General features: G+C 41.0%; 118 protein-coding genes, 5 tRNA genes, 8 pseudogenes, 2 riboswitches and 1 other annotated feature (2 of these 134 only partly in view). Of the genes and pseudogenes, 32 read left to right on the top strand and 99 right to left on the bottom strand.

The window, feature by feature from the left end:
• Window positions 1–908, top strand: the 3' portion of a protein-coding gene (locus MUN89_RS11180; RefSeq protein WP_244707747.1) for a DUF1385 domain-containing protein. It extends 46 nt beyond the left edge of the window; 908 of the gene's 954 nt are visible here — the last part of the coding sequence; its start codon lies off the left edge, out of view; it ends in the stop codon at window positions 906–908.
• Window positions 909–938: 30 nt separating this feature from the next.
• The gene (locus MUN89_RS11175; protein WP_244707746.1) at window positions 939–1337 is read left to right on the top strand and encodes an SA1362 family protein; all 399 of its coding nucleotides are present in this window, start codon (window positions 939–941) and stop codon (window positions 1335–1337) included.
• A gap of 17 nt (window positions 1338–1354) precedes the next feature.
• Here MUN89_RS11175 and MUN89_RS11170 read toward each other — a convergent pair whose 3' ends face one another.
• The 4 genes and pseudogenes from MUN89_RS11170 to MUN89_RS11155 all read right to left on the bottom strand — a co-directional run.
• Window positions 1355–2242: a patatin-like phospholipase family protein gene (locus MUN89_RS11170; RefSeq protein WP_244707744.1), complete on the bottom strand. Its 888-nt coding sequence runs from the start codon at window positions 2240–2242 to the stop codon at window positions 1355–1357.
• Window positions 2243–2447: 205 nt separating this feature from the next.
• A complete protein-coding gene (mntR, locus tag MUN89_RS11165) occupies window positions 2448–2879 on the bottom strand; it encodes a transcriptional regulator MntR (RefSeq protein WP_244707742.1) in 432 nt (143 codons plus the stop codon).
• A gap of 135 nt (window positions 2880–3014) precedes the next feature.
• Window positions 3015–4793: pseudogene (locus MUN89_RS11160) on the bottom strand (vitamin B12-dependent ribonucleotide reductase); the annotation flags it as partial.
• 341 nt (window positions 4794–5134) lie between these two features.
• Window positions 5135–5929 (bottom strand): annotated as a pseudogene (locus MUN89_RS11155) (ribonucleotide reductase N-terminal alpha domain-containing protein); the annotation flags it as partial.
• A 404-nt stretch (window positions 5930–6333) separates the two neighbouring features.
• On the opposite strand from MUN89_RS11155, the gene MUN89_RS11150 reads away from it, so the two are divergent.
• A complete protein-coding gene (locus MUN89_RS11150; protein WP_244707740.1) occupies window positions 6334–6720 on the top strand; it encodes a rhodanese-like domain-containing protein in 387 nt (128 codons plus the stop codon).
• A 190-nt stretch (window positions 6721–6910) separates the two neighbouring features.
• On the opposite strand, the gene gcvPB is transcribed toward MUN89_RS11150, so the two are convergent.
• From gcvPB to gcvT, 3 genes and pseudogenes are all read right to left on the bottom strand, one after another.
• Entirely contained in the window at window positions 6911–8374 is a 1464-nt protein-coding gene (gene gcvPB, locus MUN89_RS11145; RefSeq protein WP_244707739.1) for an aminomethyl-transferring glycine dehydrogenase subunit GcvPB, read from the bottom strand.
• Window positions 8367–9719: an aminomethyl-transferring glycine dehydrogenase subunit GcvPA gene (gcvPA, locus tag MUN89_RS11140; RefSeq protein WP_244707737.1), complete on the bottom strand. Its 1353-nt coding sequence runs from the start codon at window positions 9717–9719 to the stop codon at window positions 8367–8369. Before gcvPA ends, gcvPB begins: the two co-directional genes overlap by 8 nt.
• A gap of 21 nt (window positions 9720–9740) precedes the next feature.
• Window positions 9741–10840: pseudogene (gene gcvT, locus MUN89_RS11135) on the bottom strand (glycine cleavage system aminomethyltransferase GcvT).
• A 129-nt stretch (window positions 10841–10969) separates the two neighbouring features.
• A riboswitch (glycine riboswitch) is annotated at window positions 10970–11065 on the bottom strand.
• A gap of 3 nt (window positions 11066–11068) precedes the next feature.
• Window positions 11069–11157: riboswitch (glycine riboswitch) on the bottom strand.
• A gap of 162 nt (window positions 11158–11319) precedes the next feature.
• Here gcvT and MUN89_RS11130 point away from each other — a divergent pair.
• Both MUN89_RS11130 and MUN89_RS11125 read left to right on the top strand, forming a co-directional pair.
• On the top strand, window positions 11320–12963 hold the full coding sequence (locus MUN89_RS11130) for a DEAD/DEAH box helicase (RefSeq protein WP_244707735.1): 1644 nt from the start codon (window positions 11320–11322) through the stop codon (window positions 12961–12963).
• On the top strand, window positions 12960–13763 hold the full coding sequence (locus MUN89_RS11125) for a YqhG family protein (RefSeq protein WP_244707733.1): 804 nt from the start codon (window positions 12960–12962) through the stop codon (window positions 13761–13763). The genes MUN89_RS11130 and MUN89_RS11125 overlap by 4 nt, the downstream gene beginning before the upstream one ends.
• Before the next feature lie 42 nt (window positions 13764–13805).
• On the opposite strand, the gene MUN89_RS11120 is transcribed toward MUN89_RS11125, so the two are convergent.
• From MUN89_RS11120 to MUN89_RS11110, 3 genes are all read right to left on the bottom strand, one after another.
• The gene (locus tag MUN89_RS11120) at window positions 13806–15080 is read right to left on the bottom strand and encodes an alkaline phosphatase (protein WP_244707731.1); all 1275 of its coding nucleotides are present in this window, start codon (window positions 15078–15080) and stop codon (window positions 13806–13808) included.
• Between the two features lie 195 nt (window positions 15081–15275).
• Window positions 15276–15461: a YqzE family protein gene (locus MUN89_RS11115; RefSeq protein ID WP_244707730.1), complete on the bottom strand. Its 186-nt coding sequence runs from the start codon at window positions 15459–15461 to the stop codon at window positions 15276–15278.
• A 43-nt stretch (window positions 15462–15504) separates the two neighbouring features.
• On the bottom strand, window positions 15505–15999 hold the full coding sequence (locus MUN89_RS11110) for a shikimate kinase (protein ID WP_244707728.1): 495 nt from the start codon (window positions 15997–15999) through the stop codon (window positions 15505–15507).
• 98 nt (window positions 16000–16097) lie between these two features.
• On the opposite strand from MUN89_RS11110, the gene comGA reads away from it, so the two are divergent.
• The 7 genes from comGA to MUN89_RS11080 are packed head-to-tail and all read left to right on the top strand — an operon-like array spanning window position 16098 to window position 19942.
• The gene (comGA, locus tag MUN89_RS11105) at window positions 16098–17099 is read left to right on the top strand and encodes a competence type IV pilus ATPase ComGA (RefSeq protein ID WP_244707726.1); all 1002 of its coding nucleotides are present in this window, start codon (window positions 16098–16100) and stop codon (window positions 17097–17099) included.
• A complete protein-coding gene (locus tag MUN89_RS11100; protein ID WP_244707724.1) occupies window positions 17065–18120 on the top strand; it encodes a type II secretion system F family protein in 1056 nt (351 codons plus the stop codon). Before comGA ends, MUN89_RS11100 begins: the two co-directional genes overlap by 35 nt.
• An 18-nt stretch (window positions 18121–18138) precedes the next feature.
• Window positions 18139–18453, top strand: a complete 315-nt coding sequence (comGC, locus tag MUN89_RS11095; protein WP_244707722.1) for a competence type IV pilus major pilin ComGC — start codon at window positions 18139–18141, stop codon at window positions 18451–18453.
• Window positions 18404–18889, top strand: coding sequence for a competence type IV pilus minor pilin ComGD (comGD, locus tag MUN89_RS11090; RefSeq protein WP_244707720.1), 486 nt, complete (start codon window positions 18404–18406; stop codon window positions 18887–18889). Before comGC ends, comGD begins: the two co-directional genes overlap by 50 nt.
• A 22-nt stretch (window positions 18890–18911) precedes the next feature.
• Complete coding sequence (locus MUN89_RS22080) at window positions 18912–19181, top strand: hypothetical protein (protein ID WP_396266109.1); 270 nt, start codon at window positions 18912–18914, stop codon at window positions 19179–19181.
• Window positions 19165–19590 carry a competence type IV pilus minor pilin ComGF gene (locus MUN89_RS11085; RefSeq protein WP_244707718.1) on the top strand — a complete coding sequence of 142 codons (426 nt, stop codon included), beginning with the start codon at window positions 19165–19167 and terminating at the stop codon, window positions 19588–19590. Before MUN89_RS22080 ends, MUN89_RS11085 begins: the two co-directional genes overlap by 17 nt.
• Window positions 19556–19942 (top strand): hypothetical protein, encoded by a 387-nt coding sequence (locus MUN89_RS11080; RefSeq protein ID WP_244707716.1) that lies wholly within the window; start codon window positions 19556–19558, stop codon window positions 19940–19942. The genes MUN89_RS11085 and MUN89_RS11080 overlap by 35 nt, the downstream gene beginning before the upstream one ends.
• A gap of 79 nt (window positions 19943–20021) precedes the next feature.
• On the opposite strand, the gene MUN89_RS11075 is transcribed toward MUN89_RS11080, so the two are convergent.
• Complete coding sequence (locus MUN89_RS11075) at window positions 20022–20405, bottom strand: Spx/MgsR family RNA polymerase-binding regulatory protein (RefSeq protein WP_244707715.1); 384 nt, start codon at window positions 20403–20405, stop codon at window positions 20022–20024.
• Between the two features lie 259 nt (window positions 20406–20664).
• Between MUN89_RS11075 and MUN89_RS11070 the strand changes: the two genes are divergently transcribed.
• Window positions 20665–20904: a DUF2626 domain-containing protein gene (locus MUN89_RS11070; RefSeq protein ID WP_244707713.1), complete on the top strand. Its 240-nt coding sequence runs from the start codon at window positions 20665–20667 to the stop codon at window positions 20902–20904.
• An 82-nt stretch (window positions 20905–20986) separates the two neighbouring features.
• Here the strand turns inward: MUN89_RS11070 and MUN89_RS11065 are convergent, their stop codons facing one another.
• A complete protein-coding gene (locus MUN89_RS11065; protein ID WP_244707711.1) occupies window positions 20987–21610 on the bottom strand; it encodes an MBL fold metallo-hydrolase in 624 nt (207 codons plus the stop codon).
• 160 nt (window positions 21611–21770) lie between these two features.
• Between MUN89_RS11065 and MUN89_RS11060 the strand changes: the two genes are divergently transcribed.
• A complete protein-coding gene (locus tag MUN89_RS11060; protein WP_244707709.1) occupies window positions 21771–21935 on the top strand; it encodes a DUF2759 domain-containing protein in 165 nt (54 codons plus the stop codon).
• 33 nt (window positions 21936–21968) lie between these two features.
• On the opposite strand, the gene MUN89_RS11055 is transcribed toward MUN89_RS11060, so the two are convergent.
• The 7 genes and pseudogenes from MUN89_RS11055 to MUN89_RS11025 form a co-directional block, all read right to left on the bottom strand.
• The gene (locus MUN89_RS11055) at window positions 21969–22748 is read right to left on the bottom strand and encodes an ABC transporter permease (RefSeq protein ID WP_244707707.1); all 780 of its coding nucleotides are present in this window, start codon (window positions 22746–22748) and stop codon (window positions 21969–21971) included.
• 12 nt (window positions 22749–22760) lie between these two features.
• Window positions 22761–23447 (bottom strand): ABC transporter ATP-binding protein, encoded by a 687-nt coding sequence (locus MUN89_RS11050; RefSeq protein WP_244707705.1) that lies wholly within the window; start codon window positions 23445–23447, stop codon window positions 22761–22763.
• A gap of 130 nt (window positions 23448–23577) precedes the next feature.
• Complete coding sequence (locus MUN89_RS11045) at window positions 23578–25458, bottom strand: LTA synthase family protein (protein WP_244707703.1); 1881 nt, start codon at window positions 25456–25458, stop codon at window positions 23578–23580.
• 265 nt (window positions 25459–25723) lie between these two features.
• A pseudogene (locus MUN89_RS11040) lies at window positions 25724–26682 on the bottom strand (ROK family glucokinase).
• A gap of 4 nt (window positions 26683–26686) precedes the next feature.
• Complete coding sequence (locus tag MUN89_RS11035) at window positions 26687–26899, bottom strand: YqgQ family protein (protein ID WP_244707701.1); 213 nt, start codon at window positions 26897–26899, stop codon at window positions 26687–26689.
• Between the two features lie 65 nt (window positions 26900–26964).
• The gene (locus MUN89_RS11030; protein WP_244707699.1) at window positions 26965–28419 is read right to left on the bottom strand and encodes a spore germination protein; all 1455 of its coding nucleotides are present in this window, start codon (window positions 28417–28419) and stop codon (window positions 26965–26967) included.
• Between the two features lie 66 nt (window positions 28420–28485).
• Complete coding sequence (locus tag MUN89_RS11025; protein WP_396266108.1) at window positions 28486–29511, bottom strand: M42 family metallopeptidase; 1026 nt, start codon at window positions 29509–29511, stop codon at window positions 28486–28488.
• A gap of 94 nt (window positions 29512–29605) precedes the next feature.
• Here MUN89_RS11025 and MUN89_RS11020 point away from each other — a divergent pair, with 94 nt between their 5' ends.
• Window positions 29606–30466 (top strand): hypothetical protein, encoded by an 861-nt coding sequence (locus tag MUN89_RS11020; protein WP_244707695.1) that lies wholly within the window; start codon window positions 29606–29608, stop codon window positions 30464–30466.
• On the opposite strand, the gene MUN89_RS11015 is transcribed toward MUN89_RS11020, so the two are convergent.
• The 5 genes from MUN89_RS11015 to rpmG form a co-directional block, all read right to left on the bottom strand.
• On the bottom strand, window positions 30460–31998 hold the full coding sequence (locus MUN89_RS11015) for a rhomboid family intramembrane serine protease (protein ID WP_244707693.1): 1539 nt from the start codon (window positions 31996–31998) through the stop codon (window positions 30460–30462). The two genes, MUN89_RS11020 and MUN89_RS11015, sit on opposite strands and share 7 nt — an antisense overlap.
• Before the next feature lie 96 nt (window positions 31999–32094).
• The gene (locus MUN89_RS11010; protein WP_244707691.1) at window positions 32095–32280 is read right to left on the bottom strand and encodes a hypothetical protein; all 186 of its coding nucleotides are present in this window, start codon (window positions 32278–32280) and stop codon (window positions 32095–32097) included.
• Between the two features lie 55 nt (window positions 32281–32335).
• A complete protein-coding gene (locus MUN89_RS11005) occupies window positions 32336–33298 on the bottom strand; it encodes an L-lactate dehydrogenase (protein ID WP_244707689.1) in 963 nt (320 codons plus the stop codon).
• A gap of 80 nt (window positions 33299–33378) precedes the next feature.
• Window positions 33379–33945, bottom strand: a complete 567-nt coding sequence (locus MUN89_RS11000) for a 5-formyltetrahydrofolate cyclo-ligase (protein WP_244707688.1) — start codon at window positions 33943–33945, stop codon at window positions 33379–33381.
• A 57-nt stretch (window positions 33946–34002) separates the two neighbouring features.
• A complete protein-coding gene (rpmG, locus tag MUN89_RS10995) occupies window positions 34003–34152 on the bottom strand; it encodes a 50S ribosomal protein L33 (protein ID WP_244707686.1) in 150 nt (49 codons plus the stop codon).
• Window positions 34153–34330: 178 nt separating this feature from the next.
• On the opposite strand from rpmG, the gene MUN89_RS10990 reads away from it, so the two are divergent.
• Together MUN89_RS10990 and MUN89_RS10985 are read left to right on the top strand one after the other, a co-directional pair.
• On the top strand, window positions 34331–34708 hold the full coding sequence (locus tag MUN89_RS10990) for a hypothetical protein (RefSeq protein ID WP_244707684.1): 378 nt from the start codon (window positions 34331–34333) through the stop codon (window positions 34706–34708).
• The gene (locus MUN89_RS10985) at window positions 34705–35163 is read left to right on the top strand and encodes a hypothetical protein (RefSeq protein WP_244707682.1); all 459 of its coding nucleotides are present in this window, start codon (window positions 34705–34707) and stop codon (window positions 35161–35163) included. Before MUN89_RS10990 ends, MUN89_RS10985 begins: the two co-directional genes overlap by 4 nt.
• 34 nt (window positions 35164–35197) lie before the next feature.
• Here MUN89_RS10985 and phoU read toward each other — a convergent pair whose 3' ends face one another.
• The 16 genes from phoU to MUN89_RS10905 all read right to left on the bottom strand — a co-directional run bounded on the left by phoU (window position 35198) and on the right by MUN89_RS10905 (window position 48804).
• Complete coding sequence (phoU, locus tag MUN89_RS10980) at window positions 35198–35857, bottom strand: phosphate signaling complex protein PhoU (RefSeq protein ID WP_244707680.1); 660 nt, start codon at window positions 35855–35857, stop codon at window positions 35198–35200.
• 13 nt (window positions 35858–35870) lie between these two features.
• Window positions 35871–36626: a phosphate ABC transporter ATP-binding protein PstB gene (gene pstB / locus MUN89_RS10975; RefSeq protein WP_244707679.1), complete on the bottom strand. Its 756-nt coding sequence runs from the start codon at window positions 36624–36626 to the stop codon at window positions 35871–35873.
• Window positions 36627–36744: 118 nt separating this feature from the next.
• On the bottom strand, window positions 36745–37572 hold the full coding sequence (gene pstB, locus MUN89_RS10970) for a phosphate ABC transporter ATP-binding protein PstB (protein WP_396266107.1): 828 nt from the start codon (window positions 37570–37572) through the stop codon (window positions 36745–36747).
• Between the two features lie 23 nt (window positions 37573–37595).
• Complete coding sequence (gene pstA, locus MUN89_RS10965) at window positions 37596–38483, bottom strand: phosphate ABC transporter permease PstA (protein WP_244707676.1); 888 nt, start codon at window positions 38481–38483, stop codon at window positions 37596–37598.
• The gene (gene pstC / locus MUN89_RS10960; protein ID WP_244707674.1) at window positions 38484–39428 is read right to left on the bottom strand and encodes a phosphate ABC transporter permease subunit PstC; all 945 of its coding nucleotides are present in this window, start codon (window positions 39426–39428) and stop codon (window positions 38484–38486) included.
• 150 nt (window positions 39429–39578) lie between these two features.
• Entirely contained in the window at window positions 39579–40538 is a 960-nt protein-coding gene (locus MUN89_RS10955; protein ID WP_244707672.1) for a phosphate ABC transporter substrate-binding protein, read from the bottom strand.
• A gap of 239 nt (window positions 40539–40777) precedes the next feature.
• Window positions 40778–42883 carry a peptidoglycan D,D-transpeptidase FtsI family protein gene (locus MUN89_RS10950; protein ID WP_244707670.1) on the bottom strand — a complete coding sequence of 702 codons (2106 nt, stop codon included), beginning with the start codon at window positions 42881–42883 and terminating at the stop codon, window positions 40778–40780.
• 94 nt (window positions 42884–42977) lie between these two features.
• Complete coding sequence (locus tag MUN89_RS10945) at window positions 42978–44093, bottom strand: MFS transporter (RefSeq protein WP_318036138.1); 1116 nt, start codon at window positions 44091–44093, stop codon at window positions 42978–42980.
• 223 nt (window positions 44094–44316) lie between these two features.
• Entirely contained in the window at window positions 44317–44931 is a 615-nt protein-coding gene (locus tag MUN89_RS10940) for a superoxide dismutase (RefSeq protein ID WP_244707668.1), read from the bottom strand.
• A 348-nt stretch (window positions 44932–45279) separates the two neighbouring features.
• A tRNA-Phe gene (locus MUN89_RS10935) sits at window positions 45280–45355 on the bottom strand.
• A gap of 206 nt (window positions 45356–45561) precedes the next feature.
• A tRNA-Ser gene (locus tag MUN89_RS10930) sits at window positions 45562–45654 on the bottom strand.
• 13 nt (window positions 45655–45667) lie between these two features.
• Window positions 45668–45744: transfer RNA gene (locus MUN89_RS10925), tRNA-Ile, on the bottom strand.
• Between the two features lie 4 nt (window positions 45745–45748).
• A tRNA-His gene (locus MUN89_RS10920) sits at window positions 45749–45824 on the bottom strand.
• 35 nt (window positions 45825–45859) lie between these two features.
• Window positions 45860–45936: transfer RNA gene (locus MUN89_RS10915), tRNA-Met, on the bottom strand.
• Between the two features lie 259 nt (window positions 45937–46195).
• Window positions 46196–47833, bottom strand: a complete 1638-nt coding sequence (locus tag MUN89_RS10910; protein ID WP_244707666.1) for a Na/Pi cotransporter family protein — start codon at window positions 47831–47833, stop codon at window positions 46196–46198.
• A 332-nt stretch (window positions 47834–48165) separates the two neighbouring features.
• A complete protein-coding gene (locus tag MUN89_RS10905) occupies window positions 48166–48804 on the bottom strand; it encodes an NfeD family protein (RefSeq protein ID WP_318036077.1) in 639 nt (212 codons plus the stop codon).
• A 276-nt stretch (window positions 48805–49080) separates the two neighbouring features.
• On the opposite strand from MUN89_RS10905, the pseudogene ispG reads away from it, so the two are divergent.
• A pseudogene (gene ispG / locus MUN89_RS10900) lies at window positions 49081–50216 on the top strand (flavodoxin-dependent (E)-4-hydroxy-3-methylbut-2-enyl-diphosphate synthase).
• Between the two features lie 42 nt (window positions 50217–50258).
• On the opposite strand, the gene MUN89_RS10895 reads toward ispG, so the two are convergent.
• Entirely contained in the window at window positions 50259–50714 is a 456-nt protein-coding gene (locus MUN89_RS10895) for a DUF4190 domain-containing protein (protein WP_244707664.1), read from the bottom strand.
• Between the two features lie 88 nt (window positions 50715–50802).
• Window positions 50803–51501, bottom strand: a complete 699-nt coding sequence (locus MUN89_RS10890) for a transglycosylase SLT domain-containing protein (protein ID WP_244707662.1) — start codon at window positions 51499–51501, stop codon at window positions 50803–50805.
• A 92-nt stretch (window positions 51502–51593) separates the two neighbouring features.
• Between MUN89_RS10890 and MUN89_RS10885 the strand changes: the two genes are divergently transcribed.
• Complete coding sequence (locus MUN89_RS10885; RefSeq protein WP_244707661.1) at window positions 51594–51878, top strand: DUF2624 domain-containing protein; 285 nt, start codon at window positions 51594–51596, stop codon at window positions 51876–51878.
• 23 nt (window positions 51879–51901) lie between these two features.
• Here MUN89_RS10885 and MUN89_RS10880 read toward each other — a convergent pair.
• Both MUN89_RS10880 and MUN89_RS10875 read right to left on the bottom strand, forming a co-directional pair.
• Window positions 51902–52794: pseudogene (locus tag MUN89_RS10880) on the bottom strand (deoxyribonuclease IV).
• A gap of 19 nt (window positions 52795–52813) precedes the next feature.
• A complete protein-coding gene (locus tag MUN89_RS10875; protein ID WP_244707659.1) occupies window positions 52814–54136 on the bottom strand; it encodes a DEAD/DEAH box helicase in 1323 nt (440 codons plus the stop codon).
• Between the two features lie 161 nt (window positions 54137–54297).
• Between MUN89_RS10875 and MUN89_RS10870 the strand changes: the two are divergent.
• A pseudogene (locus tag MUN89_RS10870) lies at window positions 54298–55250 on the top strand (4-hydroxy-3-methylbut-2-enyl diphosphate reductase).
• Between the two features lie 42 nt (window positions 55251–55292).
• Here MUN89_RS10870 and MUN89_RS10865 read toward each other — a convergent pair.
• From MUN89_RS10865 to gpr, 38 genes are all read right to left on the bottom strand, one after another.
• On the bottom strand, window positions 55293–56408 hold the full coding sequence (locus tag MUN89_RS10865) for a Nif3-like dinuclear metal center hexameric protein (RefSeq protein WP_244707657.1): 1116 nt from the start codon (window positions 56406–56408) through the stop codon (window positions 55293–55295).
• A complete protein-coding gene (locus MUN89_RS10860; RefSeq protein WP_244707656.1) occupies window positions 56405–57112 on the bottom strand; it encodes a tRNA (adenine(22)-N(1))-methyltransferase in 708 nt (235 codons plus the stop codon). Before MUN89_RS10860 ends, MUN89_RS10865 begins: the two co-directional genes overlap by 4 nt.
• Window positions 57113–57171: 59 nt before the next feature.
• Window positions 57172–57549 (bottom strand): cytochrome c550, encoded by a 378-nt coding sequence (gene cccA, locus MUN89_RS10855; RefSeq protein ID WP_244707654.1) that lies wholly within the window; start codon window positions 57547–57549, stop codon window positions 57172–57174.
• A gap of 72 nt (window positions 57550–57621) precedes the next feature.
• Window positions 57622–58182: a hypothetical protein gene (locus tag MUN89_RS10850; RefSeq protein ID WP_244707652.1), complete on the bottom strand. Its 561-nt coding sequence runs from the start codon at window positions 58180–58182 to the stop codon at window positions 57622–57624.
• Between the two features lie 96 nt (window positions 58183–58278).
• The gene (rpoD, locus tag MUN89_RS10845) at window positions 58279–59406 is read right to left on the bottom strand and encodes an RNA polymerase sigma factor RpoD (RefSeq protein ID WP_244707650.1); all 1128 of its coding nucleotides are present in this window, start codon (window positions 59404–59406) and stop codon (window positions 58279–58281) included.
• Between the two features lie 35 nt (window positions 59407–59441).
• Window positions 59442–61271, bottom strand: a complete 1830-nt coding sequence (gene dnaG, locus MUN89_RS10840) for a DNA primase (protein ID WP_318036076.1) — start codon at window positions 61269–61271, stop codon at window positions 59442–59444.
• 26 nt (window positions 61272–61297) lie between these two features.
• A complete protein-coding gene (locus MUN89_RS10835) occupies window positions 61298–61756 on the bottom strand; it encodes a YaiI/YqxD family protein (RefSeq protein WP_244707648.1) in 459 nt (152 codons plus the stop codon).
• Between the two features lie 203 nt (window positions 61757–61959).
• Window positions 61960–62772: a pyruvate, water dikinase regulatory protein gene (locus MUN89_RS10830; RefSeq protein WP_244707646.1), complete on the bottom strand. Its 813-nt coding sequence runs from the start codon at window positions 62770–62772 to the stop codon at window positions 61960–61962.
• 25 nt (window positions 62773–62797) lie between these two features.
• Entirely contained in the window at window positions 62798–63427 is a 630-nt protein-coding gene (locus MUN89_RS10825) for a transcriptional regulator CcpN (protein ID WP_244707644.1), read from the bottom strand.
• A gap of 85 nt (window positions 63428–63512) precedes the next feature.
• A complete protein-coding gene (glyS, locus tag MUN89_RS10820; RefSeq protein ID WP_244707642.1) occupies window positions 63513–65597 on the bottom strand; it encodes a glycine--tRNA ligase subunit beta in 2085 nt (694 codons plus the stop codon).
• Window positions 65590–66477: a glycine--tRNA ligase subunit alpha gene (gene glyQ, locus MUN89_RS10815; RefSeq protein WP_244707640.1), complete on the bottom strand. Its 888-nt coding sequence runs from the start codon at window positions 66475–66477 to the stop codon at window positions 65590–65592. The genes glyS and glyQ overlap by 8 nt, the downstream gene beginning before the upstream one ends.
• Before the next feature lie 54 nt (window positions 66478–66531).
• Window positions 66532–66708 (bottom strand) — a binding site (T-box leader).
• Window positions 66709–66758: 50 nt separating this feature from the next.
• A complete protein-coding gene (recO, locus tag MUN89_RS10810) occupies window positions 66759–67502 on the bottom strand; it encodes a DNA repair protein RecO (protein WP_244713729.1) in 744 nt (247 codons plus the stop codon).
• A gap of 17 nt (window positions 67503–67519) precedes the next feature.
• Window positions 67520–67699 (bottom strand): YqzL family protein, encoded by a 180-nt coding sequence (locus tag MUN89_RS10805; RefSeq protein ID WP_396266092.1) that lies wholly within the window; start codon window positions 67697–67699, stop codon window positions 67520–67522.
• A 66-nt stretch (window positions 67700–67765) separates the two neighbouring features.
• Window positions 67766–68671, bottom strand: coding sequence for a GTPase Era (gene era, locus MUN89_RS10800; RefSeq protein WP_244713500.1), 906 nt, complete (start codon window positions 68669–68671; stop codon window positions 67766–67768).
• A gap of 72 nt (window positions 68672–68743) precedes the next feature.
• On the bottom strand, window positions 68744–69136 hold the full coding sequence (locus tag MUN89_RS10795; RefSeq protein WP_244713498.1) for a diacylglycerol kinase family protein: 393 nt from the start codon (window positions 69134–69136) through the stop codon (window positions 68744–68746).
• On the bottom strand, window positions 69111–69584 hold the full coding sequence (gene ybeY, locus MUN89_RS10790) for an rRNA maturation RNase YbeY (protein ID WP_244713725.1): 474 nt from the start codon (window positions 69582–69584) through the stop codon (window positions 69111–69113). Before ybeY ends, MUN89_RS10795 begins: the two co-directional genes overlap by 26 nt.
• Window positions 69581–71704, bottom strand: coding sequence for an HD family phosphohydrolase (locus tag MUN89_RS10785; RefSeq protein ID WP_244713495.1), 2124 nt, complete (start codon window positions 71702–71704; stop codon window positions 69581–69583). The genes ybeY and MUN89_RS10785 overlap by 4 nt, the downstream gene beginning before the upstream one ends.
• A 65-nt stretch (window positions 71705–71769) precedes the next feature.
• Window positions 71770–72732, bottom strand: a complete 963-nt coding sequence (locus MUN89_RS10780; RefSeq protein ID WP_244713493.1) for a PhoH family protein — start codon at window positions 72730–72732, stop codon at window positions 71770–71772.
• 24 nt (window positions 72733–72756) lie between these two features.
• Window positions 72757–73935, bottom strand: coding sequence for a sporulation protein YqfD (yqfD, locus tag MUN89_RS10775; protein WP_244713491.1), 1179 nt, complete (start codon window positions 73933–73935; stop codon window positions 72757–72759).
• Window positions 73936–73946: 11 nt separating this feature from the next.
• Window positions 73947–74234, bottom strand: coding sequence for a sporulation protein YqfC (yqfC, locus tag MUN89_RS10770; protein WP_244713488.1), 288 nt, complete (start codon window positions 74232–74234; stop codon window positions 73947–73949).
• Window positions 74235–74305: 71 nt separating this feature from the next.
• Entirely contained in the window at window positions 74306–74737 is a 432-nt protein-coding gene (locus MUN89_RS10765; protein ID WP_244713486.1) for a hypothetical protein, read from the bottom strand.
• A 28-nt stretch (window positions 74738–74765) separates the two neighbouring features.
• The gene (gene floA / locus MUN89_RS10760; RefSeq protein ID WP_244713483.1) at window positions 74766–75761 is read right to left on the bottom strand and encodes a flotillin-like protein FloA; all 996 of its coding nucleotides are present in this window, start codon (window positions 75759–75761) and stop codon (window positions 74766–74768) included.
• A gap of 12 nt (window positions 75762–75773) precedes the next feature.
• Window positions 75774–77120, bottom strand: a complete 1347-nt coding sequence (locus MUN89_RS10755) for an NfeD family protein (protein WP_244713481.1) — start codon at window positions 77118–77120, stop codon at window positions 75774–75776.
• Between the two features lie 113 nt (window positions 77121–77233).
• Complete coding sequence (locus MUN89_RS10750; RefSeq protein WP_244713478.1) at window positions 77234–77680, bottom strand: GatB/YqeY domain-containing protein; 447 nt, start codon at window positions 77678–77680, stop codon at window positions 77234–77236.
• A 24-nt stretch (window positions 77681–77704) separates the two neighbouring features.
• The gene (gene rpsU / locus MUN89_RS10745; protein ID WP_244713476.1) at window positions 77705–77878 is read right to left on the bottom strand and encodes a 30S ribosomal protein S21; all 174 of its coding nucleotides are present in this window, start codon (window positions 77876–77878) and stop codon (window positions 77705–77707) included.
• Between the two features lie 228 nt (window positions 77879–78106).
• A complete protein-coding gene (gene deoC / locus MUN89_RS10740) occupies window positions 78107–78778 on the bottom strand; it encodes a deoxyribose-phosphate aldolase (RefSeq protein WP_244713473.1) in 672 nt (223 codons plus the stop codon).
• A 152-nt stretch (window positions 78779–78930) separates the two neighbouring features.
• The gene (mtaB, locus tag MUN89_RS10735) at window positions 78931–80274 is read right to left on the bottom strand and encodes a tRNA (N(6)-L-threonylcarbamoyladenosine(37)-C(2))-methylthiotransferase MtaB (protein ID WP_244713471.1); all 1344 of its coding nucleotides are present in this window, start codon (window positions 80272–80274) and stop codon (window positions 78931–78933) included.
• A 6-nt stretch (window positions 80275–80280) separates the two neighbouring features.
• The gene (locus MUN89_RS10730) at window positions 80281–81039 is read right to left on the bottom strand and encodes a 16S rRNA (uracil(1498)-N(3))-methyltransferase (protein ID WP_244713469.1); all 759 of its coding nucleotides are present in this window, start codon (window positions 81037–81039) and stop codon (window positions 80281–80283) included.
• A gap of 10 nt (window positions 81040–81049) precedes the next feature.
• Window positions 81050–81991 carry a 50S ribosomal protein L11 methyltransferase gene (gene prmA, locus MUN89_RS10725; RefSeq protein ID WP_244713466.1) on the bottom strand — a complete coding sequence of 314 codons (942 nt, stop codon included), beginning with the start codon at window positions 81989–81991 and terminating at the stop codon, window positions 81050–81052.
• 126 nt (window positions 81992–82117) lie between these two features.
• Window positions 82118–83242 carry a molecular chaperone DnaJ gene (gene dnaJ, locus MUN89_RS10720; RefSeq protein ID WP_244713464.1) on the bottom strand — a complete coding sequence of 375 codons (1125 nt, stop codon included), beginning with the start codon at window positions 83240–83242 and terminating at the stop codon, window positions 82118–82120.
• 139 nt (window positions 83243–83381) lie between these two features.
• On the bottom strand, window positions 83382–85208 hold the full coding sequence (gene dnaK, locus MUN89_RS10715; RefSeq protein WP_244713461.1) for a molecular chaperone DnaK: 1827 nt from the start codon (window positions 85206–85208) through the stop codon (window positions 83382–83384).
• 41 nt (window positions 85209–85249) lie between these two features.
• Window positions 85250–85801 (bottom strand): nucleotide exchange factor GrpE, encoded by a 552-nt coding sequence (gene grpE / locus MUN89_RS10710; protein ID WP_244713459.1) that lies wholly within the window; start codon window positions 85799–85801, stop codon window positions 85250–85252.
• A 126-nt stretch (window positions 85802–85927) separates the two neighbouring features.
• Entirely contained in the window at window positions 85928–86950 is a 1023-nt protein-coding gene (gene hrcA, locus MUN89_RS10705; protein WP_244713457.1) for a heat-inducible transcriptional repressor HrcA, read from the bottom strand.
• A 98-nt stretch (window positions 86951–87048) separates the two neighbouring features.
• The gene (gene hemW, locus MUN89_RS10700) at window positions 87049–88188 is read right to left on the bottom strand and encodes a radical SAM family heme chaperone HemW (RefSeq protein ID WP_244713455.1); all 1140 of its coding nucleotides are present in this window, start codon (window positions 88186–88188) and stop codon (window positions 87049–87051) included.
• A 69-nt stretch (window positions 88189–88257) separates the two neighbouring features.
• Window positions 88258–90075: a translation elongation factor 4 gene (lepA, locus tag MUN89_RS10695; protein ID WP_244713453.1), complete on the bottom strand. Its 1818-nt coding sequence runs from the start codon at window positions 90073–90075 to the stop codon at window positions 88258–88260.
• 103 nt (window positions 90076–90178) lie between these two features.
• Window positions 90179–90517 carry a hypothetical protein gene (locus MUN89_RS10690; RefSeq protein WP_244713451.1) on the bottom strand — a complete coding sequence of 113 codons (339 nt, stop codon included), beginning with the start codon at window positions 90515–90517 and terminating at the stop codon, window positions 90179–90181.
• A gap of 20 nt (window positions 90518–90537) precedes the next feature.
• A complete protein-coding gene (spoIIP, locus tag MUN89_RS10685) occupies window positions 90538–91695 on the bottom strand; it encodes a stage II sporulation protein P (protein WP_244713449.1) in 1158 nt (385 codons plus the stop codon).
• 93 nt (window positions 91696–91788) lie between these two features.
• A complete protein-coding gene (gene gpr, locus MUN89_RS10680; RefSeq protein ID WP_244713447.1) occupies window positions 91789–92880 on the bottom strand; it encodes a GPR endopeptidase in 1092 nt (363 codons plus the stop codon).
• Between the two features lie 163 nt (window positions 92881–93043).
• Between gpr and rpsT the strand changes: the two genes are divergently transcribed.
• Window positions 93044–93304, top strand: a complete 261-nt coding sequence (gene rpsT, locus MUN89_RS10675; protein ID WP_244713445.1) for a 30S ribosomal protein S20 — start codon at window positions 93044–93046, stop codon at window positions 93302–93304.
• A gap of 165 nt (window positions 93305–93469) precedes the next feature.
• A pseudogene (locus MUN89_RS10665) lies at window positions 93470–93861 on the top strand (transposase); the annotation flags it as partial.
• A gap of 53 nt (window positions 93862–93914) precedes the next feature.
• Here MUN89_RS10665 and holA read toward each other — a convergent pair.
• Complete coding sequence (gene holA, locus MUN89_RS10660) at window positions 93915–94934, bottom strand: DNA polymerase III subunit delta (RefSeq protein WP_244713443.1); 1020 nt, start codon at window positions 94932–94934, stop codon at window positions 93915–93917.
• Window positions 94935–95279: 345 nt separating this feature from the next.
• On the opposite strand from holA, the gene MUN89_RS10655 reads away from it, so the two are divergent.
• Window positions 95280–95411, top strand: a complete 132-nt coding sequence (locus MUN89_RS10655; protein WP_244713441.1) for a YqzM family protein — start codon at window positions 95280–95282, stop codon at window positions 95409–95411.
• A 45-nt stretch (window positions 95412–95456) separates the two neighbouring features.
• Here the strand turns inward: MUN89_RS10655 and MUN89_RS10650 are convergent, their stop codons facing one another.
• The 3 genes from MUN89_RS10650 to MUN89_RS10640 all read right to left on the bottom strand — a co-directional run bounded on the left by MUN89_RS10650 (window position 95457) and on the right by MUN89_RS10640 (window position 98958).
• On the bottom strand, window positions 95457–97736 hold the full coding sequence (locus MUN89_RS10650) for a DNA internalization-related competence protein ComEC/Rec2 (RefSeq protein WP_244713439.1): 2280 nt from the start codon (window positions 97734–97736) through the stop codon (window positions 95457–95459).
• Window positions 97733–98305: a ComE operon protein 2 gene (locus MUN89_RS10645; RefSeq protein WP_244713437.1), complete on the bottom strand. Its 573-nt coding sequence runs from the start codon at window positions 98303–98305 to the stop codon at window positions 97733–97735. The genes MUN89_RS10650 and MUN89_RS10645 overlap by 4 nt, the downstream gene beginning before the upstream one ends.
• Window positions 98306–98376: 71 nt before the next feature.
• Window positions 98377–98958 carry a helix-hairpin-helix domain-containing protein gene (locus tag MUN89_RS10640; protein ID WP_244713435.1) on the bottom strand — a complete coding sequence of 194 codons (582 nt, stop codon included), beginning with the start codon at window positions 98956–98958 and terminating at the stop codon, window positions 98377–98379.
• Between the two features lie 79 nt (window positions 98959–99037).
• On the opposite strand from MUN89_RS10640, the gene comER reads away from it, so the two are divergent.
• The gene (comER, locus tag MUN89_RS10635) at window positions 99038–99856 is read left to right on the top strand and encodes a late competence protein ComER (RefSeq protein WP_244713433.1); all 819 of its coding nucleotides are present in this window, start codon (window positions 99038–99040) and stop codon (window positions 99854–99856) included.
• A gap of 105 nt (window positions 99857–99961) precedes the next feature.
• Here the strand turns inward: comER and MUN89_RS10630 are convergent, their stop codons facing one another.
• From MUN89_RS10630 to MUN89_RS10595, 8 genes are read right to left on the bottom strand one after another with little or no spacing between them, the layout of a single operon-like run.
• The gene (locus tag MUN89_RS10630) at window positions 99962–100693 is read right to left on the bottom strand and encodes a class I SAM-dependent DNA methyltransferase (protein WP_244713431.1); all 732 of its coding nucleotides are present in this window, start codon (window positions 100691–100693) and stop codon (window positions 99962–99964) included.
• 5 nt (window positions 100694–100698) lie between these two features.
• A complete protein-coding gene (rsfS, locus tag MUN89_RS10625; RefSeq protein WP_244713429.1) occupies window positions 100699–101052 on the bottom strand; it encodes a ribosome silencing factor in 354 nt (117 codons plus the stop codon).
• A gap of 36 nt (window positions 101053–101088) precedes the next feature.
• On the bottom strand, window positions 101089–101673 hold the full coding sequence (gene yqeK / locus MUN89_RS10620) for a bis(5'-nucleosyl)-tetraphosphatase (symmetrical) YqeK (RefSeq protein ID WP_244713427.1): 585 nt from the start codon (window positions 101671–101673) through the stop codon (window positions 101089–101091).
• The gene (locus tag MUN89_RS10615; RefSeq protein WP_244713425.1) at window positions 101663–102229 is read right to left on the bottom strand and encodes a nicotinate-nucleotide adenylyltransferase; all 567 of its coding nucleotides are present in this window, start codon (window positions 102227–102229) and stop codon (window positions 101663–101665) included. Before MUN89_RS10615 ends, yqeK begins: the two co-directional genes overlap by 11 nt.
• Before the next feature lie 12 nt (window positions 102230–102241).
• Window positions 102242–102532 carry a ribosome assembly RNA-binding protein YhbY gene (gene yhbY, locus MUN89_RS10610; protein WP_244713423.1) on the bottom strand — a complete coding sequence of 97 codons (291 nt, stop codon included), beginning with the start codon at window positions 102530–102532 and terminating at the stop codon, window positions 102242–102244.
• A 1-nt stretch (window position 102533) separates the two neighbouring features.
• The gene (aroE, locus tag MUN89_RS10605; protein ID WP_244713421.1) at window positions 102534–103370 is read right to left on the bottom strand and encodes a shikimate dehydrogenase; all 837 of its coding nucleotides are present in this window, start codon (window positions 103368–103370) and stop codon (window positions 102534–102536) included.
• 13 nt (window positions 103371–103383) lie between these two features.
• The gene (yqeH, locus tag MUN89_RS10600; RefSeq protein ID WP_244713420.1) at window positions 103384–104484 is read right to left on the bottom strand and encodes a ribosome biogenesis GTPase YqeH; all 1101 of its coding nucleotides are present in this window, start codon (window positions 104482–104484) and stop codon (window positions 103384–103386) included.
• Entirely contained in the window at window positions 104484–105008 is a 525-nt protein-coding gene (locus MUN89_RS10595; RefSeq protein WP_244713418.1) for a YqeG family HAD IIIA-type phosphatase, read from the bottom strand. Before MUN89_RS10595 ends, yqeH begins: the two co-directional genes overlap by 1 nt.
• A 383-nt stretch (window positions 105009–105391) precedes the next feature.
• Here MUN89_RS10595 and sda point away from each other — a divergent pair, with 383 nt between their 5' ends.
• The 8 genes from sda (at window position 105392) to sigK (ending at window position 111973) form a co-directional block, all read left to right on the top strand.
• A complete protein-coding gene (gene sda, locus MUN89_RS10590; RefSeq protein ID WP_244713416.1) occupies window positions 105392–105544 on the top strand; it encodes a sporulation histidine kinase inhibitor Sda in 153 nt (50 codons plus the stop codon).
• 256 nt (window positions 105545–105800) lie between these two features.
• On the top strand, window positions 105801–108149 hold the full coding sequence (gene mbhE, locus MUN89_RS10585; RefSeq protein ID WP_244713414.1) for a hydrogen gas-evolving membrane-bound hydrogenase subunit E: 2349 nt from the start codon (window positions 105801–105803) through the stop codon (window positions 108147–108149).
• On the top strand, window positions 108149–108487 hold the full coding sequence (locus tag MUN89_RS10580) for a Na(+)/H(+) antiporter subunit C (protein ID WP_244713412.1): 339 nt from the start codon (window positions 108149–108151) through the stop codon (window positions 108485–108487). Before mbhE ends, MUN89_RS10580 begins: the two co-directional genes overlap by 1 nt.
• Window positions 108480–109964, top strand: a complete 1485-nt coding sequence (locus MUN89_RS10575; protein ID WP_244713410.1) for a Na+/H+ antiporter subunit D — start codon at window positions 108480–108482, stop codon at window positions 109962–109964. Before MUN89_RS10580 ends, MUN89_RS10575 begins: the two co-directional genes overlap by 8 nt.
• Window positions 109965–109971: 7 nt before the next feature.
• On the top strand, window positions 109972–110448 hold the full coding sequence (locus MUN89_RS10570; RefSeq protein WP_244713408.1) for a Na+/H+ antiporter subunit E: 477 nt from the start codon (window positions 109972–109974) through the stop codon (window positions 110446–110448).
• Entirely contained in the window at window positions 110448–110759 is a 312-nt protein-coding gene (locus MUN89_RS10565) for a Na(+)/H(+) antiporter subunit F1 (protein ID WP_244713407.1), read from the top strand. The genes MUN89_RS10570 and MUN89_RS10565 overlap by 1 nt, the downstream gene beginning before the upstream one ends.
• Window positions 110740–111120, top strand: a complete 381-nt coding sequence (gene mnhG / locus MUN89_RS10560; RefSeq protein WP_244713406.1) for a monovalent cation/H(+) antiporter subunit G — start codon at window positions 110740–110742, stop codon at window positions 111118–111120. The genes MUN89_RS10565 and mnhG overlap by 20 nt, the downstream gene beginning before the upstream one ends.
• 139 nt (window positions 111121–111259) lie before the next feature.
• On the top strand, window positions 111260–111973 hold the full coding sequence (gene sigK, locus MUN89_RS10555; protein ID WP_244713405.1) for an RNA polymerase sporulation sigma factor SigK: 714 nt from the start codon (window positions 111260–111262) through the stop codon (window positions 111971–111973).
• Window positions 111974–112010: 37 nt separating this feature from the next.
• On the opposite strand, the gene MUN89_RS10550 is transcribed toward sigK, so the two are convergent.
• The 5 genes from MUN89_RS10550 to udk all read right to left on the bottom strand — a co-directional run.
• Window positions 112011–112238: a YrhC family protein gene (locus MUN89_RS10550; protein WP_244713404.1), complete on the bottom strand. Its 228-nt coding sequence runs from the start codon at window positions 112236–112238 to the stop codon at window positions 112011–112013.
• A 67-nt stretch (window positions 112239–112305) separates the two neighbouring features.
• Window positions 112306–112995, bottom strand: a complete 690-nt coding sequence (mtnN, locus tag MUN89_RS10545) for a 5'-methylthioadenosine/S-adenosylhomocysteine nucleosidase (RefSeq protein WP_244713403.1) — start codon at window positions 112993–112995, stop codon at window positions 112306–112308.
• A 33-nt stretch (window positions 112996–113028) separates the two neighbouring features.
• Window positions 113029–113754, bottom strand: a complete 726-nt coding sequence (locus MUN89_RS10540; protein WP_244713401.1) for a YrrS family protein — start codon at window positions 113752–113754, stop codon at window positions 113029–113031.
• Window positions 113755–113884: 130 nt separating this feature from the next.
• Entirely contained in the window at window positions 113885–114361 is a 477-nt protein-coding gene (gene greA / locus MUN89_RS10535) for a transcription elongation factor GreA (protein WP_244713400.1), read from the bottom strand.
• A 166-nt stretch (window positions 114362–114527) separates the two neighbouring features.
• On the bottom strand, window positions 114528–115092 hold the 3' portion of the coding sequence (gene udk / locus MUN89_RS10530) for a uridine kinase (protein ID WP_244713399.1). 80 nt of this gene lie beyond the right edge of the window; the window shows 565 of its 645 coding nt (coding positions 81–645); the start codon falls outside the window, past its right edge; the stop codon is at window positions 114528–114530.

Genomic DNA, 115092 nt, shown 5'->3' with positions numbered 1-115092 from the left:
AAGGTGTTATGTTTGCCGGCCAAACGAGTTATGTGACTGCCGTGAGACGAAAAGATAATAGTATTGAATATTTTGAGCTCGATAGGAAAGAATCTAAAATAGCAAAACGCCTAAAGAAAGTCCCTTTTCTGCGCGGACTGGTGGCCTTGATTCAAGCAAGTGCTAATGGAACCAAGCATTTAAATTTTTCAAGTGAACGTTACGATGTTCATCCTGATGAAGATGAGAAAATAAAAAGTGAAGAAGAAACATCAAAGCTGGCGATGATCCTAGGTGTAGGGGCTTTAGGAGTATTGTCCTTCCTGTTTGGTAAACTCATTTTCACCATTACACCAGCTGTAGTTGCGAACTTTTTCAGTCCAGTGATATCAAGTAATGTTGGTCAGATCATGCTGGAAAGCTTTTTCAAGCTCATGCTGCTGCTTGTCTACATTTATTTAATTTCGATGACCCCCATCATTCGCCGGGTCTTCCAGTACCATGGAGCTGAACACAAAGTGATCAATGCATTTGAAAACGGCGCCCCTCTGACAGTTGAAGGAGTTCAAAAACAGTCCAGGCTGCATTATCGCTGTGGATCAAGTTTTATTCTATTTACGGTCATAGTCGGTATGTTTGTTTACATGTTTGTCGCCACTGATCCATTATGGTGGAGAATTTTGAACAGGGTTTTATTAATCCCTGTAGTCATTGGAATCTCATTTGAGGTTCTTCAGTTAACGAACAAAGTACGAAATGTACCGCTTTTAAATGTTTTAGGCTATCCCGGGCTTTGGCTTCAACTGCTTACTACAAAAGAGCCGAAAGATGATCAAGTGGAAGTGGCTATCCATTCATTCAAGAAGGTGCTCGAAAATGATAAAAAACGCCAGAAAAGTGGTATATATAATAGTAAGGTGATTTCTTAGGCGAGTTAATTCAGAAGGGAGGAACATAAAATGTTTCGCAAATGGATGACCCCTGTTATTTACACTCTTATTGCCCTTGCTGTTTTCTATGTAGCCAATCAACTGTTCACTAATACTACCGGATTTCTTACACGAATTGTCATGATGATCGGTATCGCTGTCTTAATCTACGGAGCGATTTACTTTATTTTTCTACGTAACCGTTCATTCGCTGGCGGCAACCGTAATGAAATGAAAAAATATAAACAAGCAGTAAAACAGTCCAAGCAAAAATATAAGGCTCCGACTGTTAAGAAAAGCACCCCTGCCAAGCCTCAGATGGCTAAACCTTCACCTATCGGGAAGAAAAAGCGCAAAAGAAACAACAGCCCTCACTTGCGCGTAATTGAAGGAAATAAAAATAAAGGTAAAAATCGAGCCTCATTTTAATAATGGGCTCGATTTTTTTATCTACTCCATCTTTTTAAAAACATTTCTGCCTGAGTTCTTCCTATTTGCAGTAGTCGTTCTTCCTGTTCATTCGTCATTTGAAATTCTGTCGTATTCACTTCATTTACTGGAATAAAAATTACATCTTTACTCGTAGAGGGAGAAATATACCGTGCATCATGAGCTTGTTTCATCGTTTTGAAGAGAGCATGAAACATTTGGATGGCATTACGGATTTTTCTTTCCGGAAGTTTGTCAGGCGGGTCGCTTAGCTGCATTCCGAGTATAGGGCGTTTACGCGCCCCTTTTCCATTATCCCAAATCCAGATGGGAAAGTTACTTAGTACTCCGCCATCGATAATAATGGATTTTCCTTTTTTTCCATGTAATTTTACCGGCATGAAAAAATAAGGCAGCCCCGCACTCATTCTCACCGCTTTTGCTACGGAAAACGTGGCTGGATCTATTCCATAGACCGGCTTTAAATCATCGGGAACTACAATCATTCTCCCTAATGTTAAGTCTGAGCAGACGACCTTTAAGGTTCCTTTTGGTATATCGGAAAAAGTCCGGACCCCTTTGTTTTCCAGCCAGCCTTCTATGATTTTTTCTAATCGGTTACCCTTATATAAACCCATCCGATAATAAAGAAGCAGCCACTTCGAGAAAGGAAAAAACCGCTCTGGAACGGGGACGTCTATTAAATCCTCCAGCGAAATAGTTTTTAATAGCGATTGGAGATCCTGGCTTGAATATCCCGCAGCAATTAAACTGGCCATGATCGCACCTGCTGAAGTTCCAGCAACACGCGCGAAGGTATACCCATTTTCTTCAAGAACTTCATAAGCTCCTGCAAATGCTAAAGCTTTAACACCCCCGCCAGAAAACACTCCATCAACCTTCATTCCACTCACCCCGCTTTTACTTCATGTATAAACGGGAGGAAGTGTAATTAGAACAGGAATAAAGGAAGATCGTGAACACTACATCTATTGTCATAAAGACAGATCAGCTTAGATATGTCGAACAATTTCCGAATGATTCCTTTCATAGGCGAATATATAAAAAAGCTTGCAGATAAGAGTATTTATCTACAAGCTGAAGTTCACATTATTCTTCATTTTGTTCTTCGTTTTTACGCTGTACCTCTCTTAATTCACCAACTCGTTCTGAGTTCTCATCGAAATACTGGACAAGATCCCCAATTCGATCAATCGAGTTCCAGCTTAAGTGATGCTCGATTCCTTCTACGTCTTCGTAAATATTATCCGAATCCACACCAATGATTTCTAAGAATTGTTCTAGTAGTTCGTGACGGTAGACCAGCCTCTTTCCGACTTTCTTTCCTTTCGGAGTCAGGATAAGCCCCCGGTACTTTTCATAATTTAAATATTGATCTCGATCCAGCTTCTGAACCATTTTTGTCACAGAGGAAGGATGAACCTGGAGATTTTCTGCGATGTCGGATACACGAGCATATCCTTTATCTTCTATGAGTATATAAATTTGTTCAATGTAATCTTCCATGCTTGGTGTTGGCATGTTAAACCCCCAATATTGCCTGTCTTTATGTACATTCTCCATAAAAATGATACACTAGTTTCCTTAAGCTGACAAGCAATGACTGATTAATAAAGAAGCATCGGTCTGTAGTTACCGATGCTTCTTTATCGCTTATTATAACCCGCACTTCAATTGAGCATTACAATTCGTGCAAGTATTACATCCGCCTATATCTTCCACTGTTCCTTCACGGCAGACCGGGCATGTATCTCCGACTTCAGAACCGATCGTGACCTTTGTTTTATCTAGTTCATGAACCGTATCCATTAATACGACTCTCGGTTTCTTATCTTCTTCGAAGTCAAATTCTGTCTGCTCCCCTTCAAATTCATTTTCTTCTGCCTTCAAAGTGAGAACTTGGCTGTCCCGGCTGCCATCGACATAGACCGTTCCGCCTTTAGCTCCACCTCGGTATAGGCGCTGATACACTTTCTCAACCTGTTCCACTGCATAGCCTTTTGGAGCATTGACTGTCTTGGAAATAGAACTGTCGACCCAGCGTTGAATAACACACTGAGTATCAGCATGAGCTTCCGGGCTCATCGTCATGGCAGTGACAAACCATTTCGGAAGATTCTCAGGATCCTGATCCGGGTGCTCTTCTAAATATTCTTTTACAATGTCTGCTTTTACTTCAATAAACTTACCTAACCTGCCGCTTCTAAAGTAGGAAAAGGAAAAATAAGGTTCAAGTCCTGTACTCACTCCTACCATAGTACCTGTGCTTCCAGTTGGGGCTACAGTCAGCAAGTGGGAATTGCGAATCCCGTAATTTCTTATGCCATCCCGAATATCTTCAGGCATGTTCTTCATATAGCCTGTGGAAATAAATTGTTCGCGCAGCTCTTTCGTTTCCTGTTCAGTTGTTCCTTGCAAAAATGGGAAGCTGCCTTTCTCCTTCGCTAGTTCTATTGAGGCTCGATAAGCCGTTGTCGCTATCGTCTCAAAGATTTTATCCACGAGGATATTTCCTTCTTCAGACCCATATTCTGTTTCACAATAGATGAGAAGATCATGAAGGCCCATCACGCCAAGACCAACACGCCGCTCTCCCAGCGCCTGTACTTTATTATCCTCCAGGAAGTAAGGCGTAGCGTCAATAACATTATCCTGCATTCTTACCCCGGTCTTTACTATGCGCTCCAGCTTTTCATAATCAACTTTCTTTGCGCCTTTATCCGCAACAGATGCAAGATTCACAGCGGCAAGATTACATACTGAATACGGGGCAAGCGGCTGTTCCCCACATGGATTAGTCGCTACTACTTTTTGGCCGTAGGCGGTCGCATTTGTTTTATCATTGGCATTGTCAATAAAGAAAATCCCTGGTTCTGCAGAATAGGTAGCACAAATATTAATTAAATTCCATAATTCTTTTGCACGTACCGTACGGTAATTGCGAATGCCAAACCCTCGGGTCTCCCACTCACGTACATCTCCGCTGTTCTGCCACTCTGTATTGTAGACCTTCATTTCTTCCGGGGTATAGGATTCAACATCTGGAAAACGAAGCGTGTAGTTCTCATCGTTTTCCACTGCATCCATAAATTCTTTCGTAATACAAACGGAAATATTGGCGCCGGTCAGAAAATCAGGATTGTGTACGGTATACGTTCCCCCAGTGTTTAGTTTATCTACAGCTTCACCAAGACCTTTATCGGTAAATCCGCCCTGTCCCGGCATCGTTTTGTAGTTTAGGACACTTTGGTATAAATCTTTCTCCGTTTCTGTAAGCGGGGTGAATTTCAGCTTATCCTTCGCCAATTGCTTGATGAGTTCATCTTCTGTATTTTCAATTAAAAACCTTAAAATTCTAGGGTTCTGCATTTTAGAAATAATAAATTCAATAATATCCGGATGCCAGTCCGCCAGCATAATCATCTGTGCTCCACGCATTTTGTTACACTTCTTTATTGAAGGGCCGGGTCATTTCTGCCAGGCTCTTGTACTTTCATACAAGGTCAGACTATATCATCAAAGTGAAAGTCACTTTGTCTCGCGCCTCATAAAGACGTTGCCATCCTTATGATTTACTCTTCCCATAGAAATGACTCCTTAGGGAATTTCAATAGTCGTTGAACTTTTATCTCCATTTCCAGAGATACTTAGCTGCTGATTGCCCAATCCTGATTATTTTTATACCTTCATGCTTACTGTTACCAGTCACATTGTGGTTAACCAGGCTCTAAGGGGGTTCCAGCAATTCACGAGATTTTAATCCCGCCATGGTGTTAACGGGATCCTCCTTGCTCCACTAAATGTGTGAGCTTGGCAATATCATCGAGCCACGAAACAGAGCCGGATGATTTTCCATTTACGCCTCTTGCCAATGTATTTCGCGGTCTTAAAGTGGAACCGTTTGTTCCGACACCCCCGCCTCTTGACATGATTTCCATCACTTGTTTCCGATGGTCCGAGATTCCTTCCCTCGAGTCCTGAATATACGGCATCACATAACAATTGAAGTAGGTGACATCCGTATTTGAACCTGCCCCATAGAGAACTCTCCCCGCAGGAATAAAGTTCATCTCAGAAAGTTCCTGATAGAAGCGGTCGAAGCTTTTATTCTTTTTCTCTTCCGTTTCTTCGACCTCAGCAAGCCCGGTTGCGTTTCGTTTAGCTATTTGTTCATAAAAAACTTCAAGAGGCTTATCAATAGTGTCGAGGTTTCGTGTAATCAGACCTGTCTGCCTTTCTTCTTCATGGTCCAGCACATTGACAAATTCATTCTCCACTTTCACAACAGCTTCATGTTTTTCCCAATTAATGGACTCGATAAATCCAAATCCTCTAGCTGGAAATTTAGGGTCGTCCTTGACCGTCAGCACGACAAAATCTCCTTCAGCTAATGTCAGCTTTTCCGTATCTTTAAATGCGTAACGGTCCAGCATAACGAGTCGTGAGACCCCGCGGTGGGTCAAGTGCATGTCCGAAGTAATTTCGTGAACTTGAGGAAATTGCCTGATATCTGCATTCAAGCGATCCACGTTAATTTTTGCATGGGTTTCATCAGTGGCAGTCGTGTGCATCTAAAAACCTCTCCCTTACGAATAATAATAATTTACGAGTTGCTTTATCTATTGTTGTCGGTTTACAATTACTTTATTGTTTATAAGTAACATACCACATTTATTCAGCTTTAATCAATATATTGTGTTTATTTAAAAACTTTTTTCTATATATAGTATCCTTTGAACGGATATATCGAATTTTGTCAATTGTTGAAACGTCAGAAATGAAAAGCCTTTGCAAGCTAAGGAAAGCAATCCACCTGTTTTTCTTACTAGACAGGGTTTTTTCTACGTTGCAAAAATAAAACTCCTTTTCTCCCTCCCTTCAAGCTTTTCATAAGCAGCAGGAAATCAAAAATTCTTTGAAAAGCGACGATTTCAATCCTATAATAGATTAGGGAAAGAGAATGGGGGGAAATCAAATGGATACGAACTTTTGGATCTTGTTAGGCATACTTATCGTCTTAATTGCTTTTAGTTTGTATAGATTCCTGAAAGCTAGAAAAATTGTCACGACTTTGTCGGAGGAAGAGTTTCGTCAGGGTTATCGAAAAGCCCAATTGATCGACGTCCGGGAACCAAAAGAATTTGAAGGCGGCCATATATTAGGGGCACGCAATATCCCGCTGTCTCAAATGCGAAACCGGCTGATGGAAATTCGTAAAGACAAGCCTGTGTACCTTTACTGCCAAAACAGTACACGCTCGACTCGAGCAGCACTGATGTTGAACAAAAAAGGCTACCAAGACTTGAATGTACTTCAAGGCGGATTCAAAAAATGGACAGGAAAAATTAAAAAGAAGAAATAACAATGATTCCCCGTAATCCTACTTCTCTTACAAGGACTACGGGGAATGTTTATTTTAAACCTGCCCTCTTTTTTATGGACACACAAAAAAGTAGAGAAATGAATTCTTCTCTACTTTTTCGCAGCAGCAAGCGCAGGAAGTTATGTGTGTTTTCCTCAGTCAACTTGCCTTACAGCTGATTGAGTTCGATTTACTTTTCTTTTGCATAAGATAAGACTGGTTTACGAGCGGCCTGTGTTTCATCCATACGGCTCACGATCGTCGTATGAGGAGCATCCTGGACTTTTTCAGGATTTTCAACAGCTTCTTCAGCAATTTGAAGCATTGCATCAATAAAAGCATCCAATGTTTCTTTAGATTCAGTTTCTGTTGGTTCTACCATTAAAGCCTCTTCGACATTAATCGGGAAGTAAATGGTAGGTGGGTGATAACCGAAGTCCAATAACCGTTTCGCAATATCAAGAGTCCGCACCCCTAACTTCTTCTGTTTTTTTCCGGAAAGTACGAATTCATGCTTACAATGCTGATCAAATGGCAGCACGTATTGCTCCTGCAGGCGCCTCATCATATAATTCGCATTCAATACTGCATATTCACTAACTTTCTTCAATCCTTCAGCACCCATTGTGCGAATATACGTATAAGCTCTCACATTAATTCCAAAGTTTCCATAGTAAGGCTTAACCCTTCCGATAGACTGAGGACGATTGTAATCAAATACAAATTTCCCTTCTTCTTCGACGAGAAGCGGTTTCGGCAAATAAGCTGCCAGTTCTTCAGTCACTCCTACCGGGCCTGATCCTGGACCACCACCGCCGTGAGGACCAGTAAATGTTTTATGGAGATTTAAATGTACGACATCAAAACCCATATCTCCAGGTCTCGCATATCCTAAAATGGCATTTAAATTCGCGCCGTCATAATAAAGTTTTCCTCCGGCCTCGTGAATGATGGCTGCCATTTCTTCAATATTTTCTTCAAATAACCCCAGTGTGTTCGGATTCGTAAGCATCAAAGCGGCCGTGTGTTCATCAACTACACGTTTTAGATCTTCGAGATCGACTAATCCTTTATCGTTTGACTTTACAGTAACCGCTTCAAAACCTGCCACTGTCGCTGAAGCTGGATTCGTACCATGAGCAGAATCAGGGACAATCACTTTCGTACGATTGTAGTCTCCGCCGGCTTCATGGTAGGCCCGAATCATCATTAATCCTGTCCACTCTCCATGAGCTCCAGCGGCAGGCTGCAAGGTCACAGTATCCATTCCAGTTATCTGCTTTAATGATTCTTGTAAATCATACATTAGTTCCAGCGCTCCCTGTACCGTATCAATGGACTGATACGGATGGATGTGACTAAAACCTGTCAGCCTCGCTACATCTTCATTCATTTTCGGATTATATTTCATCGTACATGAGCCGAGCGGATAAAAGCCTGAATCTACTCCATGGTTGCGTGTTGATAAAGCGGTGTAGTGCCGCATTATCTGCAGTTCACTAACCTCCGGGAGCGCCGGCTCGCTTTTTCTAACATATTCATCCCCAAGCATCTCATCAATGTTACTTTCAGGTATATCAAACTCTGGTAAACTATAGCCGGTCCTGCTTTCCTGACTTAATTCAAATATTAGCGGGAAGTCTTGATTAGTCATGTTGGATGGCCCCCAATTCTTTAACGAATTCATCAATTTCTTGTTTTGTACGAACTTCAGTGACGGCGATCAGCATATGGTTTTCCAGGCTTTCGTCAACTTGTCCTAAATCGTATCCCCCGATAAAACCTTTATCAAGGAGCTTTCGATTAATTTCCTGAGGTGATTTCGTCCCTTTCACAACAACTTCATTAAATAATGACCCTTGGAAAGCTACCATCATACCTGCAGCTTCAAGCTGATTTTTTAAATATTGGGCTTTTTGTATGTTCATCCATGCCATTTTTCTAAGCCCTTGCTTTCCGAGTGAGGACATCGCAACCGAAGATGCAAGGGCATTCAACGCCTGATTGGAACAAATATTAGAAGTCGCTTTATCCCGGCGGATGTGCTGTTCTCTGGCCTGCAGTGTCAATACAAACCCTCTACGGCCTTCTTCATCCTGGGTTTGTCCTATTAAACGTCCCGGCACTTTCCGCATTAACTTTTTAGTGGTGGCGAAATAACCACAATGCGGCCCGCCAAACTGAGCTGGAATACCAAATACTTGGGTATCCCCAACAACAATATCACTTCCAAACTCCCCTGGAGGCGTCAAATAACCCAAAGCAAGCGGGTTGCTTGATGTAATCATCATGGCTTTCGTCTCTGTATCTACAATTTCACGAACCTTCGAAAGCGGCTCCACCTGCCCAAAAAAGTTAGGGTACTGCACGACTACACCAGCCGTGTTTTCATCAATTTCCTCTTCCAATTGCTTAAGATCTGTCAATCCTTCTTTATGATCGATTTCTACAATCTCAAGGTTAGGGCCTTTAACATAAGAATGAATAACAGCGAGTGATTCTGGATGAATAGCTTTAGAGACTAAAACTTTCTTTTTCTTTGTATGCCCTGCCGAAAGATTGACAGCCTCTGCAAGAGCCGTGCCTCCATCGTACATGGAGGAATTCGCTACATCCATTCCCGTTAACTCACATATCATCGTTTGAAATTCAAAAACAGCCTGCAATTCACCCTGAGAAATTTCCGGCTGATAAGGTGTGTAAGCTGTATAGAATTCTGATCTTGAAATAACATGGTCCACAATGGAAGGGATGTAATGATCATAAACCCCTGCTCCCAAAAAAGAAGTGTGGGATTTTACATTTACATTTTTTTCAGCTAACTGTGTCAATTCTTTCATTAGTGAAAATTCATTTTTTGGTGGTTTAATCGTAAGATCGCCTTTATATCTAACCTTCTCCGGAATATCTGCAAACAATTTTTCAGTCGTGTCAATGCCAATTACATCAAGCATTTCCTTTTTATCTTGTTCAGTCATTGGTAAATATCGAAATTCCATTTTTCTTCCCCCTCGAAATTCTTATCGTTTGTAAAAAGGTGTGGCCACGACTTTCGCTTTTAATCTTTTTTTACGAACTTGTACTTCCACCTCTGTCCCTTCCTCCGTGTACTTTCTGTTGAGCAGAGCAAGCCCGACATTTTTCCCTAAGGTCGGAGATTGTGTACCAGTTGTAACAAATCCAATTTTTTCATCGCCGTCAAACACCTCATAATCCGTACGGGGAATCCCTTTATCCAACATTTCAATACCCGCTAGTTTACGGGATAAGCCGGCTTCTTTTTGTTTTTTCAACGCTTCTTTCCCAATAAAATCTGAATTTTTGTTCAGCTTAACAGCGAATGAAAGGCCCGCTTCAAGCGGGGAAATTTCTGGACTCAGTTCCTGGCCGTAAAGAGCTAAATTAGCCTCAAAACGAAGCGTATCCCTCGCTCCAAGACCAACTGGCTGGACTCCGTATTCTTCCCCTGCTTTCAATATCGACTGCCAAAGAGCTGGACCTGATCCGGAAGGTAAGTAGATTTCAAAACCATCTTCTCCTGTATAACCGGTTCTGGAGACAAGTGCAGGATCGTTAACTCCAAAAATTTTCACATCTTTTGCAAAACGGAAAAATTTAATTTGACTGAGGTCATATTCTGTTATTGTTTGAAGCACTTCCTCAGCTTTCGGTCCTTGAATGGCAAGTTGTACGTACTCATCTGATACATCTTCAATCGTCACACCATCCGGCTGGTGTTTTTTCAGCCATTCTGTATCTTTTGTCCTATTAGCTGCGTTAACGACCAGTAAATATTCCTCTTCATCAAGCATATAAACGATTAAATCATCTACAGTTCCTCCACTCTCATAGCACAAAATGGTATATTGTGCTTTTCCAGGAGTGAGTTTTGAGACATCATTTGTCAGCATTTTTTGAAGAAAAGCCAGGCTGTTTTCTCCTTGCACTTTCACTTCACCCATATGGGAAACGTCAAATAAACCAGCCTTCGTGCGAGTAGCTTCGTGTTCTCCTTTTATACTGGTAAATTGGACCGGTAAGTCCCAGCCCCGAAATCAATTGTTTTGGCACCGGCTTTTTCATACTCTGGATACAAAGGGGTTCGCTTTAATTCAGCCATCCTGTCATTCCTCCCGTTTATTATTCGCTGCCTCTCGATCAGCTGCAAAATACGAATCGCTGTTCTAATCAAGAGAATCGATTACAATATTTCTGCATTAAAAAGAGACTCCAACAAATCGTTAGGAGTCTCTGTCCATTCACCAGAAAGTTTCACAACTATTGAAAGCGGATTCAAAGTCATTTGCTTCTTGGGTGGTCTACACGTGGTAAACTCTCTCCAGAGCCGCGTCCTACAGAGGTCTTTTTGCCTGAGAGATTCACATACTTTGTTTGCTCCTTCGGCGCTACATTCGTAGTCTCTCCCCCTGCAGTCATTCGCATTAGTATTTTATAAGTTTATATTGGACATACTAACCTGTAAAGCTCGGATCCTCTTGTATAATTCAGGTTTATTATAACATAGCCTTATTCGTGATTGACAAGATGTTTTCACGAATTATTTTTGTTTTTTTTAAGAAAACGTTCGGAGGTTGGCCAATGATACCAATAAATCATGATTCTACATTCATATTTGATTTAAAAAAGAATCTTAGCCATTCAGAACAGCTCGCCACCTGGAATGGGTTTAAGCTTGCCTATCAAGCGGGAGAAAATAAAACCGTTCCGTGTTTTGACGGCTTATTAGCTTTAAAGCATCTGCCTCATGTGGATTTTCTGGAACACCAAATTGAGGCAGCTGAAGCCGTTATCCATGAAATGAATGGTCGTGCCATACTTGCAGATGAAGTAGGGTTAGGAAAAACACTTGAAGCCGGATTAATTTTAAAAGAGTTAATGATTCGAGGTATTGCTAAAAAAGTACTCATTCTTACACCAGCCTCTCTTGTAAACCAGTGGATTCAGGAATTGAATGAAAAATTTTATATCCAGGCAGCTTCGCCTAGAAAGAAGAATACTGCCTGGCAGGAATGGGATATCGCTGTAACATCGATTGATATGGCAAAGAGAGAAAGCCATAAAGAAGAAATTCTTTCTATCGCATACGATTTAATCATTATTGATGAAGCGCATAAATTGAAAAACCACCAGACAAAAAACTACCAATTTGTCCAGTCTTTAAAGAAAACTTATTGTCTCTTGCTTACTGCTACACCGATCCAAAACAATCTGACTGATTTATTTAACCTTGTCTCTATTCTTAAGCCTGGATATTTAGGCAACCTTGCAGAATTTAAGAAAAAATACAAAAAAGAAGCTAAAAATAAAGCAAGCCAGGCACACATTCACGCATTACTTTCAAAATTAATGATAAGAAACAGACGAAAAGATACAGGCCTCGACTCCTCTAAGCGGATCGTCTCGAACGAATTGATTTCTTTTTCGGAAGAAGAAAAACAATTGTACGGAAAACTGGAGGAACTGAAGCCGCTCTATCCATCTTTTACTTGGCTTACTTTAGCAAAGGAACTTTGTTCTTCAAGAGAAGCCTGTTTTATGTCTTTAAAACAGTTATCTCAGAATGCTGAGCATACGGTAAAAGATAAGCTGGAAGAAATCATTACAGAACTGGAAACACTTCCTCACCATGCGAAAGCCAACCGAATGATAGAGATCATACAACAGTCCGATGAAAAGTTCATCGTGTTTACTGAATATCGTGCGACCCAATTTTATCTTCAATGGTATCTCCAGCAGCACGGCATCTCTTCGGTTCCGTTTAGCGGAAAGTTTAATAAAAGTAAGAGGGACTGGATGAAACAGCTATTTAAAAACCATGCCCAGGTTCTTATAGCTACAGAAGCAGGCGGAGAGGGCATAAACCTTCAATTCTGCCATCGGATGATCAACTACGATCTCCCGTGGAACCCTATGCGGTTAGAGCAGCGAATAGGAAGAATTCACCGTTTTGGCCAGGAAAAGAACGTCCAAATTTACAACTTTGCTGTGAAAGGTACAATTGAAGACCATATTATGAAAATGCTGTATGAAAAAATAGAAATGTTCCGTCATGCTGTCGGTGATCTTGACCAAATTCTTGAGCAAATCCCTGGCGGCTCTTTCGACCGGCAGATTCAAACCATTATTAATGAATCAGAAAGCCAGGGAGAGATCGATATAAAATTAAATAATTTAGTAAGTTATGTAGAATACTCTATCAATGAAAGGAAGGAAACCAGTTGAAGGAAAATCCCTACTATGAATTTGTGAAGCATTTTTTTCTTTCCTATGGATGTTCCATCGTCGAACAGAGTCCTTTCCATATGACCATTCAGCTTACAGCTGAAGTGGATGAAGAGTTGATGAATCGACCTTTTTATTGGCACTATATGAAAAAAATGAACCGCCAGGGGGAACCCATGCAGCTCACCTTTACTCATACAGACGCTGCTGACCAAGAAGGAATTTTCCTTCACCCTGGCAGCCCGACACTTCACAGAATCTACCGAATGGCAGTAGACAAAGGCAGAACGACACGACTTTATGAAACCATTGAACAACCGATAGAACAAAAAGCAATGACTCCATGGCTGATCCTTAACATTCAGCTTCAGTACCGGGGCAAGCAGACAAAGAATGAACAATTATCTATCGGACTGAACTTAATCAATGGCGGCATATTGGAAAATGTAATGGATAAAGTATGGAATGTTACCTTTGAACCAAAGGTTTCTGATTACACTTTCCCTATGACTCCAATTATCAGCCTGGAGAGCGGGTACCGCCGGATGGAAAACTATATAGAAAATTACGTTGCTGGACAAGATGACGCCTGGGTGAATGAATCTGAGGCACAACTGAGGGAAGAATTACATCTGCTTAAGCAGTTTGTACTTGAAGAAAATATGACGGATGAGGATTATTATAAGGAAAAGGAACAAATTGAAACGAGGTATAAACCACGGATTTCATTGTCTATCGTCAACGGGGGACTTTTCTATATCTCTCAGCAAACCAGCAATCAGCTTGTAGCCAATTCATAACAAAGGACAGGCTGTGACAGCCTGTCCTTTTTATTCGTTTCTTTATCTTAGATTCATAACTTCTTTCAGCTCTTCAAAAATTTTAGTGTTTTCATAAGTACCCGCGAAGTCTTCTGCCCCAGGTCCCATAGCAGTTAATGGTACAGTGACTGCCGTATGGCCTGTGGTTGTCCAGTCTATCATGAATTGACTGTCGGATTCAGCGACATCAAACGGTCCATCTTCTTTTGACATTCCATCGCCGCTTTCATCACTTTGACTGACATCTTCTATGGTAAGACCGCCGGTTTCATGGTCGGCTGCAACTAACACTAGTGTGTCACGATGTTTCTTCGCATAGTCTTTAGCAATCTGTACAGACTTGTCCAATTCCTGACCTGATTTAAGAGTTAAGTCAGCATTATTGGCGTGAGACATTTCATCAGTTGCTTCTTCTTCTACCATTAGGAAAAATCCGCGTTTGTTTTTAGAAAGAGTGTCGATCGATTTCTTTGTCATATCCGTAAGCGAGACTTCAGGGTCATATAGATCCCCTTCGCCTTCTGGATGTTTTTCAAACATTTCTTCATTAGCAAACAGTCCAAGAATTTTGTTATCTCTTGATTTCATAAGATCTTCCGTATTTGTTACATAATCATACCCCAGATGTTTCGCTTTTTTTACGAGGTTTCCTTGGGTGCCTTTACTTTTTTCAGAAGGATCTTTTTTAGGATTGTCCTGAAACTCGCCTTCTTCTCCTTCAGGATACCAGAAATCTTCCCCTCCTCCGAGCAGAACATCCACATGATTCATAAGATATTGTTTTGCAATGTCACTCTGCATGGAACGGTCGGTAACGTGAGACGCAAACGCCGCTGGTGTGGCATCTGTAATTTGACTGGTAGTTACAAGACCCGTAGATTTTCCTTTTCTTTCAGCCATTTCTAAGATCGTTTTAACTGGTTTTTTATCTTCGTTCACTCCCACTGCACCATTGTATGTCTTTACACCTGAAGCCATGGCTGTTGCTGCCGCAGCTGAATCTGTAACCATGGATGTAGAGGATGTATGAACCTGCCCAATGTAGGGCATATCGTTCATCGCTAGTTTTCCGTTAAGACCTTTTGCTGCGAGGCGGATAGCTTCACGATGAGCTGCTCCCATTCCATCCCCAATAAATACGATGACATTTTTGGCTTTACCGTAGTGATGATGATCATGGCCCCACCAGTGGTTCCCATTATCACCATTTGCATCAACCGCGCTGCCGAAACCGAGAGTCGAAACCAGGGCTAGCGATAATGCCGCTTTCATTAGAACGCCTTTTTTCTTTCCCATTTTCTTCACTCCTTCTAAGTAATGTCACCTTGATCATAAAATCTGAATATTAACATAGGTTTCAATTTTTGTAACTTTTACTCGAATTTCTATTTCAATTGTGTTAAAGTTTGTATGATTTTGGAACTAGGATCAAAAGCTTACTTCAGATAAAACCGGGTACAAAAAAAGACCTCAATCATTGTAAGATCAAGGTCAATAATTATGCTTTTTTCGATTTCTTCTCCACATTTTCAATGCCAGGGGTACGAGCCCAAACCAATAAGACGTCGATTTTTTTGAAGGCTTCGCTGCTTTTCTCTGCTGCTTTTCTTCTTTTGTCATGTGCATATATTTCAGCATTTCTTCTGTTAAATATTTTACGTAGTCGTCACTCTTCATATAGGTTCCCCTCTATCCAGCAAACTTAATTGCTAGTATAGCCTCAATGATGAGAGTTTAAACGTGCCACAATCTGCTTAGCAATTACTTCCGGTTTTTTATTATCTACGTCGATTACTATATCCGCTGTTTCCTTGTACAACGGCAGCCTTCCGGTAAAGTGCTCTTTCTTGTTATCATCATTCCCATTCCAAAGCGGACGTGTCTGATCATTCACCAACCGCTCACAAATCGTATCCCAGGAAGCATTCAAATAAATGACCACGCCTTTTTTTAACAATCTGCGGTTCTCTTCTTTCAGGATGACGCCTCCACCAGTTGAAATAATGCATTCTTCCGCTGTATTTTTAAGGAGTTCGGTTTCTTTCCTCCGGAAATATTCTTCCCCGAAATGCTCAAATATTTCCGGGATAGTTAATTCTTCCATCCGTTCAATTTCATGGTCCATTTCGATATAAGCCAAATTAAGCAATTGGCTTAACTGTTCAGCGACCGTTGATTTTCCACTTCCCATATATCCAGTTAAAAAAAGCTTCATTATCTTCCCTCCAAATTTTTTTCAGATTATGCAGGATTATGTAAGAGCATGTCGAAAATAGTAAAGGTAAAATTCATGAAATGAGGTGATACATTGTTGTGGACTCAATAGCAAATCAAGCAAGGGGAGTCATCATTTCCGCCATCCAGCAGACTGCTTCCGACATTCACTTTTCTGCCTGCAGCGATACAGCTACGATCCATTTCCGCATCCATGGTAAAAGAATTTACCACTCCTCCTTATCTCTTCCATCCTATCAGAAAATGCTTGCATACTTTAAATTTGCTTCTGGTATGGATATTGGTGAAAGGACTCGTCCTCAAAATGGTACGATACAACACCGGTCAGGGCAAGCTGTTTATGATCTGCGTCTTTCCACGCTGCCAATCATCGGCACTGAGAGTTTAGCCATCCGAATCCTCACCCCTGCAGAAGATCTTCCTCTCGAACGATTATTTTTATTTCCCGCCCAACTACACCATATGAAGAGCTGGTTTAAAGAAACGAGTGGCATGATTTTGTTTACCGGTGCCACCGGAAGCGGCAAAACGACTACATTGTATGCTCTGCTTCAATCCCTCATGCAGCAGCAGTCTTACCAGGCGATTACATTGGAAGATCCGATTGAAAAAAATTTAAATCATATCATTCAGGTTCAAGTGAATGAAAGAGCCGGGATCACCTATGATTCTGGATTAAAAGCTGCGCTTAGACATGATCCTGATTTATTAATGGTTGGGGAAATCAGAGATCCTAAAACCGCTCAATTCGCGGTAAGGGCAGCCCTCAGCGGCCATCTTGTTATCAGTACCATACATGCTAAAAATGCTTTTGGCACAATCCGCAGACTGATGGAAATGCAGATAAAGCAAAGTGATTTGGAACAAACTCTGATCGCCATAGCCGCCCAACAGCTCCTTCCGGTTGCAGGTCAAGAACATCTGCCTAAGCGGGCAGCTATATTAGAAATGCTCGATGGTACTCTTCTCTCAAATGCCTTGACGAACCAAGCCATCCCCCATTACCCACAATCCCGCACTTTTTCTTCATTAAGGAGGAAAGCCTATGCCCTCGGATTTACTTCCCCTGATCAAATTTAAGTCGGCCTCAGCAAAACTTGCCACGTCCACACAACTGCTCTTTTTTCACCGTACAGGTACCTTGCTTCACAAAGGCTATCCACTAATCGAAGCTTTAAAGATGGCAAGCTGGGATGCTGCTCTTAAGCCTGTTGCAGCAATCATTATTGAACATCTAACCCGCGGAGATCCTATCGATGTCGCTTTTCAAAACGCACGCTTTTCTCAGAATATCGTTCACTTCCTATATTTCGGAAGACTCCACCACGACCTTCCTTTTCTTTTTCAACAGTGTAAAGATCTTCTCCGGCTGCAAAAAGAGTACACGACAAAACTGAAGCAAGCCATCAGGTACCCCTTCATTCTTTTTCTCTTTCTAACCGTTGGCTTTACAATTATTAAACAGAACATCCTCCCAAACTTTCAAGCGTTATTTGCAGGTACGAACCAGCAGCCTTTCACATTTTTATTTATTCAACTTGTTAATGGCTTCATAAATGGCCTGCTGATTCTTCTCATCCTTATTACGGGGTTATTCCTCCTTTGGAAAATGGTTAAGCCCAAGCTTGTACTTGAGAAAAGGATGAAGATATATGAACGGATTCCTCTTTGGAAAAGCTATAAACAATTTTTATTCACTTTCCTGTTTTCCACTCATTTAAGTTCTTTGTTGGCCGCCGGTCTCACGCTGAGAGCGTCTCTTGGAATTATAGCTAAGCAGGAGAAATACCCTGAGCTTGCCTATTACGGCTGTTTGATTTTGACAAACCTTGAACGAGGGAATTCACTGGGGCAGGCGGTTCATTCATGCGTCCTCTTTAGAGATGAAATGACTTCGTTGTTTCACCACACCAATGATTTAGAAGCATTAAGCCAAGAACTCAGCACTTTGTCCCAATTTTTAATGGAAATGCTCCAAGACCGATTAACGATGCTTCTACAGTATATCCAACCTGTATTTTTTATGATGATTGCAGTGATCATTATCGTAATCTATGCTTCGATTATGCTGCCGCTATATGAATGGATGCAGCAAATTTAAACAAAGGAGCGTTTATAAATGAGAAATGAAAAAGGCTTTACATTAATAGAAATGCTCATTGTTTTGTTGATCATTTCCATCTTATTGATCATCACCATACCGAATATTACAAAAAATAATGAAACGATTCGTGCTAAAGGCTGCGAAGCTCTAGTTCTCACAGCCGATGCCCAGGTAGAATCCTATTATTTAGAAAATCACTCTTATCCGGAAACACTCCAGGTTTTAGCTGATGATGGGTACTTAAAACAAACCACCTGCCCGAACGGAAAGGAATTGCAGTATGACAAAACCACCGGTAAAGTATCTGAACCTGCCAAAGAGGAAGAGTGATTTTAATAACAGAGGTTTTACTTTAGCAGAAATGCTGATTGTGCTATTGATATGGAGTTTGCTCGCTGCCATTGTACTTCCCCTGCAGCACCAGGTATTTACAAAAATCGAAACAGATCAATATCTCAGGCAGTTCAAGCTTGACGTGTTAGCTGCCCAGCAGCTGACGATGCAGAACCACTCTTATTATTGGATTATGATTCGAGAGGAAAAAAACGATTATTACTTATACGACTACCTTCATCGAAACACCGTCTTCCATCATCATTTTCCTGATAATTGGAAACTCCAATTAACCACGCTCCCTGCGAAAATTCAATTCTCTGCAAAAGGCACCATAAAAAACCCAGGGACGATGTTTATTAGTCCGCCAAATCAATCCTATAAAGTTGTGTTCCCTTTTGGAAGAGGGAGGATGAAAGTGATTGAACAATAAAGGCTTTACCCTCTTAGAAGTCATGTGTTCCTTTACACTGCTTTTTACAGTATTCACCCTTATCCTTCCTATCCTTATACATGTAAGAATGGAAGAAAATCATCTAGCACTAAAAAGGGAAGCAATCACTCTTCTACATTCACACCTGCAATCAACAGATACGGTGCCCTCATATTTCACAACTGAACAAGGGATCACCATTAACATCATAAGGGAGGAAGCTTTCATTACAGGGTGTGCGGATTGGGAGGGTGCTGAGAAGGAGATCTGCTTATATGAAAGGGCAAAATGAAAAGGGATTTACAATGGCAGAAACATTAGTCAGTCTCGTTATTACCATAATGATACTAGGGCTTGCCCTGCCTCTTTTCCCTTTGTTGGATTGGAAAGATTACGAAAAGGAACTTGAGGTAAGGCAGTGTTTTTTATTTATTCAAGATGAACTTAATGAAGCCTCTACCATTGAATTTACAAGCACTGAACTAGTTGTTACAAATGGAGATGGCGACCAGATTTATTTGGAGCAGTATTCCGACCAGATTAGACGGAGGGTGAATGGAAAAGGGAATGAATTACTTTTAGGAGGCATAAGTCAAATAAGTTATCTTCTAACGGAATCGGAGGAGGCTCTTGAGCTTAAAATTACATTGAAGGGAGGGAAAACCTTTGCAGGTCAACTCTATCTCCCTTTTAAAAAATGAGCGTGGAGTGATTTATCCTTTTGTTTTCGGACTATGTTTTTTAGTCATTACCGTTACGATGTTTAGTGCCCTTCAGTATAAATCGAATGTTACTTATACCGAAAACCTGGAAGCAGCCTATATGTACCAAAGCCTGTTTGAAACAGGGCATCGCGAACTGATCGAGTTAATTAAAACTAACAAGCTGGACAAGCTCGCTTCTTCCTATACTTTTTATTCACCTTTAGGAACCGCCAGTGCCACGTGTGCATTTGTTCAAGAGACCAAGTATGCATGTACATGGCAAATGGAAATAAACGATGGAAAAACTAAATTAGTCAGTCAGTCCTATGACCTCACTCTGCTGCAATAAAAATAACCATCGTCTACAAGCAAGCGAACGATGATTATTTCTCTATATCTTTAATAATCTTTTCAAAACTTCCTGCTCCTTATGATATTTTTTCAATAAAATTCTCCCGGTGATTGGTAATACTTCGCAGCCCTTCAGGATTATATCCGATCACCAGCTTTTCTCCATCTGTGAGAATTGGACGCCGTAACAACTTAGGCTTTTCAGCTACTAATTCAAGGAATTCACTTACTGAAAGCTCATTGATGTCGATGTCGAGCGCTTTGAATTCTTTGCTTCGTTTTGCAAGAATTTCATCAATCCCCTCAGTCGTTAAAGCTAGTATTTTCTTAAGTTCTTCAGCACTTGGAGTATTCTTAAATAAGTGCTGTTCAGAAAAATCCACGTTTTGGTTCTTGAGCCATGATTTCGTCCTTCGGCAAGAAGTACAGCTTGGATATGTGTAAAATTTTAGCCCATTCATATTTTCCCCTCCACCCTTCGATATTGTATAGTCATTGTATAACCTTTGTACAATATTTTAAACTTCTTTTTCATAAAATCAAGAAGGGAATAAATCCTTTTAGTTTTTTGGATAAGTTGGTAAGAAAGGGCTTATGCATATTTCAGTGTCTTTTACCCATACTGAAAGTAAAGAAAGCGGATTCTCACTTATATTTACAATCCTTTAAGGGTCGTTTATAATAATGAAGAGAGTCTATCGATTAAAGGAGGGGAAAAGCATGGACCGTATGTTTCGCGTGCTGGCATTCTGGACTGGGATTTTTACTGTGATGTTTTATGCAGGAGGCATGATGGAAGCAGCCATCTTATCCTTAGTTCAAACGGCCTTTTTCCTTACTGTAGGATTCCTTAAACTGTCTGAACGTATGTACATTTACATATTTTTCTCATACTTGACAGTGTTTATGATCGGCTTCACCTATTACTCAACGTTTATTTTAGTTCCAGGGTTTGAGTAAAAGAAAAGTGCTATCCTCTGGCGGATAGCACTTTTTTAATTGTGATACTAATAGTATTGAGCAAGCTGCCCTGCTACTCACTCTAAACAAAGAATGGATTTTCTGATTTTTCTTCTTCGACAGTCGTTGGCAGACCGTGGCCCGGATAGATTCTCATATCGTTACGAAGACTGAAGAGCTGTGTTTGAATGCTATGCTCCAGTTCTTCACGGTTTCCACCTGGAAGATCAGTTCTACCCATTCCACGTTGGAAAAGTGTATCTCCCGCTACGGTAAAACGCTGGTTACGAAATACAAAGGATACACTGCCTGGCGAGTGTCCTGGAGTGTGACGAACTTCAAAGCTGAAAGAACCAATCGTTAACATCCCCGGCTCGAGGAAATGATCAGCAGCTGAGGCAGTAATTTCCCCTGTCTGAAACAATCCAGAACCATTTAACTGTGGATCCATAAGCCAGTCCGCTTCTGCCTGATGCAGATAAACAGGTACCTTATAGGCTTCTCTTGCTTCGTCTACAGCTCCAATATGATCAAAATGTGCATGAGTGAGTAAGATAGCTTCTACTTTCAGCTCTTTATCTCTAAGGAAATGATCCAGTTTCTTAAAATCCCCACCTGGATCAATGACAAGAGCCCTGTAATTTTCATAAATAATGTAAGCGTTTGTAGCCATTGGCCCTAAAGGAAGCCGGGCTATTTTCAACATAGGGTAGACACCTCTCTTTATATTGTATAAAATACATATAGAATAACTCGACACCATTCTATCTATACTATAGAATGAATAGGAATGAAAATGCGCTACATACAGTATAACATCGTATTTTTTCAGGTGTACATTAGATCAGATTTAGGGGGTGCTGAATATGGTAACAGGGATCATTCTTCTAATCGTTTCAATTCTTTGTGTTTTAGCAGTTTTTCGGGAATTTAAATCAAAAAATTTCTTCGCCGTCTTATTTGCCGGTGCTTCAGCATTGGTTTTCGGATGGTTCTCGATTATGACTATTTATTCAAACCTTTTCAGTTAATCAAAAAATCCCAGCTTATCAAAGCTGGGTTTTTTAGTTTTTCTCAATTTTCTGCGGTGGAATCAGCTGTTTCCTATCGTTAAAAAAGAATCTGTACATGACCAGTGTGATAAACATAGCACTTAAAGAAACGGAAGAAAATATACTTAAGGATATAACTAACTGATATTTAATCGCCATTACAGGGGCTACTCCACCTAAAATCAGCCCCGTCATCATACCCGGCAGCTGCACGAGACCAATGGTTTTTAGTCCGTCTACATTAGGAATCAATGCAGCGTTCAATGTTTTTTGGACGATCAAATGCGAAGCCTGTTTCGGTTCAGCGCCCAGCGATAAAGCTGCCATCAGCTTTCCGCGATTGCTGGAAAATTCATCTTTCATTCTTTCCAAAGCCAGCCCCATCGCCACCATGCTGTTTCCAATCACCATACCGCTCATAGGAATCACTTGGGAAGGAATAAACTCTACCAAATCAAAAATCAGCCATAGCGAAAGAACTCCTGTTTCAATAATTAACAGCCCGATGAAGATCACTAGCAATACATGAGGAAGTTCTTTCCCTTTGTACCGTGCATGAAAGCTTGCAATAATCATCATAATCCCCACCATTAATGGAATCCCGATCAAGGCAGGCAAATCAAAAAGATAGGTTAAAATATAGCCGATTGCAAAAAGCTGGAGCGTTCCTCTTACCGTAGACCAAAGGATGCTTTTGTTCAGACCTAATTGATAAAAATAAGATAGCGTTAAGGGAATGAGCACAAATATTGATAAAAATAACAAAGATTGATTGGATACTTCAGGATTCAAATTTTAGTCCCCCTATTCTTTTAAAAACTCCGCGAGCATGTTCGTTTGCGGGGAGTTTAGCATATTCTTTATAGGACCATCTTCTTGAATCCGTCCCTCTTTAATAAACAACCCTCGCGTGCCCAATCGCGCTGCCTGACTAAGGTTATGCGTGACCATAATCATAGTGAGCTTGTTTTCATCAATTAACCTTTTCAACACGGCTTCAATCTCTTCTGCTGTTCTGTAATCAAGAGCACTCGTCGGCTCATCCAAAAGAAGTACTTCAGGTGAATTCGCTAATGTCCTGGCTAATGATACCCTCTGCTGTTCTCCTCCTGAGAGCTGATCTGCATCTTTGTGTAAATAGTTATGAGGCAGCCGGACGTAATCAAGCAGCTTCTCGGCCATATTATCCTCCCAACCTTGATGAAGTGCCGGACCGTACTTTAAATTATCTAACACGGTCCCCGGAAACAAATTCGGTGACTGCAGAACCAGCCCCACTTTTCTTCTTAATTCTGGAATCGGCTGCTCGCTAATCGGTTTACCTTGATAAAGTATCGTTCCTTGATCAGGATCTTGCAGGCGGTTAAATAAAAACAATAAAGTGCTTTTACCCGCTCCTGAAGGGCCGAAAAAGATAACTTTTTCATTTTTTTCAATCGTGAAATTAATTTCACGCAAAGGGTGCTGAAAGACGTTCTCAAATCGAAACACATGCAAGTTCCTTTCTGCAAATCATTTATAGTTCTACTTTTCTCTACCTATCGTTAATTATGTAAGTCCCATTTGTCAATGAGGTAAATAAATAAAAACGGGCCGGATATGGCGAGTATCCGGCCCATTCTTATCCATTATTATCAATCTGGTTAAATTCATAGAAGCGAAGGAGGTCTCCGTAAATGATTGAATCGGAATAATCCAATTCTTTGTTTGCTTTTTCGGTCAATGGTTTACATTGATCCTCCTGATCATCAGACACCAGCTTACCTGTTTTGCGATCGAAGCATTGACTATCTGTATAAACATACTGATCACCAACCACGCTGCCGTCCCTAAGCGCAATAAATCCTTTACGATCTTTCCTGAATAAATCCTGACCGAAACCAAGATCTCCTTTATTTTCAATACCTAACAAATGCAAAAGAGTGGGTTTAACGTCAATTTGACCCGCAATATTTTCCTGCACTTCCCCTTTATCATAGCCGGGAATATGAATCATGAAAGGAACGCGCTGTAACTGGACATGTTCATATCCGTTCACTTCTTTTCCCAGGAATTTACCCATCGCTTTATTATGAAATTCGCTGATTCCATAATGATCTCCCATTAAAATAATAATGGAGTTTTCATACAGTCCCTCTCTTTTCAGTTTGTTAAAAAAGGATTCCACCGCTTCATCGGTGTATCTTACTGTTTGGAAGTACTGATTTAATGTTTCAGAGCCTGAATCGAATTTATCAACATGCGCCTGGTTCTGTGGCATTTCAAACGGAAAATGGTTCGTCAAGGTAATAAATTTACTGTAGAATGGCTGATCTAATTTTTTTAGATAAGGGATGGATTGGTTGAAAAAAGCTTTATCCTCAAGGCCCCACCCAATCTTATTTTGAGGTGTTTCCTCAAATGCATTTTCATCATAGAAATGATCATAGCCAATATTGTCATACATCACATCTCTATTCCAGAAACTGCGGTTATTTGCATGAAATACAGATGTATAATAATCATTCTCATTCAACATTTCGGGCAAGGAATGGTATTCATTTTGAGCATTGGTAAAATAGACAGCACCCCTGCCAAGCGGATACATCGAGTTTTCTATTAAAAACTCTGAATCCGATGTCTTCCCTTGTGCGGTCTGATGATAAAAGTTTTTAAACCAAAACGTATCGCTGCTTTCCTTTAAATCATTCAAAAAGGGAGTCGTCTCTTTTCCATTAATTTTTGAATCCAATACGAAATTTTGGAAAGATTCCAGGCTGATAAAAATTACATTTCTACCTTTCGCTGCCCCAAACAGCTCCGACTTCTTGTCCGGCTGGACATCTTTATCCATGTACCCTTCCACTTCACTGATTTCGCTCCCATCTGCAAATACTCGTTGGGCTTTCGTTTTAGTCTGCATCGTTGAATCATAGATGTGATAGTTAAATAAGCCGATATTTTTAACGAGATACTCTCTGTCAAAAGTACGGACAAACAGCATAGGTCGCTCCATTTCCGCTAGCGTCACATTACCCGCAAGCAAAAGAAAGGTCACAGCAGTTGCCGCTAATTTACTGGATTTTGAGAACTCAACATGCATATTAAAAGAAGGTTTACTTAAATACCAAATGACGAGCACATCTAAAAATAGAAGCAAATCCGGCCAATGGATCAACGTAGAAATACTAGAGGACAAATCTGCCGCATTATTGCCTTGAAATAGTACGGGGATTGTTATAAAGTCTGTAAAATTCCGATAAAACAATAAGTTAAAATATATAATCAGCGTGCCTGTCAGAGCAGCCCATCTTAAAAACTTCCGCTGTTTACGGGGCTGAAACCAGACACTGATAGCAAACACCAAATAGGCACTGGCTATTGGATTGATAAGAAGAATGAATTCCTGCAGAGGGTTGTCAATCGACAAATCAAACATAAACCGGTACACAATGTATGTTTTTATTCCAAATAGAATGGTTGCAATTATAAATAAAGGAGTTTTCCTGTTATTTAATTGCATATGGCTTCCTCCTCTGAATCATTCTGCTGTATCTTTTACAAATGTCTTACTGTTATTTTAGTTCAACTTTACTCTTTCCACGTAGAATTAATATTAAACGATTTCTCTTCATATGACGAAGATTTTACCACAAAAGTTTCATTTTCGGTGAAAATTCATTGATTTGTTATAGAACTGCTAACCTTTTGTAATAAGTGAAAATGCTACGAAATACCCAGAAATTTTTACCAAAAAACCGGAGAGATGATCTCCGGTTTTTTCTCTTCTATTGATATTTTTTAACTAAGAAAGCGGCGCCTATAACTCCTGCGTCATTTCCAAGTTCCGCTAATCCAAATTCACAAACTTCGGATGTCCTACCTAATGCGTACTTATTAAATACTTGAATTAACGGAGACATTAATTGATCTCCTGCTTGGGAGACGCCCCCGCCAATAACAATCTTTTGAGGGTTTAAAGCTACTGCCAGATTAGCAATCCACAATCCTAAAGTATGGACAACTTCATTAATGACCAATTCTGCCAGTTCGTCCCCTTTTTCTTTTGCTTCAAATACTTCCTTCGTTGTCAAAGACCCATCTTTGACTAACGGCCGCAGCGAAGAAGATGGATATTGACTGGCAGCTTCCTTTACTTTTCGTACAATGGCTGTCGCCGAGGTTTCGGTTTCAAGACAGCCTGTTTTTCCGCAGTTACAGCGCACTCCTCCTTCTGGCACCACGGTCATGTGACCAATCTCAGCAGCTGTTCCATTTGCTCCATTAATCACTTCTCCATTTGCGATAATACCGCCGCCAACTCCTGTCCCGAGTGTAACGGCAATCAGATGGTCAGCACCATTTCCCGCCCCAGCCAATTTTCACCTATGGCTGCAAGGTTGGCATCATTATCCACCCACACCGGAAGGCTGCTTAACTGTTTCATTTGTTCGCCTAAGGCAAAGTTTTTCCATCCAATATTAACGGCTTCGTAAATAAAACCGGTCTCCGTATTTACAAATCCGGGTGCCCCTAATCCAATACCAAGAATCTGTTGATTATGTATATTCAGATCTTCGAGTTTCTTTTGAAAAGCTTGATAAATATCCTCAGGTATGTTGATCCCTTCGTTACTTGTATCGGTTTTAATTTCCCATTTTTCTTGAATTTCACCCTCACTGGAAATGATGGCTAATTTAATGGTGGTACCACCAATATCTGCTCCTAAACAATACGACGCTTTCATTTCCCTAACCCTCTCCTTTTTTTCCTTCTTTATAAGCAGCCATCTCACTACGAAGAAGAAGAATGGCCATTTGATAATCCTCTTGTGTCATGCACTGGGATTTATACAGTTCTTTTACTTCATCCTCCATTAATTCCAAATCGGCAATCCGATCTCCAATATATATAAGGGTCCCAAATTTTAACAATAATTGCTGAATATCATAAATAGTTTTCATTTTTATCACCTCTTTCATTATAACATTCTCTATCATAAAGAAAACGTAAAAAAAGACCCCGTCAACTATCGGTCAGGGTCTTTAGGATGCAAAAAAGCAGGACGTCGATTTTTTAAAGGAATTGGGGAACGGATAAGGACATCCCTGAGCGGCTTCCAGGAAAATGGAAGAAACGGCCATAAATACGGAATTTTAAATGTCTGCATACGAGTAAGGTATAAAAGCCAGAATGTTACCCCTACTACGTAGCCCTTTACGCCAAAAAAACCTGTAATCAGCAGTAGCGCTAGTCTCGAAAGCCGATCGGCGAGACCCATTTCGTAACTTGGTGTAGCAAAAGTACCGATCGCAGCCAATGATAAGTAAAGCACAACTTCAATGGAGAAAAGCCCGACCTCTACAGCAACTTGTCCAATTAATATGGCTGCGACAAGACCTAGTGCCGTAGCCAGCGAAGACGGGGTATGAATAGCTGCCATGCGGAGCATATCAATGCCTATCTCAGCAATGAGAAACTGAAGGAGTAAAGGCAGTACCCCCGCTTCTTCAGGCCCAATAAACTGGATGGCTTCCGGCAACAAATCTGGTTGCATTGACAATAAAAAGTACAAGGGTAACACAAATATCGAAGCAAAAAAGCCAAGAAAACGTACCAATCTCAGGTATGCTCCAACAACTGGCTTTTGACGATACTCTTCAGCATGTTGAAGATGGTGCCAAAAGGTGGCAGGAGTAATCATCACACTTGGGGACCCATCTACAATAATTAGGATATGTCCTTCATAAAGGTGTGCAGCTGCCGTATCAGGCCGCTCCGTATAGCGAATGACTGGGTAAGGATTCCAGTGTTGACCGCTGATATACTCTTCAATCGTTTTCTCAGCCATAGGCAGGGCATCTGTATCAATTTCACTTAGTACTCTTCTCAAGTGAAGAATACGATCTGGATCGGCTATATCTTTTAAATAGCACAAACAGACATCCGTCTGAGATCTTCGGCCGATCTGCGTGTACTCCATGCGTAAAGAACGGTCGCGAATTCTCCTTCTAGTAAGTGCTGTATTAAACACAATTGTTTCTACAAAGCCGTCCCTCGCCCCTCTGACGACCCGTTCAATATCCGGTTCTTGTGGGCTGCGCACAGGGTAAGTCCTCGCATCAATCATAATGATTTCAGTCATGCCTTCAACTACGAGAGCAGTTGGGCCGGCTAGAATGTTATCCGCAGCCTTATTCATATCGTCCTGCTTATCCAATTCAATGTAGGGAAGGTGAGTTTGCAGCAGTTTAGTTAATGGATCAGGATCAAGCTGGTCCTTCTCCAGTCGCGAAAGCAGCTTCATAAGATAATGAAGAATATCATCTTTTACAAATCCATCAACCATAAATAAGGACATGCCACGGCCAGCATATACCAAATCAAGATGAATAACATCAAAGCTTTCATCTGCCCCAAGTCTTTCTCTCATGTACTTGACGTTTTTTTCATAATCCTTGAATAACGGCTGCTTCTTTTCCATGAAGCTCCTCCTCAAACGATACTAGTGAGGATTAGTTTTCGCTAAGCAGGTCAAAACATACATGTTCTAAGGGATAAGCTCCGACTGGATATAAGCCATAAGCAGCTGATAGGTATAAATTAATGAGTCGGTGTGGGTTCGCTCATAAGCATGGGAAGCATCTATCCCCGGCCCGACAAGGGCATGCTTAACGTCTGAGCCAGCTTTCATAACTGCTGACGCATCAGATCCATAATAAGGGTAAATATCTATTTGGTAATTGATATCGTTCTGTTTTGCTAAGGAAGTGAAATGGTGCCTTAACCCAAGATGATAAGGTCCAGAAGAATCTTTGGCACAAATCGAAACATCATACTCGGTAGAAGTTTGACCGTCACCGACAGCCCCCATATCCACAGCTATAAATTCTCTAACAGTTTCTGGAATCGAGGAGTTTGCACCATATCCGATCTCTTCATTATTAGAAAAATAAAAGTGGGTAGTATAGGGAATCTCAATGTTTGCATCGACAATCTCTTCAATCATATGAAGAAGTACGGCTGCGCTAGCCTTATCATCTAAGTGGCGTGATTTAATAAATCCGGTCTTTGATTCTTCATACCTTGGTGCAAATGAAACAAAGTCTCCAACTTCAATTCCCAGCTTTTGAACATCCTGTTTTGAATGAACCATTTCATCCAAGCGCACAACCATATTGATGCTGTCTCTTTTTTTCTCACCGCTTTCCTTATAAACATGGACGGAAGACTGCTGCATCAATATGGTTCCAGTATAAGTTCCGTCGCTTGCCGTGTGAATCTCACAATACTCCCCTTCTATACTGTTCCATGTGAACCCGCCAATCAGTGATAAAGCTAGCTTCCCATCGTCCTTAACTTCTTTCACCATCGCTCCTAACGTATCAAGGTGAGCAGTTATCACCCGCTCGTTCTCCGGATTTCGGCCTTGAATCGTTGCTATTAATCCTCCCTTATTCGTCATCATAGTCGGAACGCCTTTGACTCGAAGAAGATTATCGCAGTATCTCATGATTTGTTCTGTCATTCCTGTAGGGCTTGGAATCGATGTTAACTGTTTCAAATGATGAGTGATAAAATTCCTGTTTTTCTGCATGATAGAACCTCCTTAAACATATTCATTTTATTAATGGTTTTTATTCTTCCAAGCTAGGCTAAGGGGTGCAATTATGAAAAAATCTTGGAAAGCTGCGATCGTTGGTGCGGTTATACTGGCTGTGACTCTTTATTTTGGCGCCAATTGGACAAGCGATCAAATGGTAATTCAATATTTCCCTCTTGATAAGACCCATTCATTTAAGTCCTACAAAACCGAGCTTCACTTCGCTGAGCAGGAGGATGAAAATGAATATGAAGTAGTGTGGGATATTGCCTCAGTAAGTGACAAACCTATGTATCTGCGTCAGGACGTCTCCCTCTTATATGTAAACGGACGATTAAAAGGAGTCATGAACAAATGGATACAAGATACAGCAAAAATTAAAAAACAATCCACGCTTCATGGGGAAGACAGTAAAAAGTATCAAGCGGTAACGTTCCATCAAGGTGAAATTCATCAAGATGATCTTCCTATTACTAGTATCCAGGCAACCTCTTCAGATACGCTATACGTAATTGATTCTCCATTAACGACAAGAACATCTTTCCGCAAACCTCAGACCGAGGAAGAAAAGAAGTGGAAACAGCGCTTGGACCACAGTATCAGTCAGCAAATCAATGCCCAATGGGACGAACTCATTGCTTATTATCAAGTTCCAGAGAAAAAATACGAAAAAGCAGCTCTTACAGATCTTGCAAAATACAATACTCAACCTTTACCAGGTACTTCAAAAGAAAATTCGAGAAGAATTATGGGCCAGCTTTGGGAAGGACTTTATAAAAACTATATATTAGGAATCGCGGACACGAAATCCACTCATCCAATCCAAAGTTATATTCCACTCATTCTTTTTGATAAAAACGGAAAGCATCTAATGGTCTTATTCGAGGACGATACGGGAAAAAAACATCAACTCATTCAATACTATTGATCCAAGGATTTTAATAAGTTTTGGAATTCCTCCTTTTTAGGTTTTAGTTCTGCCGCTGTTCGCGCGTGCTCTTTGGCTTGGCTTGGTTTACCTTCTTTTAAATAGATTAAGGCTAGATTAAAATGAGCCTCTGCCATATCAGGTTTCACGTCGACCGTTTTTTCTAGGTCTTCCTTAGCTTTTTCGAGTTGGTTGGTTTGAGTGTAGGCATATGATCGGTTAAACAACAACTCAGCCTGATACTCTCCTGGGTTATCTAAAGCATCAGTCGTTGTTTGAATGACTTTCGTGTATTGACGCTCTTTAATCAGTTCCTGTGAGTACTGCACGTCGACAACAGAGTGCTCAGGGCGATCATATTGGTTGATGCCGAGCCAAACCATGCCAACTGCAGCGAGACTGTAAATTAAAAAAGCCACTCGTCTCAACCTTCCGCTGGGTTTATTAGGAAGCTGAATAAGTGCAGATGCAAGAAACCCTCCAATCAGGCCACCAACGTGGGCACTATTATCAACTTGCGGAACTACGAATCCAAAGACAAGATTTAAAGCAATAATAAATACAACATTCGTCCCCATCGTTCTAAAGAACAAACGCTTGTGCTTTACGCCAAAGAATAATAAAGCGCCAAACAGACCGAAAATAGCTCCTGAGGCGCCCGCCGCTATTTGAGGATTCATCATGAAGCTGGCCACTCCGCCAAAGATTCCCGCTAAAAAGTAAATCAAAGTAAATCTTACTGTTCCATAGATCCGTTCAACAGCAGTCCCTAAATAATAAAGTGCCAGCATATTCATAAATAGATGGAGAAAACCGATATGAATAAACATTGAAGTAATGATTCTCCACCACTCACCTGAAATAATAGCAGGGTTATACTTAGCCCCGTACTCAATTAAAGAGGGCAGAGACGTACTGTCAGCTTTCCATTCAATAAATGCAAAAAAAGCGATATTTACGACCAGAAGTAAATAGGTCATGAACGGTCGTCCATAGTCAAAAACGGACAAATTCTCTTTTTTTCGTTTTTGGTCGCTGCCTAGCGTTTGCTGGCGTAAATAAGGAATGACGGATTCCATTTCTTCTGCTTTTGTCTCATCAATAAGACCAGGCGGCATATGTCCAAATGTTTGATACAACTTTTTTAATTCTGACCGTTTATTGGCATCGTCAAGATAATACAGATGAATATTCAGGCTGCCTTTGTTCATAACTAATTCTTCTGTGACATCTTGCCAATCATCTACCGGAGGATATTCAGAAATATACAAAGTATGAAGTACTGCTTTCCCTCCTGAAAACAGTGCTCTATTCTGCTTTACTTGCTGATATGTACGATTCAAATCGAACTTAAGCTGATTTTTCCAATTCCATTGTCCCAGTTTTAACCGTACTACATGCGTTTTCCAATTGAGCTCTTTTTCCAACCATATCTCATCTTCATTTGGGCTCATATGGAGAATTTCGAAACCATGCGAGATCACAAGATCACTGGAGATTTTCCAGAATGTATATTCTTGTCTCAAAAACATGATTTTCTCCCCCTTCTCTTTCGTCTATCATACCATGAGATGAGAACCCTGCGCTCGGTTCAGGAACTGCACAAAAAAACTGCCAGCTAGGCAGTTTTAACGTATTTGAAACATTTTCGACATCAATTTCTGCCTCAGCCATGGAATATTCATAGAACTTCTCACCAGCCACCGGCGAAGTCCTGGAACTTTCGTAATGAAGTTCAAACCACGGTAGCGAAATCGATAGACCGTTACGATTAAGGAGAGCACCACGAGCATCCAACGAAAAAAACTGCGCATCCTCTTCCACCTCAAATCATTAAGATAGAATTAGCGTTTGTTTAACTGTTGATCTTTATTCATCACGGTATTTCGCAATCACTGGCGCCATGGTTTTTTTCAAAAGTTGTGCCGAATGGTTAAATTGTTCTTTTTCCTTTTCTGAAAGGTTCAGCTCAATCACTTCTCTTACCCCACTCCGGTTAACCACTGCGGGCACTCCGATATAAAGGTCCTCCTGACCATACTTTTGATGAACATAGCCGGAAACCGTCAATACGGCGTTTTCATTATGTAAAATCGCTTTTGTTAAGCGGACAAGCCCCATAGCAATTCCATAATGAGTCGCCCCTTTTTTAGCAATAATTTTATAGGCAGCATCTCTTACTTGTATAAACATTTCATCAAGAGACTCTTCATTATAACGTTCCGGATATTTTTTTATCAGGTTGGTTACCTGGCTTCCGGCAACAGTGGCATGACTCCAAACAGGGAGTTCAGAATCCCCATGCTCTCCCATAATATAGGCGTGGACATTTCTTGAGTCAATGTCAAAATAATGACCAAGCTGATACCTGAGCCTAGCCGTATCAAGAATCGTGCCTGAACCAATCACTCGATTGACTGGTAAACCTGAAAACTCCCATGTCATATACGTTAATATATCCACTGGATTTGTAGCTACTAAAAATATTCCATCAAAGCCACTGACCATGACTTCTTCTACAATTCCTTTGAAGATTTTCGTATTCTTATCCACAAGATCTAATCTTGTTTCTCCCGGTTTTTGGTTAGCCCCTGCTGTAATTACGACAATATCAGCTGTCTGGCAGTCAGCATAATCCCCAAACCAAATGTTCTTATTAGCTGGGGCAAAAGCCAGACCGTGATTTAAATCCATGGCGTCACCCTCTGCTTTCTCTTTATCAAGGTCGACTAACACCAGTTCGTCGGCTACTCCTTGATTTAATAGAGCAAATGCATAACTAGAGCCTACAGCTCCCGTTCCAATTACTACCACACGATTTACATGTTCCATTGCCTCTCCCCCTTTAACTCTATTCTACCTGATTGTACCCTTAAATGTATAAGGAGGATTTGAAAGTTCTGTAAACTTCCTTATTTACAACGAAGATACCTTTTCTCCGTACAGATGTACTGAACAGGAATATCGAAGGGCTCAACAGGGATTTCAGTTTCTATCTGATGCTCAGCAGCTAAAGATACAGTAATCCCTTGAAAATCAGCGAGATAACGATCGTAATATCCCCCTCCAAACCCTATACGGTAACCTGATTCATTAAAGAAAAGCCCGGGAACAATAAGTAAATCAATTTCATTTTTATCCGTATATACCGACTTGGCAGGATTCGGCTCCCGCAGTCCGAAATATACAATCTCAAGTTGATCTAAATCCGTAATTTTATAAAATTCCATATGTTTTTCTTTAGGAACACATTTCGGAACGGCCACTTCTTTATTTTCCTGCCAGGCTTTTTCAATGATAGGTACTGTCGGCCACTCATCTCCTCGAGCTACCGTAATTCCTATCACTTGGGAATTTTCCCATAAAGAAGATTTGAACAGCCGGTGCATCATTTGGAATGATAGTTGCCGCTTATGATGGTCTTCAAGCTTTCGCAGTGAGGACCTTGCTTTTTCTCTCCACTCATTCTTCGTCATCATCCAAATCCCCCTCGAAAACTGGTATAAAAAAAACAGTAGGAAGCAATTCCTACTGTCTTACTTAGTTTCGCGATGAAGCGTATGCTTTCCTAGACGCGGGCTGTATTTCATTAGCTCTATACGTTCAGGGTTTTTACGCTTATTTTTTGTAGAAATATAATTGCGGTCACCAGTTTCGGTGCAGGCAAGTGTAATATTTACACGCATGGTTATCCCTCCATATCATCTTCATTTCATGTAGTCATTTCATTTATCAGACTTAATAATAGTAACAAATCACAAGCTTCTTTACAAGTAAATATTGCTCCTAAGAAGAAAAAGGGCATAGAATTTTTTCTTCACCTATGGTATAAATAAACCTGGACTACATAAGGAGTGAATACATATGTACATTATTTTTATTACGTTAGCGGTCATAGGCATCCTGTTATATATAATCAGTTATTTCGTAAATGACCGGATTAAAGAATTGGATGATCAACTGGAGCAGCTCTCGCTGACTATGATGCAGGACAGCTATCAAATGAAGAAGAAGCTTAAGGTGCTGGAGGAAGAACTGCTGACTGAAGATCTGACTAGTGAAATTATGAAAGAACCCTATCAGAAGCAAACCGGCGCTGATTTTTCAATGACAGACAAGATTTACTCTATGTACAAACGCGGATTCAAACCTCATTATATTGCAAAAGAGATGCAGATAGAAGAACAGGAAGTCCAGAAGATTCTTCTCCAGCTTCAGAAACAAGGAGCGGCAAGACAATGAAACATACATTACGTTCCTTTGCCATCGGCCTGATCGCAGCAACTGCTCTCATTAGTTTTGCATACTGGAAAGAATCACCTTCTCCTGTATCTACTCAAAACGAGGAGCTTTCGAGTAAAGAGATGATCAAAAAAATTGAATCCATTGGCTATCACGTACTGGATTCGAAGGAATTTGAACAATTAAAAAATGAAAGCCAGACTACATCAACTCAAGCTGAGCAAACAAGTAAGAAAGAAGCGATTTACTATTTAACTCTTGATATTGATTCTGGCACGACTTCCTCTGATATTAGCAAGAAACTAAAGCAAGCGAAGATCATCGATGATGAAAAAGCGTTTGAGACTTATATGAAAGACCATAAATACAGCAAGTATATTCAAATTGGTTCCGTGCTCGTTGATTCATCTATGAGCACGAAACAATTGGCTCAAGCCATCACCCATAAAGAATAATTCCTATTAAAAAAACCCCAGCTTTGGGGTTTTTTTATTCGTTCAAATCGTAGGAAACACCTTTTACTAAATAAAAGATACTCTCGCCAATGTTTGTAATGTGATCGGCAAAACGTTCGATATACCTGGAGGTGAATGCCATTTGCATAATGTGCTGAATCTGCTCTGGGTTATTTGCTGTTTGCTCAAGTAGATCCCGGGTTACTTGACCGTATCGTTCATCGATAGAATCATCTTTCTCTGCTAATTCTCTGGCAAGCGTAATGTCTTCATGGTCATAAGCTTTGTGAGCTATATCAACCATATCTAAGGCAATGTCTGCCATTTCACGAATGACCGGGTGAATAGTGATGGTATGTTCTGCTCCAAGATGTAATGTGGCTTTGGCAATATTCTTCGCGTGATCAGCCATTCTTTCCAAGTCTGCTGAGATTTTTATAGCAATGATAAGTCTCCGCAAATCAGAAGCGACTGGCTGCTGCTTTGCAATCAAAACGATGACTGTTTCATTAATAGATTGTTCCTTCTGATTAAATACATGGTCATTATTAATGATCCATTGAGCTGTTTCTGTATCCTTCTTGTAAAGAGCATCTACTGATTTTGCAAGGATTTGCTGTGTGTCATCGGCAAGTTCCTCAATTTTTGTTTTTAATTCTTGTAATTCTTCTGAAAAGAAACGACGAGTCGTCATTCAGATCCCCCTTTTAACCAAATTTTCCGCTGATATAATCTTCCGTACGTTTATCTCCTGGATTTGAAAAAATCTGATCTGTTCGATCAAATTCTACAAGATCCCCATTTAAGAAGAAGGCAGTTTGATCAGAAATTCGAGACGCTTGCTGCATATTGTGTGTCACGACTATAATGGTGTACTGCTTCTTCAAGTCATGGATTAGTTCTTCCACTCTCGAAGTTGAAATCGGGTCAAGAGCAGATGTAGGTTCATCCATCAAGACTACATCAGGCTCTACGGCAAGTGCACGTGCGATACATATCCGCTGCTGTTGTCCCCCGGAAAGACCCTGGGCACTTGTGTGCAGACGATCTTTTACTTCATCCCATATAGCTGCCTGTTTAAGGCTCCGCTCTACAACTTCATCAAGCTTTTTTTTGTTACGGACTCCTTGAATCTTCAACCCGTAAATTACATTTTCATAAATGGATTTCGGAAACGGATTAGGGTGCTGAAATACCATTCCCACATTCGTACGAAGACTTTCAGGACGGTATTTCTCGAGAATATTATCTCCGTTATACTTCACGTTTCCTGAGACACGAACATTGGGGACCATCTCTACCATTCGATTTAACATTTTTAAAAATGTGGATTTCCCACAGCCGGAAGGACCGATAATAGCGGTGACTTCGCCTTTAGGAATTTGCATGTTTACTTCATAAAGAGCCTGATTTTCCCCATACCAAAGGTTAAGATTTTCTACTTCATACGAATAATTTGACATGAAACTTCATCCCTTTACTTACGGCTTAAAAATTTTTTGTTGTTGTTGTATCAAAGTTTATTTATATGCGGGTAATTCATATATTTCCGCAATTATTTTCATTAGTTGAATGAACAGGTTAACTGAATTTTCCGGTTAAATAATCTTCTGTTCTTTTTTCATTTGGATTGGTAAAAAGCTGGGAGGTAGATCCGAATTCAATTAAATCCCCGTTGTACATAAAGGAAGTATAATCGGATACACGGGCTGCCTGCTCCATATTGTGCGTAACAATCACAATTGTATAATATTTCTTTAATTCAATGATTAAGTCTTCCACTTTTGCACTAGAAATAGGATCCAACGCCGAAGTCGGCTCATCCAACAACAGAACTTGAGGCTTAAGAGCAAGAGCTCTTGCAATACACAGCCGCTGCTGCTGTCCTCCTGATAGGGATTGGGCAGAGCTTCCTAAACGATTCTTTACTTCTTCCCACAAAGCAGCCTGTTTCAGGGCTGACTCTACAATGTCATCCATTTCGCTCTTTTTTGTACGGTAAAATTTTAAAGCATGCGTAATATTCGTTTTAATCGGTTTTGGAAAAGGATTAGGTTCCTGAAAAACCATACCAATTTCTTTACGAAGAGAAACCACATCAATACGTTGATCAAGCAGGTTCACTCCGTCATACATGATCTGTCCGCCATAATGAGCATCCGGAATCTGGTCATTCATACGGTTAATCGTTCTAAGCAGAGTTGATTTTCCACAACCTGAAGGACCAATGAAAGCTGTTACTTTATTCTTTTTGAGTGGCATATTGACATGCTTAACAGCTTGATTATTGCCGTAGAACACACTTAAATCCTTTAATTCAATCAGAGTCTCTGCTTCTTCCGGACGTTCTACACCCGCATGTTCCTGTACGGTTTCCTGCAGTTTTTCCGCTTGTTTATTATTTTTCATAGTTTTTTGCATCTTTTCATCTCCTACTTTTTACCAGATATTTTCGAAAAGATTAGTCCACCAATAATCCGTGCAGACAAATTAAATATCAATACAAATATAATCAGCACGGCTGCTGAACCATTTGCAATTTCTAGTACGTCCGGCATGATCCCCTGGGAATTCACTTTCCAAATGTGAACCGACAGCGTTTCGGCGGAACGAAATGGATTCAGTGGTGATGTCGTATTAAACGGATTCCACGAATTAAAGTTTAAATTAGGTGAGGAAAGACCTGCCGTAAATAATAAAGCAGCAGCTTCCCCGAATACGCGGCCCGCTGAAAGGATTACACCAGTTAGGATGCCCGGAAAAGCAGCAGGTACAAGTACCGTTTTTACTGTATGCCAATGAGTAATTCCGAGAGCAAGACTGGCATTCTTCTGCCGAAGTGGAACCGAACGAATGGAGTCTTCGGTAACGCGAACAATTACAGGCAGGTTAAATACGGTTAGCGCTAAAGCACCTGCAATAATGGAATAACCCAATCCAACATATTGTACAAACACTAACAAACCAAACATTCCGACTACGATGGATGGCAGGGAGGAAAGAACTTCTACACTAGTACGAATGATGTTTGTGATTTTACCCGGTTTTGAGTATTCCGCGAGATAAATTCCACCAAGAACTCCTAATGGAACTGAAAAAATCATAGTCATCACCAGGATATAGAAGGAGTTCCATAGCTGGTTTTTAATTCCGCCGCCAGCCTGAAAAGAACTGGAATTAGAAGACAGAAACGACCAATTAATTTCAGCGAGTCCATTTGTAAGAATATAACCTAGTAAATAAATGAGTGTTGCTACCATGATAACAGCACACAAAACAAAAACTGACGTTGCAATATTGTTAGTTACCCGCCTGTTCATTTAAACCTTCCTCCTTGACGAAATCAAACGAATAATAATGATAAACACATAAGACATGACTAATAAAATTAAGCCTAATGACCACAGTAAGTTATTGTGGACACTACCGTAAGTGGTATGTCCCATACTTAACGTAATAATAGAGGTCAAGGTAGCCGCCTGATCAGTAATTCCCTCCGGCATTGCCTTAGAGTTACCAATTACCATTTGAACAGCGAGTGCTTCACCGAAAGCTCTTGCCATCCCCAGCACGACAGCCGTTGCAAGAGAAGGAAGTGCCGCTGGCAGAATCACTTTGTAAATTGTCTGCCATCTTGTTGCGCCTAAACCATAAGATGCGTCTTTAATATCTGATGGAATAGATTTTAATGCATCTGCAGAAATACTTGTTACGGTTGGAAGGATCATAACTCCTACTACAATCATTCCTGCCAATAAACTAAAACCTACACCGCTGGAATGATTTCTAATAATCGGAACGATTACAGTCAAGCCAATTAAACCGTAAACGACTGAAGGAATTCCAACGAGTATCTCTATAACGGGCTGCAATACTTTTTGACCCCATTTTTTAGCAATTTCGGTCATAAAGATTGCGCTTCCGATTCCAAGGGGGGCAGCAAATAAAGCTGCAAGAAATGTGATCGCAAAAGAACCAAAAATAAATGGAAATGCACCATAGGTAAAGTCACCTTCACCAGATGGACTCCAAACCATTCCAGTGATAAATTTAATAACATTTACATCATTTAATACAAACGACTGCAGCCCTTTTAAGGTCAGAAATAAAGTAATGGCTAAAGTTGCCACAATGATTAGAATGGCACAAAAATATACTAAGATTTTTCCTCGCAGCTCATTCCGTTTGACTGAACCATTTTTACTCTTAATTAAACGATGGGGCTGAGCTGCCTTGGAGGCTGTAGTTTGTGAACTGTTTGACATAGCCTATCCTCCTAAATCATGGGAAACGGGCTGACCCATAGCATCATCGAACAGCTTTAGATAAGAATGGTCCTTATCATGAAGTTGAATTACGATGGTACAGAGTCAACCCTGTGTAAGTTTCCCTATTTAATTACTACATAATAATAATTATTTTTCTGTTTGTTTACCTTCTGCATCACGTTCTACTTTCATTTCAGTGGAAGGAATGTATCCTTGTTCAGGTACAAGATTAGATTGTACTTCGTCACTCATCATGTAATCAAGGAATGCTTTTTCTAATCCTTCCGGCTCTCCTTTAGTATACGCATGCTCGTAGGCCCAAACAGGGAAGTCTCCGGATTTTACGTTTTCGTCAGATGCTTCAACACCATCGATAGACATTTTCTTCACTTTAGAATCAGAGCTGTCATCGAAGTAAGAAAATGCAAGGTAGCCTACTGCTCCAGGAGTGTCAGCAACAATTTTCTTAACCGTGTTGGAAGAATCCTCTGTAATTCCCTCAGCTGGAGTTGCTCCATCAAGAGCGAATTCATTGAAAGTTGCGCGAGTACCAGAACCGTCAGGACGGTTAACTAGTTTAATTTCCATATCCTCGCCGCCAACATCTTTCCAGTTCGTGATCTTTCCAGTAAATACTTTTTTAAGATCCTCTTTAGAAATGTCAGTTACACCAGCATCGGCATTCACAGCTGCAGTCATTCCTACTACGGCTACTTTGTGGTCAACAAGTTTGCTTGCATCGATGCCTTCTTTAGATTCTGCAAAGTAGTCAGCATTACCAATATCAAAGTTACCCGCTGCTACTTCAGAAAGACCAGTACCGCTTCCTCCACCCTGTACTTCGATTTGAGCGTCAGGGTTGTCCTGTTGGAATTGCTCTGCTGCTGCTGCTGCAAGTGGCTGAAGGGCACTGGAACCACCGACTACGATTGAACCTGAAGCTGCTTCTGAATCAGAGCTGCTGTCAGATGAAGAATCAGAAGAAGTAGACTCGCTGTCAGAAGAGGAATCAGAAGAAGATCCTTCGTCTCCGCCTCCACAAGCCGCAAGTGCTCCCAATACAAGAATGAAAGCAAACATTAGTGCTAAACTTTTAAAACTTTTCATTTCTTTTTCCCCCTATTTTTCTAAGTTAAGATCAGTTGGGTTGTCCAACTCACATTTTATATACTAACTACGTAGTTTTAAGGACATATAAATCAAATGTTAAGCTTTTGTAAATTGACGGAATTTGTTGAATAAATCCTGTGCTTTTTGTAAAAATGAACCAATTTGATAAACTATTCCTCAAAAAGACGATAAAAAAACAACTTGCAACATGTGCAAGCTGTTTTTAATGGATTCATTTATTCATTTTCTTTCTTATTTCCGATATCCATATTGATTCCGTCCTTCTCGCGTTGCTTCTTCAAGTCAAAATAAGCATCCAGCGCCCGCTCTCCGATATGGTAGTTGACATGTTCCCCACTGGCATTCATGTACGGTACCATTACAGAAATGGCCACCTCTGGATTTTTATAAGGAGCATAAGCAACCAAGGTCAGGTTTTCCAAATCTTCGTGAGAAATGTAACCATTATTACCCTTCTCATATTTCGTAACCTCGGCGGTACCTGATTTACCTGCCGGATTATATGATTTACTGTGAAAGTCACTGTAGGCTGTTCCGCCAGGCGTCTGCATTACTTGACGGAAGCCTTCCTGCACTCTTCCGATATTTTGATCGCTCATTTCTAATTTATTTAAGACTTTCGGGCTGTAGATTTTATCTGTAGGACCCAGGTCTTGACCGACCGTTGCCGGATCATGGATTTCCCTGACAAGGCGCGTTCGAAGTCTGGAGCCTCCATTTGCAATGGTCGAAACATACTGGTTCATTTGCAAGGCTGTATAAGTACTGTACTGGCCGATGGCAAAGTCAAGAATATTACCCGGGCTAGGATTTTTCCCTTCAAAGCCTGTTGCTTCATATGGCAGGTCGATGCCGGTTTCCACACCTAGACCAAACTGGTTAAAATTATATAGGAAAGTTTCGTAAGTCCCTGGTTTGAAATCCAACTTAGTATTTGGTTCGTAATGTTCTCCCCCTAACCATAAAGCAACATAGAACATAAAGACGTTTGAAGATTTTCTTAAGGCTTTTAAATAATTCGTATATTGCAGAGTAGCATAAGATGATTTTGTTGGCGTCCCATAAAATTTTAAAGGGTGGTCATAAATTGTCGTACCCGTATTAATGACCCCTTCATGAAAACCGGTAAGTACCGTCGCACCTTTGACTGTCGACCCAGGAGCGTAAGCATTATATATGGCCTGATAGGACGTATCCGATACTCTTGGTTCATCTTTTTTGCGGTTCCGGTTATAAGTCTGCCCGGACATCGCGAGAATTTCGCCAGTCTGCGGATCAGACATTACAGCTACGGCATTATCCAGCTGGCTGTTGCCTAATCCTACTCCTTTAGTAAGCTCTTCTTTAACGATCTGATCGAGCTTCTGCTGAAGTTCAATATCAATCGTCAACACAAGATCCTGTCCGCGTCTTCCTTCTCGTATGACATTGGTGTCAACTACATTATTGCTTTTATCTGTAGTATATTGGACTTTTTCCTTAACTCCACGCAGTACTTCTTCGTACTGTTGTTCAAGTCCGCTTTCCCCTACCCGGTCATTTCGGCTGTAGTCAAGAGACATATAGTAATCAAGATCATCTCTAGGAACACCTTCCTGCCTGGTAGTAATCGAACCTAAATAATTTTTGAAAGTCTTCCCGAACGGATAAGACCGTTCCCAATCTGAAGTTACATTAATTCCTGGAAGATTCGCCAAATGTTCAGCTACCTTTGAATACTCTTCTTGTGAGATGTTTGCATTCTTAATCACATGTGGAGAGAGAGCGTACGCTTTATCAAGCTCCTTCTTTATAGCGATGACTTTTTTTGTTTCCTTACTGTAAGAATCAATTTCAGATTTTTTTATACTGTCAAGCTGACGTTGGTACACTTCGCCATTATCAAGATTCTCCGTGTCTTCATCAGCTATCCGCTCTTGTATTTCTTCCCTGTGATTTAAAAAGAAGTATTCCTTTAAGTTTCTTTCCGTTAAATTGTCAGCATCCATTTGGATGTATTTAGCAAGCTGTTCTGCCAGTTCTAACCGATCCTCTGGCTGGACCCCTTTTGGCGGAGTATATGTAATTGAATACAGGGGCTTGTTATCAACGAGGACCCGACCGTAACGGTCATACATTTCTCCTCTTGGGACAGGGATGTTTGTGGTCGTGTTTTCTGTACGATCAATTTGCTTCTGTGCCTCTTCCCCATTTAAGATTTGCACAACACCCAACTGTAAGATCAGACCGGCAAATAATAAAAACACAATAAAAAAGATTATATTAAGCCTTATTGGCATATGGGATTTTTTCTTCTGCTGTTTCTTCTTCTTCTTCGCCATGAAACACCTCTCCCTTACCCTTTCAAAAAATCGCTTCTATAGTATAACATTTTTTTCTTCCTATAAATATAGACGACATTTGAAAAGAAAAGTTTCAATTTCTTATCGCACTCATGGCTTTTGTATCAATATCCTTTATAAAGAAGTAAATGAGAAAATGTCCTCCTCCTACAAGCAGTAAAATATATGGCAGCCCTGTTTCGGGTGCAATGAAAGAAATTGCGAACAGAAAAACCAAAATGGAAAGCACGCGTCCCGTGTTTAAAAACAACTCCCTCACTACGATGTACTCTATTCTCATCTCCCCTGCATTCCAGGCTTTTCCGATCACATCATAAGTAAGTGAGATATATGGAACATAAAGCAATGGAAAAAAGACACCGGCGATTGCCCCATAAATCAGCAGTAATGGCATCGTAGCGCTAACTAATAAAATGAGGACGGATAAATACAAGGAAAGCCCCGATAAAAATATTGCTTTCTTTCTTCTGCTTGGCTTGATCCATTTCCCAACCAAGAAAAAAAATAAAAAAGAGCATCCAGAATATACAAGATTAAATACTCCTAAAGATAATTCATCTCTGGTAATTAAAAAGATCCAAATGGAAACAGCAAAAAGGAATGTCCCTTCACGAAAGCCTTGGGAAATGTGCGCATGAAGTATCCTGTTCCAGTTTACATTCCGTTTGCGTTCATCCATTATCCTTTTGAAGGAAAAATTACCTTTAGCTTTTCTTCGCGATAATCCAAAACTTACAAGCACAGCGAGGATAAACAAACCAAAAGAAATTGCAAAAATCACAGTATATCCTGTGGAATTATTAAAACGAGAAATGATATAGCCTGCAAGCAGTGGCCCTGTCATTCCTCCAAGCGATTGGAGAACACCTAAAAAGCCGTTAAAAAAATCCCTTGTCTCAGGCTCCGTAATCTCGAAGGTAAGTACGTTGTAAGCGAGCCAATAAAAACCATATCCAATCCCTAACAGAGCTCCCAGCATAATGTTAAAGGTAGCAGCACGTTCTCCCACCATTAATACAGTCAAAAAAAATAAAGAAAGGACAGTCACTCCCGTCCGCAGGACAATGACACGGTCAATTTTTTTAGCACACTTTCCCGCCACAATAAACGTGAGGGGCTGGAGAACATAAATACTTAGATTATATAAAGCAATATCACTGTAGCTATTGGATTGTTTCCATAAATAAATATTTACAAATGTACTCGAAAGAAAAATACCGAGCGAATATAATCCCCGATTAAGAGAAGCAGTAATAAATCTTTAGATACTTCTTCGCGGTTGAGCCAGACTTTTAGTATCCTCACCATAAATAAAATCTCCTTTTTGTTCTCTCTTAGTGTAGTCAGAACAAAAGGAGATATACAAAAAGACGGACACAGATTTAAGATCTGTGTCCGTCTTTACACTTTATTTATTTAGCCGCGTCATAGCGCTTAGCTACTTCGTCCCAGTTTACAACATTCCAGAATGCTGCTACGTAATCAGGACGACGGTTTTGATAATTTAAATAATAAGCGTGTTCCCAAACATCAAGTCCAAGGATTGGAGTTTTACCTTCCATTAACGGTGAATCCTGGTTTAAAGTATCAATGACTTCAAGGCTGCCATTGTTGACGACAAGCCAAGCCCAGCCTGAGCCAAAACGGCCTTTTGCAGTTGCTTCAAATTTTTCCTTGAATTGATCAAAGCTGCCAAATGTATCCGCAATCGTTGAAGCTAAGTCACCAGTTGGCTCACCACCGCCATTTGGGGACATGATTGTCCAGAACAAATCATGGTTTGCATGCCCACCGCCATTACGGCGTACAGCAGTTTGAATATCCTGAGGAACAACTTCAAGATTATTCGCTAGAAGCTCTTCCAGTGATTTATCCTGTAAATCCGCATGACCTTCTAATGCATTATTTAGTTTTGTTACGTAAGTGTTGTGGTGTTTCGTATGGTGGATGTTCATTGTGTCCTTATCAATAGTAGGTTCTAGTGCATCATAAGCATAAGGTAATTCCGGCAGTTCAAATTTAGCCATAGTAATACTCCTCCTTTAAAATAATATGTAACAGGAAGAAGTCGTTTCGCCTTTCTTCCTAATGCAACATTACCAAATCAAATTTTCACTTGCAAATCTTTTGCATGCCCTCTGCTGGCAATTTACAGTGGACTTACGGAAATATAGATTCCCTTTTCCATGAAAATTAAACATAGAATTCCTACCGATTTGATGAATTTTATGATTCAGTAATTTTACAGTGACATGGCAGACGTCTGTTCAGAAAAAATTCAACCAGTTAAAGTACACCTAATGAAGGAAACTGCGCTAGAGGAGAAAACTAATTTTGGCCATAAAAAAACAAGCTCTTTCAGCTTGTAAGGTAAGTGGTGGCTCGGGACGGAATCGAACCGCCGACACACGGATTTTCAGTCCGTTGCTCTACCGACTGAGCTACCGAGCCATGATAAGTATTTAATTTAAGATTAAATTCTCGCTCATTATCTTGTTTCGAAGTTAATTCAAAGATGATCTGTGCTCGTCTCGCTGCAAGCCATTCCGGTGAAGCCTATGCTCCTCGCAAAGCCTGCTGTGAAGGAATTTCAAAGATGTTTTACGGCTTCTCTACCGACTGAGCTGCCGAGTTTTCTATACTATGTAAGTAAATCATGGCGGAGGAGGAGGGATTCGAACCCCCGCGGGCCGTAAAGCCCCTGGCGGTTTTCAAGACCGCTCCCTTCAGCCGGACTTGGGTACTCCTCCGTATGATAAAAAATGGTGGACCCTGCAGGACTCGAACCTGCGACCGATCGGTTATGAGCCGATAGCTCTAACCAGCTGAGCTAAGGGTCCACTTTGGGGCGACTGATGGGAATCGAACCCACGAATGCCGGAGCCACAATCCGGTGCGTTAACCACTTCGCCACAGCCGCCATTATATAAATGTTAATGATTATGTATGTAGAATTGGTGGCGGTGGAGGGGATCGAACCCCCGACCTCACGGGTATGAACCGTACGCTCTAGCCAGCTGAGCTACACCGCCGAATTCACATTAACTGTCACCCTCACTATTGAAGCGACGCATATAAATATATCATGGATGCGAATTGCTGTCAATCCATTTTTTTCTGTCAAAAACAGCAACAAAATTAATATAGCATGCACCTCATAAGCTTTCAAGAATTTTTAAGTAAACGCTTGGTGAAACTCATGTTTTTAAGCTGAACATTATAAATAAAAAACTTGCAGAGACGGAATTCCACGCTCTGCAAGTGATGACATTAATCAAATGATTCCTTAAATTACAGACTTTCTTTTTCTCCTAGGACTTCTTCGGCAATATTGACGGCATGATCACCTATTCGTTCGAGATTGCTGATCATGTCTACAAATACGATTCCTGCTTGTCCTGAACACAAACCTTCGTTTAAACGAATGATGTGCTTCTTCCGATATGTTCTTTCCATTCTATCCAGTTCATTCTCTTTCTGAACTACCGCGAGAGCTTCTTCCCGATCCATTCTTTCTAAAGCTCTGGTTGCTTGCTGAACAGTCATTAAAGTGAGGTCGAACATTGTATTTAAGTCTTCGATAGCCTGCTCAGTCAAATCGACCTTATTCGAATTTTTATAGTCAATTAATTCAATCAAGTTTTCAAAGTGGTCCCCTATACGTTCAATATCACGGACTGAATCCATGAGAGCAGAATGCTTATGACTTTCTTCATCAGTTAAAGAAGCCTGTGATAAATCAACAAGATAGTCCGTTATTTTACGGTCCAGATTATTTAAAGCATCTTCAATCTGCATCGCCATTTCCGAATGCTTTTGCTGCTTATTGTTTAAATATAAATTTGTTTCTTCCAAACCTTTGTACGCATATTCACCCATACGAACTACTTCTTCCTTCGCCTGGTCAAGGGCGAGGGATGGAGATTGATTAATAAAAATCGGGTCCAAATGCTGAGGTTTAAATTCAATAATTTTATCATCACCCGGGATCAGCCGGACAACGAGCCAGGCTAAAAATCCGACGAATGGAAACTGGATAATCGTATTGGCAATGTTAAAGGATCCGTGGGCAAAAGCCAGCGTCATTTCCGGCCCTAAATTTAACATGTCTTTCAGCCAATCAACATAAGCTTCAAAAGGGTTTAGTAAAAGTAAAAACAGCGTTGCCCCAAGTACGTTAAAAATTACGTGTACGAGAGACGCACGTTTCGCTCCAACACTAGCGCCGATCGCAGCGAGTACTGCAGTGATCGTCGTACCGATGTTATCCCCGAATAAAACAGGCAAAGCCGCTTGCAAATCAACAAGCCCTTCCCCATACAATCCCTGGAGAATACCGATCGTAGCACTTGAGCTTTGGACAATCACAGTAAACAACGTCCCGATTACAACCCCAAGGATGGGATTATCACTCATATTCAAGGTTAAATCGTGAAAAGCTTCCAGTGAACGCAGCGGCTTCATTCCGCCACTCATGGTTTCTAGACCGAAGAACAATGAGCCCAGCCCAAAGATCGTCTGCCCGATGTAAGTAGCCTTCTTATTTTTAAAGAAGAAAATAAGAATGGCACCGACCGCCAATATCGGAAGTCCATATTCTTTAACATCTATCCCAATGATAAATGCGGTCATAGTTGTTCCAATGTTTGCTCCCATAATGACGCCTATTGCTTGTCTAAATGTCATAAACCCGGCGTTAACTAAACCAACGGTCAGGACTGTCGTAGTCGAACTGCTTTGAATGAGCATCGTCACGATTGCTCCCGCAACTACGCCCATAAAAGGATTGCGGGTAAAACGATCGAGAATATTCCGCAAACGGTCTCCAGCTACTTTTTGGAGCCCATCCCCCATGTACTTAATACCGAAAAGAAAGATCCCCAAGCCTCCGACGAATTCAAATATCATCTTTTGAACATCGATCTCCAACAACTATCCACCCTTTCTTCGTTCATCCAAGGAATTTCTACAAATTTCTCTCTATTTTTAAAACACCTTCCTCATTATTAACGATATATTTTTTGTTTGTAAAGAAAAAACGGAAATGTTAACAATAAATTTACAATCCATAATTAACCATTCCCTTGACAAATAAACAAAAACCGCTGTCTTCTGACAGCGGTCCTCCTGTTATAAAAACCATTCCATATTATATTAATCCTGTAATTTCTACTTCTACCAGTAGTTATGTTCATAAATACCAATATTATTCTATCCTTTTCCCAGCAGAAGCAGATCGGACCATTGGTTGGGCAGCCCTATTACTTCTGACTCGGCTTTACCAATATTTTCGTCCCGTCCACAGAAACGACTTTTATTTCGTCCCCTTTAGCAATCCACTGTCCATTAGATACAGCACTATATTCGTCATCTTCAATACGAATGGTGCCTACTGGTCTCATATCAGTAAGAGCAATACCTTGCTTATCCATGAGAGCAGCATAACTTTCTTTCATCGAATTATATCCCATTTCTGAAGTCAAGGCATCCATTAGAGCAAGCTTTGACCACATTTCTCTATGCTTAAACACTTTTAGAAATAGTAAAGATGCTGCAGCTCCCAAAATTACGCCGATAATGCTGTAAAGGCCAGCAACCCAGTTAGGCGAGCTTAATCCAACGGCTACAAGCATTAATACTATTCCTATGAGAGACAAAGTCCCATCGTTTAATAATTTCCCATCTATAATAATCATCACCAGACCGAGAAAATATAACAGCATCATAATAATCATCATATGTGGAGCTAAATACGAAGAGAAGTAAACAGTGATAAATCCTAATCCTACAAGAGCAAAGACTCCACGCATGTTGACTAAAAGCTCTCCAAGCAGAAACATGGTCCCGAGAAGAGTAATAAAGAGCACAACCCAATCATAAGAGAGCAGATTCATGATCATCACATCCTCCTATAAATCCTAACTTAATATATGTACGGATCAAGTCAGGAAATCGTTTCACCTAAATATTCTAACTTTTTATTATTTCTATACCCCGTGATATAATTTGTATGGTTAAAAATATCTCTTTCATTTGATTTACACGATTTTTACATGCAATTGGCTGTTTTTAAGTGTCTTGGCTTCTCATTTTTTCATTAAGCCCTTATAATTAGGGAAGGTAAATTAAGAAGCAGACCTTTTTTTGAGCCTATAAAGGAGCGATTTGTTATGGCAATTACCCACAGAAAAGATACTCGTCAGGTTAAAGTCGGGGATTTAACGATAGGTGGCGCAGACCAGGTTGTCATTCAATCAATGACAACTACGAAGACGCATGATGTTGAAGCAACGGTTGCTGAGATTAAACGCCTTGAAGAAGCAGGCTGTCAAGTTGTCCGTGTGGCCTGCCCGGATGACAGAGCTGCAGACGCCATTCCCGAAATTAAGAAGAGAATTAATATTCCGTTAGTTGTTGATATTCATTTTGACTATAGAAAAGCTCTTAAAGCTATTGAAGGTGGAGCAGATAAAATTAGAATAAACCCTGGTAACATTGGTAAACGGGAAAAAGTTGAGGCGGTTGTAAATGCCGCTAAGGAAAAAGGAATTCCTATTCGAATCGGTGTGAATGCTGGTTCTCTTGAAAAGCATATTTTAGAAAAGTACGGCTATCCTACTGCTGACGGCATGGTTGAGAGTGCACTCCATCATATCAAAATTCTGGAGGACCTGGATTTTCATGATATCATCGTCTCTCTGAAAGCTTCCGATGTTAATTTAGCAATAGAAGCTTATGAAAAAGCAGCAGAAGCAATTTCTTACCCTCTCCATTTAGGGATTACAGAGTCCGGTACGCTGTTTGCCGGGACTGTAAAAAGTGCGGCAGGACTTGGAGCCATATTGAGTAAAGGCATTGGCAGCACCCTTCGTATAAGCTTAAGTGCAGATCCCGTAGAAGAAGTGAAGGTAGCAAGAGAGCTGCTAAAATCTTTTGGTCTTGCTTCAAATGCGGCAACGCTGATCTCCTGCCCGACTTGTGGAAGAATTGAAATCGACTTGATTTCCATTGCCAATGAAGTAGAAGAGTACATCCAGACGATTAAAGCACCTATTAAAGTCGCTGTTCTAGGTTGTGCCGTAAACGGCCCGGGGAAGCCCGCGAAGCCGATATAGGGATCGCTGGTGCACGTGGTGAAGGACTGTTGTTCAGACACGGGGAAATCATTCGAAAAGTGCCTGAAGAAACAATGGTAGAAGAATTGAAAAAAGAAGTCGACAAAATTGCTGAAGAATTTTATGAAAAAGAACGGTTAGAGAAAGAGAAAGAGAAAGAGAAAGAAAAAGAAAAAGAAAAGCAAGAACAAGCGTAACTTAAAAAAAGGTGGATCCAATCATGGATCCACCTTTCTTATTTAGAAGAAATTGTAGAACGGCGCAAAGAATAAAGAAAACAGAATGGAAATAACACTAACGATAATCGCCATATTTCCAAGTGTATCTGCATTACGTCGTTTGGCAACGATTCCGAGAATGATGCCAGCTGCCCCCATAATAATTGGAGCAAAGAAAAAGGATAAAACGGCAACCGTCAAACCAAGCCAGCCCATCCCAGCATTCACGTTGTTATCCATCGTGGTTTCTTGTTCTTCATTCTGCATAGGCTCACTTATTGGGACTGCCGTTGCTTCTTGAGCAAATTCCTCTTCGTAGCTGTCACCATATACAGGCTGTTCGGGATCCCGATCTTCTTCGAGTTCCTCCAGTTCCTCGTCCCGCATTTCTTCTTCTGTTACTTCTTCGATTTCATCACCATGTTCTGGTGCCTGCTCTACATCTTGATTCTCAACAGGATATTTTGGATCATCCATTAGACTCACCCTCACTTTCTGTTAGAAGAATCAAGAGTAGTATGTGATAGGAGAGCAGCTATTATAGAGGTACTTGATGGAAAAAAGCTTAATTCGCTACTGCAACAGCTTTTGCATTATTTTGGATAATCGTTGCATAGCTGCTTCTTGCATGTCCATTTTTCTTTTTGTATTGGACAAGACCGTTCATTCCCCTGTTATAGGCTGTAAGTGCTTCATTCCAATTTCCGTACTTCTCTTTTAGAAAATCTAAATAAACGAGTGATAACTTCATGGAATAATATGGATTGAACAGCAATTTCTTTTCATATGGAAGTCCCCCCATCTTTGCAATCCAGGGAGCTGTGTTCTTCATAAATTGCGACATTCCATATGCACGTCCATACTTGGTTTCTGGACCAACCAGATTAGGGTTGAATGTGCCTCCTGATTCTACATGAAGTAATTCAAAAACGAGATTGGGATCGATTTGGTACTCGTTTGCTTCCTTGACCAAGTACATCGCCCACGCCTTCTTAAACCTTCCCTTACTTTCCTTTACGAATGAGTCTGCTTTCTCTTCTATCTGCATCCATTTTTTATAACTGGATTTTTTTGATAACGATAACGAATCTTTTTGTAAATACTCATTTTCCGCATGAAGCTGTTTATTTTGTAATGTAAGCTGTTGAACTTGTCCTTCTAATTTCTCCACTTGGCGCTGTTTGTACGCATATGCCGCAAAAAAAGTGCACACCACTATCAAGAGCGTGCCGCTAATTTGCACGAATAATGCCTTTGACTGCATTTCTTCAACTCCTTTAATCCTTCCTATAGACACACATTTTTCGTTGAAATTACATATGTTGTACTGAATATCAACGGAGAGGAAGCTGTCTCATGGTAAATGTGCTTCAACAAATCATTACCCAGAAATTAAAGCAGTTAACCGTAAATGAATTGATGCAGTACAGCCAGAAATACAATATCCCCATAACAAAGGAAGAAGCAGCCCAAATCATCAAAGCTCTTAAGAAGAACAAAGAGAATCCGTTTGAGAAAGAAGGACGAAAACGAATGCTGAATCAGCTGGCAGCCATCACTTCAAAAGATACAGCAAAAAAAGTTAATCAATTGTTAAAAAAATTAGCCAAAGAATACGGAGTCGAACATTGGCTGAAATAAAAAAGGATGCGTTTCGCATCCTTTTATTGCTGCATAATTTTCTGTTTCAATTGGTCGTCAAATACGCCCTCTTTCAGCATATTGATTTCAAATCGATAAGGGGGCTTTTTATTCTTCTTATCTTCCCCCACATAAGGAGTCTCCAATATTTTCGGAAGATCCGTAAGCGCTTCATGATGAACGACTTTATGAAGAGCTTCAAAACCGATATGGCCAAACCCGATATTTTCGTGACGGTCTTTGGCTGCCCCTCGTTCATTTTTGCTGTCATTGACATGAACGACTTTCAGCCGGTCAAGCCCAATGATTCGATCGAATTCCTCTAGGACACCATCAAAATTATCGACCACATCATACCCGGCATCGTGAATGTGGCACGTATCAAGACAAATTGAAAGTTTATCGTTTAAATGTACACCATCTATGATCTGGGCCAATTCATCAAAAGTTCTTCCACATTCAGAACCTTTCCCTGCCATCGTTTCCAAAGCTATTTGTGCTTTCTGTTCTTTGTGCAGAACTTCGTTAAGTCCTTCGATTATCTTTTTAATCCCTTTATCTGCCCCTTGTCCAACATGTGAACCCGGGTGTAAAACAATTTGACGAGCTCCTATCGCTTCTGTCCGCTCAATTTCATTTTTCAAGAAGTCAACAGCAAGCTGGAACGTTTCAGGTTTCGTTGTATTTGCAGCATTAATGATATATGGGGCATGGACAACGATATCTGTGATCCCCTGCTCTTTCATATGCTCTGTGCCCGCCTCAATGTTTAATTCTTCAATAGGGCGCCTTCGTGTATTTTGCGGGGCTCCGGTGTAAATCATAAATGTCGAAGCTCCATAGGAAGCCGCTTCTTCACTGGCCCTACAAGCATTTTCTTTCCTTTCATGGATACGTGTGAACCAATCTTTACCATCATTTATCCCCCTTAAAAGTCATCGTCCTTTGCGAAAACTGTCTCTCTTTAGTTTGCGTTTGTTTTTTTCTGTTGCCCGTTTCATTTTCTTTTTATAACCTGGTTTCACTTTTTTCGGTTTTCTTACCATCTGACGCGCTTTCTTATCAAGTTCTGTGTCTTTTGGCTGACGCGTCTGCCTTACATTATGAGCTTTGATTTTTTTCCATTCTTGATTTCGAATGTCGTAAAATTCAAATTCCAATCCGCGCTTCTCTAATTTTTCGATCAGAGGAAGATCCTCTTCTTTATACAAATTGATGGCCGTTCCTTGTAAACCTGCACGTGCTGTTCTGCCGACCCGGTGAATATAAAATTCTTCTTCTTTCGGGAGACTGGCATTAATCACGTGACTGACACCCTGAATATCAATGCCTCGTGCTGCAAGATCAGTAGCAACGATATACTGATAACGCAAACTTTGGAGATCTTTGAGCATGCGTTTTCGCTCACGAGGAGACAGACCGCCGTGAATGATGCCTGTTTCCAGCCCTCTATCCAGCAATGCCTCAGCAAGTTCATCCGCTTGGTCTTTGCCATTAGTGAAAATAATAGCGAGGTAAGGCTGGATCGTCTTTGAAATCTCGATAATGATATCAGCAGGATGCTTGTGGCGAAGCGGAATGAGCCTATGTTCCATCGATTCCGGAGCAGGCTTTTGATCTTGAATTTGGATATGAGTCGGATTATCAAGGTATTTTTTTAAAAACGGCTGCAGCCGTTCTGGAATGGTCGCAGAAAAGACCATGATCTGAACTTCTGGATTGGTGTGTATGAGGATTTGATCGACATCTTCCATAAATCCTAAATCAACCATCAAATCAGCTTCATCAATGACAAATGCTTTGACAGTTCCGAAGTTTAACGCTTCTTCTTTCACCATGTCGAGAATCCTGCCCGGCGTTCCTACAACGATTTGAGGAGGATTGGAGGCCAGTTTCTCCATCATTTTCTGTTTATCCGTACCACCGATGACCAGCTTTGCAATCCAGCTTTCTTCCTTCTCTGCAAGTTGAATCGCTTTTTTTACTTCATCATATAATTGTATAGCTAATTCCCTGGTGGGGGCAGTAATGACATACTGGACCTGGTTTAAATTTTCTTCCATCTTATTCAGCATCGGAAGCAAAAAAGCGTGCGTTTTGCCAGAGCCAGTATGGGACTGACCGATTAGGCTTTCACCTCTTAAAGCAGCAGGAAGAACCTGTTGCTGGATAGGGGTTGGCTCTTGAAAGCCCAGCTTCTTTATCACATGGCTCACCGTCGCATTGATGGCATACTGTTCAAATGTATGTTTGCTCATAAATTTCTCCTTTAATGAAAAGTGTTCCTTCCCCATTATAATAGAGTATGATGATAAATGCACGATAACCATTCGAAGAGAATCTTTGTCAACTTTCAGTTTACCCTTTATAATGAAACTTGGACGATTTATAGAATTGTCATAAGAGGAGGAACGCATGCATGGAAGTTATTAAAATTGCCCCGCGTGGTTACTGCTACGGAGTCGTAGATGCTATGGTCATTGCCCAGAATGCAGCCAAAGACCCTAACCTCCCGCGGCCTATATATATCCTTGGAATGATTGTGCACAATACTCATGTTACGGAAGCATTTAATAATGAAGGAATCATCACAGTAGACGGAAAAAATCGTATGGATTTACTTGATGGTATTCATGAAGGAACTGTAATCTTCACTGCGCACGGAGTCTCTCCGGAAGTGAAAGAGCGTGCAAAAGCGAAAGGTTTAACCGCTTTAGATGCGACTTGCCCTGACGTCACAAACACCCACGATTTAATCCGTGAAAAAGTAAAAGAAGGCTATGAAATCATTTATGTTGGAAAAAAAGGGCACCCCGAACCTGAAGGTGCAATGGGCGTTGCCCTGGTAAAGTACATCTTGTTCAGACAGAAGAAGACGTCAAAGACCTTGAAGTGGATAGCGAGAAATTGTTGATTACTAACCAGACGACAATGAGCCAATGGGATGTCTATGATGTTATGGAGACGGTGAAAGAAAAATATCCTCACGTTGAAAAACACCAGGAAATTTGCATGGCCACACAAGTAAGACAAGAGGCTGTGGCCGAACAAGCTAAAGAGGCCGATTTAACGCTGGTCGTTGGCGACCCAAGAAGTAATAATTCAAACCGCCTGGCACAGGTTTCAAAAGAAGTGGCAGGTACAGAAGCTTATCGAATTGCTGATGTCACTGAAATTGAATTGGATTGGTTACAAGGCGTACAGAAAGTAGCTGTTACTGCAGGAGCTTCTACACCGACGCCGATAACAAAAGAAGTGATCAAATTTATTGAAGCCTATGATCCAGGAAATGAAGAGACTTGGATCTTGGAATCCAAAGTGGAACAGAAGAAAATCCTTCCACGCGTAAAGGCAAAAAAGAAAACAAAGTAACAAATAAGACCACTGCCTCCTTAAGGCAAGTGGTCTTTACTTTTACAAAAATGTAAATGGTTCAGTATTTGCTTCTGATAAATAAAAGGTGACTTCTTTTTCAAACCCGCACTGATTTTCTAGATATTCTTTAATTTTTGCACAGACAAGCTTTTCTACATGATGGCCTGGATCGATTACTGACAGCCCCATCTCCTGTGCATCCTGTGCCATGTGGAAAGTCATATCACCAGTAATATAAACATCTGCTCCCATTTGTCCCGCCTGATGAATATACTTTTCTCCACTTCCTCCAAGAATAGCTACCTTTTTTGCGTTCTTATTCAAGTTCCCGGTTACTCTTAACGCAGGGATTTGGTATTTTTCTTTCACTTTTTCAGCCAGTCTTTCTAAAGTCATCGGGCGTTCAAGAACACCTATTCGCCCAACACCAATTTTTTCTCCTTTGTTTTCCAGCTGATAGAGATCATACGCAGCTTCTTCGTAAGGATGGGCCGTCTGCATCGCTTGAATCACTTGATTCAGCTTTGATTTAGGCACAATTGTCTCTATTCGTTTTTCTTTTACCTTTTCAAGAGTGCCCTGCTTGCCAAGGAAAGGATTGGTTCCTTCTTGAGGCATAAAAGAGCCTTCTCCTGCAATCTGAAAAGTACAGTGACTGTAATTTCCAATATAGCCGGCACCAGCTTCGCTCACAGCGTCTCTCACCTTTTCTGCGTGATCTTCGGGAACAAATACAGCAAGCTTATAAAGATCATCTTCTCCTGTCGGAATAAGCGGCTGTAATTCATGCAGATCCAATGCTTCTGCCAGCACATCGTTTACACCGCCTTCAGCAATATCCAAATTCGTATGAGCCGCATATACGGTAATGTCATGCTGGATCAGTTTCTGGATGACTCTTCCTTTTGGTGTATCCAAATTGATCTGTTTAAGGGAAACAAAGAGCAGAGGGTGGTGGGCTATGATTAAATCAATATTTTTTTCAATCGCCTCTTCCACTACGTTTTCAAGGACATCTAAGGTGATCATTACCTTATTAATCGGCTTATGAAGTGTTCCTACTTGAAGACCCACATTATCCCAATCGAAAGCCAGCGACTTAGGTGACCATTTTTCAAATTCCTTAATAAGCGTCTGTCCAGTTATTTGATTCATATCGCCAAGACCTCCTCGATCCATTCCATTTCCGTTCTCACCTCATTCATTTTCTCTAAATGAGGTTCTTTAGATTTATTAATCTGAGTAAGTACCCGTTGTCTTTTTGCATATTCCTCCTTCCATTTCTGCCTAAACACCTCGGGCCGTTCCTTTAATAGGTGTGGCCCAAAAAGAAGCTGTTTTGAGAAGATGTCCTTTTGGTAACAAACAAGAGGATCCCCGGGCTGAGCGATTAATATTTCATAGGTATGACCATTTTCTTCAAGAATTTCTTCTTTCGTTAATTGGTACTTCTGTTCAATAAACCACTCTCGCAGAAATTTTGCACCAATATTCGGCTGTACGATTATTCGGTCAACATTCTTTAATTTTTCTTTCCCGCGGTCGAGGATGTTTTTAATAAGAGAGCCGCCCATTCCTGCTATGACTACTTGTCTGACTTCGCCAGGTTCTAAAACTTCCAAACCATCACCAAGCCTCACTTCAATTCGATCTTCAAGATTCTGGTTACGAACTTCTGATAAAGCACTTTCATATGGCCCCACATTCACTTCACCAGCAATTGCTTTTGCTTCGGAATCGTTTAAACACACGTAACAAGGTAAGTAAGCATGGTCTGAACCAATATCAGCAAAACAGCTGTCACTTGGAAGATAATCTGCCACTCTTTCTAATCGTTTAGACAATTGATATACATTCATTTTACTGCTCCTCATAAAGAAAAGCCCTCTGCATGAAACCAGAAAGCTTTTCTTACGGTTTATTTCTTTTTAGCCAGCCACTCGGCAATCTTTTTAGCCTGTTCCCCTTGGTAAAGCCCTGGCGGCATTTGAGATCCTTTACCATTTTTAATTATGTTTTGAATTTCCTCTGCTGAGTAACGACCCCCTACTTTTTGCAGGTTTGGCCCTACCCCGCCACTAAGGTCTCCACCGTGGCATGTTGCACATTTTGCTTTAAAAAGTTCTTCCGGAGAAGCATCAGAGCCACCGGACTGCTGTTCTTCAGTTTTGCCGCCATTTTTTTCTGCATTCTCAATGGCTTCTTTCTGGTTTATTCCAGCAGTTGAAATAATGATCATTGCGACTATACCGAGAACTGCAATAATTGCAAAAGGAACCACAGGGTTTCTTTTCATCTCGAGTAACCTCCTTATGTATCCCCTTTAAGAAAGAGAGAGATAGACTACATTCATTTTACTTGAAAACCTTTACTTAGAAAAGGGATAACCCGTGAAAACTTGCAAAACAAGCATGATGACCATTAAAGTCAGTCCGATTATTCCCGAGGCAGTTAAGTAATGTAGGTTTGTTCTCTTACCAATGAACAGCCATACTAGACTATTGACCATTACGACTACATAGATACTTATATTATGGCTGTAAAAATGATGAAACATACTTACAGTGGTGAGAAGAAGAATTAAAAACCCTGCAATAGCCGGCATATGAAACAGCGGGCTGTTTTTGCTTTTCAAATCTTTTGCGATCCAAAAAACAAGGAGAACAAATGTCGACAAAAGCCCTGTTTGCAAAAGCAAGCCTATTTGAGTAAAATAAATGACAAGAAATGAAAGGGGTAACAAAATTAAACAGCACAATAATTTGACGATGGTGAAGGTCTTGGAATAGGAAGCATCCTTTAGTGCATCTGGCAAATCGTCTGTAACCCCTTCCCCCTGGGTGTACAAAGCCAGCAAGTAATCGCAGTATTCTTGAGGCAGCAGATGATTTTGTTTCCAATACTTAATTTCATTTATAATGGTTTGCATACGGTCCTCAGCCAGTTTGGATCACCCCATTCATATAAAAAGCCCAGGACCCATCCGCGAAAAAGCGTGATGATGGCCCTGAGCAATTCCAATTCTCTATTCCATGAAGTCTTTTAATCGTTTGCTGCGGCTAGGGTGTCTTAGCTTACGAAGGGCTTTGGCTTCAATTTGTCGGATTCTTTCCCTTGTGACTCCAAAAACCTTTCCTACCTCTTCAAGAGTACGTGTACGGCCATCATCAAGGCCGAAACGAAGGCGAAGAACGTTTTCTTCACGGTCGGTCAAGGTATCAAGAACATCTTCGAGCTGTTCTTTTAAAAGTTCATAAGCAGCATGGTCAGATGGAGAGGTAGCTTCCTGGTCCTCAATAAAATCACCTAGATGAGAATCATCCTCTTCACCAATTGGCGTTTCCAGAGAAACAGGTTCCTGGGCAATCTTTAAAATTTCCCGAACTTTATCAGGAGTTAGCTCCATATCTTGAGCGATTTCCTCTGGCGTTGGTTCACGGCCCAGATCCTGAAGAAGCTGCCTTTGCACACGGATCAGCTTATTAATGGTTTCCACCATGTGGACTGGAATCCTGATCGTACGTGCCTGGTCGGCTATTGCACGGGTAATAGCCTGTCTGATCCACCATGTAGCATACGTACTGAATTTGTATCCTTTTCGATAGTCAAATTTCTCCACTGCTTTGATCAGACCCATATTTCCTTCCTGAATTAAATCGAGAAAGAGCATTCCACGGCCAACATACCGTTTTGCAATACTTACTACAAGGCGCAGGTTTGCTTCTGCCAGCTCACGCTTAGCTGCTTCATCACCATTTTCAATCCGCTGAGCAAGACTAATCTCATCCTTCGCGGATAGAAGGTTTACTCTGCCTATTTCTTTCAAGTACATTCGAACTGGATCATTTATTTTAACACCTGGCGGTACGCTCAAGTCATTTAGATCGAATTCTTCTTCTTTATTCAGCTGCTGCATGCTTGGATCCTGATCGGAATCACCGATGACTTCTACGCCCTGATCGTTTAAGTGCTCGTAAAATTCATCCATCTGATCTGAATCTAACTCAAAGCTGGAGAGTTTTTCTGCTACTTCTTCGTAGGCAAGGACACCCCGCTTTTTCCCAATCTCCAACACTTGGTCTTTTGCTTGTTCCAGTGTCAGTTCGTTTTCATTTTCTTTAGAACGTAATGGCTGTTGCTGCTTATCTGCCATAAGTTCCCCCTCCTTCCAACATATCTATCCAAACCTCAATGAGTGTTTTTTAAGTTTTTCTTTCGCTGCAGTATTTCCATGCCTATCTGAGCTGCTTTAATAGGATCATTATGCTGCTCTGCAGCTTTCATCTCAGCTTCAAGAGTTTTAATGTCCTTTCTGTCATGGGATTCAAGCTGAATCCTATAAATGTAATCTTGAAGCTCCTGGTCTGAAAGTTCCTCTTCAGCTGGCGCCATGGCCAGCTGGATAACCAGGTCTTTAAGTGAAGGATCATCCAGCCTCTCCACAAACTGACTGATATCCGGATCGTTACCGTCTTCATAATATGCATAAAGATAAGTAACAATAACCTGGTGGTCAGAAATATTAAAGGCTCCTCCGATTTCCTCCTGAACTCTATCAGCAATAATTGAATCTTTCAACATATATGCAATGAGCTTCCGTTCAGCATTATGAAAAGCTGGAAGAAGTTTTTGCTGCAGTGAATAATCGTTTCTACGATTAGTATGGCGTTTCTGCTGTTGGTTATCCTTTACAGGCTGTGTTTGTACACTGATTTGATCAAGTTCTTCTTTCAAAGTATTAAAGGATATGTTAAATTCCTTAGATAACTCCTGAAGATAGTATTCTTTTTCAATCGCGCCTGTGATCTTGGCTACCTCTTTCAATACCTCTTCGATATAGGCGATGCGATCTCCTTCTAGATTAAGATTGTAATCTCTTCTTAGAATAGACATCATAAAGGAAGTATAGGTTTCGCTCGCATCGATGATCTCCCGTTTAAACCGGTCTGCCCCGTTTTCTTGAATGAAATCATCGGGGTCCTGACCCTCCGGGAGCCGAGCTACATAAGTCTGTAAACCTACATCGCGCACCAGCTTGGCTGCTTTTACTGCTGCGTTAATTCCTGCCTGGTCTCCATCGTAGCAAATAATTGCTTTATCAGCGTAACGCTTCAACAATTTAGCCTGGGTGGTTGAAATTGAGGTGCCCATTGTACCGACAGCGTTATGCACTCCTGATTGATAAGCAGAAATAACATCTGCAAAACCTTCAAATAAGACTACACTATTCTGTTTTCGAATCGCAGACCTGGCAAGGTCAAAGTTATACAACAGCTTCCCTTTATGGAAAAGTTCCGTTTCGGGACTGTTAATATACTTTGGCTGCTGATCGCCTAACGAGCGGCCGGCAAAAGCCACTGTTTTACCTAGATGGTTACGGAGTGGAAATATGACTCTTCCGTTAAAACGATCATGATAATTCCCATCGTTATCTGCATTGAGCAGCCCTGCTTTAACCATGGTCTGTGGATGAAAGCCTTTCTTTTCAAGAAAGGTAACGACAAAATCTCTGGATCTTGGCGAAAACCCAATTTGGTAACGGTTAATTAATTCATCCGTAAATCCTCGATCTAATAAATATTGATAGGCGTCTTTTCCATCCTTTGAATTTTTCAGCAAGTGATGGTAAAGCTTAGTGAGCCATTCATGAGCTTCCAGAATCTGCTGAGACTCGGGACTTCGCTCCGGCTGATTTTCTTCCTGCTGGTGCTCAGGGAGCTGAACACCATTTTGTTCAGCTAAATGTTTTACTGCTTCAATAAAACTATAGCCTTCCATTTCCATTAGAAAGGTGTACACATTCCCTCCCTTTCCACATCCAAAGCAATGAAAAATCTGCTTGTCACTAGATACGGAAAAAGAAGGAGTATTTTCCCCGTGGAAAGGACAGAGACCAAAATAATTCCTGCCTTGCCTCTTTAATTGTACGTACTCACCGATCACATCAACGATCTCTGAAGACTTTCTTATCTCATCGACGAGTTCTTCTGGTATTTGTCCTGCCATACTAATCACCATATTAAAAAAATATTCGTTATAGACTACTAAATCCCTTCAAAGGAAGACAAAGTTTTTTTAAAAACCTGAGTAAATGCTTCCCTGTCCTCATTCGTAAATGAAGAGGGTCCTTTCCATTTCCCCTTTCTCTTTACCGTTTTCTGTCTCAAATGCTTATAAAACATAATTTCATCAGCATCTTCTTCATTAATTAGTTTACCTCTAGGAGTTATTACATAAACCCTTCTCGACGTTAACAATACGGCGAGAGACAGGTCCTGAGTAATCACAATGTCCCCGGGTTTTACATGATTTACAATATAAAGATCGACAGATTGCGAACCATCATCAAGAAAAGTCCAGGATCCTTCGGCTTTTCCGCTAAAATGATTAATTGTAGTTATAAACAACGGCGTGATCGAAAACAATGAACTGGTTTCTAAAATTTCATCTTTGACCGGGCAGCTGTCAGCATCTACCCATATATCAGGTCTTTGTTTTAGCATAATCTTGTACTTCTACAATGATAGGAAGAATCCTGCCATATTACGAATGTTTTATTTTTCTGACAAGTATTCCTCACGTTCATCTACCTTCTTTTTTCACAAAATATTATTATATTACATTAATGACTATTAAGCCAGGATTTTATTCTTTTTCCTTAAGAAAAGCCGCGCTGTCCGCTGCGCGACTTTCTACTTAATTTGTACTATTGTTGGGCTTCCTCACGTAATTTATTCATAATTACGTTCGCGGTTTCTTCAACTGCCTTGTTCGATACGTCTATTACGTGACAGCCAATGCGGTCGACCACTTGATTAAAATGATCAAGCTCTTGATGAATTCGGTCCATGTTTGCATAACTTGCCTGAGCTCCAAGTCCTAAAGATTTCAGCCGTTCTTTTCGTATATCATTCAGCTTTTCAGGGCTGATTTTTAAACCGATACACTTATCCGGATCTACCCGGAACAATTCTCTAGGCGGTTCGACCTCCGGCACGATGGGAACGTTAGCCACCTTAAGGCGCTTGTGGGCTAAGTACTGTGACAAAGGTGTCTTCGACGTTCTTGAGACCCCTATTAATACAATATCTGCTTTGCTGATGCCTCTCGGATCACGTCCATCGTCATATCGGACGGCAAACTCTATGGCTTCCACACGTTTGAAGTAGTCCTCATCCAACTTATGAACAAGACCAGGTTCAAGCCGGGGTTCTGTTTTAAAATAGCGTTCCATAGCATCCATCATTGGACCCATAATATCTATGCATTCGATATTATATTTTTTGGCTTCTGCAAGAAGATGAGCCCTGAATTCGGGTATGACAAGGGTGAAGCCGATCATTGCTTCCTGTTCCTTAGCCTGTTGAATGGTCTCATTAATTGTTCCCTTATCTTCCACGTAAGGCACACGCTGAAGATCAAATGGTCCATCGTCAAATTGGCTTAGTGCTGCTTTGACCACAAGTTCTGCCGTTTCGCCAACTGAATCTGATATTACGTAAATTAATGGTTTCTTCATCCCTCTTCCCTCCTCGTTTCGCATCTTATATGTGTTCATCCCGTCCTAGTTCCACCAGTGCCTTAGTAATATTCGTTTTCGTCAATCTTCCAATTACCTCCATACCATCGTCTGCCGCCTTGACTACTGGGAGGCCGTCAATTTGTTTCTCAATCAGTTTCTGTGCTGCATCCAGCAGAAGGTCATCCTCTTTACAAATCGTAATGTTCGGCATTCTTGTCATAATAATATGAACAGGGATTGAAGTTAAGTCTTGGTTTCCCATACTAGCTCTTAATAAATCTTTTCTTGAAAGCACTCCTACGAGAAGCGTCTGATCATTCGTAACAAACAAGGTTCCGACATCTTCAAGAAACATAGCACAAATTGCATCGTAAACCGAAACGTTTTCCTCTACAACAATCGGGACAGATTGGAATTCCTTTACTTTAAACTTTTTAAGTTTTTCGGTTAATAGTTCAGAACCGGATTTACCTGTAAAAAAGTACCCGACGCGCGGACGTGCGTCCAAAAAACCAGCCATCGTTAAAATCGCGAGGTCCGGCCTTAAGGTAGCACGTGTCAGATTTAACTGCTCGGCGATATTTTCTCCCGTAATAGGTCCATTATCCTTTACGATCTGAATAATCTGTTCTTGACGATTAGACAATTCCACACTCTTTCACCACCCTGATCCGCTGACTATGACATACTATTTATTAATTATATCTCAAATATTCACAGGCGTAAAAGTTGAAAGGTTAATAGTGCTGTTTCCATTGAACTGCATTAATATCCGCAAATAGCAGAATGTCATTAGCTATAAGCTGAAGCAGTGCTAACCGATTCTTTCTAACATCTTCCTCATCTGTCATAACCATTGTCTCATCAAAGAAGCGATGAATAACTGAAGCAAGTCCACTTAACTCAAATAGAGCCGTTTCAGCGTCTCCCCGGGCAAGTGCATTCAAATATGAATCATGGACGCTTTGGTAAGCTTCATAAAGCTCTTTTTCCGATTGATTTTGAAACAAGTTGATATTTACTTGCTCGGAACCAGCTTTCTTGGCTAAGTTTAATACTCTTCCCAATGCCTCGTGAACCTCTTTAAAAGCTTCGTCCTGACGCTTCTGCATAAGAAGATTGGCTTTCTTAAGTGTAAAAGGGTAGCTTTGAACTCCTTCTGCGAGTACAGCTTCCACAATATCCGGGTCCACCTTTGCTTCTTTAAGCAAGTATTCAGCACGCAGCTTGAAAAACTCAAACAGATCTTCTTTCACTTCATTTAACGGACGGAGAGATAAATTCAGCTCTTCATACATGGACAAAACAAGTTCTATGAGATCTTCAAGTTTGACGGACCACTGTTGTTTTTGAATGGTTTCCAATATACCCAGAGCCTGCCTGCGTAAGCCATATGGGTCCTGTGATCCTGTTGGAATATTCCCTATTCCAATCGAACCAGCAATCGTATCAAGCTTATCTGCAAGGCTCACAATTGATCCAGTTTCAGTTTCCGGGAGTTTTCCATTTGCCTGCCTTGGCATGTAATGTTCATTAACCGCCGCAGCTACCGCTTCATCTTCCCCAAAAAGCCGGGCATACTTTTCACCCATAACTCCTTGGAGCTCGGAAAATTCATCTACCATATGGGTAACTAAGTCAAATTTACAAATTTCTGCTGCGCGTTTGGCCAATGTACCCGTGCTTTCATCCAGCTTGAGCGTGCTGCAAAGTTTTTCAGTTATGGCTACAATCCGATCTACTTTATCCCGTAGAGTACCTAACTCTTCTTGATAAACCATTCGGTTCAATTTTGCTAAATATTCATGGATGGAAGTTTTCTGATCCTCTTCAAAGAAAAATTGAGCATCAGACAGACGGGCTTTTAATACTTTTTCATTTCCTTTTGCAACGATGTCAATATGATCCTCATTCCCATTCCTAACCCCAGCAAAATGGGCAAGCAATTCACCTTGATGATTTCGAACTGGAAAATAACGCTGATGTTCTTTCATGGAAGTAATAAGAGCTTCTTCAGGTACTTCCAGAAAAGTTTCATTAAAGCTGCCGCTGAAAACCGTCGGATACTCTACTAAATGAGTAACTTCATTAAGCAGCTCTTCATCTAGGACAAGCTGCCAATGATTTTCTTTCTCGAGCTCGTGCAGCTGCCTTCTAATTTTTTCTTTTCGAGTCTCCACATTGACTAAAACGAATTGATCCTCTAGCGTCTCTTCATATCTTCCCGCTTCTTCCAGTCTTAATTCACTGCCGAGGAAACGATGTCCAAAGGTAACGCTGCTCGTGTGTACACCTTCGATTTCAAAAGGAATGATTTCTTTTCCAAACAAGGCAGTAATCCAGCGAATCGGGCGGGCATATTTAAGATCTGAAGTCCCCCAGCGCATGTTTTTCGGAAAAGTAAGACTTAAAAATACGTCCTTAAACTCACGAAATAGTTCACTCGTATTCGTTCCTTTAATAAATTTTGTCACATGGACGTAATCCGTTCCATTGATCTCCTTAAAATAAATATCATCGACCGTTTTTCCCTGTCCTTTTGAGAAACCTATTGCTGCTTTTGTCCACTCTCCTGCCTCGGTTAAGGCGATGTTTTTGGCCGGCCCCTTCGCTTCTTCCTCAATATCAGGCTGTTTTGATTCCACTTCTGTAATCTTCACAGCTAACCGGCGGGGAGTTGAAAACACAGCTACTGTTCCATAAGGAATCCGGTGATCCTTAAGCCAGCTTATAGTTTTTGAATGTAACTGGTGGAGGGCGTCATCCATAAACCTTGCCGGCATTTCCTCGAGCCCAAGTTCAAACAATACAGTATTACTCATGAAGACCATCCTCCTCATTCAGCATTGGGAAGCCTAAACGCTCACGTTCCTGTACATAGGCTTTAGCAATGGACCGAGCAAGCTTCCTCACCCTGCCGATGTATCCCGTTCTCTCCGTTACAGAGATGACTCCTTTGGCATCTAAAAGATTAAAAGTGTGGGAGCATTTAAGTACATAATCGTAAGCAGGAAAAACTAAGCCTTTTTCCATAATCCTTGCTGCCTCTTTTTCGTAAGTATTAAATAAAGTAAAAAGCATTTCTTCATCAGACTCTTCGAAGGTATAAGTGGAATGCTCCACTTCCGGCTGCATAAAAATATCACCGACAGTTACACCATTGGTCCATTCCAATTCGAATACATTTTCCTTATCCTGAATATAGGAGGCAAGTCTCTCCAGACCGTAGGTGATTTCAGCAGAAACCGGCCTTGCTTCTAAGCCTCCAATTTGCTGGAAATAAGTAAACTGGGTAATTTCCATGCCGTCAAGCCATACTTCCCATCCTAAGCCCGCAGCGCCTAAGGTAGGGTTCTCCCAGTTATCTTCAACGAAACGGATGTCATGCTTTAAGGGATCGATCCCGAGGGCTTCCAAGGATTGTAAATAAAGTTCCTGAATATTATCAGGAGAAGGCTTCATAATGACTTGAAATTGGTGATGCTGATACAACCGATTTGGATTTTGCCCGTAACGTCCGTCAGCCGGGCGGCGAGAAGGCTCTACATACGCCACGTTCCATGGCTCTGGCCCAAGACTGCGTAGAAGAGTCATAGGCGACATTGTGCCGGCCCCTTTTTCTACATCATACGCCTGCATGAGTAGACATCCCTCGTTGGACCAGTGTCTCTGCAAGGTTAAGATCATATTTTGAATATTCATGCCATTTCCTCCCTTTTCCATAAACAATAAAATCCCGTCCCTATGTCTCACTGACATAGGGACGGGATTTCCGCGGTTCCACCCTACTTGCTCTCTATCTTTAAGAGAGCCGCTTTGTATAACTTATGCTCCAGAACGCCTTCACTGCACCTTACCCGCCTGTCTTTCACCGTCACAGGCTCGCTGGTTATGGGGAGGTATTCAGCTACTACTTTCCTTCGTCGCAATGATAAATTTTAGTATAAAAAATAATACTTAAACTTTTTACGTTTGTCAATAAGCTACGCAAACAAATCAAGCTGGTTCAAAAATTTCTTTGATTTTAAGAGATAACCTCCGTATTGATCATAGTATTGATCAAGCAGCTGGCGCAAAAGTTTTTTATTTTCAGGTTTTATGGATATTTGACCGATCCTTTTAACATCCATATGTAACAAAAGACGAAAAAGTCTCGCTAGAGGATCACTCATATGGGAAGCTTCTGGATCTAAGTGCCGGCAGCTTGAACATAAATATCCCCCTTCTGATATAGAAAAGGAAAAGGGGGCACTGGTACTCCCACAATTCACGCATTGGTCCAGCTGAGGAGCAAATCCTGCTTTCTTATAAATTTTCAACTCGTAAATCATACTGATAATGGCAGGGTCTTTCCCCTCTGCTATCCAAATAAAGGATTGAAGGAGCTGTTCAAACAAAAAGGGATCGGGCTGTTTTTCATCAATGAGACGATCCGTCATTTCGGCTAAATAAGAAGCATAGGCTGCAAGAACGATATCTTCCCGTATAGACCTCAAGGACGTCATCATCTCCCCTTGACTCATGGATCCAAGCCCGCTGCCAAGTTGAATTAAATACATGCCGTGGATAAATGGCTGGGTTACAGCAGCCATGCGGCTTTTTGGTTTTTTAGCCCCTCGGGCCATTGCACCAATCTTTCCCTTTTCCCTGGTCATAAGAGTTACGATCTTATGGGTTTCTCCATAATCTCTCGTACGAAGGACAATCCCTTCTATTTTTTCCAACAACCTGTTCACCTGCTTTTTTAAATGTTAGGGTCGTCAGAAGTTTCGTTTTCAGCGAGGACATTTGGCTGACCATCAGCCTGTTGTTCTGATATCTCCAATTCTTTTATTAACAAATAGGTTTCTATGTTTCCTGTCTGCCGAAACACATTCCAAGGTAAATCGAGCACAAGAAACACCGCCTTTCCACTGTCAGTCATAAACATACGTTACATTATTAGAATGTTTCCCGAGGTGAAAATCATAAGGCTTAATTTTTTCCAGTGTTAATAATCCTCTTCACGATAGCCAAAATCACTGAGTTGAACTTGACGATTTCTCCAGTCTTTCTGTACTTTAACCCATAGCTCTAAATAAACGTTGCTGCCGAGAAGCGCCTCTATATCTTTCCTTGCTCGTTTTCCAATTTCCTTCAGCATACTTCCCTGCTTCCCGATAATAATCCCTTTTTGTGACTGACGTTCCACAATAATGGCTGCCTGAATTAAAACAGCATTAGAGTTTTCGCGTTGTTCAATATTTTCAATCACGACAGCAATGGAATGCGGGATTTCTTCGCGGGTCAAATGCAGGACTTTTTCCCGGATAAACTCACTGACAATAAATCGCTCCGGGTGGTCTGTCAATTGATCCTCAGGATAAAATTGCGGCCCTTCAGGCAGTAACCCCTTCAAAACCTCAAGAAGATGGCTGACATTGTTCCCTTCCAAAGCAGAAATAGGAACGACCTCTTCAAAACTCAGCTTCTCACGATATTGATCGATCAAAGGTAGCAGCTGGTCAGGGTGGACTCGATCTATTTTATTTAATACCAAAAACACGGGCTGAGATACTTTCTGCAAGCGGTCTAAAATAAATTGGTCGCCTCTGCCGTAACCCTCTTCGGCATTGACCATGAACATCACGGCGTCCACTTCATTAAGGCTGTTCTCAGCCACATGAACCATATAATCTCCAAGCTTATGCTTGGGCTTATGAATACCAGGAGTATCTATAAATATAATTTGTGCTTCTTTATCAGTAAATACGCCTTGAATTTTATTTCTTGTTGTCTGGGGCTTATCACTCATGATCGCAATTTTTTCGCCAATAACGCGGTTCATAAATGTTGATTTCCCGACATTCGGCCTTCCTACTATTGCGACAAAGCCCGACTTAAATATTTCTGTCATTGTTGTTCCTCCATTGTTCACTTAAATAATAAATGCAGCGTATTCTTATCTTACTACAAATACCATTCATTTTCACCAAGGCCAGCTGAAGGATATCATTTTAGGGAGAAAGATCAAGATAGCAATCAGGACTGCGAAAATCGATGCAACAAGCACAGCGCCAGCAGAGATATCTTTAATCATTCCTACAAGAGGATCTCTCTCTGGGCTTAAGTAATCCATTACTCTCTCTATACTCGAATTAATCATTTCAAGAGCCATAACTAAAGGAATGATCGTAAGAAGGACAGCCCATTCCAACCTGGTTACATCGAATAAGAACCCTGCTGCTACGACGCCAATCGCTGCTGCGACGTGAAAACGGAAATTCCTTTCTGTTTTATAAACTTCAACGATTCCCCTCCAGGCAAAAATAAACCCTATGAACTTTTTCTTCGGCTTAGGATCTTTTGAGTCCAAATTCATTGAGAATTTCCTCTTGTCTGCCAAACATTTTTTTCTCCTCATCGGCGTCCATATGGTCATACCCTAATAAATGTAAAAAACCGTGCAGTGAGAGAAAACCTAATTCTCGTTCAAGTGAATGCTTGTACTCTTCAGCCTGCTGCTTTGCTTTGTCTACAGAAATTACGATATCCCCGAGCATCAACGGAAGTTCATCTTCAACAATTTCCATCTCTCCTTCCCCCTGCTCCTGCATAGCAAAAGAAATAACATCTGTCGGCTGGTTTTTTCCGCGGTATTCCTTATTAAGCTCCTGAATTTTTGTATCATCGACAAAACTGATGGATACTTCTGAATCGTCAGGGATATTCTCTTTTTCCCCTGCAAATTGAATAATTCGGTTAATCAAATCCTCGAAAGCCTCATCGATCGACTCTGTTTCATCCTGAAAATCGATTTGAATCATTATTTTGCCTCCTTTACCAACCTATCTGTATTTGGATATTGAATTCTTGAATGAAAGATCCCTTGCAGCGTTTCACAAATTGAATTTTCGATAATTTTTAGTTCTTTAAACGTTAACCGGCAGTTATCAAATTGTTCATCCAGCAGCCTGTTTTCAATGATCGAATGAACAATCGAACGAATCTTTTCTTCAGTCGGATGGTTCAGAGAGCGGACAGCAGCTTCCACTGAATCACAAATGCTTACAATTGCAGCTTCTTTCGATTGCGGCTTCGGACCTGGATAACGGAAATCCTCTTCAGATACTTCTTTCCCCTTTTCCTTCGCCTTATGATAAAAATACTTGAGCAGCGTTGTGCCGTGATGCTCTCTAGCCACGGCAACAATTTCTTTAGGAAGTCCTTCTTTCTCCAGCAGTCTCGCACCATCATATGGGTGATTGATAATGATTTCAGCGCTCTGCTCCGGCTCCAGGAAGTCATGAGGGTTTTTCATTCCCATCTGGTTTTCGATAAAGTAATGAGGGTGCTCCGTCTTTCCTAAGTCGTGATAATAAGCAGCTACCCTTGCTAACAAACCATTTGCTCCTACGGCTTCGCAGGCAGATTCACTCAAATTTGCGACCATGACACTGTGATGATAAGTTCCCGGCGTTTCTATAAGAATTTTTCTTAACAAAGGATGGTTCGGGTTGGAAAGAACGAGCAATTTACTATCTGACAAAATACCAAATCCCGCTTCAATAAAAGGGAGCAGCCCAATCGTCAACACAGCAGCCAGATAAGCTGCAATCACCCCATAGCCGCTGTAAAGAACCACATCCAGCCAGGCATATTTTTCAAAGGAAATGAATATAAAGAAAACAACGGATAATATATTGACAACCGCCACTCCTGTACTTGATTTAACTATGGACAGCCGGTCTTTTGTATTGACGAGAAAGTAGGCACCCGCAAGCTGGGACAGCGCTATGTAAATGCCAGCGTTTGCATTTAACATGCCCGCAGTTTCACCGTTAAATAATAGACAAGCCATAAGAGTATACACGATTGACAGGACAAGAGCTATTCGTTCGTTACACAAAAGCTTTAGAAGCATCGTGCCCGTCGCTGCTGGCAGTGCATAATAAATGGGCTGATTGATCGTGGTGTACAGGCTGACAATTTTCATGATTGCGGCCATGAAAATGGAAATGAGCAGGATTACGGCCAAATGCCGTACATGTAACTGTTCTTTTGAAATGAGCCGCAGACATTCGTAAAAAATAATCGCTCCAAGCAATAATGAGAAAACACCTAACCCCAGCAATGGGAGCCCATTTCTCTGTTGATCCAGCAAGCCTGTGAGCTGGAGTTCTTCATACACATCGTTTGTAATTGTAGCCCCTTCGGTTACGAGAACTTCTCCAGCTCTGATAATTACGGGTTCGACTTGAGAAGCCGCTTTTTTTCTGGCTTCATTTGTTTTCTGAGGATCGAACAAGGCATTTTCAACTAAAGCAAAATTTCCTAAATCTGAAACCGATTGTTTCATAGCATTCGGGAGTTGGGAATATTGAACTTTCAACTGAAGATTGTCTTCAGCATGTGTCAGGTCGGTCGACTTTATTCCTTCGTCAAAGGAAGACTGGAGAGAAGAAATAAGGAGATCTTCAGCAGCAGCTAAATCCTGCTTATTTGCTTCAAGGAAAGGCTGGAATACACCGAGGGGAAGGTCTTCGATGATATCATCTGACAGTAGATTACGCAGTTTAACAGAAATTTCTTCATTAGACAGCTGGGGCGAACCTGAGTCCCGGACCTCCCTTACTGCATCAAATATTTCCTCTATTTTCCCTAACCTTTCCTCTGAGATGGATGTAGACACTGTATACCTTTCTTCTACTGCCTGTGTTGCCTTTCTGATTTCCAGTTCCGTTTTCCGTTTATTTTCCACAGTGATTGGCGATCGTATGGTTTCTCCAGCTGTACTGAACTTGTCTAAATGATAAGTCTTTGTATAAACGTTGGAAATGGATAAAGCAAAAAAGAACACAGCAAAAAGCAAAGAAGGTATTCCAACTTTTAACCAAATACTATAGCGGAGAACATAGCCTTTTAACCGTTTCTTAATTTGATTATCCATAGCGCCCTCCCGGTGCCAAATAATTCCATGCCTTAATATGAAAGAAGACCCAAATCTGTTGGGCCTTATGACTGCTTTTCTTCATACGCGTTAATAATCCGCTGCACAAGCGGGTGACGGACTACATCTGTCTGATCAAGATGAATAAAAGCGGATCCCTTTACATGACTGAGACGTTCTGCAGCCACTTTTAATCCGGAGGTCACTCCTCTAGGCAAGTCTACCTGCGTGATATCCCCTGTAATAATCATCTTTGAACCAAATCCCAAACGCGTAAGAAACATCTTCATTTGTTCTGGTGTCGTGTTTTGTGCCTCATCAAGAATAGCAAAGGCATCATCCAGTGTACGCCCTCGCATATACGCAAGCGGGGCAATTTCTATCGTACCTCTGTCAATGAGTCTTGCAGTGTGTTCAGCACCGAAGACATCGTGCAGTGAATCATAAAGAGGTCGTAAATACGGATCCACCTTTTCCTTTAAATCGCCGGGCAGAAATCCGAGACTTTCTCCAGCTTCCACCGCAGGGCGTGTAAGTATAATCCGTTTTACTTCTCCTTTCTTCAGGGCGTTGACAGCCATGATAACGGCTAGATATGTCTTTCCTGTCCCGGCTGGACCGATACCAAACACAAGGTCGTGCTTTTTAATCGCATTTACGTAATTTCTTTGACCAAGCGTTTTGACACGTATGGACTTCCCTTTTGTGTTCCGGGTAATTTCATCCTCAAAAAGAGCTTCAAATTGATTAATTTTACCTTTTTTTGCTAGGTCCACAGCATAAACAATATCTCTTTCTGTAATTGTTAGTCCTTTGCGGATAATGGCAAGAACGGCGAGCAAAATGTCTTCTGTCAGTTGAACGTGCTCTGCTTGTCCGGAAACACTCACTCGTTCTCCCCGGGAAATAATTGAGACTTTTAGCTGTTCTTCGATTTGTTTTAAATTTCTATCCTCAGTGCCAAATAGTGCTAAAGCTTCTGAGGTGTTATCCAATTGGATATCAATCGTTTTTAAGTCTTCCTGCATACTCCATCTCCTTGGGTTACGTTCTTAATAATTACGTGTGGCAGCAATATTCTCATATACTTTAAATAATAGGATTAATTTTACTTTACCATTCTCCTCACTCTCGTGCAAAACTTTTTCTTCAATGATTTTTGAGTCTTTTGGAAGCTGCTGAAACAGGCTTTGCTTTGCTGTTTCAGTTCCTCTTGAAACCGCTTCTTTATTGGAATAAGAATTCGCCTGATCTTCCGAATGATAGTAATAAGTAGTGCTTAAGTGAACAGGCAGCTTCCATTTTAAAACGGACCAATCTGAGACGTAATTCTCAGCTCTCTTTTGTTGATCTTGTTTATGCCACCATCCCCAGATGGGAATGGATATTTTTCCAAATTGAAGTTGATACTCTTTTTCAGCGTCTCCATTCGTCAGTTTCAGCTGCTGCTTGACTGGAACAGAAAGGCTTGCTTTATACCAGGTTTCAGCAATGACTTCTCCTTCAGCCCGGACTACAGCGTTATTGTCTTTCCCCTCTACCAACTTGCCTGAAGCCAGCCTTTGTCCCTTTTTTACAACATCATAAACAGATACAAGCGGCCGCCCTTTTTTTATAAATGTTTTAATTACCATTCCTTTTTTTACAGCTATGAGATCAGCAGGATGGGTATTCACATTTTTGTCCTGCCTTGTTTTTTCAACTCCATAAAGGTGATAGCTTGTCCCTTGCTTTTTGACACCAATCCATAAAAGATCAGGGACATCGTCGAGCAGTTTTCGTTGAATCTCGTTTGGGTCATCCATTCCGATCGTCAACTTTCCCGGGGCGACTCCATAGCTTTTCAACTGCTTTTCCACACTTGCTCTGAGCTCAGGGTTCAATCCTTCTACATGAATCGACCATAACGTGTTGGCTAGAAGAAAAACAAGAAGGACACCCAAGATAAAAGCAGCTGCAAGGGAGGTTCTTTTTAGCATGTGCTGAAAAAGAAATGGAATTCCTTTACGACTCACTACTTTAAATTTACATTGATAATTTTTCCGTAATTTCCTGCATGTGCTCCAATCTTTTAAACGGATTGTCATTTGAATGACTTCTGGATTGATTCTTCTAACGTTCGTAATATGGCACCCATTTCGAACACATGCCTGAAGAAAAGGTTCAATAAGCTTCCCTTTTACTTTTATCGTTATTAAGCCAAGGAAATAATCGTGCTGCCTCTGAGACATATCATCCCCCCTTACTTGTTTAGCGGAAGAAATTCCACTGATTGAAGACTGCCCTCCAGCAGTATTTCTTCTTTCAGCATCATTTTCACACCTAAATCACGTCCTACAATCTTGATCTGACCTTGCTTATACTGAAGTCTTACTTCTTCGTCAGAGAAATGCAAAAGACCCGTATGGTTCTCTATGTAAACGTGGATGGAACCTATCGTTGTAATTCTCGGTAAATCGAGCATCACATCAGAAGGTAAATCGAAAGAACGTCCTAACCAAGCACGGAGCTGCTGCTTCCATTTTGACATCCGACTTCCTCCCTTCTTTTCTATTTATACGAAAAACGCACGAATTGTATCACTACAATTCGTGCGTTTCCTTATCTTTTTCTATAATTTGAGTTATGAGGCTTATAGGCACGTGGAGGACCGAGGATTTCGGCCATAATAATTCCGTCCGATACGCTTTTTTTATTCCACTTAATCTTTCTTGAAGAGCGAGTCGAACCCGGGTGTTTGTTCTTTTCAATATGCACTTTCATTTCATCTTCCTGAATCGGCGCATTATGAATATCTTTATTCGGTGTTTCATAAGTAAACGTTCTGCCAGGCGTTTGTCGTTCTTCCGGTTCTTGGCCGTGATTTTGCGACGCGCTTTCTCCACGTATTTCTGAGTCTGGATTATTCTTTTGCCGCTTAGAATCCGTCTTCTGTTGACCAAGGGCAGCCCGTTTAATCCAGCTGTAGATTCCAAAAACAATCGCTAACAGGATAAACATGTTGCTGAACACCAGGCTGAAAAGATCTTCCATTCTTATCTTCCTTTCTGCTTAAAAAGGATTACTTCTCTTCTTCATCACTGTTTTCATCGTCAGTGGATTTTCCTAGTGTTTTTCTCATATCTGTATCTGCATTAATATTTTGATAATTCATGTAATCCATGACGCCCATCTTTCCAGAGCGAAGGGCTTCAGCAAGCGCCTGTGGTACATCGGCTTCTGCTTCCACTACTTTTGCATGCATTTCCTGGACGCGGGCACGCATTTCTTGTTCTTGGGCGATAGCCATAGCTCTTCGTTCTTCTGCTTTCGCTTGAGCAATATTTTTATCTGCTTCTGCCTGGTCGGTTTGCAGGATCGCCCCAATATTTTTGCCAATATCAATATCAGCAATATCAATCGAAAGAATCTCAAATGCTGTTCCTGCGTCCAACCCTTTTCCTAACACGTTTTGAGAGATCAAATCAGGATTTTCCAGTACTTTATTGTGGTTCTTACTTGAACCAATTGTCGAAACAATCCCTTCTCCAACACGAGCAATTACCGTATCTTCACCAGCACCACCGACAAGCCTGTCGATGTTTGCCCGCACGGTAATTCTCGCTTTAGCTTTTACTTCAATCCCGTCCATAGCTACCCCGGCAATAAACGGCGTTTCGATCACCTTAGGATTAACACTCATTTGTACGGCTTCCAACACATCTCTTCCTGCGAGATCGATAGCTGCCGCCCGTTCAAAACTTAACTCGATGTTTGCTCGCTGTGCTGCGATCAGAGCATTGACAACCCTGTCCACATTCCCTCCAGCAAGGTAGTGACTTTCCAGCTGATTCGTATTAACATTCACTCCTGCTTTATGCGCCTTTATCAGGGGAGTAATGACTCGTGATGGAATAACCCGTCTCAGTCTCATCCCTACCAAAGTAAATATACTAATTTTCACCCCGGCCGCAAGGGCACTGATCCAAAGCATAACTGGAATAAATGTCAGTAGAACAGCCAATACAATAATTATGATCCCGACAATAATAATGGGCATCAGTTCATTTAACGTCATTTCATCTTCCTCCTAGTTATTCATAGTATTTACTGCTCTCACTACAATTCTTGCTCCTTCTGTTTTTACCACTCTTACTTGTTCACCTGCGCCAATAAAACCCCCTTCGCTTACTACATCGAGGCGTTCTTCATCAATGATTGCGGTGCCTGAAGGACGTAAAGGTGTAAGAGCTACTCCTTCTAATCCAATCAGTTCAAGACGTGTCACAGAAGACAGATAGCCTTGTTCAGCAGAAGTTGATTCATTAAGGATCACATGCCGGAAAAAACCCCGCTCCAATCCAAAGAACTTAAACATCAGCAGTGAGCCGGCAATCGTAACGATGACAGCGATCCCGATGCTCATCGCCATCTGTCCCATATCGGCTGAAGAAAGCATTAAAGAGGCCACAATGGCTACGACACCGGCGATTCCCGCAATGCCTCCCGGCAGGAACAATTCAGCAATAATGAGTCCAATTCCCAAGATTAGTAATACAATCGCTTCGTACCCAGCCAGGCCTGCTACAATATGTCCATAAAAGAATAATACAAGCGATAGAATGCCCATAATTCCAGGCACACCAAATCCAGGGGAATACAATTCTACGACAAGCCCCAGGCTTGCGACCGAAAGCAAAATTGGAATAACGACTGGATTGGTCAGTAATCTTGCCAGGTTTTCTGCAAGAGTCGGGGACGTTTCAACGATCTTTGCATCCGAAAGACCCAGCTCATTTAGCAATTCGGTGCGATCATTAACAATTCCTTCTGCATAACCGACTTCTTTTGCCTGTGAAGGTCCCAACGTTAGAAATTCCCCTTTAGGGGCTCCATATTCAGGTAAATCGACTTTGCTATCGGCCATCGCTCTTGCATAAAGAGGATCCCTGTTGTTCGATTCCGCAGCAGCTACCATCGAAGAGATCCAGGCAGATTGAGCTTTCTTATCTGCTGCGGTTCCATCGGAGTTAATCACTCCTGAAGCACCCATAGTTGCCTGAGGTTTCATATAAATCTGATCGGTGTTTAACGCGATATATGAACCTGCAGAATAAGCCCTGCTTGTAATAAAAGCTGTATTAGGAACAGTTAAGTCCTGAATTATCTCTCCAATTGCCCCAGCAGCATCTACCCTTCCTCCAGGCGTGTCTAATTCAAAAATGATTTGATCTGCACCATTTTCTATTGCCTCATCTGTCGTCCGATGAAGAAAAGCAGCCATTCCCCTTTCCACTGTTTCTGATACAGGGATGATATAGACAAGCTTCCCTTCTCCTTTAGCAGAAACCGCATTCAAAAAAAGCTGAAAGCCTATGATACCTGCAGCTGTGATCAGCAAAGAATAAACGACGATCCTTTGCATGCGTCTAACCATCCACTTCTCACCTCCCCCAATCATCCTTTCGGTTACTACCTATACGTATAGGATTGCCAAATAGTTTCAAAGTATATAAAAAGGCCTCTCTTGAATTAGAGAGACCTTTAAACTTAGGATAATTGCTTTAGCACGAGCTTATTTACCTGGGAGCCATCCGCTTTGCCTTTAACTTTAGGCATAACTGCACTCATGACTTTACCCATGTCACTCTTGTTAGAAGCTCCTACCTCTTGAATTGTTTCTTGAACAATTTGCTCAAGTTCTTCTTCTGACAGCTGTTCCGGCATATATCTTTGTAAAACTTCCAATTCATAATGAAGTCCTTCTACAAGATCATCGCGTCCAGCTTCTTCGAATTCGTGGAGGGAATCTTTTCGCTGTTTTACCTCACGGGTTAAAACAGTTAATTCTTCTTCATCAGTTAATTCGCCTTTTCCAAGTTTGATAGCCTCATTTTGCATTGAAGCTCTCACCATGCGAATAACGGAAAGAGTTTGCTTATCCCTTGCCTTCATCGCCGTTTTCATATCCTCGGTCAGGCGTTCAGTAATAGTCATTCTAACTAACACCCTCTTTAATCACTACTTGCGCTTTCTAGCTGCCTCAGATTTTTTCTTGCGGCGAACGCTTGGTTTATCGTAATATTCACGCTTACGATATTCTGCTAGTGTACCACTTTTAGATACACTGCGCTTGAAGCGACGAAGAGCATCTTCAAGAGACTCGTTTTTACGAACGCGAGTTGTTTTTGACATGCTATTTCCCTCCCTCCGAAGCAAAAAAACTGTTACTAAACTGTATGAGCAGGTGTCCCATACCTTTGACAATTATATTATATGCCTTGCGTGTGGTCAACTTTTTTATTAATAACTGACATCGTTTCTACAAAATTATAATTCCCTGAACTGTAAACAATCAAGGGTCTTATAAGAGAAAACGACGGACCACTTTTATGAGAAAAAAATTGTTCGTGCCGCTTCCTTTTAATAATCAGATGTACCTTGTTCTCCGTTGAGGATCGCAATTCCTGAACTAGCACCAATTCTTGTTGCCCCGGCTTCAATCATTGCTTTTGCACCTTTGTAATCACGAACTCCTCCAGAAGCTTTTACTCCCAATTCAGGACCGACTGTTTTTCTCATTAAACTGATATCTTCAACAGTCGCTCCTCCGGTAGAGAATCCTGTAGAAGTTTTTACAAAATGTGCTCCAGCCGCTTTGGCTAGTTCGCAGGCGGTTACTTTTTCTTCGTCTGTTAAAAGACAAGTCTCGATGATTACCTTCACCAATGCCTTCTCCCCAGCTTCAATCACAACAGCTGCAATATCTTCTTTCACTGCATCCGTATTACCGGATTTCAATTCCCCGATATTGATCACCATATCTACTTCAGTCGCACCATTTTCAATCGCCTGCCGCGTCTCAAATGATTTAGTTTCTGTAGTCGTTGCTCCTAATGGAAAACCAATCACCGTACAAACCTTCACGTCTGTATCTTTTAAAAGACTATAGCTGTACTTTACCCAGTGGGGGTTAATGCACACTGAGGCAAAGTGGTGCTCCTTAGCTTCTTTACATATTTGGGTAATCTTTTCTTTTGTTGTATCCGGCTTTAATTGTGTATGATCAATCATTTTTGCTAAATTTTGTTCCATAAATCATCGTCCCTTCAGAAATTGAGTTGTTCGTACATCTATTGTATCATAGCATGATTCACGACAGAATGCATTCCTTATAAGTAAGAGGAAAGATTCCCCGTTGCTCTAATAAAAAACCGCTATGATTTCCTCACAGCGGTTTAAAAGTTTCAGGAACTAAGTGAAACTTGAGAAGGTTCATCCATAACACGGACAAACTCCCCTATATTATAAGGGTAACCCGCTTTGGTAATTTTCACTCTAACAATCTCACCAATCAAGTCATCGCTTCCTGAAATCTTCACTTTTAGATAGTTGTCTGTGTATCCTACTAGCCTTCCTTCTTCATCTCTGGAATGCTCTTCTGGAATCATTTCAAGCACTTCTCCTTCATATTGAGAAGCGTATTCCTTCGCTTGCTGGTCAGATAAATCAATTAATCGCCGGACACGCTCATGCTTGATTTCATCATCGATTTGATCTTTCATCCGGGCAGCAGGCGTACCTGTGCGTTTCGAAAATGGAAAGACATGCAGCTCGGAATAACCGATTTCTTTTACAAAGTTGTATGTTTCCATGAATTCTTCCTCTGTTTCCCCTGGGAAACCGACAATAACATCTGAAGTAATCGCAAGACCAGGCAGTGCTTCTTTAATTCTGTCAATTCTTTCTTTATAAAATTCGGTCGTATACTTCCTTCTCATTCTTTTCAATACGGTATCAGATCCGGATTGAAGCGGAATATGCAAATGGCGCACGATTTTATCAGAGTCGTTAAGAACTTCAATCACATCATCTGTTATTTGACTCGCTTCAATAGAAGAGATGCGAATTCTTTTGAGACCTTGGACGCGTTTGTCCAGTTCTCTTAGAAGCATCGCTAAATTGTAATCTTTCATGTCTTCTCCGTAACCGCCCGTGTGAATCCCTGTTAAAACGATCTCTTTATAGCCTGCATCGACAAGCTGCTGTGCCTGACTTACGACAGCTTCCGGATCACGGGAACGCATTAATCCGCGTGCCCACGGGATAATACAGAAAGTACAGAAGTTGTTACACCCTTCCTGAATCTTCAATGAGGCTCTAGTGCGATCAGTAAAAGCCGGGACATCCAGCTCTTCATACACACGGTTTTTCATAATATTCGTAACCCCGTTAATGGGCTGGCGTTCCTTCTTGAACTGTTCAATATAGTCCAGCATTTTCACACGGTCCTGCGTACCTACAACAATATCTACACCAGGGATGTCCATGATCTCCCCTGGAGATGTTTGCGCATAGCAACCAGTAACGCAGATCACGGCATCAGGATTTTTACGAATTGCCCTGCGAATAACTTGCCGGCTTTTTTTATCCCCCGTATTGGTTACTGTACAAGTATTGATCACATAAACATCTGAAGGACGTTCAAAGTCCACTCGTTCGTATCCTCGATCACTAAATAATTGCCAGATTGCTTCTGTTTCGTAATGATTCACTTTACAACCCAGCGTATGAAATGCAACATTAGGCATTCATCTTCACCTCAACTCTTCAAAATGGTAGGAAACACTAGATAAGTAATACAAAGGGGCCGTTTCCATTCTAAGGATTCGCCGTCCCAGCCTCACCGTCTCAAAATGAGCCGCAGACAGCTGGCTGACTTCCCGGTCAGAAAATCCACCCTCAGGACCGATGACTACTAGAATCCTCATTCCTTCCTTTACATGAGCAAAATGATCCGCTAAGGAATGAAAATCCTCTGCCCGCGCTTCGTCTTCATAAGCAAATACTTTTACATCAAACTCTTCTGCCGTATCAAGGAGATGATTAAGATCAACCGGCAGAGAAACTTCAGGTATATGGGAGCGCTGGGACTGCTCACTGGCTTCTTTAGCAATTTTTTCGAGCCTGTTTACTTTTTTTCTCGCTTTAGACTCGTCCCACTTGGAAATTGACCTCTCAGCCTGAAAAGGGATAAAACTGTGAGCACCCAGCTCGGTGCCTTTTTGAATCACTTGCTCAAGTTTATCGCCTTTTCCAATACTTTGGACAATTGTAACATCTACAGGCAATTCCCTGTTTTCTTCAAGGCGTTCCACTATTCTGCAAAGCACCTGCCTATTTTCTATCGCAGTTATTTCACAACTCGCAGCCAACTGATCATCTTTCTTTATGCAGATAATTTCATCCCCTGGAGCCATCCGCATTACTCTGGAAATGTGATGGACATCCTCTCCTGTGACGGAAACATATTGCTCGGACCATTGTTCCTTGTCCACAAAATAACGTTGTACCATAACACGCCACCTATTGTCCTGGCTTCCTGGCTATAATGGATATCCAGTCTTCCATTTTATTGGTTTCAACGATTTCAAAACCTGAGCTTATCAACTGATCTCTTACCAAGTCTTTCTTTCCTGAAATAATTCCTGAAGTAATAAAATAACCTCCAGGCTTAATTACATGATAAGCTTCCTTAGTAAAACGGACAATGATTTCAGCTAAAATATTGGAGACGATTAAATCAGCCCCCGGTTCCACACCTTTCAGCAAATCATTTTGTTTTGCTGAAATTTTGTTTTCCACCTGATTCAGACTAGCGTTGTTCAACGTACTGGCTACTGCAATATCATCCAGGTCAAACGCATACACGTGCTCTGCACCAAGCAAAACGGAAGCGATACTAAGAATGCCCGAGCCCGCTCCAACATCGAGGACTTGGTTACCTTCTTTTAAGTATTGCTCCAGCGCCTGCAGGCTTAACACAGTAGTTGGATGAGTACCTGTTCCAAAAGCCATGCCAGGATCCATTTCGATTATGATTTCATCAGTGGAAACCGGTGTGTACTTCTCCCAAGTAGGGATGATGGTTATCTTTTCAGATATTTTAACAGGCTTATAGTATTTTTTCCAAGCTGTGGCCCAGTCTTCTTCATTGATTTCGCTAATGGAAATAAGATTTTTACCGACATCAATATCAAAGGAAGACAGCTGGCTGATCGACTGCTTTATTTCCTCCACTGTTTCTCCTAAAAAACTGTTCACAGGAAGATATGCTTTTACGTAAACGCCTTCTTCCGGATAATCTTCAGGATTTAATTCATAAATCTCACCTAAAGCTGTTTCTTCGCGGATCATGTCTTGAGGGTCTTCAATCACCACACCACTGGCTCCGGATTCGTGAAGGATATTAGATACAGGTTCAATCGCTTCATTGGTCGTGTGTATACAGATTTCTGACCATTTCACTCGGATCAACTCACTTTATTAAGTATTTGTTTATGAAATAAAAGAAGAGAGTATCTGGACAATGGAACCGGCGAATGATTGCCCCCAGTCTGACCTTCCGTCCTAGACACTCTCCCTTTGCTTTATCTACTCACCTTTAAAAGCACGTTTCATACGTTCAAAGAAATTGCCGTGCTGTTCTTCAGTCGCTTCATTACCGCTGATATCATTGAATTCACGAAGCAATTCTTTTTGACGTTCAGTGAGATTTTTTGGAGTTATCACTTTTGTCTTCACGTGTTGATCCCCATGACCGCGGCCATGAACATTTGGAGCACCTTTATCTTTCAGACGGAACGTTTTGCCTGTCTGAGTTCCTGCTGGTATTTTCAGCATAACTTTTCCATGGACCGTAGGGACTTCAATCTCATCGCCAAGTGCTGCTTGGGTAAAGGTTAAAGGAATCTCACAGAAAATATGGTCTCCTTCGCGTTCAAAGAATTCGTGCGGCTTAACCTGGATCACTACGAATAAATCCCCTGCAGGTCCGCCGTTTACGCCAGCTTCACCTTTTCCTGGAACACGGATTTGCTGACCTTCATCGATACCAGCCGGGATATCAATGTTAATCTTCTTCCGTGAATTTATCCGTCCTCTGCCGCCGCAATCTGGACATTTTTCCTTAACAATTTTACCGCTTCCTTGACAATGGTGACATACACGGCGATTAACTACGCGGCCAAACGGCGTGTTCTGTTCCTGATTGATTTGCCCTGAACCTTGACAGTGAGGACAAGTTTCAGGAGAAGTTCCCGGCTTTGCACCGTCGCCGCCGCATGTTTCACAATCTTCTTCAATTGGAATTTCAATCGTGGTGCTTTTACCGAAGATTGCCTCTTCAAAGTCTAAGGACATGGTATATTGAAGATCGGCACCTTTCCGGGGAGCGTTAGGGTCGCGTCTGCGGCCTCCCCCACCAAAGAACATGTCGAAAATATCTCCAAAGCCGCCGAAATCTTCTGCTCCTCCACCAAAACCGCCAAAGCCTTGGTTAGGTCCAGCATGGCCGAACTGGTCATACTGAGCACGCTTTTGCTGATCACTTAGCGTTTCATAAGCCTCTTTGGCTTCTTTAAATTTATCTGCTGCGTTTTCCTCTTTACTGACATCCGGGTGGTATTGGCGTGCCAGTTTACGGTAAGCTTTCTTTATTTCCTCCTTGGAAGCATCTTTCGATACCCCGAGGACCTCATAATAATCACGTTTACTCACTTGTCGATCACTCTCCCGGGCACTATAGCATAAAATTCATAATAACATTTTTCAGGTTGTTTCAGCAACTTTTTCACGCGTTAAAAAAAGTCAAAGCCAAGAAGATCCTGACTTTGACTTTTTTCATTCTACCTATCCTTTACTTCTTTTCGTCGTCGTTAACCTCTTCATAGTCAGCGTCAACTACATCATCTTCGGCTTTGCCCTCTTCACCCTGGGCAGCTTCAGCCTGCTGTTGTGCTTGTTCATAGAGCTTAACAGAAAGGTTTTGAACTTGTTCTTGAAGAGCATCTTTCTTCTCTCTAATTGCGTCAAGATCTTCACCTTCAAGAGCAGTTTTCAGCTCTTCTTTTGCTGATTCTGCTTGTTGTTTCTCTTCTTCCGTAACTTTTTCACCTAGGTCTTTAATTGTCTTATCGGTAGTAAATACGAGCTGGTCAGCTTCATTGCGAAGCTCTACCTCTTCACGTTTCTTCTTATCTTCTTCAGCATTTTCTTCAGCCTGACGTACCATTTCATCTACTTCTTCATCGGAAAGACCCGAGGAAGATTTAATGGTAATGGATTGTTCTTTATTTGTACCCATGTCTTTAGCGCGTACATTAACAATCCCGTTTGCATCAATATCGAAGCTTACTTCGATTTGAGGCACGCCTCTTGGAGCCGGCGGGATATCCGTCAACTGGAAACGACCGAGCGTTTTGTTGTCCTGAGCCATTTCACGTTCCCCTTGCAGTACGTGAATATCAACAGCAGTCTGATTATCAGCAGCTGTGGAGAAGACTTGAGAGTGACTAGTTGGGATCGTTGTATTACGTTCGATTAATTTAGTAGTCACGCCACCCATTGTTTCAATACCTAATGATAGTGGTGTAACATCAAGGAGAACGACGTCTTTAACGTCCCCTTGCAGTACGCCGCCCTGGATAGATGCACCTAGAGCAACCACTTCGTCAGGGTTCACGCCTTTAGACGGCTCTTTGCCAACCGCTTTCTTAATTGCTTCTTGAACGGCTGGAATTCGAGTAGACCCTCCAACTAATAGTACTTTATGAATATCGCTTGCGCTCATACCTGCATCTTTCAATGCCTGACGAGTTGGTTTCATCGTACGTTCGATCAGATCTGATGAAAGCTCTTCAAATTTTGCACGAGTAAGGTTCATCTCCAGGTGGAGCGGACCTGCTTCTCCTGCCGTAATGAATGGCAGTGAAATTTGCGTTTGAGCTACGCCGGAAAGATCCTTCTTCGCTTTCTCAGCAGCATCTTTCAAGCGTTGTTTTGCCATTTTATCCTGAGAAAGATCAATGCCGTTTTCTTTTTTGAATTCAGCTACCATATGGTCAATGATAACCTGGTCAAAGTCATCTCCACCTAGACGGTTATCTCCAGCAGTGGAAACAACTTCGAATGTACCATCGCCGATATCCAAAATGGAAACGTCGAAAGTCCCTCCGCCTAAGTCGTAAACTAAAATGGTTTGATCTTGGTCTTCTTTATCAATACCATAAGCAAGCGCTGCAGCTGTTGGTTCGTTAATAATACGCTCTACTTCTAGACCAGCAATTTTACCAGCATCTTTAGTCGCTTGGCGTTCAGCATCGTTAAAGTAAGCCGGCACAGTAATAACCGCTTTATCTACAGTATCACCAAGGTAGTCTTCTGCGTACCCTTTAATGTACTGCAGGATGATTGCAGAAATCTCTTGTGGTGTATATTCTTTTCCTTCCACTTCTACTTTATGGTCTGTACCCATATAGCGTTTAATGGACAGGATGGTGTTAGGGTTTGTAATCGCCTGGCGTTTCGCTACTTCACCTACTTGACGTTCGCCATTTTTAAAAGCTACAGCTGATGGAGTTGTACGGTTCCCTTCTGGATTGGGAATTACTTTTGATTCGCCGCCTTCCATCACTGCTACACAAGAGTTTGTTGTACCTAAGTCAATTCCGATAATTTTACCCATGGTGATGAGTCCTCCTTTACTTCCTACATAAAAATTTCGATTTATTGATTTACTTTTACCATTGCCGGGCGGATAACCCGGTCTTTCAAGCGATATCCCTTTTGCAGCTCCTCGACCACTACATTTGATTCGTAGTTGTCATCTTCCACTTGCATGACTGCCTGATGTAAATGGGGATCAAATGGTTCGCCTTCGGCAGGGATGGTTTCTACCCCTTCTTTATCAAGTGCGGCTTTAAATTGATCGTGTACCATTTTCATTCCTTCAGCAAATTTTTGAGCTGCTTCTCCTTCTACTTCTATTTGGAAAGCTCTCTCAAAGTTATCCAGTACAGGGATAAGTTCTTCGATTAAGCTTTGGGATCTGTACTTGCGATCAGCTTCTTTTTCTTGCATTGTACGCCTGCGAAAATTATCATAATCGGCTTGTAAGCGAAGCAAGCGGTTGTTGATTTGTTCATTTTCTTTACGAAGCTGTTCCAGTTGTTCAACAGAAATTTCAGCATCAGAATATTCCTCTTCAAGAATCTCCCGTTCCTGCTGTTCTTCTGTTTCATCAATAATTTCCTGCTCTTGCTGTTTATTTTCTTCCACGAATTCCACCTCCTAAACTTCCTTATACCGTTATTGACTATAACATGTTTTTATATCCTGAAAAAGCAATAGACAAAAAGAAGCGATGGGAATATAAGTCCCCATCTTCACTTGGTTTGCATCGTTCTAGTACAAGCCTCGGAAGGCTTCTGTCATATGCTTGGATAACTCGTTCATCAATGAAATCATCCTGTTATACTCCATACGGGTGGGCCCAAGTAATGCAATGGTACCTCTCTGATTGTTGCCCATCGTATAACTGGCTGTTATCAGGCTGCAATTCTGCATGGCATCAAATGGATTTTCATGGCCAATACGAACGTGAACCCCTTTTTCACCAGTCCGGAGCAAATCCGCCATTTCGGCTTCTTTTTCAATAATAGCGTAAAGGGATCGGACTTTATCCAAATCTCTAAACTCCGGCTGCATTAGAATGTTCGTTTTGCCTCCGATATAAATCTTCGTCGGCTGCTCATCTACTAAGGCGGCCTGTAAATAAGAAAACAGATGCTCATGCCTATCCGTATGGTCTTTTAGCAGAGTATGGATCTCTGAATACAGCTTTTCATGAATTTTAACAAGAGGGACACCTTGCAGTCGGGAATTCAGGATATTAACGATCTTTTCCAGTTCGCCGGAATCAATTTCAACAGGTACATTAAATGCCCTGTGTTCCACATGCCCGGTATCTGTAACCAGGATAGCAATAGCTGACTGCTCATTTAAGGGAACAATCTGCAGCTGTTTTAGCTTCGTTTCAAATACTTCCGGTCCAAGCACTAAGGATGTATAGTTCGTTAAATCCGATAGTATCCCTGCAGACTTCTGCACCACTCGTTCAAATTCGAGCATACGATCATTAAATGCAGCCCTTATTGTCGTTAATTCCTCTCTAGACAAACGCAGTGGGGACAGCAAATGATCAACATAAAAACGATAACCTTGTTCGGAAGGAATCCGGCCGGAAGAAGAGTGGGTCTTTTCAATGAACCCCATTTCCTCTAAATCTGCCATTTCATTTCTAATGGTAGCTGAGCTAAAGGTAACGGCATTTTTTTTTGAGATCGACCGGGAACCCACCGGCTGTGCAGTCAGGATGAAATCATCAACTATCACTTGCAAAATCAGCAGTTGTCTTTCTGTTAGCATCGATGATCACCTCTGTTAGCACTCGAATTAAGTGAGTGCTAAATCTAATAATAAATTATCAAAAGGGGGTTCGGATGTCAACGGATAAGTTCAGTTTTTTATTCATCAATTAAAAATTCCTGAAACACTTCATTTCCAAGCAGTCTGCCGTGTTCAGTAAGTTTAATTCTCCCCTCTTCTACTTCAAGCAGTGATCTTTCAGTTAAATGAGGGACTGCTCGTCCAAATACTTCTGCTACTTCTCTGTTATATTTGTCAGCAAATCTTTGCAAGGAAACCCCTTCTGTTTTCCGTAAACCAAGAAACATTTCCTCTTCCATCTGCTCTTTCAAGGTAATTGGTTCCTCATGAAGCACTGGTTTTCCATCAGTTATTGCCTGCTTTACATAAGCAGGCAGCGGGCGGATGTTAATCGTTCTTTTCCCTGGCAGATAGCCATGAGCCCCCGCACCAATTCCAAAATAAAATTCATTATTCCAGTATGTCAGATTATGCTTACTTTCATAACCCGGCACTGAAAAATTACTTATTTCATACTGTAGTATTCCCTGCTCTGACAGCTTTGATTGCAGCAGCCCATACATTTCAGCTTCCTCTTCTTCCGGAGGCTTTATTAATTTTCCTTTTTTATAGCGCTGGTAAAAAATCGTCTTTGGTTCGATCTGCAGCGAATAAGAAGAATAATGCGGAAGTCCAAATTGTAAAGCTTCGTCTATCGTTTTTTCAAAATCAGCAACTGACTGTCCAGGCAGTCCATACATGAGGTCAATACTAACGTTGCTTAAACCGGCTGTAAGTAAACGGTCAATGTTTGTATAAACATCCTCCACCTTATGGACTCTGCCTATTTTTTCAAGCATTTGATCATCAAAAACCTGCACGCCCAGCGAAATCCGATTCACCCCTGCTTCTTTCAGCATCTTTACTTTCGTGACATCAAGATCTCCGGGATTTGCTTCAAATGTGTATTCGTCGCAGGCAGAAATATCAAAGTGCTCTGCAATCATTTGTAAGAGCTGGTTCAACTGGCTGTGGTTAACGGCTGTCGGTGTACCACCCCCGACAAATATCGTTTTTACTTTAGCTTTCTCATCAGGAAAATACGTATGAATTTCCTTTTCCAAAGCCAAGAGGTATTCATCTGCCAGTTTTTCGTTATAAAAGAATTTCGTAAAGTCACAGTAATGGCAGATCTGCTGGCAGAACGGAATGTGAATATAAGCAGAAGGTATTGTCATGATGTCTCTCACCCTTTCATAAGGAAAACCGCAAGAGATGATCTCCTGCGGCCACATTTTTCAAAAGTATCAATCGTCGTTAATTTCAAGCACAGACATAAAGGCTTCTTGAGGGACCTCTACTGAGCCCACCATTTTCATTCGCTTTTTTCCTTCTTTTTGTTTTTCAAGAAGTTTGCGCTTTCGCGAAATATCGCCTCCGTAGCACTTGGAAAGAACATTTTTCCGCATTGCTTTTATCGTAGTTCTTGCAATGATCTTATTTCCGATCGCAGCCTGCACAGGTACTTCAAACTGCTGCCTTGGAATCAGTTCCTTCAGTTTTTCAGCGATCAATTTACCGCGCTCATAAGCAAAATCTCTATGGACAATAAAAGACAAAGCATCGATCGTATCTCCATTAAGCAGGATATCCATTTTTACAAGGTTGGACGGTTTATAGCCGATTAACTCATAATCAAAGGAAGCATAGCCCTTCGTCTGGGACTTAAGAGAATCAAAGAAGTCATAAACGATTTCAGAAAGCGGGATTTCATAAACGATGTTCACCCGGTTATCATCGAGGTACTGCATATCCATAAAATTGCCGCGCTTACGCTGACAAATTTCCATCACTGGACCAACATAGTCATTCGGTACCATAATGGTAGCTTTTACAAACGGCTCCTGGACTTCTTGAAGCTTCTGGTTGTCCGGCATCATGGATGGGTTATCAACCTTGATTTCCTCTCCATCGGTCAGCTTCACCTGGTAGATAACACTGGGAGCGGTGGTGATTAAATCAATTTTGTATTCACGTTCAATCCGCTCCTGGATAATCTCCATATGCAGCATTCCAAGGAATCCGCACCTGAAGCCAAAGCCCAGTGCCTGTGAAGTTTCTGCTTCATATTGAAGCGAAGAATCATTCAACTCAAGACGCTCAAGCGCATCACGTAGGTCATTGTAATTGTTGGCATCTACCGGGTACAGCCCGCAGAAAACCATTGGATTCAGCTTTTTGTAACCAAGAAGCGGCTGCTCCGCCGGATTGTTTGCTAATGTGATGGTATCCCCAACTTGAGTATCACCAATGTTCTTAATGGAAGCTGTTAAATAGCCGACATCTCCTACATGGAGTTCTTTAAGGGAAGTAGGAGTTGGTTTAAATACACCTACTTCATTCACTTCAAATTCCTTCCCTGTAGCCATCATTTTAATCCGGTCGCCGACTTTAATCGATCCTTCTCTGACACATGTGTAAGCAACTACCCCGCGGTAAGTATCATATAACGAGTCAAAAATAAGCCCTTTTGTAGGCTTGACAGGGTCTCCTGCAGGTGCTGGGATATCACTTACAATTCGTTCAAGAATTTCGTCGATTCCTATTCCCTCTTTAGCAGAAGCAAGAATCGCTTCTGAAGCATCAATTCCGATGACATCTTCTATCTCCTGTTTAATACGTTCAGGGTCAGCTCCAGGAAGATCTATTTTATTGATGACTGGAATAATCTCAAGATCATTTTCTAAAGCAAGGTAGACGTTCGCAAGCGTCTGCGCTTCAATTCCCTGAGCCGCATCAACAACTAAAATGGCCCCTTCACAGGCAGCCAAACTACGAGAGACTTCATATGTAAAGTCTACGTGTCCGGGGGTATCAATTAAATGAAAAGTATAATCCTCATTATCCTTCGCTTTATAATTTAACTGTACGGCGTTTAATTTAATCGTAATTCCACGTTCCCTTTCAAGGTCCATGGCATCGAGAAACTGTTCCTTCATTTCCCGTTGGGAAAGTGCATTGGTTTTTTCAAGGATACGATCCGCAAGCGTCGACTTCCCATGATCGATATGGGCGATAATCGAAAAATTGCGCACCCTTTCCTGATTAAATGATTTTGTCAACATACATCACTCCTACTGAATTCGGCACAGATAGCTAGCCTGATTATAGCAATAGGAGCAAGAAGATTCAATCGTGATCGCATACGTATAACGAAAAAGATTTGTTTTACCCCGCGTGGATAAACTGGGACAGGATGAGAACAACCATATCAAAACAAGCGGAAACACCTTCTCCAAGTCCTACCGCTATTTTCACGATGAAAGGGGCAGAACGCTTCTCCTGCTTTTGGTCTACACAGGTCTGTTCCCCCGGCTTTTCTTCAGCTTCTTTTTTATCTGTCTTTGCAGAAATTTCCGCTGTTGATTTGACTGAGGATTGTTTATTTTCATGTTGGGAAACAGCTGCTGTCTCTTCTTTATATTTTTGAGAATTTTGGTGTATGCCGACGAATGCGCCCGTCACAAACAATGTAAGGCTTAACAAAACCATGAGCAGCCATTTCATACGTTCTCCCCCTTTTGAATTTAGGAATTCTTAGAAACCTTTTCAGCATCAAAATAGTAGTCACTAAAGACTTCTGCCATAACATCTGCTGTTCTATACAGTTCATCAAGGTTATTTCCAAGACCGCCTACTTCAAAAAGGATCGCATTTTGATTTAAATCCTGGTTATAAATGCCATTAACACCGGAGCCTCTCTTTGTAATAACCCCACGGCTTAAACCTGGATAATTTTTCTCAATCCGCTTGTGAAGCTCCGAGGCAAGCTTTAAGTTTTTCTCATAATTCTTATTTTCAGCTCCAATAACAAAGATAATTCGGGCATAATTTTTTCCATCAATGGTCGTTGTCGTCACATCATGCGGAAGGCTATCTCTGTGAATGTCAAAGAAATACTGCAGAGATTTGTTTTGATTCATGGCTTCCTTTACAACCGGTCTGGAGGCATCATAGGACTGATAATATTCCATTCCTTTTTGCTTCAATACGTTTGAAAAATCCGTATGATCCACTGCAGCCCCAATGCCGTGTTTTTCAAGATCATCTGCAATTCTTTTGCTGATTAACGACACGTTTACTTTGCCGCTGTATGCCTCATCTGATGATGTTCCTTTAGGGAGCTGAGGAAGAAACGATTCCCGATTGTGCGTATTATAGATGAATACTTTGGCTTCCTGTTTGTTTTTCTTTTGTTCTTCCGGCTGTGAAGGTTCTTCCCCTCCAACCGCATCTCGATCTTTTTGGACAACGTCAATGGGAGCTTTAGATTCTATAGGCAGAGTCGTATAGTCCGTTCCTTCCCCAGCAATGATAATCTCGCTATTATACGAGGATAAACCAGGAATTTCTCTGCCCAAGAGGCTCCTTGGATCATTTGGTGTAAGACTCGTTAATAACTGAAAAGAGAGCCTTGAGAGCCCAGGAAAGTTTTCCCCTTCTGGATGTGCACCTGCAAAGAGACGGTTTTCCATTTCAAATAAATAGATAAAGGAACTTCCCTTTAATTGAGTTGTCCATCCTTGAATCGTATCTGAATAAATCCGGTAGGTGGTTTTAGCACCTGTTAAGAAGCCGATTCCTATAAAGAGTAATAGGAGTATAGAAATTGCGGCACCAAACCAAGTTGTCCACCTTCTAATTCGGTTCGGCCGCTTTTGTTTCCACTTCGGATAGTGTGGCATATGTAGATCCTCTCCTCACTCAAAACTCAATCTATTAAAAGATATGTGAGTGAGGAAAAAGATAGAACGAAATGGCTCTACTTTTTTATTCCATTACCTAGAGTACGACTGGGCCTCTCCATCCTCAATTCCCGGATGTAACGCACCATTAATTCCAGATGCAATGACATGAGCCATATCATTGATAAATGTGTCTACTTCTTTAGGTGTAACCATTAAATTATGCCCTAAAGGGGTTAATACTTCCTTGATAAGCTGTTTCTTTTCTGCTTCTTCTAATTGTCCAAACATCCCTAGTACAGCCTTGGATTGTTCTTCGTTCGGATGATCTTCCTCCGTCAAGGTTTTTCTTTCAAACGGGTTTAAAGCTGGTGATAGAGCTTGACCGGGACGGTCTTTTTCTTTCCACTCTCTACCAAAGTGTTTAAGCACATAATCGATCGTGTCACTCGTAATCGTTACAGCATCTACTACGGTCGGAACCCCGATAGAGATCACCGGAACTTGGTAGGTTTCCTTACTAATTTCCTTACGTTTATTTCCTACTCCTGAGCCTGGATGTATGCCAGTGTCGGATATTTGAATCGTTGCATTAATTCTGTTGATGGATCTGGATGCCAAAGCATCAATTACAATCACAAAGTCTGGTTTTGTCTCTTCAATGATCCCATGTACCATATCACTCGTTTCAATTCCGGTCGTCCCCATTACGCCAGGAGATACCGCCGAAACAGAGCGATAGCCTTCCTGGACGGTTTCCGGCTGTAGTTCAAAGAGGTGGCTGGTAACAAGTACTTTTTCCGTCACTAAAGGACCTAATGCATCAGGAGTAACAAGATGATTGCCTAAACCTACAATTAAGCATCGATCCTGATCGGTCACTCCGCTGTCAGTAAGGATTTTACGAAGCTGACCAGATACAACTTTCGCTAAATTCATTTGTAGTTTAGTATCTTGTTTCCGAATTGCTTGAGATTCCAGTGTAATATAATGGCCAGGTTTTTTTCCGATTCTTTCAGCACCAGATTCATCCAGTGTTACGTACGTAGTTTTTATATCGTGAATTTCCTTTTCCATCACTTGGACACCGTCTGTATCCGAAGAAGAAGCATCGTTTTGCACATGTATTTCTTGCGCTTCTAAAGCTAAGTCGGTCCGAACGGAATAATGTTCATCTCTACTCATTTAATAAATCCCTCCTTAAGCCAATCTTCTCCCTAAAGAAGGAAAACTATGCAAACGAGAGGCTCTAGTTTAACAAACCTATTGAAAACACGCCGTTGCTTTGGTAAAATGTCTCTTGTTCGATATGAATCAGTCTTTTTGTTTTTATCTAGGAGGTGAACCCATGCCTAACATTAAATCAGCGAAAAAACGTGTACGCGTAAACCACGAAGCTTATGCACTTAACCAAGCTTTTAAATCTGATATGCGTACTTCAGTTAAACGTGTTGAGAAGCTTACAGCATCTAACGATAAGGAAAATGCAAAAGATGCCCTTCAGACTGCTGTTAAGAAAATTGACAAAGCTGTCAAACGCGGTGCTCTGCACAAAAATAACGGAAATCGCCAAAAATCTCGTCTGGCTAAAAAAGTCAACGCATTATAATGATTCCATTTATGACCAACATGCGATCCTGCTACTTAGAGGATCGTTTTTCATTTAAAAATCTTCAACTTATTATAGCTGAAGCTTCAGGTTGTCGAGAAAGTCGGCAGCCTGATTTTTTGTTTCAATCAAGAAAAGTGCGACAAAATGAAATGAAAATCGTAACGATGGAAGAATTTGTGCCAGAAAACCATTTATCACCATATGTGGGAGGATGCCAAAGAGCAGGTTCGCTTGAACTGGGATTAATGAGGGAAAAGGATTTATAGAATGAGAAAAGAAAAAGTGGAGCGAAGCTTCGCAGCTTCAAAGGAACGCATGGGCTGCGTTACTGCCGTTTGCGTGGAAAAGAAAAAGTAAAGGAACAGGCGCTGATGACAGCTGCCTGTCAGAACATGAAGAAGACTCTCCTCCATCCAGCTAGGGTGAGCGAGGTGAAGGAGAGTCTTTTTCTGTCTTTAAAGCATACCAAGGAGCGAGGTCTCTCGCGAAACCCACGCTCGGCGATCTCGGCTCACTCATTCTTCCGCAGGAGTGGCAATCGCTCCTTTCGGTAAGAAAAAATTTGCAGAAAAACACGGGTTTCTTTACAAGCTGAAGCTTTCTTATTTTAAATTTGGGCTGATTCCGTTTGTTTAATATGGATGAGCCGGTACAGAAGTAACTCAAAGGCAAGGGATTTTTCCATTTTTCCCTGTTTTAATACATAGTCTGTTTCAGCAAGCTGATTCATTATTTCCTCTAATTCTTTCTGAGTGAAAAAACGCTCTCGCTTTAATGCCATTTTAATGACATATGGATGAGCTTTAATGTATGTTTTCATTTGTTTTTCTGCATACCCTTTGCTTTTCAAGGTTTTAGCCTGGCTGATATTTCTGAACTGAGAAGCAAGCAGCGCGGTTAAGGCTATTGGTTCTTCATTTATTTTTACCAAGTCATTATAGATTCCAATGGCTCTGGCTAAATTTCTTTCCATCACTGCATCTACGAGCTTTAATCCAGATGATTCTGCACTATGGGAAAGCAGCTGCTCTGCTAATTCGCGAGTCACAGTACCTCCTTTTCCTACATTCAAAGCAAGCTTCTCCATTTCCCTTCTTAAGGTCATCAGATTTGTTCCCACTTCGTTTGAGAAAAGTTCATGAAGGTCCTCAGGTATATGAATATGTAGTTCAGCTGCCAAGGAATCGATCCACTTGTCAATTTCCCATTCTCGAACTGGCTGACAAGAAATAACTTCTCCGCTCTTCTTAAAGAGTTTAAACAGTTTCTTTCGTTCGTCAAGTTTTTCATAAGGAGCAATAAGTATTAATTTTGTATAATCAGCAGGATTTTCTAAATAATTGGTTAATACATCGAGGTCATGTTCGATGGGAAGCTTGTCCGGTTTGGCTTTTAAAAAAACGGGGTGATAGGCAACCACCACTTTCTTATCGCCAAGAAAAGGGAAAGTTTCCGCGTCTGTAATTACCTCTTCGACCGGCGTTTCCTCAAGATCATATTGGGAAAGGTTAAATTCACGATCTTCTTTAGATAACGTTTTTTCTATAAGTTTCTTCTTATTTTCCTGAATGAGATAATCCTCAAGCCCATATAATAAGTGTACGTGTGAGTGATTTTGGTTCGCCATGCTTGAATAAATTCCTTTCCAATCCAAAAAAGAAATACGGAGCGTACAACCCAAATGGATGTTGTGACACCATTTTATTGTTGAATGGTAGCATTGTCAAAATTGTACGCCGCCGTAATGAAATCTATATAAACGCCTTCTCGAGAGCCCCGGACGCTGTCGGAGAGGACGATATTGTTACCCACATCTATAGTGTGGCCGCTAAATCAAGAATTATCTGTGACAAGTCTTGCTAGCTGAGGCAATGGATTCAATCTGAGGATTTTTTAAATTCATTCAAGCAGAATGTAGATTTTAACCTTGTAATCGCTTATACTTAGGGTTAGACATATAGGAGGGGTAACAATGAACGAATTTAAGAAAGATATTCAATCCAAAACAAACGATATTATTGATTCTGGTTTAGGTTTTGGTCTATCATTTCTTTTCTTCTTTGTAATTTTCTTTATAGGCGTGATTTTTTCAATCTTCAGCTAAAATTGAAGGAAAGTACCCGAGACTGCGTCGATCTGCAGTCTTTTTTTATTCTCTGCTCGCATTATACGAAAGAAACGGATAAAACGTTCCTTCTCCACCTGAGAATTTATACTGTACAGCACCATGTTGATCTGTTCTCCAGATGATGATGCCCATGTCTTTAAGCTTGTTAATGACGTCTTGATGGGGATGTCCGTAGCGATTATGTTCGCCTGCAGAAATAAGGGCAATTTCAGGAGTCAAGGCTTCAAGCCATTCTTCTGAAGTAGAAGTATGGCTGCCATGGTGTCCAACCTTTAATACATCCACATCGAGATTCGATCCATTTCTGACCATTTCCTCTTCCTTCTCTACCGATGAATCGCCCGTGAACATCCACAATTTCCCACCCAGTTTAGTCAGCAGCACTACAGAATTATCATTTGTTGAAGAAGCTTCCCGATCGGGCTCGAGGACTGAAAACTGCTGTCCTTGAATAGAAAATTTGTCACCTGCTTTCACTCGGTTGACCTCAACTTTCGGACCTTGTTTCTTTTCGAATTTGTAATAAGGGCTTACGATGAGCCGGTCTACTGTAAAATCATGGAGTATAGGAGAAACACTGCCGTTGTGGTCCCAATCATGATGAGACACAAGCATGGCATCCAAGTGTGAAATGCCTCTCGATTTTAAAAAAGGAGCGATCACCATTTCTTCTGTCCTTGTTTTATTTTCAGTAAAAATCGGCGGTCCCGCTGCATCGATCATCATCACTCCCCTTCGAAATGGGAGCTCAATTACAAAAGTGTCCCCTTGGCCAATGTCAAGCATCGTAACTGTACCTTGACTGGAGAAGTAAGGCAGACTTGAATATACAATCAATACTGAACAGCACACTACGGCCAGGTAAAACGTAAGCTTCAGCTTTCTCCTGCTCCAAAAAATCATCATCATAACAAAAGACCCCGAAAACACTAGGATCCATGGAGTTGGAATCGCGCCAATCGTCCATTGAAATAACACCTTAGAGCTCAAAATTTCAATATAGTTAAGCAACTGGGTATGACAGCTAAAAGTGAGAGTAGAGAAAACGAATGCGATTTTTGGAAAAATAAATGCCTGGAGCACAAGCAGGAGGGATATTGGAAGAAGCAGAAAAGAAAAATAGGGGACAAGCAGCAAATTAGCCAGCAGAGATAACGGGTTGCATTCATAAAAGTAATGCACTTGCAAAGGCAAGACACAGAGCTGACTAATCAGGCAGATTTTCGCAGAGAGTGTGAGAAAGTTTTGCTCTTGAAGAAAGATTTTCGAGGAAAAAATCAATGCAAAGGTTACGAGGAAAGAAAACTGAAATCCTGGTTGCTGCAGCATATCAGGTGAAGCAATTAAGAGGACAATGGCTGTGATTGACAGAATATCAGTAACGGCCATTCTCAAACCTGCTTGTGCTAAAAGGAGGGCGATCACTCCCATAAGACTTGCCCTGAGTACAGAAGGAGCTCCCCCTGCAATAAAGGAATAGGCTGGCAGAATGCAGATAAGACTGAAACGTACTTGTTCCATTGAAGCAATGCCCGTGCGGTAAAAAAGCAGCATAAACAGAGTGAGAAATAATCCGATGTGGAGTCCGGATATAGCTAATAAATGGGAGAGACCCCATTCTCGGAACCACTCAAGCGTATCCTTATCTAATTCATCGGTTTCTCCAAATATTAGAGCTTTAATCCATGGATAAGCTGTAGTCGAAACTGCATTTTTCACTGTAAATTCCATTCGGTTTCTTTGCTCAAACAAATATTGCAGCCATGAGCTTCCTTTACAGCTCATACGTATATCTTTAGTAATAACCACTTGAGAATAAATTTGTTGCCGGGCTAAATAATGCCGAAAATCAAATTCACCAGGATTCCTTGCCTCCTTCACTTCTTCCTCTGACGAATAAATGGTACATGCAGCTCCGTATTTCCATTGATTCTGCAGCTTTTCTAAATAGAGAGCATCCATTTGTTCTTTGAAATACGTAAGTTGGACTTTTTCGACTGGGTTTTTATTATCTTTTGTTAAAATGACTTGGATGGATTGGTCGGTCTCTGTGATTCCTGAAGAAATAGTACCTGTAATAAGGTGGGGAGTGAGATTAAGTGAGGTTTTTTCTGCCGGGGCGAAATACCAATAACCGAAACAAAGGAATGAGGATAATAAAAAAATTCTCCACATTCTTCGCACTCTAAAAAAAATCATCGTTAGAACGCCAATACACACAAATTTTCCAATTTCCCCTGTTGAGGCAAAAACTGCCCCTCCGGCCATGGCAGCCAGAGGCAGGTGCAGTTTTCCTCTCATGTACGGTTTACTTCCTGCAGTGAAAATAGCTTAGACGCTTCTTGTTTTAGTTTAGTAAATTCTTCATCATCGATATCCGTACTTTCCAAAGTATGAAGAAGTTTTTCAATCAGCTGTTTTTCTTCTAACGAGCTCCCTTTATATTCAAGAGGAACTTTTTCCATTCTTACACCAGCTTGTTCGAACAATTCAACCGCATAAGGATGGTTATGGTAATCCTCGCTATAATATACCGCTTGAATGCCTGCTTGGATAATGGCTTTTGTACAATGCAGACATGGGAAGTGGGTCACGTAAATTTCAGCCCCCTCTGCAGCCGCACCAAATTTAGCACACTGCAATAAAGCATTCATTTCTGCATGAATTGTCCGTACACAATGACCGTCAATCACATAACAGCCTTCATCAATGCAATGCACTCCTCCTGATACGCTCCCGTTATAACCTCCTGCAATCATTCGCTTTTCTCTGACAATTACAGCACCTACTGCCAGTCTTTCACAAGTGCTTCTTGATTTTAGCAAATGGCTTTGCGCCATAAAATATTGGTTCCAAGATATCCGTTCCATACCTGCTCCTCCTGTTTTCATCTTCAATTACTTTTCAGTGTACCCTACCTGTGAAAATAGCGTCAATCTTCTTAAGGGACCTGAAGATTCTCGGCGATCACTTCTAACGTTTTCTCTCCTATTCCACTTACCTCTAACAAATCTTCTTTTTTCTTAAATAAACCTTGCTCTTCGCGGTATTTAATAATAGCAGCTGCCTTGGATGGCCCTATACCAGGGAGCTTTTCAATCTCTTCCTGCGACGCTTGATTAATCCTGACCACTTTCCCTTGGTTTTCATTTTCTGCTCCGCTTCCCTGATTCATTGCTGCTGAAGAGGATGTAACGAGGACGACCATTTCATCTTCAAGCTTCTGGGCAAAGTTCACACTGGCAGGATCTGCTTTAGACGTCAATCCGCCAGCCAGCGAAATGACATCGTCCACTCTCATCCCATTTTTAACAGTGTAGACGCCGGGATGAACTACTTCCCCTTTAACATCGACTTTTACGACAGATGACGTATGTTCATCCTGGTCAGAAACTTGTCCATTCAAAGGTGGTTCAGCTTCCTTTTCATGTACGAAAGCATCTTTGTCCTCATGTTTAAATAAAAGAAAACTTATGACAATAAGCACGATGATAACCCATCCATACCTTTTCAAATACGCCACTTTAATACAACCTCTCTTTCATAAAGAGTATGAAACCCGAATAAGCATAGTTAGGTGAATAATTTGAGGAGGGATCCCCATGCGTTATGGAATTATTGGAACAGGAAACATGGGAGCCATGCTTGCTACATGCTTTATGACTAGTAAAGCAATAGAAGCAAAGGATATCATCCTTTACAATCGTTCTAAAGAAAAGGCTTTAGCCATTAAGGAAAATTTCAAAGATGTAACCGTTGCGGAAAATCTTCAGCAGCTTGCAAAAGAAAGTGATGTGCTGTTTTTCTGTATTAAACCGCACCAGTTTAAAGATGTTTTAGATGAAGTAAAAAGAGAGTTAACGGAATCACAGTGTATCGTTTCGATAACAAGCCCGGTGGCTGTAGAGGAGTTGGAAGCATGTACGCCGTGCCAGGTAGCAAGGATTGTACCTTCCATTACAAATCGTGCTTTTGCCGGAGTGAGCTTATTCACTTTCGGCAGAACAATGGATGAGCAAAACAAAATTTTATTAAAAGAGCTTTTCCATTCGTTTTCTTCCCCTATAGAGGTTGAAGAAGAATATATTCGAGTAGCTTCAGACATTGTGTCATGCGGGCCAGCCTTTTTAAGCTTTCTGTTAAAAGATTGGATTGAATCCGCACACGCAGTCACGGGTATTCCTCAGGAGAAAGCGACCAAATTAACGGAAGAAATGATGGCAGGTTTAGGAAATTTACTATCGAAACAAATATACACGCTCGATGAATTAATGGAAAAGGTAACCGTAAAAGGCGGGGTGACCGGGGAAGGTCTAAAAGCACTTGAACAACACCTAGGAGAGACTTTTGAGGAAATGTTTAAAGCGACACAAGCGAAGCATCGAGAAGATAAGCAAACCATTAAGCTGCAGAAGTCTTAGTTACTATTCCATAGTCCAGCTGTTTTTTCCTGCTAAAATAAAAAAGAGTGCAGCGCGCACTCTTTTTTAATTATTAATTTTTACAGAAAGTAGTTTATATAAAAATCATTTTTGACAGATAAAAAACAAACGATCCCCTGCTTCTGCCGGACTGAAAATAAAATCTGAATGGATTTGAAGCAGCTTGAAACCAGCTTGTTCCAACAATGTTCGCAGCTTGTTTATAGAGTATCCCTTTTGGAAATGCTGCTCCTCAAAACGGTCATAGGTACATGCTTCGTTCTGAACGAAAAATGTTAAATCATGCAGCACTGTATTTTCTTCTTTTCCGCAATCACAAAACCAAATATAAGAAAGGTCTTCATGAACTTCCGCAAACGTCCTCCCATTTAGATTTTCCATCATATGAGAGAGTGAATGAACATCGAATAAGAACAAACCACCCGTTTTCAAACTAGTATATGTCCTTTCCATTACTTGAAGTAAATCTTCCTCCGTAGTAATGTAATTTAAGACATCACAGTAACTGACAATACAGTCTAAGTTTGAAAACCCCTCCAAATTGCGAATGTCCTGATGGATCCACTGAATGCTGGAGGACGGTTTTTTAGCAGCGGCTAATGCAAGCATCTCTTCAGATAAATCGACTCCGGTAACTTCATACCTTTGATTATGCAGGCGGTATGTAATTTCCCCGGTTCCACACCCCAGCTCCAAAATAGACGAAGCACCAGGATAGTAATGTCCCAGTACTTCTTTTGTCCAATATATCCATTGATCATAAGGAGCATCTTCCATAAGCTGATCATAAACTTGAGCCATGCGTCCATAACTCATGACAGTCAGCTTTGCAGCCCTTCTACAGCCACTGTAGAAGCATCTCCCCAGAGACGCTCTAAATTATAATAATGACGTTCATCTTTATGAAAAATATGACAAACCACGTCATTCAAGTCAACAAGCACCCACCGTGCTTGATCAAATCCTTCCATTCTTTTTACCTCTATGCCTTGTTCTTCTGCCTGGTCTTTAAGTTCACGGGCGATCGCTTGAACCTGCCGTTCATTAGAGCCTTCACAAATCAAAAAATAATCCGCGATTAAAGAAACGTCAGACATATCAAGGACCACAATATCGGAAGCACGCTTCTCATCGCACGCTTGTGCAGCTAAAGTGACTAATTCTTTACTTTCCATAGTCTTCCTCCCTTAATTATTTTATTCTTATTCTTTTTATTTCACCTGTTCTTTTGTCCTGTGTAAAAAATCATTATAAGCATGGATGGTATCAGGGTAAACCGTGCGTTCTTTCAAAATCAAATGCTGGACGGTATTTTTCAATGCAGCAAAACAAGCCTGTTCCAAACTTGATTCAGCAAGTTCCCTTACCTCTTCCACTCCAGGAAACTCCCTGCCTGGTTCAATGTAGTCAGCTAAAAACACGACTTGATCCAGTACAGACATATGCTTCTTACCTGTAGTATGACAACTTATTGCTGATTTGATGTCTTCATCACTTAGACCAATTTCTTGCTCCAGCATAACGGAAGCTACTGGACCGTGCCACAGACCATGGTGGTAACTCAGCATATCTTTAGGCAGTCTCCGGTCCTTCATGATCCAGCGTTTCATCAAATCTTTAGGTTTGTGTTTCGCAAAATCATGCAGAATGGAAGCAAGTTCCGTTTTTTCTAAGTCGGCCCCGTATTTTTTGGCAAGTTCCATAGCTGTATCAGTTACTCGAACCGTATGCTCATACCTGCTTTGTTTTAAGTGAGGCGCGACAAAATGAAGGGCGTCCTCTCTGTTAAGCTTCATATAATCGATGCTCCTTTATATACTCATATACGGTTTCAGGTACTAAGTAACGGATAGTTTTTTGTTCTGCTAAACGCAGTCTTATCTCCGAAGAAGAAATTTCGATTAACGGAATATCCACCTCGTGTACATCATATTGATGATCCCACTCAAACCCCGGACGCTTAACTCCAACGAATTGAACCAGTTTGACTAATTCATCTATTCGGTGCCAATTAGGGAGATATTCCACCATATCCCCGCCAATAATAAAATAAAATTCAGTCTCAGGGTTTTCTAATCGAAGTTGTTGAATTGTGTCAATCGTATAGGACTTACCTTCTCGATTGAGCTCCAAATCATTTACATAAAATCGCTGATTACTTTTAACGGCTTGCTTGACCATTTTCAAACGGTCCAGAGCTCCCACTTCAGCTGCTTGTTTGTGAGGAGGAAGGTGAGAAGGAATGAACCATACTTCGTCCAATTTCATCTGCTCCCTTGATGCCTCTGCCATAATCATATGACCTAAATGCGGCGGATCAAAAGTTCCTCCTAATATGCCTATTCGCTTCATGGATGGACTCCTTTATGGAAGAATGAGCTGCTTATGATTGCTCGACTCTTTATAAAGAATAATGGTGTTTCCAATTACTTGAACGATATGTGCACCGGTAGCTGCCGCTATTTCATCGGCCACATCCTGATTATCTTCAAAACAATTCTGAAGGATACTCACTTTAATCAGTTCTCTTTTTTCCAGAGCCTCTGAGATCTGAGTCGTCATGTTATCATTTACTCCTGCTTTACCTACTTGAAAAATCGGCTGAATCTCATGGGATTCTGCTCGTAAAAATTTTTTTTGTTTACTCGTTAACATCTTATACTCCTTTCAGTACCGCTTCAAAGTCAGTCAGCATATCAGTGACATCCACCTTTTTTCCAGTCCAAATTTGAAAAGAATAGACGGCCTGGTGAAGCAGCATCTCATGACCAAATTGAATAGAAGCTCCTTTAGCCTGAGCGGCTCGCAAAAATTGAGTTTCCATAGGACGGTATACAATATCACTGACGATTGCTCTTTCATTCAGCTGTTCCAGCTTGATAATTTGGTTTTCGGGATTAGGATTCATGCCTACTGACGTGGTCTGAATAATGAAGTCATAATCCTTTATATTTTGACTTGCCTGTTCAAGATCTATTGCTGTTGCCGAAAGACTGGCTTCCAATTCTTTAATCAGTTCTTCAGCCTTTCCAACAGTTCGATTCGCAACGTCGATTTCTTTGCAGCCAGCTTCAGCAAGGGCAAATATTATCCCTCTTGCAGCTCCACCGCTTCCGAGCACAAGAATCTTTCTAGTCGAAAGCTCGACATGTGGAAATCGGTTTTGAATCGATTTAAGATAACCGATTCCATCTGTATTATAACCAATCCAGCGGCCATTCTCGAGCTTCACGGTATTAACTGCACCTAAATGTTCAGCTGCTTCATCGATTTCATCTAAATAATTAATAATTTTTTCTTTATAAGGGATGGTTACATTAAAGCCATCTAAATTCATTTCTTTAAGCGCTTGAATACGATGATCAAAGTCCTCTGGTTGGATTTCCATTAATTCGTATGATCCCTTCAGGCCGGCCTTATCCATTAATTGGTTATGGATCCAAGGTGATAAAGAATGGCCTACAGGATATCCGATTAAACCCAGTTTGAGCATATATGACCGCCTCCTATATTAATGAGTCACGCAAGGATACTTTTACCCCTTCTGGTACGTACGCCGTAACCGAAACGTTCCCTTCAGGAATCGTTACCCACCCTAAACCTGAAAAGACAATATCCGTTTTTTTCTCATTAATTTTAAACGTTCTGCCAGTTAATGAAGGAAGCTGTTTTAACGTCTTATCATTGGGTGGAGAGAGCAGTTTGCCAATTTGATTTTCATACAATTCTTCTGCTTTTTCAAGTTTCGTCCTGTGAATAGGTAACTCATTGGAAAAATAACAAATAAAGGAGGTCCGCTCGCCCGCTTCGAAATCCAGCCTGGCTAGACCACCAAAAAACAACGTCTGTTTTTCATTAAGCTGATATACTTTTGGTTTGACTTCTTTTCTGGGCGTGATTAACTTAAGGTCTTTATCGGAAACATAGTGTGCCATTTGGTGGCGCTGGATAACACCTGGTGTATCATAGAGCGAGCTCTTTTCATCCAGTGGAATATCTATAAAACCAAGCGTCGTACCTGGAAAATAGGAAGTGGTGATCGCTTCTTTAATACCGGAAGTATTTTGGATGAGCGTATTAATGAACGTTGACTTCCCTACATTCGTCGTACCGACAATATACACATCTTTTTCTTTACGTTCCTTGTCGAGCACCTTTGCCAATTCCTCAACCCCAAGGTTCTTCTCTGCAGAAATTAAATAAACCCCTTCTACTTGAAGACCTTGCTGCTTGGCAGACCTCCGCAGCCAGTCCTTAAGCTTGTTTGGATTAACTGATTTAGGGAGGACGTCGATTTTATTTCCAACTAAAATGACTGGATTATTTCCAGTTAAACGCTTTAATCCGGAAATAAAACTGCCATTAAAATCAAAGATATCCACGAGCTGGATAATCAATCCCTGGTTATGGCTGATTTGATTTAACATTTCTAAAAAGTCATCGTCGTTAAAAGGAATATCCTGTACCTCATTATAATTCTGCAAGCGGAAGCAGCGTTTACAAATGACATCTTCTTTTTGCAATGCAGACTCAGGAGCAAACCCAGGAAGCTCCGGATGTGTCGTTTGTATTTCGGCACCACAGCCCTGACATTGAATTTTATCCATTAATCATTTCTCCTCTCCCAGCTGATCTTTCCTTTTCTACGCATCCAATTTAAAATTCTACGCTCAATTTTACGATTGAACCGCGTAAAGAAACCATCAGTCTCAACAATTGGCACAACTAATATGGTATGGAAACCGGCAATATTACCTCCGAGAACGTCCGTCATTAATTGGTCGCCTATGACAACGATCTCATGTTTTTTTAAATTCATTTCCTTCTGAGCCTTTCTAAATGCGTTGGCCAGTGGCTTCCTGGCGCTGTGTATAAACCGGGTATCCAGCGGCTGAGAAAAGAGCCGGACTCTGTTTTCATTATTGTTTGAAGCGATCGTTACTTGAATGCCATGATCACTCATTTTGCCAAACCATTGAATAATTTCTTCTGTGGCATCCTTTACATTCCATGCCACAAGTGTATTATCCAAATCAGTTATGATCCCTTTAACCCCTTTTTCTTTAAGCACTTCAGGCTTTATATCAAATACACTTGGCACGTGTTCATTAGGTAAAAATAGATTCCTCATCTAAATTATCACTCCACTCTCTAACTGTACGACAAAAATCTCCTTATCCATCATAAACAAAAACCTTAACGGTTTCAAAGCGAACACCTGTAAGCTTTAGACCAAAAATCGTTCGACAATTACTGACAGTTTTAAGCTGTGGATAAGTTTATTCACAGTTTCCACACGCTTTTCTCTTTGTTATGACCGCTTTTACCGAAAACTAACGAACAGTTATCTACAGTTACTTGTAGATAAACCCTGTATTGTGACGAATTTCTGAACGTGGTAAGGTTAAATTGCGTAAAGATATTGTTAATATAAAATCAGTTATTAAATCCGTTCATTCAAATTCTAGGTTACTATTTTTAAACAGGAGGTGGCTGTCACAACGTGACAGAGGTATGAAACAATTATCTGATGCCCTGTTAGTACAATCTTACCACAAAGCAATTGAGCTCAATCTTTCCGAGGACTTTATCAGACAAATACGAGAGGAAATAAAGGAACGATCGATCCAGCACCTTATAGAAAAATATGTCAGCCATGTAGGCTGACTGAATTCAAATAGAGGCAAGAATAAAAAACCTGCAGTTTTTCGGCAAACTGCAGGTTTTTATTTATTAAAATTTTGTGACGAACTCGCGACTCTCTACCTATTTAATAGTAAATGGGTTAATGCTTTTTGAAAAGGAAAGAATAGAAGTATTCAGTTGAATGTTAAGGTAGTTTTTGATTACAATTGAGTGAATAGCGTTTTCACAAAGATTCGACATAGATTACAGAGTTATCGCTGAGGGGGGGAACAACTTAATGCTACTGGCTGTACTATTGCCATTCATTATTGCTATCTTTATTCCACTGATAAGTAAGTGGAAATTAAAATTTCATCCAGGGTATGTGGTGACAGCTGTTCCTGTCATTATTTTTATTTACTTTGCTCAATTTCTAGGGAAAGATTTTCAATCGGTTACAAAAAATTATCAGTGGATTCCATCTTTAAATATCAATTTCGATTTTTATCTGGACGGATTAAGCCTTTTGTTCGTCATGTTGATCAGCGGAATTGGTATCCTTGTGTCCTATTATTCAGTCTTTTATTTACATACATCTGAAAAGCTGGGCAGTTTTTACGTGTACTTCTTGTTATTTATGGGTTCAATGCTTGGTGTAGTTCTTTCTGATAATATTTATGTTCTTTATACCTTTTGGGAGTTTACGTCGCTTTCTTCCTTCTTGTTGATTGGATTTTGGAATTTTAAAGAACGGTCAAGATACGGTGCTCTAAAATCAATGCTCATCACTGTATTTGGCGGTTTGAGCTTGCTTGGCGGTCTGGTATTCATGAACATAATTACAGGTACTACAAGCATCCATCAGATGATCTCTCAACAGGAAGCCATATTAAACCACGAGTTTTTTCCTTTCATACTAGTGTTGGTGATTCTAGGAGCTTTTACAAAATCTGCTCAATTTCCTTTTCACATTTGGCTTCCTGATGCAATGGAGGCTCCCACTCCGGTTAGTGCTTATTTACACTCAGCCACTATGGTCAAGGCAGGGTTATACCTAATTGCCCGTTATTCGCCGGTGCTTGGTTCTTCTGAGTGGTTTTTTGTTATCGTTTCAACAGCAGGAATCGTTACGATGTGCTGGGCTTCCTATATGGCGGTGAGACAAACGGATTTAAAAGCGATTCTTGCATTTTCCACCGTGAGTCAATTAGGTATGATCATGGCTATGCTCGGTTACGGTACAGAACTTGCAATATTTGCTGCTGCTTTTCACATCTTAAACCATGCAACTTTTAAAGGAAGCCTATTTATGGTGGCAGGGATTGTCGATCACGAAACAGGAACAAGGGATATTCGTAAGTTAGGCGGTTTAATGGCGGTGCTTCCTGTTACAGCAGTCATTGCTCTTTTTGCTTCTTTCTCCATGGCAGGAGTACCCCTGCCATTTTTGAATGGATTCTATAGTAAAGAGTTGTTTTTCGATGCCAGCCTTCATTTAGAACATACGTATCAAGGTTATGCTGGATTGTTACGTACAATTGTACCTTACGTGGCTGTTTTGGGCAGCATATTTACGTTTGTTTATTCCATGTACTTTTTCTTTGAAACATTCAGAGGAAAAGGGGATTTTGAAAAGCTTCCAAAGCGGCCTCATGAAGCTCCAATCGGAATGCTGATTTCCCCGATGCTTCTCTCTGTCGGCGTGGTCATAATCGGACTGTTTCCTCAACTGATTAATGAACCATTTATTGCTCATACTGCTGAAGCCATTAGCGGGATCAAACCTCATGAGCATATTGCCTTTTGGCATGGGATCAAACCACCTTTGATTATGTCATTAACCGTCGTAGTATTTGGGACAATTCTTGCCCTTTCCCGACCTAATTGGTCGTTTATTTACCGTTTCGTACCAGGCGTACTCAACTTTAATAAGGTTTACGACGGAATTGTACACGGTGTTGAAAAATACTCAGGGATGCTGACAAAAAGATATATGAATGGTTCCTTGAGCCGGTATGTCCGGTTGATATTAACTGCTATTCTCGTGATTACTGTATCTTTCATGTTTACTACGAATGGTTGGACCGTGAGTTTTGATAACTTAGCCGCCATCTCCTTTCCAGAAGCACTCCCTGAGATATGTGTAGCAGTTATGATGGTACTGGCAGCAATTGGGACAATCCTGACTAACAATCGTATTGCCGCGATTCTTATTCTAGGGGTCGTCGGTTATGGGCTATCTATTCTCTTTGTGTTATACAGAGCACCGGACCTGGCGTTAACTCAACTAATTATTGAGACCGTTACGGTAGGATTGTTTCTGCTCGCCTTCTATCATTTGCCTGAGCTTCAAAAACGGAACCAAAGCTTAGGAACCAAAGCGCTTAATGCCATTATTTCAATTGGTTTTGGCGGTATGATGACGATGATTGCTATTTCCTCACACAGCAGCAAATGGTTTGATTCTATTGCGGAGTACTTTGTTAAAACTTCGCACAAATTGGGTGGCGGAGATAATATTGTCAATGTTATTTTAGTCGATATGCGTGGTCTGGATACCATGTTTGAAATAACGGTATTAGGAATTGCTGCCATGGCCATTTTTGGTTTAATACGTCTAGGCAAGAGTAAGGGAGGCGGTAACTGATGGAATTTATTATGGCCATACTCGCAGGAATTCTGTTTACTACAGGCATCTACAACCTCCTTCAGAAGCAATTGCTGAGAATAATCATAGGAACAGGACTCATCTCTCACGGAGCTCATCTGTTTATCCTTACGATGGGAGAATTACGCAGAGGGGCTCCGCCGATCTTAAAAGAAGGCGTAGAAAACTATACAGATCCTTTACCCCAAGCGCTAATATTAACATCCATTGTTATCAGCTTTGGGGTAACAAGTTTACTTCTTGTATTGGCATACCGTGCTTCAAGAATAAATGGCACAGATAATATGGAGCAACTAAGGGGAACAGATTATGAGTAACTTAGCAGCCTTACCGATTATCCTGCCGCTGCTGGCAGGAATTGTACTCGCATTCTTTCATAAACGGATAAAACTCGTACGTATTGTTTCACAAGTGACTGCAGTGATCAACCTTATTGTAGTAGCGGTGATATTTTGGAAGGTTCACACCGGAGGATCCATTATTCTGGAAACCGGAGACTGGACCGCGCCGTACGGCATCATATTAGTTGCGGATATTCTGTCGATCACCCTCGTCCTCACGACTAATATCGTTGCTGTTGCATGTGTATTTTATGCACCAAGAACGCTCTCCGAATCCCAGGAGTCCTTTTACTTTTACAGTTTCTTTTTCTTATTAATTACAGGTGTAAGCGGCGCATTTATTACAGGAGACTTGTTCAACTTGTTCGTCTTTTTTGAAGTCCTGCTCATGGCGTCCTACGGATTGATCGTACTTGGCAATGGAAAGGTCCAGTTAAGGGAGTCCATCAAATATGTATTGATAAACTTGTTCTCGTCCATGCTTTTTGTGACGACGATTTCCTTTTTGTATTCCGTTGTCGGAACAGTCAACATGGCACAAATTGCTCAACGAGTCCATGAGGTTGACCAAAAAGGCATATTAACTACGATTGCTTTGCTTCTCTTTTTCGTGTTTGCTACGAAAGCGGCAGTTTTTCCGCTTTATTATTGGCTCCCAAGGCCCTATTCCGTCCCGAATCCCGTTGTTTCTGCATTGTTTGGAGCTCTACTGACAAAAGTAGGCGTTTATTCAATCCTGAGGGTCTTCACTTTGATTTTTGTTAAAGATATCAGCGCTACGCACACCCTCTTTATTTACCTTGCCGCTTTAACGATGATCTTTGGTGTCGTCGGAGCATTATCCACCAATAATATTAAGCTGATTATCGCCTACAACATCATTCCTGCAGTTGGATTCATGTTAATGGGGATTGGCATATTTACAAAGGTATCTATCAGCGGGACCATTTATTATTTAATTCATGATATGGTCATAAAAGGAGTGCTCTTTATGCTGGTGGGGGCAATTGCATATGCAGCAGGTACTTCAGATTTGAGGAAGATGGGGGGCTTAATTCATCACTACCCTGTTCAAGGCTGGTTTTTCTTCATTGCCTCTCTCGTTTTAGCCGGGATCCCCCCTTTTAGTGGCTTTATCGGTAAACTTCTTCTTTTGCAAGGAGCTTTGGCAGAGGAACAAATAATGATTGTGGGGGCAGCATTAGTTTCCAGTTTATTAATTCTGCTTTCCATGATCCGGATTTTTATACAAGGGTTCTGGGGTGAAGAAAAAGAACTCGCCAAGCCTGAACGTAAAAAGACAGCCGCAAAGATGGCATGGCCGATTGGTCTTCTTCTCTCAATATCTGTGTTACTAGGTGTGGGGGCAGAATGGTTTTATCCATCCGTAGAATCGATTGCTGATTATTTAATGAATCCGCAAATTTATATTGATTCTGTGCTAAAGGAGTAGACTTTCAATGCCATTTCAAATTGTATTAAATATTATCATTGCCGTAATGTGGATGTTTCTAAGTGAGAGCTATTCATTTTCAACATTTGTAGTCGGTTATTTACTGGGCATAGCTCTCTTGTTTGCTTTAAGACGGTTCATTCCGGATTCTTTTTATATGGTCCGCGTATGGAAAGTCATCAAATTAATATTATTGTTTATTCGAGAATTAATTTTAGCCAATTTAGATATCGTTAAGTTGGTTTATAAGCCGAAATTAGACATTGAACCTGGGATTTTTGCTCTTCCTACCGAATTGACAAGCAATTGGGAAATCACGCTTCTGGCCAACCTGATCACTTTGACCCCAGGTACTCTCTCGATCGCAGTTAGTGAAGACCACCAAACCATTTTTGTACATGCGATGGATGTGCCTGATGTTGAAGAATCCATAAACGATATCAAAAGTACATTTGAGCAAGCCATCATGGAGGTGACTCGGTAATGGAACAAGTTCTGGCATTCACATCCAGTTTAATCGAGATCACGACTGTACTATCCATTATGGGAATATCAATTTCCATAATCATGCTGCTTTACCGTGCAATTGCAGGTCCAACAAATCCGGACAGGGCAGTTGCTCTTGATACGATCGGTATTAACCTTATGGCTTTGGCTGGAGTAATCGCTATATTGCTTGTAACGACGAAATTTAATGACGTCATCCTTCTTATAGGTATTCTTTTATTTATTGGTACGGTGGCGTTAGCAAAATTCTTAGAAAAGGGTGTTATTATTGAGCGGGACGTGGATTGATGTAGTACTTGATTTAGTGATTTGCTTGTCTTTATTAATCGGCACTTTTTTTATTCTATCCGGCTCCATAGGCATTTTACGGTTCCCAGATGTCTATGCAAGGCTGCACGCAGCAACCAAAAGCTCCACCTTAGGGGTGGCCGGAATTATGATCGGCGCATTTTTTTATTTATATGCTGAATACGATATCGTAAGCGGCAAATTGCTGTTAGCCATCGTCTTCGCTTTATTAACCGCCCCAGTATCAGGACATATGATCGCACGAGCTGCCTATCGAAGTGGAGTCCCTTTGTGGGAAAAGAGTGTAAAAGACGATTATTATGCAGAAGTTCAGCACAAACGGCAAAAACAAAAGCAATAATGAAGCTGGCATGGCCTCTGGGTCATGCTTTTCTTTTACTAAAATAACTTCTTTTTCATGCTGAACAAGCACAGAGCCTCCTTATGCCACATACATATGTGGTAGGCATACGCCTAATTTATGAGGAGGTGCGCATCTCATGAGCAGCATTATCGCTTCCATCTTATATTTCTTTAAAGAATCGCTGTTCTTCATGTCCTATGTAAAAAATCAGGCCTTTCCAAACCCACTGTCTCCTGAGGAGGAAGCCAAACAGTTAAAGTTGATGCAAGAAGGAAGTCAGGAAGCCAGAGATACGCTAATCGAACACAATTTACGTTTGGTAGCTCATATCGTAAAAAAATTTGAAAATACAAAAGAGGATTTTGAAGACCTTATTTCGATTGGAACGATAGGATTAATTAAAGGGATCGAAAGCTATTCGACTGGAAAAGGAACGAAGCTTGCCACCTATGCAGCCCGGTGTATTGAAAATGAGATCCTCATGCACCTCCGTTCAACCAAAAAAATGAGCAAGGATATTTCACTTCAGGACCCGATTGGCCATGATAAAGAGGGCAATGAACTAAATCTTCTTGATATCCTTCAAGCAGATGTAGAAGATATTGTAGAAGAAATCCAGCTTCATATGGAACTTGAAAAAATTAAGGATTTCATAAAGATCCTTGATGAGAGGGAAAAAGAAGTAATTATATCCCGTTATGGATTAAATAATGAAGATGAAAAAACACAGCGCGAAATTGCTAAAGAACTAGGCATTTCCAGGAGTTATGTCTCCCGCATTGAAAAACGAGCGCTGATGAAAATTTTTCATGAATTTTATAAACAGAGTAAACAGGGAAGAAGTGTATAAACAAAAAAACAGCTCACACATTCATTTGTATGAGCTGTTATTCTTTTTGCTGTATATGCTGCCACTTTTTAATTTTGAAAGTAAATGTGAGTGCTGTTGCTAATATTAGAACTACGGCAGGCAATAAAAGCTTATAGGCAGAGGAATGGTATGCAAATATACTAATTAACGACCCTATATATAAATAGCTGCTAAGAATTAAAAGAGTCATTGTAAATCTTTTAAAATCAGATATTTTCTTTGTCATCCATTTGGTAGATTTCATTCATAGCCACCTCCTGCACAACTAAGATTGTAACATATCTATTCCGTTGTACAGGTGGTAATTCCTGTTAATTCAAGCGATCAAGCATCTTCATCACGATCGTTGCTGCATTTTTAGCAGCCACAGGCAGAAACTGGTCAAAGGAAAGCGGGGACTCTTTTCCTGCTATATCTGATAAAGCACGGAGTATTACGAATGGCGTTCCGTATCGATGGCAGACTTGCGCGATAGCTGCTGCTTCCATTTCAGCTGCGATCATCTCAGGGAATTTATCCCTAACGAAGTCCACACGCGTCTGTTCATGCATAAATGAATCTCCAGTGGCAATGATCCCGTTTAAAGCCCGAGCGTTAGCTGAATGAGCTGCATCGACAGCTGTCTGAACAAGCTCTCCATCTGCTTTATACATGGAAGGCATGTCCGGTATTTGTCCATATTCATATTCAAAGGCTGTTACATCGACATCATGGTAGGTAACATAGCTGGATATAATGATATCTCCTACCTCAAGGTCAGCTGCAAAACCCCCGGCAGAACCCGTATTAATCACTGCTTGCACAGGATAACGCTCCTGCATGATCGTTGCAGCTACCGCAGCGTTGACTTTACCTATTCCAGATTTCAGCAGAACGATCTCCTTGCCGCACAGAGTCCCTTGAATAAATAAACTACCCGCTATTTCATTTTTTTCTGTTACGTTCATTTCTTTCTCAAGCAGCTCAATTTCTTCGTCCATTGCTCCAATGATTCCAATCATGCCATACTTCCTTCCTCGTTCTATTTCTATTGATCAATTATATTTATTTTCTTTGAGTTCTTCCACTTTCGTGGGCTTATAGCCTTGACCGTCTACCCACTTTACGTGGACGCGGTACGTGTTTTTCTGTGATTTATCGGAAACAGTAGCAACAGCTTGCTGCGACCCTTTGCCGTCCACCCACCAAGTAGTCATATTACCTGTGCTGATACCTGTAGCTTTGCTTACAGCCCGCAGAAGTTCCTGCCAATCTTCTGACTGATTGTCAGACCAGTTAATCGAATGCTTTCCATTCAAATCTTGTTTCGTTGCTACCGGTTCCCAGTCCTTTTTAATCACTTTTTTCACATTTTTATCGTCAGATTTTTCGACGGTTTTATTTTTGTCTTCATCTTTTTCTTTGCTTTTATCTTCTTTGTCTTGTTCCTTTTTATCTTGATCTTTATTTTCTTCTGAGGATGACGACTGGTCTTCACTTGAAGACTGATTGTCTTTAGAATCCTGGTTCTTATCACTGCTGGACTCATTTTCTGAAGACTGATCTTTGCTTTGATCGGAAGACTGATCATCATTCATACTGATTTGTTGATCGGATTGTTCAGCTGAACCTGGTGCCCCATCCCAATTAATAAATACAACGGCAACCAGCACAACGAAAACAAGTCCGGCTATGCCAACGAGAATTTGAAAAAAGCGATTGCTTTTTTTTCTCTTTTCCATTCGGTTCGAACGGGAAGACGATGGTTTCTGTTTTGACATCGTTTTTACCTCCTTTTGCTCGATCATATTATACACGAATAGCCGTTTACTACCAATCCATCCATTGTACCCAAAAGATGAGATTACAATAGAGAAAAAGACAGGGTATCACCCTGTCTCCCTTGTATCTTTAGTCCACTGTAATAATTTTTACATCGATTTCGCCACCTGGTGTGGCAACTGTTACTTCATCGCCTACTACATGTCCAATCAAGCTCTGAGCCATAGGAGAATCGTTGGAGATTTTCCCCTCAAATGGATCTGCTTCAGCACTCCCAACAATTTTATAGGTTTCTTCATCTCCATCAGGGAGCTCTTGAAATGTAACGGACTTACCAAGGGATACTGTATCAGGATTATCATTATCATTTTCAATAATGACTGCATTCCGGATCATATTCTCTACTTGAGTAATGCGTGCTTCTACAAAAGCTTGTTCGTCTTTAGCAGCATCATACTCGGAGTTTTCAGAAAGATCTCCGAAGCCTCTTGCAATTTTAATTCTTTCTACTACTTCTTTTCTTTTTTCTGTTTTTAGATGGTGCAGCTCATCCTCTAATTTCTGTTTACCTTCTTCAGTCATGTAATAACTTTTTTCCTCTGCCATTCTTCCAACACTCCTTTGGTTCCACCAAAATAAAATTCCCAATATAAGGAAATGAGCGGTACATAAAGTACGCCCATTAGATAGTTACTATACTGTATCGCATATTTCAGTTCTCTAGAACTACTATCCCAAACTATGCCAGATTTTTTATAACTTTTCAACTATTTTATTTACTAACCGACTGTCCTTTTTCTCTTAGTACTGTTTGGATCTTTGTCGCCATTAGATCAATCGCTACGTGGTTTTGTCCGCCTTCAGGGATAATGATGTCCGCATAGCGTTTTGTCGGCTCAACAAATTGAAGGTGCATGGGGCGGACAACGTTGATATATTGTTCTATTACCGAATCAAGTGAACGTCCCCGCTCGTTAATATCCCTCATCATTCTACGGATAATTCGTACATCGGCATCGGTATCAACAAATACTTTAATGTCCATTAAATCTCTCAGCCGCTCATCTTCAAGAACCAGTATTCCTTCTACAATGATTACTTCTTTTGGTTCTACCCGGACCGTCTCATTAGAACGGGTATGCATCTTATAATCATACACAGGTTTTTCAACCGATTTTTCATTGATCAAATTGTTTAAGTGGTCAATGAGTAAATCATTATCAAAAGCAAGCGGGTGATCATAATTGGTTTGCAGTCTTTCTTCAAAAGGAAGCTCGCTTTGGTCTTTATAGTAATAATCCTGCTCCAGCATTAATATCGTTTTATCGGCGAATCGC

This window comes from Halobacillus salinarum (genome assembly GCF_022919095.1).
Taxonomy (GTDB): Bacteria; Bacillota; Bacilli; order Bacillales; family Halobacillaceae; genus Halobacillus_B; species Halobacillus_B salinarum.
Note: the sequence above shows the minus strand (reverse complement) of the source record. Positions and strands in the feature narration are given on the sequence as shown.

Coding starts and splice junctions, on each gene's coding strand:
- MUN89_RS11175 (WP_244707746.1), top strand. CDS start 939: ATGTTTCGCAAATGGATGACCCCTGTTATTTACACTCTTATTGCCCTT.
- MUN89_RS11170 (WP_244707744.1), bottom strand. CDS start 2,242: ATGAAGGTTGATGGAGTGTTTTCTGGCGGGGGTGTTAAAGCTTTAGCA.
- mntR (WP_244707742.1), bottom strand. CDS start 2,879: ATGCCAACACCAAGCATGGAAGATTACATTGAACAAATTTATATACTC.
- MUN89_RS11150 (WP_244707740.1), top strand. CDS start 6,334: ATGGATACGAACTTTTGGATCTTGTTAGGCATACTTATCGTCTTAATT.
- gcvPB (WP_244707739.1), bottom strand. CDS start 8,374: ATGACTAATCAAGACTTCCCGCTAATATTTGAATTAAGTCAGGAAAGC.
- gcvPA (WP_244707737.1), bottom strand. CDS start 9,719: ATGGAATTTCGATATTTACCAATGACTGAACAAGATAAAAAGGAAATG.
- MUN89_RS11130 (WP_244707735.1), top strand. CDS start 11,320: ATGATACCAATAAATCATGATTCTACATTCATATTTGATTTAAAAAAG.
- MUN89_RS11120 (WP_244707731.1), bottom strand. CDS start 15,080: ATGGGAAAGAAAAAAGGCGTTCTAATGAAAGCGGCATTATCGCTAGCC.
- MUN89_RS11115 (WP_244707730.1), bottom strand. CDS start 15,461: ATGAAGAGTGACGACTACGTAAAATATTTAACAGAAGAAATGCTGAAA.
- MUN89_RS11110 (WP_244707728.1), bottom strand. CDS start 15,999: ATGAAGCTTTTTTTAACTGGATATATGGGAAGTGGAAAATCAACGGTC.
- MUN89_RS11100 (WP_244707724.1), top strand. CDS start 17,065: ATGCCCTCGGATTTACTTCCCCTGATCAAATTTAAGTCGGCCTCAGCA.
- comGC (WP_244707722.1), top strand. CDS start 18,139: ATGAGAAATGAAAAAGGCTTTACATTAATAGAAATGCTCATTGTTTTG.
- comGD (WP_244707720.1), top strand. CDS start 18,404: ATGACAAAACCACCGGTAAAGTATCTGAACCTGCCAAAGAGGAAGAGT.
- MUN89_RS22080 (WP_396266109.1), top strand. CDS start 18,912: ATGTGTTCCTTTACACTGCTTTTTACAGTATTCACCCTTATCCTTCCT.
- MUN89_RS11085 (WP_244707718.1), top strand. CDS start 19,165: ATGAAAGGGCAAAATGAAAAGGGATTTACAATGGCAGAAACATTAGTC.
- MUN89_RS11075 (WP_244707715.1), bottom strand. CDS start 20,405: ATGAATGGGCTAAAATTTTACACATATCCAAGCTGTACTTCTTGCCGA.
- MUN89_RS11070 (WP_244707713.1), top strand. CDS start 20,665: ATGGACCGTATGTTTCGCGTGCTGGCATTCTGGACTGGGATTTTTACT.
- MUN89_RS11065 (WP_244707711.1), bottom strand. CDS start 21,610: ATGTTGAAAATAGCCCGGCTTCCTTTAGGGCCAATGGCTACAAACGCT.
- MUN89_RS11060 (WP_244707709.1), top strand. CDS start 21,771: ATGGTAACAGGGATCATTCTTCTAATCGTTTCAATTCTTTGTGTTTTA.
- MUN89_RS11045 (WP_244707703.1), bottom strand. CDS start 25,458: ATGCAATTAAATAACAGGAAAACTCCTTTATTTATAATTGCAACCATT.
- MUN89_RS11035 (WP_244707701.1), bottom strand. CDS start 26,899: ATGAAAACTATTTATGATATTCAGCAATTATTGTTAAAATTTGGGACC.
- MUN89_RS11030 (WP_244707699.1), bottom strand. CDS start 28,419: ATGGAAAAGAAGCAGCCGTTATTCAAGGATTATGAAAAAAACGTCAAG.
- MUN89_RS11020 (WP_244707695.1), top strand. CDS start 29,606: ATGAAAAAATCTTGGAAAGCTGCGATCGTTGGTGCGGTTATACTGGCT.
- MUN89_RS11015 (WP_244707693.1), bottom strand. CDS start 31,998: ATGTTTTTGAGACAAGAATATACATTCTGGAAAATCTCCAGTGATCTT.
- MUN89_RS11010 (WP_244707691.1), bottom strand. CDS start 32,280: ATGCGCAGTTTTTTTCGTTGGATGCTCGTGGTGCTCTCCTTAATCGTA.
- MUN89_RS11005 (WP_244707689.1), bottom strand. CDS start 33,298: ATGGAACATGTAAATCGTGTGGTAGTAATTGGAACGGGAGCTGTAGGC.
- MUN89_RS11000 (WP_244707688.1), bottom strand. CDS start 33,945: ATGATGACGAAGAATGAGTGGAGAGAAAAAGCAAGGTCCTCACTGCGA.
- rpmG (WP_244707686.1), bottom strand. CDS start 34,152: ATGCGTGTAAATATTACACTTGCCTGCACCGAAACTGGTGACCGCAAT.
- MUN89_RS10990 (WP_244707684.1), top strand. CDS start 34,331: ATGTACATTATTTTTATTACGTTAGCGGTCATAGGCATCCTGTTATAT.
- MUN89_RS10985 (WP_244707682.1), top strand. CDS start 34,705: ATGAAACATACATTACGTTCCTTTGCCATCGGCCTGATCGCAGCAACT.
- phoU (WP_244707680.1), bottom strand. CDS start 35,857: ATGACGACTCGTCGTTTCTTTTCAGAAGAATTACAAGAATTAAAAACA.
- pstB (WP_244707679.1), bottom strand. CDS start 36,626: ATGTCAAATTATTCGTATGAAGTAGAAAATCTTAACCTTTGGTATGGG.
- pstB (WP_396266107.1), bottom strand. CDS start 37,572: ATGAAAAATAATAAACAAGCGGAAAAACTGCAGGAAACCGTACAGGAA.
- pstA (WP_244707676.1), bottom strand. CDS start 38,483: ATGAACAGGCGGGTAACTAACAATATTGCAACGTCAGTTTTTGTTTTG.
- pstC (WP_244707674.1), bottom strand. CDS start 39,428: ATGTCAAACAGTTCACAAACTACAGCCTCCAAGGCAGCTCAGCCCCAT.
- MUN89_RS10955 (WP_244707672.1), bottom strand. CDS start 40,538: ATGAAAAGTTTTAAAAGTTTAGCACTAATGTTTGCTTTCATTCTTGTA.
- MUN89_RS10950 (WP_244707670.1), bottom strand. CDS start 42,883: ATGGCGAAGAAGAAGAAGAAACAGCAGAAGAAAAAATCCCATATGCCA.
- MUN89_RS10940 (WP_244707668.1), bottom strand. CDS start 44,931: ATGGCTAAATTTGAACTGCCGGAATTACCTTATGCTTATGATGCACTA.
- MUN89_RS10905 (WP_318036077.1), bottom strand. CDS start 48,804: ATGATCATGAATCTGCTCTCTTATGATTGGGTTGTGCTCTTTATTACT.
- MUN89_RS10895 (WP_244707664.1), bottom strand. CDS start 50,714: ATGGATGATCCAAAATATCCTGTTGAGAATCAAGATGTAGAGCAGGCA.
- MUN89_RS10890 (WP_244707662.1), bottom strand. CDS start 51,501: ATGCAGTCAAAGGCATTATTCGTGCAAATTAGCGGCACGCTCTTGATA.
- MUN89_RS10885 (WP_244707661.1), top strand. CDS start 51,594: ATGGTAAATGTGCTTCAACAAATCATTACCCAGAAATTAAAGCAGTTA.
- MUN89_RS10875 (WP_244707659.1), bottom strand. CDS start 54,136: ATGAGCAAACATACATTTGAACAGTATGCCATCAATGCGACGGTGAGC.
- MUN89_RS10865 (WP_244707657.1), bottom strand. CDS start 56,408: ATGAATCAAATAACTGGACAGACGCTTATTAAGGAATTTGAAAAATGG.
- MUN89_RS10860 (WP_244707656.1), bottom strand. CDS start 57,112: ATGAATGTATATCAATTGTCTAAACGATTAGAAAGAGTGGCAGATTAT.
- cccA (WP_244707654.1), bottom strand. CDS start 57,549: ATGAAAAGAAACCCTGTGGTTCCTTTTGCAATTATTGCAGTTCTCGGT.
- MUN89_RS10850 (WP_244707652.1), bottom strand. CDS start 58,182: ATGCAAACCATTATAAATGAAATTAAGTATTGGAAACAAAATCATCTG.
- rpoD (WP_244707650.1), bottom strand. CDS start 59,406: ATGGCAGATAAGCAGCAACAGCCATTACGTTCTAAAGAAAATGAAAAC.
- dnaG (WP_318036076.1), bottom strand. CDS start 61,271: ATGGTGATTAGTATGGCAGGACAAATACCAGAAGAACTCGTCGATGAG.
- MUN89_RS10835 (WP_244707648.1), bottom strand. CDS start 61,756: ATGCTAAAACAAAGACCTGATATATGGGTAGATGCTGACAGCTGCCCG.
- MUN89_RS10830 (WP_244707646.1), bottom strand. CDS start 62,772: ATGAAGAAACCATTAATTTACGTAATATCAGATTCAGTTGGCGAAACG.
- glyS (WP_244707642.1), bottom strand. CDS start 65,597: ATGAGTAATACTGTATTGTTTGAACTTGGGCTCGAGGAAATGCCGGCA.
- glyQ (WP_244707640.1), bottom strand. CDS start 66,477: ATGAATATTCAAAATATGATCTTAACCTTGCAGAGACACTGGTCCAAC.
- MUN89_RS10805 (WP_396266092.1), bottom strand. CDS start 67,699: ATGACTGACAGTGGAAAGGCGGTGTTTCTTGTGCTCGATTTACCTTGG.
- era (WP_244713500.1), bottom strand. CDS start 68,671: ATGACAGAAATATTTAAGTCGGGCTTTGTCGCAATAGTAGGAAGGCCG.
- MUN89_RS10795 (WP_244713498.1), bottom strand. CDS start 69,136: ATGAATTTGGACTCAAAAGATCCTAAGCCGAAGAAAAAGTTCATAGGG.
- MUN89_RS10785 (WP_244713495.1), bottom strand. CDS start 71,704: ATGGATAATCAAATTAAGAAACGGTTAAAAGGCTATGTTCTCCGCTAT.
- MUN89_RS10780 (WP_244713493.1), bottom strand. CDS start 72,732: ATGCAGGAAGACTTAAAAACGATTGATATCCAATTGGATAACACCTCA.
- yqfD (WP_244713491.1), bottom strand. CDS start 73,935: ATGTCTCAGAGGCAGCACGATTATTTCCTTGGCTTAATAACGATAAAA.
- yqfC (WP_244713488.1), bottom strand. CDS start 74,234: ATGTCAAAATGGAAGCAGCAGCTCCGTGCTTGGTTAGGACGTTCTTTC.
- MUN89_RS10765 (WP_244713486.1), bottom strand. CDS start 74,737: ATGGAAGATCTTTTCAGCCTGGTGTTCAGCAACATGTTTATCCTGTTA.
- floA (WP_244713483.1), bottom strand. CDS start 75,761: ATGACGTTAAATGAACTGATGCCCATTATTATTGTCGGGATCATAATT.
- MUN89_RS10755 (WP_244713481.1), bottom strand. CDS start 77,120: ATGGTTAGACGCATGCAAAGGATCGTCGTTTATTCTTTGCTGATCACA.
- MUN89_RS10750 (WP_244713478.1), bottom strand. CDS start 77,680: ATGACTATTACTGAACGCCTGACCGAGGATATGAAAACGGCGATGAAG.
- rpsU (WP_244713476.1), bottom strand. CDS start 77,878: ATGTCAAAAACAACTCGCGTTCGTAAAAACGAGTCTCTTGAAGATGCT.
- deoC (WP_244713473.1), bottom strand. CDS start 78,778: ATGGAACAAAATTTAGCAAAAATGATTGATCATACACAATTAAAGCCG.
- mtaB (WP_244713471.1), bottom strand. CDS start 80,274: ATGCCTAATGTTGCATTTCATACGCTGGGTTGTAAAGTGAATCATTAC.
- MUN89_RS10730 (WP_244713469.1), bottom strand. CDS start 81,039: ATGGTACAACGTTATTTTGTGGACAAGGAACAATGGTCCGAGCAATAT.
- dnaK (WP_244713461.1), bottom strand. CDS start 85,208: ATGGGTAAAATTATCGGAATTGACTTAGGTACAACAAACTCTTGTGTA.
- hrcA (WP_244713457.1), bottom strand. CDS start 86,950: ATGCTAACAGAAAGACAACTGCTGATTTTGCAAGTGATAGTTGATGAT.
- hemW (WP_244713455.1), bottom strand. CDS start 88,188: ATGACAATACCTTCTGCTTATATTCACATTCCGTTCTGCCAGCAGATC.
- lepA (WP_244713453.1), bottom strand. CDS start 90,075: ATGTTGACAAAATCATTTAATCAGGAAAGGGTGCGCAATTTTTCGATT.
- MUN89_RS10690 (WP_244713451.1), bottom strand. CDS start 90,517: ATGAAATGGCTGCTCATGGTTTTGTTAAGCCTTACATTGTTTGTGACG.
- spoIIP (WP_244713449.1), bottom strand. CDS start 91,695: ATGCCACACTATCCGAAGTGGAAACAAAAGCGGCCGAACCGAATTAGA.
- gpr (WP_244713447.1), bottom strand. CDS start 92,880: ATGAGTAGAGATGAACATTATTCCGTTCGGACCGACTTAGCTTTAGAA.
- rpsT (WP_244713445.1), top strand. CDS start 93,044: ATGCCTAACATTAAATCAGCGAAAAAACGTGTACGCGTAAACCACGAA.
- holA (WP_244713443.1), bottom strand. CDS start 94,934: ATGGCGAACCAAAATCACTCACACGTACACTTATTATATGGGCTTGAG.
- MUN89_RS10655 (WP_244713441.1), top strand. CDS start 95,280: ATGAACGAATTTAAGAAAGATATTCAATCCAAAACAAACGATATTATT.
- MUN89_RS10650 (WP_244713439.1), bottom strand. CDS start 97,736: ATGAGAGGAAAACTGCACCTGCCTCTGGCTGCCATGGCCGGAGGGGCA.
- MUN89_RS10645 (WP_244713437.1), bottom strand. CDS start 98,305: ATGGAACGGATATCTTGGAACCAATATTTTATGGCGCAAAGCCATTTG.
- comER (WP_244713433.1), top strand. CDS start 99,038: ATGCGTTATGGAATTATTGGAACAGGAAACATGGGAGCCATGCTTGCT.
- MUN89_RS10630 (WP_244713431.1), bottom strand. CDS start 100,693: ATGAGTTATGGACGCATGGCTCAAGTTTATGATCAGCTTATGGAAGAT.
- rsfS (WP_244713429.1), bottom strand. CDS start 101,052: ATGGAAAGTAAAGAATTAGTCACTTTAGCTGCACAAGCGTGCGATGAG.
- yqeK (WP_244713427.1), bottom strand. CDS start 101,673: ATGAAGCTTAACAGAGAGGACGCCCTTCATTTTGTCGCGCCTCACTTA.
- MUN89_RS10615 (WP_244713425.1), bottom strand. CDS start 102,229: ATGAAGCGAATAGGCATATTAGGAGGAACTTTTGATCCGCCGCATTTA.
- yhbY (WP_244713423.1), bottom strand. CDS start 102,532: ATGTTAACGAGTAAACAAAAAAAATTTTTACGAGCAGAATCCCATGAG.
- aroE (WP_244713421.1), bottom strand. CDS start 103,370: ATGCTCAAACTGGGTTTAATCGGATATCCTGTAGGCCATTCTTTATCA.
- yqeH (WP_244713420.1), bottom strand. CDS start 104,484: ATGGATAAAATTCAATGTCAGGGCTGTGGTGCCGAAATACAAACGACA.
- MUN89_RS10595 (WP_244713418.1), bottom strand. CDS start 105,008: ATGAGGAATCTATTTTTACCTAATGAACACGTGCCAAGTGTATTTGAT.
- sda (WP_244713416.1), top strand. CDS start 105,392: ATGAAACAATTATCTGATGCCCTGTTAGTACAATCTTACCACAAAGCA.
- mbhE (WP_244713414.1), top strand. CDS start 105,801: ATGCTACTGGCTGTACTATTGCCATTCATTATTGCTATCTTTATTCCA.
- MUN89_RS10580 (WP_244713412.1), top strand. CDS start 108,149: ATGGAATTTATTATGGCCATACTCGCAGGAATTCTGTTTACTACAGGC.
- MUN89_RS10575 (WP_244713410.1), top strand. CDS start 108,480: ATGAGTAACTTAGCAGCCTTACCGATTATCCTGCCGCTGCTGGCAGGA.
- MUN89_RS10570 (WP_244713408.1), top strand. CDS start 109,972: ATGCCATTTCAAATTGTATTAAATATTATCATTGCCGTAATGTGGATG.
- MUN89_RS10565 (WP_244713407.1), top strand. CDS start 110,448: ATGGAACAAGTTCTGGCATTCACATCCAGTTTAATCGAGATCACGACT.
- sigK (WP_244713405.1), top strand. CDS start 111,260: ATGAGCAGCATTATCGCTTCCATCTTATATTTCTTTAAAGAATCGCTG.
- MUN89_RS10550 (WP_244713404.1), bottom strand. CDS start 112,238: ATGAAATCTACCAAATGGATGACAAAGAAAATATCTGATTTTAAAAGA.
- mtnN (WP_244713403.1), bottom strand. CDS start 112,995: ATGATTGGAATCATTGGAGCAATGGACGAAGAAATTGAGCTGCTTGAG.
- MUN89_RS10540 (WP_244713401.1), bottom strand. CDS start 113,754: ATGTCAAAACAGAAACCATCGTCTTCCCGTTCGAACCGAATGGAAAAG.
- greA (WP_244713400.1), bottom strand. CDS start 114,361: ATGGCAGAGGAAAAAAGTTATTACATGACTGAAGAAGGTAAACAGAAA.